This window comes from Arthrobacter sp. EpRS71 (genome assembly GCF_001512285.1).
Taxonomy (GTDB): Bacteria; Actinomycetota; Actinomycetes; order Actinomycetales; family Micrococcaceae; genus Arthrobacter.
Genome location: NZ_LNUV01000006.1, coordinates 1760555 through 1873294, shown reverse-complemented (window position 1 = coordinate 1873294; position 112740 = coordinate 1760555). Strand labels below are relative to the sequence as shown.

116 protein-coding genes and 1 riboswitch (2 of these 117 only partly in view) are annotated in these 112740 nt (G+C 63.2%); of the genes, 56 read left to right on the top strand and 60 right to left on the bottom strand.

The features are described from left to right. The 6 genes from AR689_RS19040 to AR689_RS19015 form a co-directional block, all read right to left on the bottom strand. Positions 1-562, bottom strand: the 5' portion of a protein-coding gene (locus AR689_RS19040; protein ID WP_197412925.1) for an iron chelate uptake ABC transporter family permease subunit. The gene continues 485 nt to the left of window position 1, outside the view; 562 of the gene's 1047 nt are visible here — the first part of the coding sequence; its start codon is at positions 560-562; its stop codon lies off the left edge, out of view. Continuing rightward, entirely contained in the window at positions 555-1562 is a 1008-nt protein-coding gene (locus AR689_RS19035; protein ID WP_082698070.1) for an ABC transporter permease, read from the bottom strand. Before AR689_RS19035 ends, AR689_RS19040 begins: the two co-directional genes overlap by 8 nt. A gap of 26 nt (positions 1563-1588) precedes the next feature. Beyond that, complete coding sequence (locus AR689_RS19030; protein WP_062072664.1) at positions 1589-2539, bottom strand: siderophore ABC transporter substrate-binding protein; 951 nt, start codon at positions 2537-2539, stop codon at positions 1589-1591. 171 nt (positions 2540-2710) lie between these two features. Continuing rightward, positions 2711-3859, bottom strand: a complete 1149-nt coding sequence (locus AR689_RS19025; protein WP_062072662.1) for a mannitol-1-phosphate 5-dehydrogenase — start codon at positions 3857-3859, stop codon at positions 2711-2713. Beyond that, positions 3859-5949, bottom strand: coding sequence for a PTS mannitol transporter subunit IICBA (locus AR689_RS19020; protein WP_062072660.1), 2091 nt, complete (start codon positions 5947-5949; stop codon positions 3859-3861). Before AR689_RS19020 ends, AR689_RS19025 begins: the two co-directional genes overlap by 1 nt. Before the next feature lie 66 nt (positions 5950-6015). Further along, positions 6016-6738, bottom strand: coding sequence for a TetR/AcrR family transcriptional regulator (locus AR689_RS19015; protein ID WP_014923084.1), 723 nt, complete (start codon positions 6736-6738; stop codon positions 6016-6018). Positions 6739-6867: 129 nt separating this feature from the next. Between AR689_RS19015 and ptsP the strand changes: the two genes are divergently transcribed. The 6 genes from ptsP to AR689_RS18985 all read left to right on the top strand — a co-directional run bounded on the left by ptsP (position 6868) and on the right by AR689_RS18985 (position 11308). Beyond that, positions 6868-8568, top strand: a complete 1701-nt coding sequence (gene ptsP / locus AR689_RS19010; protein WP_062073894.1) for a phosphoenolpyruvate--protein phosphotransferase — start codon at positions 6868-6870, stop codon at positions 8566-8568. 30 nt (positions 8569-8598) lie between these two features. After that, on the top strand, positions 8599-8877 hold the full coding sequence (locus AR689_RS19005; RefSeq protein WP_062072658.1) for an HPr family phosphocarrier protein: 279 nt from the start codon (positions 8599-8601) through the stop codon (positions 8875-8877). Between the two features lie 141 nt (positions 8878-9018). Beyond that, positions 9019-9441 (top strand): helix-turn-helix domain-containing protein, encoded by a 423-nt coding sequence (locus AR689_RS19000; RefSeq protein WP_062072656.1) that lies wholly within the window; start codon positions 9019-9021, stop codon positions 9439-9441. Between the two features lie 18 nt (positions 9442-9459). Continuing rightward, on the top strand, positions 9460-10125 hold the full coding sequence (locus AR689_RS18995; RefSeq protein ID WP_082698069.1) for a maleylpyruvate isomerase family mycothiol-dependent enzyme: 666 nt from the start codon (positions 9460-9462) through the stop codon (positions 10123-10125). After that, positions 10122-10931 (top strand): alpha/beta fold hydrolase, encoded by an 810-nt coding sequence (locus AR689_RS18990; RefSeq protein WP_062072652.1) that lies wholly within the window; start codon positions 10122-10124, stop codon positions 10929-10931. The genes AR689_RS18995 and AR689_RS18990 overlap by 4 nt, the downstream gene beginning before the upstream one ends. 113 nt (positions 10932-11044) lie before the next feature. Next, the gene (locus AR689_RS18985; RefSeq protein ID WP_062072650.1) at positions 11045-11308 is read left to right on the top strand and encodes a DUF6480 family protein; all 264 of its coding nucleotides are present in this window, start codon (positions 11045-11047) and stop codon (positions 11306-11308) included. Between the two features lie 61 nt (positions 11309-11369). On the opposite strand, the gene AR689_RS18980 is transcribed toward AR689_RS18985, so the two are convergent. Continuing rightward, positions 11370-12440 carry an ATP-dependent DNA ligase gene (locus tag AR689_RS18980; RefSeq protein ID WP_062072642.1) on the bottom strand — a complete coding sequence of 357 codons (1071 nt, stop codon included), beginning with the start codon at positions 12438-12440 and terminating at the stop codon, positions 11370-11372. 240 nt (positions 12441-12680) lie between these two features. Continuing rightward, positions 12681-12827: riboswitch (cyclic di-AMP (ydaO/yuaA leader) on the top strand. Positions 12828-12829: 2 nt separating this feature from the next. Here AR689_RS18980 and AR689_RS23170 point away from each other — a divergent pair. After that, positions 12830-14158, top strand: a complete 1329-nt coding sequence (locus tag AR689_RS23170) for a hypothetical protein (protein ID WP_062072640.1) — start codon at positions 12830-12832, stop codon at positions 14156-14158. Positions 14159-14389: 231 nt separating this feature from the next. Here the strand turns inward: AR689_RS23170 and AR689_RS18970 are convergent, their stop codons facing one another. Next, a complete protein-coding gene (locus tag AR689_RS18970; protein ID WP_062072638.1) occupies positions 14390-15604 on the bottom strand; it encodes a PucR family transcriptional regulator in 1215 nt (404 codons plus the stop codon). A 210-nt stretch (positions 15605-15814) separates the two neighbouring features. Between AR689_RS18970 and ald the strand changes: the two genes are divergently transcribed. Beyond that, positions 15815-16933 carry an alanine dehydrogenase gene (ald, locus tag AR689_RS18965; protein ID WP_024818543.1) on the top strand — a complete coding sequence of 373 codons (1119 nt, stop codon included), beginning with the start codon at positions 15815-15817 and terminating at the stop codon, positions 16931-16933. An 86-nt stretch (positions 16934-17019) separates the two neighbouring features. Here the strand turns inward: ald and AR689_RS23580 are convergent, their stop codons facing one another. The 4 genes from AR689_RS23580 to AR689_RS18945 form a co-directional block, all read right to left on the bottom strand. After that, on the bottom strand, positions 17020-17571 hold the full coding sequence (locus tag AR689_RS23580; RefSeq protein ID WP_231745596.1) for a PDDEXK family nuclease: 552 nt from the start codon (positions 17569-17571) through the stop codon (positions 17020-17022). 534 nt (positions 17572-18105) lie between these two features. Then, positions 18106-19002 (bottom strand): hypothetical protein, encoded by an 897-nt coding sequence (locus AR689_RS18955; protein ID WP_062072634.1) that lies wholly within the window; start codon positions 19000-19002, stop codon positions 18106-18108. Beyond that, positions 18999-19550 (bottom strand): RNA polymerase sigma factor, encoded by a 552-nt coding sequence (locus tag AR689_RS18950; RefSeq protein ID WP_062072632.1) that lies wholly within the window; start codon positions 19548-19550, stop codon positions 18999-19001. The genes AR689_RS18955 and AR689_RS18950 overlap by 4 nt, the downstream gene beginning before the upstream one ends. Positions 19551-19642: 92 nt before the next feature. After that, positions 19643-20386 carry a hypothetical protein gene (locus AR689_RS18945; protein WP_062072630.1) on the bottom strand — a complete coding sequence of 248 codons (744 nt, stop codon included), beginning with the start codon at positions 20384-20386 and terminating at the stop codon, positions 19643-19645. Positions 20387-20716: 330 nt separating this feature from the next. Here AR689_RS18945 and AR689_RS18940 point away from each other — a divergent pair, with 330 nt between their 5' ends. Beyond that, entirely contained in the window at positions 20717-21922 is a 1206-nt protein-coding gene (locus AR689_RS18940; protein WP_062072628.1) for a WXG100 family type VII secretion target, read from the top strand. Positions 21923-21955: 33 nt separating this feature from the next. Beyond that, positions 21956-22438: a hypothetical protein gene (locus AR689_RS18935; RefSeq protein WP_062072626.1), complete on the top strand. Its 483-nt coding sequence runs from the start codon at positions 21956-21958 to the stop codon at positions 22436-22438. Here AR689_RS18935 and AR689_RS18930 read toward each other — a convergent pair. The 6 genes from AR689_RS18930 to AR689_RS18905 all read right to left on the bottom strand — a co-directional run bounded on the left by AR689_RS18930 (position 22422) and on the right by AR689_RS18905 (position 30524). Further along, positions 22422-23468, bottom strand: a complete 1047-nt coding sequence (locus tag AR689_RS18930; protein ID WP_062072624.1) for a Gfo/Idh/MocA family protein — start codon at positions 23466-23468, stop codon at positions 22422-22424. The two genes, AR689_RS18935 and AR689_RS18930, sit on opposite strands and share 17 nt — an antisense overlap. Before the next feature lie 204 nt (positions 23469-23672). Continuing rightward, a complete protein-coding gene (locus AR689_RS18925) occupies positions 23673-25400 on the bottom strand; it encodes an ABC transporter family substrate-binding protein (protein ID WP_062072622.1) in 1728 nt (575 codons plus the stop codon). Positions 25401-25479: 79 nt separating this feature from the next. Further along, positions 25480-27645 carry a dipeptide ABC transporter ATP-binding protein gene (locus AR689_RS18920; protein ID WP_062072620.1) on the bottom strand — a complete coding sequence of 722 codons (2166 nt, stop codon included), beginning with the start codon at positions 27643-27645 and terminating at the stop codon, positions 25480-25482. Further along, positions 27642-28601 carry an ABC transporter permease gene (locus AR689_RS18915; RefSeq protein ID WP_024818552.1) on the bottom strand — a complete coding sequence of 320 codons (960 nt, stop codon included), beginning with the start codon at positions 28599-28601 and terminating at the stop codon, positions 27642-27644. The genes AR689_RS18920 and AR689_RS18915 overlap by 4 nt, the downstream gene beginning before the upstream one ends. Then, complete coding sequence (locus AR689_RS18910; RefSeq protein WP_062072618.1) at positions 28601-29584, bottom strand: ABC transporter permease; 984 nt, start codon at positions 29582-29584, stop codon at positions 28601-28603. Before AR689_RS18910 ends, AR689_RS18915 begins: the two co-directional genes overlap by 1 nt. Positions 29585-29918: 334 nt before the next feature. Further along, positions 29919-30524: a TetR/AcrR family transcriptional regulator gene (locus AR689_RS18905; protein WP_197412924.1), complete on the bottom strand. Its 606-nt coding sequence runs from the start codon at positions 30522-30524 to the stop codon at positions 29919-29921. A 124-nt stretch (positions 30525-30648) separates the two neighbouring features. Between AR689_RS18905 and AR689_RS18900 the strand changes: the two genes are divergently transcribed. After that, complete coding sequence (locus AR689_RS18900) at positions 30649-31218, top strand: NAD(P)H-dependent oxidoreductase (protein WP_062072614.1); 570 nt, start codon at positions 30649-30651, stop codon at positions 31216-31218. Between the two features lie 183 nt (positions 31219-31401). Next, positions 31402-32259 (top strand): GerMN domain-containing protein, encoded by an 858-nt coding sequence (locus tag AR689_RS18895; RefSeq protein WP_231745595.1) that lies wholly within the window; start codon positions 31402-31404, stop codon positions 32257-32259. A gap of 108 nt (positions 32260-32367) precedes the next feature. Here the strand turns inward: AR689_RS18895 and AR689_RS18890 are convergent, their stop codons facing one another. From AR689_RS18890 to AR689_RS18880, 3 genes are all read right to left on the bottom strand, one after another. Then, the gene (locus AR689_RS18890; RefSeq protein ID WP_062072612.1) at positions 32368-32907 is read right to left on the bottom strand and encodes a hypothetical protein; all 540 of its coding nucleotides are present in this window, start codon (positions 32905-32907) and stop codon (positions 32368-32370) included. Next, the gene (locus tag AR689_RS18885; RefSeq protein WP_062072610.1) at positions 32888-33976 is read right to left on the bottom strand and encodes a hypothetical protein; all 1089 of its coding nucleotides are present in this window, start codon (positions 33974-33976) and stop codon (positions 32888-32890) included. The genes AR689_RS18890 and AR689_RS18885 overlap by 20 nt, the downstream gene beginning before the upstream one ends. A gap of 101 nt (positions 33977-34077) precedes the next feature. Next, entirely contained in the window at positions 34078-34926 is an 849-nt protein-coding gene (locus AR689_RS18880) for an isocitrate lyase/PEP mutase family protein (protein ID WP_062072608.1), read from the bottom strand. A 49-nt stretch (positions 34927-34975) separates the two neighbouring features. On the opposite strand from AR689_RS18880, the gene AR689_RS18875 reads away from it, so the two are divergent. The 3 genes from AR689_RS18875 to AR689_RS18865 all read left to right on the top strand — a co-directional run bounded on the left by AR689_RS18875 (position 34976) and on the right by AR689_RS18865 (position 37253). Then, positions 34976-36343 carry an aminotransferase-like domain-containing protein gene (locus AR689_RS18875; RefSeq protein ID WP_231745594.1) on the top strand — a complete coding sequence of 456 codons (1368 nt, stop codon included), beginning with the start codon at positions 34976-34978 and terminating at the stop codon, positions 36341-36343. Continuing rightward, complete coding sequence (locus tag AR689_RS18870) at positions 36340-36768, top strand: universal stress protein (protein WP_062072606.1); 429 nt, start codon at positions 36340-36342, stop codon at positions 36766-36768. Before AR689_RS18875 ends, AR689_RS18870 begins: the two co-directional genes overlap by 4 nt. 173 nt (positions 36769-36941) lie before the next feature. Next, positions 36942-37253 carry a hypothetical protein gene (locus AR689_RS18865; protein WP_062073891.1) on the top strand — a complete coding sequence of 104 codons (312 nt, stop codon included), beginning with the start codon at positions 36942-36944 and terminating at the stop codon, positions 37251-37253. Positions 37254-37404: 151 nt separating this feature from the next. On the opposite strand, the gene AR689_RS18860 is transcribed toward AR689_RS18865, so the two are convergent. The 5 genes from AR689_RS18860 to AR689_RS18840 all read right to left on the bottom strand — a co-directional run bounded on the left by AR689_RS18860 (position 37405) and on the right by AR689_RS18840 (position 43221). After that, on the bottom strand, positions 37405-38001 hold the full coding sequence (locus AR689_RS18860) for a phosphatase PAP2 family protein (protein WP_062073890.1): 597 nt from the start codon (positions 37999-38001) through the stop codon (positions 37405-37407). 103 nt (positions 38002-38104) lie between these two features. Continuing rightward, a complete protein-coding gene (locus AR689_RS18855; protein WP_062072604.1) occupies positions 38105-39676 on the bottom strand; it encodes a dihydrolipoamide acetyltransferase family protein in 1572 nt (523 codons plus the stop codon). A 101-nt stretch (positions 39677-39777) separates the two neighbouring features. Further along, positions 39778-40758 carry an alpha-ketoacid dehydrogenase subunit beta gene (locus AR689_RS18850; protein WP_062072602.1) on the bottom strand — a complete coding sequence of 327 codons (981 nt, stop codon included), beginning with the start codon at positions 40756-40758 and terminating at the stop codon, positions 39778-39780. After that, positions 40758-41951, bottom strand: a complete 1194-nt coding sequence (gene pdhA, locus AR689_RS18845; RefSeq protein WP_062072600.1) for a pyruvate dehydrogenase (acetyl-transferring) E1 component subunit alpha — start codon at positions 41949-41951, stop codon at positions 40758-40760. The genes AR689_RS18850 and pdhA overlap by 1 nt, the downstream gene beginning before the upstream one ends. Positions 41952-42102: 151 nt before the next feature. After that, a complete protein-coding gene (locus AR689_RS18840) occupies positions 42103-43221 on the bottom strand; it encodes a histidinol-phosphate transaminase (protein WP_197412923.1) in 1119 nt (372 codons plus the stop codon). 72 nt (positions 43222-43293) lie between these two features. Here AR689_RS18840 and AR689_RS18835 point away from each other — a divergent pair, with 72 nt between their 5' ends. After that, on the top strand, positions 43294-43722 hold the full coding sequence (locus AR689_RS18835) for a phage holin family protein (RefSeq protein ID WP_062072596.1): 429 nt from the start codon (positions 43294-43296) through the stop codon (positions 43720-43722). Between the two features lie 3 nt (positions 43723-43725). Here AR689_RS18835 and AR689_RS18830 read toward each other — a convergent pair whose 3' ends face one another. Further along, positions 43726-44976, bottom strand: coding sequence for an alpha/beta hydrolase family protein (locus AR689_RS18830; RefSeq protein ID WP_231745593.1), 1251 nt, complete (start codon positions 44974-44976; stop codon positions 43726-43728). 576 nt (positions 44977-45552) lie between these two features. Here AR689_RS18830 and purB point away from each other — a divergent pair. The 4 genes from purB to AR689_RS18805 all read left to right on the top strand — a co-directional run bounded on the left by purB (position 45553) and on the right by AR689_RS18805 (position 49163). Further along, on the top strand, positions 45553-46959 hold the full coding sequence (gene purB / locus AR689_RS18820; RefSeq protein WP_062072592.1) for an adenylosuccinate lyase: 1407 nt from the start codon (positions 45553-45555) through the stop codon (positions 46957-46959). 295 nt (positions 46960-47254) lie between these two features. Further along, a complete protein-coding gene (locus AR689_RS18815) occupies positions 47255-47911 on the top strand; it encodes a histidine phosphatase family protein (protein WP_062072590.1) in 657 nt (218 codons plus the stop codon). 251 nt (positions 47912-48162) lie between these two features. Next, the gene (locus AR689_RS18810; RefSeq protein ID WP_024818574.1) at positions 48163-48666 is read left to right on the top strand and encodes a GNAT family N-acetyltransferase; all 504 of its coding nucleotides are present in this window, start codon (positions 48163-48165) and stop codon (positions 48664-48666) included. A gap of 62 nt (positions 48667-48728) precedes the next feature. After that, positions 48729-49163 (top strand): acyl-CoA thioesterase, encoded by a 435-nt coding sequence (locus AR689_RS18805; protein ID WP_011776502.1) that lies wholly within the window; start codon positions 48729-48731, stop codon positions 49161-49163. Positions 49164-49570: 407 nt separating this feature from the next. Here AR689_RS18805 and AR689_RS18795 read toward each other — a convergent pair whose 3' ends face one another. The 5 genes from AR689_RS18795 to AR689_RS18775 all read right to left on the bottom strand — a co-directional run bounded on the left by AR689_RS18795 (position 49571) and on the right by AR689_RS18775 (position 54367). Next, positions 49571-50320 (bottom strand): SDR family oxidoreductase, encoded by a 750-nt coding sequence (locus tag AR689_RS18795; protein WP_062072587.1) that lies wholly within the window; start codon positions 50318-50320, stop codon positions 49571-49573. Between the two features lie 82 nt (positions 50321-50402). Beyond that, the gene (locus AR689_RS18790; RefSeq protein ID WP_062072585.1) at positions 50403-51743 is read right to left on the bottom strand and encodes an MFS transporter; all 1341 of its coding nucleotides are present in this window, start codon (positions 51741-51743) and stop codon (positions 50403-50405) included. 56 nt (positions 51744-51799) lie between these two features. Continuing rightward, a complete protein-coding gene (locus tag AR689_RS18785) occupies positions 51800-52813 on the bottom strand; it encodes a 5-oxoprolinase subunit C family protein (protein ID WP_062072583.1) in 1014 nt (337 codons plus the stop codon). Continuing rightward, positions 52810-53577 carry a 5-oxoprolinase subunit B family protein gene (locus AR689_RS18780; RefSeq protein WP_062072581.1) on the bottom strand — a complete coding sequence of 256 codons (768 nt, stop codon included), beginning with the start codon at positions 53575-53577 and terminating at the stop codon, positions 52810-52812. Before AR689_RS18780 ends, AR689_RS18785 begins: the two co-directional genes overlap by 4 nt. Before the next feature lies 1 nt (position 53578). Next, entirely contained in the window at positions 53579-54367 is a 789-nt protein-coding gene (locus tag AR689_RS18775) for a LamB/YcsF family protein (protein ID WP_062072579.1), read from the bottom strand. 300 nt (positions 54368-54667) lie between these two features. On the opposite strand from AR689_RS18775, the gene AR689_RS18770 reads away from it, so the two are divergent. Together AR689_RS18770 and AR689_RS18765 are read left to right on the top strand one after the other, a co-directional pair. Then, positions 54668-55612 carry a LysR substrate-binding domain-containing protein gene (locus AR689_RS18770; protein WP_062072577.1) on the top strand — a complete coding sequence of 315 codons (945 nt, stop codon included), beginning with the start codon at positions 54668-54670 and terminating at the stop codon, positions 55610-55612. Between the two features lie 124 nt (positions 55613-55736). Continuing rightward, on the top strand, positions 55737-55958 hold the full coding sequence (locus AR689_RS18765) for a hypothetical protein (protein WP_062072575.1): 222 nt from the start codon (positions 55737-55739) through the stop codon (positions 55956-55958). 241 nt (positions 55959-56199) lie between these two features. On the opposite strand, the gene AR689_RS18760 is transcribed toward AR689_RS18765, so the two are convergent. Together AR689_RS18760 and AR689_RS18755 are read right to left on the bottom strand one after the other, a co-directional pair. Continuing rightward, complete coding sequence (locus AR689_RS18760; RefSeq protein WP_026548509.1) at positions 56200-56874, bottom strand: 4-carboxy-4-hydroxy-2-oxoadipate aldolase/oxaloacetate decarboxylase; 675 nt, start codon at positions 56872-56874, stop codon at positions 56200-56202. Positions 56875-56901: 27 nt separating this feature from the next. Further along, positions 56902-58110 (bottom strand): aspartate transaminase, encoded by a 1209-nt coding sequence (locus tag AR689_RS18755; protein WP_062072573.1) that lies wholly within the window; start codon positions 58108-58110, stop codon positions 56902-56904. Between the two features lie 307 nt (positions 58111-58417). On the opposite strand from AR689_RS18755, the gene AR689_RS23575 reads away from it, so the two are divergent. Both AR689_RS23575 and AR689_RS18745 read left to right on the top strand, forming a co-directional pair. After that, positions 58418-58960 (top strand): hypothetical protein, encoded by a 543-nt coding sequence (locus AR689_RS23575; RefSeq protein ID WP_231745592.1) that lies wholly within the window; start codon positions 58418-58420, stop codon positions 58958-58960. Between the two features lie 61 nt (positions 58961-59021). Continuing rightward, positions 59022-59393 carry a nuclear transport factor 2 family protein gene (locus AR689_RS18745; RefSeq protein WP_062072569.1) on the top strand — a complete coding sequence of 124 codons (372 nt, stop codon included), beginning with the start codon at positions 59022-59024 and terminating at the stop codon, positions 59391-59393. A gap of 57 nt (positions 59394-59450) precedes the next feature. On the opposite strand, the gene AR689_RS18740 is transcribed toward AR689_RS18745, so the two are convergent. The 6 genes from AR689_RS18740 to AR689_RS18715 form a co-directional block, all read right to left on the bottom strand. Further along, positions 59451-60254 carry an aldolase/citrate lyase family protein gene (locus tag AR689_RS18740; protein WP_082698062.1) on the bottom strand — a complete coding sequence of 268 codons (804 nt, stop codon included), beginning with the start codon at positions 60252-60254 and terminating at the stop codon, positions 59451-59453. Then, positions 60239-61024, bottom strand: coding sequence for a 2-oxo-hept-4-ene-1,7-dioate hydratase (gene hpaH, locus AR689_RS18735; protein ID WP_062072566.1), 786 nt, complete (start codon positions 61022-61024; stop codon positions 60239-60241). The genes AR689_RS18740 and hpaH overlap by 16 nt, the downstream gene beginning before the upstream one ends. Positions 61025-61027: 3 nt before the next feature. Beyond that, the gene (gene hpaD / locus AR689_RS18730; protein WP_062072563.1) at positions 61028-62122 is read right to left on the bottom strand and encodes a 3,4-dihydroxyphenylacetate 2,3-dioxygenase; all 1095 of its coding nucleotides are present in this window, start codon (positions 62120-62122) and stop codon (positions 61028-61030) included. 37 nt (positions 62123-62159) lie between these two features. Then, positions 62160-63671: a 5-carboxymethyl-2-hydroxymuconate semialdehyde dehydrogenase gene (hpaE, locus tag AR689_RS18725; RefSeq protein ID WP_062072561.1), complete on the bottom strand. Its 1512-nt coding sequence runs from the start codon at positions 63669-63671 to the stop codon at positions 62160-62162. A gap of 84 nt (positions 63672-63755) precedes the next feature. Continuing rightward, positions 63756-64454, bottom strand: a complete 699-nt coding sequence (locus tag AR689_RS18720; protein WP_062072559.1) for a GntR family transcriptional regulator — start codon at positions 64452-64454, stop codon at positions 63756-63758. Then, a complete protein-coding gene (locus tag AR689_RS18715; RefSeq protein ID WP_082698061.1) occupies positions 64447-65952 on the bottom strand; it encodes a fumarylacetoacetate hydrolase family protein in 1506 nt (501 codons plus the stop codon). The genes AR689_RS18720 and AR689_RS18715 overlap by 8 nt, the downstream gene beginning before the upstream one ends. 230 nt (positions 65953-66182) lie before the next feature. Here AR689_RS18715 and AR689_RS18710 point away from each other — a divergent pair, with 230 nt between their 5' ends. Further along, the gene (locus AR689_RS18710; protein WP_062072557.1) at positions 66183-66887 is read left to right on the top strand and encodes an alpha/beta fold hydrolase; all 705 of its coding nucleotides are present in this window, start codon (positions 66183-66185) and stop codon (positions 66885-66887) included. An 82-nt stretch (positions 66888-66969) separates the two neighbouring features. On the opposite strand, the gene AR689_RS18705 is transcribed toward AR689_RS18710, so the two are convergent. After that, on the bottom strand, positions 66970-67395 hold the full coding sequence (locus AR689_RS18705) for a YtxH domain-containing protein (protein WP_062072555.1): 426 nt from the start codon (positions 67393-67395) through the stop codon (positions 66970-66972). Positions 67396-67989: 594 nt separating this feature from the next. Between AR689_RS18705 and AR689_RS18700 the strand changes: the two genes are divergently transcribed. From AR689_RS18700 to AR689_RS18690, 3 genes are all read left to right on the top strand, one after another. After that, positions 67990-68259 (top strand): GlsB/YeaQ/YmgE family stress response membrane protein, encoded by a 270-nt coding sequence (locus AR689_RS18700; protein ID WP_011776522.1) that lies wholly within the window; start codon positions 67990-67992, stop codon positions 68257-68259. Next, complete coding sequence (locus tag AR689_RS18695; RefSeq protein ID WP_062072553.1) at positions 68252-68512, top strand: hypothetical protein; 261 nt, start codon at positions 68252-68254, stop codon at positions 68510-68512. The genes AR689_RS18700 and AR689_RS18695 overlap by 8 nt, the downstream gene beginning before the upstream one ends. A 197-nt stretch (positions 68513-68709) precedes the next feature. Next, positions 68710-69573: an AraC family transcriptional regulator gene (locus AR689_RS18690; RefSeq protein WP_082698182.1), complete on the top strand. Its 864-nt coding sequence runs from the start codon at positions 68710-68712 to the stop codon at positions 69571-69573. Between the two features lie 50 nt (positions 69574-69623). On the opposite strand, the gene AR689_RS18685 is transcribed toward AR689_RS18690, so the two are convergent. The 4 genes from AR689_RS18685 to AR689_RS18670 form a co-directional block, all read right to left on the bottom strand. Continuing rightward, a complete protein-coding gene (locus AR689_RS18685) occupies positions 69624-70559 on the bottom strand; it encodes an SDR family oxidoreductase (RefSeq protein WP_062072549.1) in 936 nt (311 codons plus the stop codon). A gap of 77 nt (positions 70560-70636) precedes the next feature. Continuing rightward, on the bottom strand, positions 70637-71440 hold the full coding sequence (locus AR689_RS18680) for a DUF1206 domain-containing protein (RefSeq protein ID WP_197412969.1): 804 nt from the start codon (positions 71438-71440) through the stop codon (positions 70637-70639). 120 nt (positions 71441-71560) lie between these two features. Further along, positions 71561-71764, bottom strand: coding sequence for a hypothetical protein (locus tag AR689_RS18675; RefSeq protein ID WP_062072545.1), 204 nt, complete (start codon positions 71762-71764; stop codon positions 71561-71563). Positions 71765-71926: 162 nt separating this feature from the next. Continuing rightward, complete coding sequence (locus AR689_RS18670; RefSeq protein ID WP_156424641.1) at positions 71927-72241, bottom strand: hypothetical protein; 315 nt, start codon at positions 72239-72241, stop codon at positions 71927-71929. 192 nt (positions 72242-72433) lie between these two features. Between AR689_RS18670 and AR689_RS18665 the strand changes: the two genes are divergently transcribed. The 9 genes from AR689_RS18665 (at position 72434) to AR689_RS18625 (ending at position 76735) form a co-directional block, all read left to right on the top strand. Next, entirely contained in the window at positions 72434-72916 is a 483-nt protein-coding gene (locus AR689_RS18665; protein WP_062073887.1) for an Asp23/Gls24 family envelope stress response protein, read from the top strand. After that, entirely contained in the window at positions 72913-73104 is a 192-nt protein-coding gene (locus AR689_RS18660) for a DUF2273 domain-containing protein (protein WP_062072541.1), read from the top strand. The genes AR689_RS18665 and AR689_RS18660 overlap by 4 nt, the downstream gene beginning before the upstream one ends. Continuing rightward, positions 73101-73475, top strand: a complete 375-nt coding sequence (locus AR689_RS18655; protein WP_062072540.1) for a hypothetical protein — start codon at positions 73101-73103, stop codon at positions 73473-73475. The genes AR689_RS18660 and AR689_RS18655 overlap by 4 nt, the downstream gene beginning before the upstream one ends. After that, entirely contained in the window at positions 73472-74053 is a 582-nt protein-coding gene (locus tag AR689_RS18650) for a hypothetical protein (protein ID WP_062072538.1), read from the top strand. Before AR689_RS18655 ends, AR689_RS18650 begins: the two co-directional genes overlap by 4 nt. Beyond that, complete coding sequence (locus tag AR689_RS18645) at positions 74050-74655, top strand: hypothetical protein (protein WP_062072536.1); 606 nt, start codon at positions 74050-74052, stop codon at positions 74653-74655. Before AR689_RS18650 ends, AR689_RS18645 begins: the two co-directional genes overlap by 4 nt. 73 nt (positions 74656-74728) lie before the next feature. Beyond that, positions 74729-74959: a CsbD family protein gene (locus AR689_RS18640; protein WP_062072534.1), complete on the top strand. Its 231-nt coding sequence runs from the start codon at positions 74729-74731 to the stop codon at positions 74957-74959. Positions 74960-75072: 113 nt separating this feature from the next. After that, on the top strand, positions 75073-75669 hold the full coding sequence (locus tag AR689_RS18635; RefSeq protein ID WP_062072532.1) for an RNA polymerase sigma factor: 597 nt from the start codon (positions 75073-75075) through the stop codon (positions 75667-75669). After that, a complete protein-coding gene (locus AR689_RS18630) occupies positions 75666-76352 on the top strand; it encodes an Asp23/Gls24 family envelope stress response protein (RefSeq protein ID WP_062072530.1) in 687 nt (228 codons plus the stop codon). Before AR689_RS18635 ends, AR689_RS18630 begins: the two co-directional genes overlap by 4 nt. Next, positions 76349-76735, top strand: a complete 387-nt coding sequence (locus AR689_RS18625) for a hypothetical protein (protein ID WP_062072528.1) — start codon at positions 76349-76351, stop codon at positions 76733-76735. The genes AR689_RS18630 and AR689_RS18625 overlap by 4 nt, the downstream gene beginning before the upstream one ends. A 50-nt stretch (positions 76736-76785) precedes the next feature. Here AR689_RS18625 and AR689_RS18620 read toward each other — a convergent pair whose 3' ends face one another. The 4 genes from AR689_RS18620 to AR689_RS18605 form a co-directional block, all read right to left on the bottom strand. After that, entirely contained in the window at positions 76786-77283 is a 498-nt protein-coding gene (locus AR689_RS18620) for a hypothetical protein (RefSeq protein ID WP_062072526.1), read from the bottom strand. Positions 77284-77360: 77 nt separating this feature from the next. After that, a complete protein-coding gene (locus AR689_RS18615; protein WP_082698059.1) occupies positions 77361-78302 on the bottom strand; it encodes a cation efflux transmembrane domain-containing protein in 942 nt (313 codons plus the stop codon). After that, positions 78292-78681 carry a DUF7793 family protein gene (locus AR689_RS18610; RefSeq protein WP_062072518.1) on the bottom strand — a complete coding sequence of 130 codons (390 nt, stop codon included), beginning with the start codon at positions 78679-78681 and terminating at the stop codon, positions 78292-78294. The genes AR689_RS18615 and AR689_RS18610 overlap by 11 nt, the downstream gene beginning before the upstream one ends. A 185-nt stretch (positions 78682-78866) precedes the next feature. Next, positions 78867-80282 (bottom strand): MFS transporter, encoded by a 1416-nt coding sequence (locus tag AR689_RS18605; RefSeq protein WP_062072516.1) that lies wholly within the window; start codon positions 80280-80282, stop codon positions 78867-78869. A gap of 78 nt (positions 80283-80360) precedes the next feature. Here AR689_RS18605 and AR689_RS18600 point away from each other — a divergent pair, with 78 nt between their 5' ends. Both AR689_RS18600 and AR689_RS18595 read left to right on the top strand, forming a co-directional pair. Beyond that, the gene (locus AR689_RS18600; RefSeq protein WP_062072514.1) at positions 80361-81590 is read left to right on the top strand and encodes a GAF domain-containing sensor histidine kinase; all 1230 of its coding nucleotides are present in this window, start codon (positions 80361-80363) and stop codon (positions 81588-81590) included. Positions 81591-81675: 85 nt separating this feature from the next. Beyond that, entirely contained in the window at positions 81676-83160 is a 1485-nt protein-coding gene (locus AR689_RS18595) for a polysaccharide deacetylase family protein (RefSeq protein ID WP_231745590.1), read from the top strand. Between the two features lie 82 nt (positions 83161-83242). On the opposite strand, the gene AR689_RS18590 is transcribed toward AR689_RS18595, so the two are convergent. Together AR689_RS18590 and AR689_RS18585 are read right to left on the bottom strand one after the other, a co-directional pair. Then, positions 83243-84688 carry a serine/threonine-protein kinase gene (locus AR689_RS18590; RefSeq protein ID WP_062072512.1) on the bottom strand — a complete coding sequence of 482 codons (1446 nt, stop codon included), beginning with the start codon at positions 84686-84688 and terminating at the stop codon, positions 83243-83245. A 229-nt stretch (positions 84689-84917) separates the two neighbouring features. After that, the gene (locus AR689_RS18585; RefSeq protein ID WP_062072511.1) at positions 84918-85559 is read right to left on the bottom strand and encodes a TetR/AcrR family transcriptional regulator; all 642 of its coding nucleotides are present in this window, start codon (positions 85557-85559) and stop codon (positions 84918-84920) included. A gap of 127 nt (positions 85560-85686) precedes the next feature. On the opposite strand from AR689_RS18585, the gene AR689_RS18580 reads away from it, so the two are divergent. The 3 genes from AR689_RS18580 (at position 85687) to AR689_RS18570 (ending at position 89536) form a co-directional block, all read left to right on the top strand. Next, positions 85687-87132 (top strand): purine-cytosine permease family protein, encoded by a 1446-nt coding sequence (locus AR689_RS18580; protein ID WP_062072509.1) that lies wholly within the window; start codon positions 85687-85689, stop codon positions 87130-87132. Between the two features lie 82 nt (positions 87133-87214). Next, positions 87215-88834 carry an amidohydrolase gene (locus tag AR689_RS18575; protein WP_062072507.1) on the top strand — a complete coding sequence of 540 codons (1620 nt, stop codon included), beginning with the start codon at positions 87215-87217 and terminating at the stop codon, positions 88832-88834. Between the two features lie 108 nt (positions 88835-88942). Further along, on the top strand, positions 88943-89536 hold the full coding sequence (locus AR689_RS18570; RefSeq protein ID WP_062072506.1) for a histidine phosphatase family protein: 594 nt from the start codon (positions 88943-88945) through the stop codon (positions 89534-89536). 45 nt (positions 89537-89581) lie between these two features. Here the strand turns inward: AR689_RS18570 and AR689_RS18565 are convergent, their stop codons facing one another. Further along, positions 89582-89866 carry a hypothetical protein gene (locus tag AR689_RS18565; RefSeq protein ID WP_062072504.1) on the bottom strand — a complete coding sequence of 95 codons (285 nt, stop codon included), beginning with the start codon at positions 89864-89866 and terminating at the stop codon, positions 89582-89584. A gap of 17 nt (positions 89867-89883) precedes the next feature. Next, complete coding sequence (locus AR689_RS18560) at positions 89884-90528, bottom strand: TetR family transcriptional regulator (RefSeq protein ID WP_062072502.1); 645 nt, start codon at positions 90526-90528, stop codon at positions 89884-89886. 132 nt (positions 90529-90660) lie between these two features. Here AR689_RS18560 and AR689_RS18555 point away from each other — a divergent pair, with 132 nt between their 5' ends. Then, positions 90661-92259, top strand: coding sequence for an APC family permease (locus AR689_RS18555; protein WP_156424640.1), 1599 nt, complete (start codon positions 90661-90663; stop codon positions 92257-92259). After that, positions 92260-93162 carry a carbon-nitrogen hydrolase family protein gene (locus AR689_RS18550; RefSeq protein ID WP_062072500.1) on the top strand — a complete coding sequence of 301 codons (903 nt, stop codon included), beginning with the start codon at positions 92260-92262 and terminating at the stop codon, positions 93160-93162. Positions 93163-93238: 76 nt separating this feature from the next. Here the strand turns inward: AR689_RS18550 and AR689_RS18545 are convergent, their stop codons facing one another. The 3 genes from AR689_RS18545 to AR689_RS18535 form a co-directional block, all read right to left on the bottom strand. Then, positions 93239-93469, bottom strand: a complete 231-nt coding sequence (locus tag AR689_RS18545) for a DUF6458 family protein (protein ID WP_062072498.1) — start codon at positions 93467-93469, stop codon at positions 93239-93241. 115 nt (positions 93470-93584) lie between these two features. Beyond that, positions 93585-94481, bottom strand: a complete 897-nt coding sequence (locus AR689_RS18540) for an SDR family oxidoreductase (RefSeq protein WP_062072496.1) — start codon at positions 94479-94481, stop codon at positions 93585-93587. Positions 94482-94540: 59 nt separating this feature from the next. Then, on the bottom strand, positions 94541-95596 hold the full coding sequence (locus AR689_RS18535; RefSeq protein WP_082698058.1) for an NAD(P)-dependent alcohol dehydrogenase: 1056 nt from the start codon (positions 95594-95596) through the stop codon (positions 94541-94543). 150 nt (positions 95597-95746) lie between these two features. Between AR689_RS18535 and AR689_RS18530 the strand changes: the two genes are divergently transcribed. Beyond that, positions 95747-96412 (top strand): TetR/AcrR family transcriptional regulator, encoded by a 666-nt coding sequence (locus tag AR689_RS18530; protein ID WP_062072495.1) that lies wholly within the window; start codon positions 95747-95749, stop codon positions 96410-96412. A gap of 99 nt (positions 96413-96511) precedes the next feature. Beyond that, positions 96512-98371 (top strand): glycoside hydrolase family 15 protein, encoded by a 1860-nt coding sequence (locus tag AR689_RS18525; protein ID WP_062073883.1) that lies wholly within the window; start codon positions 96512-96514, stop codon positions 98369-98371. Here the strand turns inward: AR689_RS18525 and AR689_RS18520 are convergent. Then, positions 98340-98552, bottom strand: a complete 213-nt coding sequence (locus tag AR689_RS18520) for a hypothetical protein (protein WP_062072493.1) — start codon at positions 98550-98552, stop codon at positions 98340-98342. The genes AR689_RS18525 and AR689_RS18520 overlap by 32 nt on opposite strands. 356 nt (positions 98553-98908) lie before the next feature. On the opposite strand from AR689_RS18520, the gene AR689_RS18515 reads away from it, so the two are divergent. Genes AR689_RS18515 through AR689_RS18490 form a run of 6 tightly spaced genes read left to right on the top strand, consistent with a single transcriptional unit; the run spans position 98909 to position 104738 of the window. Then, complete coding sequence (locus tag AR689_RS18515) at positions 98909-100261, top strand: MFS transporter (RefSeq protein ID WP_062072491.1); 1353 nt, start codon at positions 98909-98911, stop codon at positions 100259-100261. Beyond that, complete coding sequence (locus tag AR689_RS18510) at positions 100261-101277, top strand: C-terminal binding protein (protein ID WP_062072489.1); 1017 nt, start codon at positions 100261-100263, stop codon at positions 101275-101277. The genes AR689_RS18515 and AR689_RS18510 overlap by 1 nt, the downstream gene beginning before the upstream one ends. Continuing rightward, on the top strand, positions 101274-102338 hold the full coding sequence (locus tag AR689_RS18505) for a zinc-dependent alcohol dehydrogenase (protein WP_062072487.1): 1065 nt from the start codon (positions 101274-101276) through the stop codon (positions 102336-102338). The genes AR689_RS18510 and AR689_RS18505 overlap by 4 nt, the downstream gene beginning before the upstream one ends. Next, positions 102335-103111 carry an SDR family oxidoreductase gene (locus tag AR689_RS18500; protein WP_062072486.1) on the top strand — a complete coding sequence of 259 codons (777 nt, stop codon included), beginning with the start codon at positions 102335-102337 and terminating at the stop codon, positions 103109-103111. The genes AR689_RS18505 and AR689_RS18500 overlap by 4 nt, the downstream gene beginning before the upstream one ends. Then, positions 103108-103788, top strand: coding sequence for a bifunctional 4-hydroxy-2-oxoglutarate aldolase/2-dehydro-3-deoxy-phosphogluconate aldolase (locus AR689_RS18495; RefSeq protein WP_062073882.1), 681 nt, complete (start codon positions 103108-103110; stop codon positions 103786-103788). The genes AR689_RS18500 and AR689_RS18495 overlap by 4 nt, the downstream gene beginning before the upstream one ends. After that, entirely contained in the window at positions 103785-104738 is a 954-nt protein-coding gene (locus AR689_RS18490) for a sugar kinase (protein ID WP_231745589.1), read from the top strand. The genes AR689_RS18495 and AR689_RS18490 overlap by 4 nt, the downstream gene beginning before the upstream one ends. A 19-nt stretch (positions 104739-104757) precedes the next feature. Here the strand turns inward: AR689_RS18490 and AR689_RS18485 are convergent, their stop codons facing one another. Then, positions 104758-105528 carry an IclR family transcriptional regulator gene (locus AR689_RS18485; protein WP_062072484.1) on the bottom strand — a complete coding sequence of 257 codons (771 nt, stop codon included), beginning with the start codon at positions 105526-105528 and terminating at the stop codon, positions 104758-104760. 134 nt (positions 105529-105662) lie between these two features. Here AR689_RS18485 and gad point away from each other — a divergent pair, with 134 nt between their 5' ends. After that, positions 105663-107063, top strand: a complete 1401-nt coding sequence (gad, locus tag AR689_RS18480) for a glutamate decarboxylase (RefSeq protein ID WP_062072482.1) — start codon at positions 105663-105665, stop codon at positions 107061-107063. Positions 107064-107083: 20 nt separating this feature from the next. Next, the gene (locus AR689_RS18475) at positions 107084-107944 is read left to right on the top strand and encodes a class II glutamine amidotransferase (RefSeq protein WP_062072479.1); all 861 of its coding nucleotides are present in this window, start codon (positions 107084-107086) and stop codon (positions 107942-107944) included. Between the two features lie 145 nt (positions 107945-108089). Here the strand turns inward: AR689_RS18475 and AR689_RS18470 are convergent, their stop codons facing one another. Next, positions 108090-109472: an MFS transporter gene (locus tag AR689_RS18470; RefSeq protein WP_062072477.1), complete on the bottom strand. Its 1383-nt coding sequence runs from the start codon at positions 109470-109472 to the stop codon at positions 108090-108092. A 196-nt stretch (positions 109473-109668) separates the two neighbouring features. Here AR689_RS18470 and AR689_RS18465 point away from each other — a divergent pair, with 196 nt between their 5' ends. Both AR689_RS18465 and AR689_RS18460 read left to right on the top strand, forming a co-directional pair. Continuing rightward, positions 109669-110595, top strand: a complete 927-nt coding sequence (locus tag AR689_RS18465) for a helix-turn-helix domain-containing protein (RefSeq protein WP_062072476.1) — start codon at positions 109669-109671, stop codon at positions 110593-110595. A gap of 128 nt (positions 110596-110723) precedes the next feature. Further along, positions 110724-111356, top strand: coding sequence for a hypothetical protein (locus AR689_RS18460; RefSeq protein WP_062072474.1), 633 nt, complete (start codon positions 110724-110726; stop codon positions 111354-111356). Positions 111357-112054: 698 nt separating this feature from the next. On the opposite strand, the gene AR689_RS18455 is transcribed toward AR689_RS18460, so the two are convergent. Beyond that, positions 112055-112740 carry the final stretch of a DHA2 family efflux MFS transporter permease subunit gene (locus AR689_RS18455; protein ID WP_062072473.1) on the bottom strand. 832 nt of this gene lie beyond the right edge of the window, so only the last 686 of its 1518 coding nucleotides appear in the window; its start codon lies beyond the right edge, outside the window; its stop codon occupies positions 112055-112057.

Below are 112740 nucleotides of genomic sequence, written 5' to 3'. Positions count from 1 at the left end.
CCATCAGCCGCTGCAGGAGCGAGGAAAAGCCGCGGAACAGGGTTCCCAGGACGATCCCCACGAGCAACAGCAGGTGCAGCGAGCGTGTGGCTCCGGTGAACATCCAGCGGTACAGGAACGCGCTGAAGCCAACCATCAGCAGGATCTCCAGCCCGAACTTCAGCGTTGACGGCGCCGTGGCCAGCGTGGCGGCACCGGCCACGAACGCCAGGGCCGTCTGCACCAGGATGTACAGCGAGTCGAAGCCCATGATGGACGGTGTCAGGATCCGGTTGGCCGTCACGGTCTGGAACAGCAGCGTGGACACTCCCACCGCCACGGCCACCAACAGCATGGCGGACACCTTGATGGCCCGGCGCGGCAGGATGTAGGCGATGTTTCCCTTGAGGTCGATCGTCAGGAAAACAGCAACAAGCACGACGGCGGCAATCGCCAGGATACCGATCACCAGTCCCGGTGGGGTGCTGCGGATGGCATCGCGCCACCTACCTGGCGAGGACCAGCGCTTGCCGGGGGAAACGGGAGCGGCGGCGGGCGCCGTGGACACAGGAGTTTCAGGCATTGCGTTTCCTCAAAAGCAGGAAGAGGAACAGGATGGCGCCCACAACGGACATGACCATGCCGACGGGCACTTCGTAGGGGAACCGGATGGTCCGGCCAATGATGTCGCAAACCAGCACGAAGGCCGCCCCAAAAAGCGCGGTCCACGGCACAGCCCGGCGCAGGTTGTCGCCGAACAATAGGGAAACGATGTTGGGAACCACCAGGCCAAGGAACGGCACAGCACCCACGGTGGTCACAACAACGGCCGAGATCAAGGAAACGATCATGAGTCCCAGCCGCATGGTGCGTGCATAGTTGAGGCCCAGGTTGGTGGTGAAGTCCTGTCCCATGCCGGCCACGGTGAAGCGGTCGGCGGCAAAGAGGCCCACGAGGACCAGTACGGCCACGATCCACAGGAGCTCGTATCGGCCGCGCAGCACTCCGGAGAAGTCGCCGATCATCCAGTTACTGAGCGTCTGGAGGAGGTCGAAGCGGTAGGCAAAGAATGTGGTGACGGCAGCAATCACGCCGCCCAGCATGATGCCCACCAGCGGGATGAGCAGGGTGTTGCGGGCAGGAAGGCGGCGCAGGATCGCCAGGAAGAGCGCGGTTCCCAGCACGGCGAACACGGAAGCCACCAGCATCTTGGTGAGGATCGGAGACTCCGGGGCCAGCACTGTCACTACCAGGATTCCGAGGGTCGCCGATTCCACTGTTCCCACGGTGGAGGGCTCCACGAAGCGGTTGCGGGCCATGAGTTGCATGATCAGACCGGCAACGGCAACGGCCATCCCGGCCAGCACCACAGCCAAGGTGCGCGGCACCCGGGAGACCCAAAAGATTTCCCAGGCCCCGGCGTCGTTCGCCAGCAGAGCCGGCAGCGAAACATCGCTGACGCCTACGAAAATGCTGCCCACGGCGATCACCAGCACAACGGCAGCAGCCGCAACCAGGCGGGCGGTTTCGCCAGTCCGGTTGCGGCTTGCTGGTGCCGTGGGACGCACGGCTGTGGTTGTCACGTCAGGATTTCAGGTGATGCGGGCTGTCAGGCGACGGAGTCGGCCACTGCGGTGACCATGGCCTGGACGTTGTTCAGACCGTAGCCCACGATGTACCAGCCTGCGGGATCGAGGTTGACGATCTTGTTGTTCTTGGCCGCGTTGGTGGACTTCACGAGCTCGTTGTCCAGGATGGGGTTTGCCGTGGAGCCGGCAGTGCCGATTGCGGTGTCGCGGTTGATGACGTAAAGGATGTCCGGGTTGGTTTCCTTGATGTATTCAAAGGAAACGGCCTCGCCGTGGGAGCCCTCGCTCTTGACGTCGGCGGCAGTGGGGACGCCCAGGACGTCATGGATGATGCCAAAGCGTGAGCCTGCGCCGTAAGCGGTGACTTCGCCGCCCGAGGTGAGGACGATCAAGCCCTTGCCGGCCGTAGCTGCCTTGGCCTTGGTGTCGGCAACCGTCTTGTCCACCTCTGCGAGCTTGGAGGCGACTTCGTCTTCCTTCTTGAAGATCTTGCCGAGCTTCTCCGTCTGGGCCTTGAAGCTTTCCATGGGCTTTGCAGCGTCCACGGAGAGGTCGATGGTGGGAGCGATCTTGCTCAGCTCTTCGTAGGCCCCGGAGGTGCGGCCGGAGATGATGATGAGGTCCGGAGCCGCGGAGCTGACAGCTTCGAAGTCGGGTTCCTTGAGCGAGCCAACCTTGGCGTACTTGGCTTCGGAGAACTTCTTCAGGGCCTCCGGGTAGCTGGCTTCGGGAACACCGGTGGGCTCGACGCCAAGCGCGTTCATGGTGTCCAGGACGCCGAGATCGAACGTGACAACCTTGGCCGGGTTCACGGGCACATTGGAGGTGGAGCCCTGTGCGTGCTCGATGGTGATGGTGCTTGCCTCTTCCGGCTGCGAGGACGCGGTAGCGCCGCCTCCACACGCCGTAACGGTCAGCAAGGCAGCGCCCGCAGCCAGTGCCCCAATGTAGCTCGACAGCCTCTTTTTCACGCCGGTACTCCACTCACTAATAAGTCATAGATGTGTTGCCTAATTGCCTTTTGACTCTATTAGTAAGGTGAGGCTAACTTCAAAACCGAAAGGCCCTCCAGCGGGTAAAAGTGAGCTAACTCACTGGTTTTTCTCCCGCTGGAGAGCCTTTATGACGATCGGTTGTGGAACTTATGCCTCGGCCTGGCGGTCCTCCACGAGCTTCTGCAGCGCCGCGAACAGCGGATGTTCAGGGGCAAGTCCCGTGATGCGTTCGACGGCGGCAGCCGCGTCCAGCTCGGACAACATCCGTGCGAGCTCTACGGCTTCGTCGTCGGCACCGTCGTCAAAGCGAAGGGCGGCGGACACAGCTTCAAGGAGCGCCACGGGAGTGACGCCACGCTCGGCAAGCTCGGCCGCGGGACCAACGAAGCGCTCGTGCCGGCCAAGTTTCCGCAAGGGCGCCCGGCCCACACGGTTCACGGTGTCCGGCAGGTGCGGGTTGGTGAAGCGGGACAGGATCTTCTGCACGTACGCTTCCTGCTCGGCCTCCACGAATCCGTGCTTGGCCACCAACAGCTCCTTGGTCTCCTCCAGCACAGCCCGGACCTTCGCCGCCACGGAGGGATCAGCCATGGCATCGGAGATCTTCTCCAGGCCGGCCTGGTAACCGAAGTACGCCGCCGAAGCGTGGCCGGTGTTCACCGTGAACAGCTTGCGCTCGATGTACGGGCCCAGCTCATCCACGAAGGTAGCCCCGGGAATCACCGGCGCATTGCCGCCGAATGGAGTCCGGTCAATGACCCACTCGAAGAACGTCTCCACCGTGACATCCAGGCCCTGACCCGGCGCCTGGTTGGGGACAATGCGGTCCACAGCAGTGTTGGCAAAAACCGCGACGGCGTCCAAGTCACCAGCTGAGTCGTCCCAGGCCGCCCGAATCTCCGTGTGCAGGAGGTCCGTGGCGTTGATGGCATTCTCGCAAGCCATCACCTGGAGGGGCGGCAAGTCCGCGGGGCGCGCTGCCAACCCGCGTGCGATCACCGGGGCCACGAACTTCAGGATGTGCGGCCCAACAGCCGTGGTGACCACATCCGCCGTCGAAATTTCCTCAACAACCTCGGCTTCCTGCGACGCGGAGTTCAGGGCACGGAAGGCGGAGACGGTCTTGACTGCCGGGTTTTCGCCTACCTCGTGCACGTCGTAGCTGCTTGCCGAAGCGAGCTGGCTGATCAGCGCGTCCGCTACGTCCGCGAACACCACCTCATAGCCGGCCTCGTGGAGCAGCAGCCCCACGAAGCCACGCCCGATGTTGCCTGCCCCAAAATGGACTGCCTTCACTATGAGTTGACCTTTCCGAACAGCTCCAACACTTCATCAACCGTGGTTGCTTCCTCCAACTGGGCAACCTGTGCCTTGTTGGTGAAGATCTTCGCAATGGAAGACAGGATGTGGAGGTGCTCATTGTTGATACCGGCAACGCCCACCACGAACTTCACTTGCTTGCCGCCCCAGTCAATGCCTTCGGGGTAGCGGATGATGGACACGGCCGAGTGGTTGATGTGTTCCTTGGCGTCGTTGGTGCCGTGCGGGATCGCCAGGAAGCTGCCCATGTAGGTGGACACGGATTCCTCGCGCTCGTGCATGGCATGGACGTAACTGACGTCAACGGCACCGCGGTCCAGCAGGAGCTTTCCGGCTTCGTCGATCGCTGCGTCACGGTCACGGGATGTGCCGTTCAGGATCACGCTTTCGCGGAGCAGGACACCCTTGCCTTCAAGCGGTTGACCGGCGGCTGCTTGACCGTCGACGGCGGCTGCCGGCTCGGCGGCATGCGCGCCATGGGTGGGGGCTGCTGTTGCGGCTGCTGCGGCGGGCTGTGTACCGGCGGCGGGGGTCGCCGTCGTGCCGGCCTCCGAAGCCGCACCTTCAGTGTTGCTGCTCCGGACCAACTCGACGATTTCCTCGTACCGCGGGCTGTTCATGAAGTTGTCCACCGAGTAGTGAACGGCGCTGGCCGTCCTCGGCTGGGCGCGTTCGGTCAGGTCCTGGTGCGTGACCACAACGTCATAGCTGTCGCTGAGGTTGGCGATGGCCGAGTTGGTGACCTTGACGTCCGGGAAGCCGGCCGCCTTGATCTTGTTACGCAGGACCGAGGCACCCATGGCACTCGAACCCATGCCGGCGTCGCAAGCGAACACGATGTTCTGGACCGGGCGGGTCAGGACGGTGCCCGCCGCGGCGCCGTTTGTGTTGCCGCCGGTCTCGCCGGTCAAGGCAGAAGATACCGAGCTCTTCTTGCCCTTCATGGCTTCCATGCGGGAGGTAGCTGCGGAGAGGTCGTCATCGCCCTTGTTCTTGGACGTACGCAGGATGACCGCTGCGATCAGGAAGGACACGGCGGTAGCCAGGATGACTGCCAGGATCACGCCTACGTAGCTGTCGCGTGACGTCTGCGCCAGCACGGCGATGATGGAACCCGGCGCCGCCGGAGCAACCAGCCCGGAGTTGGTGATGGCCAAGGTAGCGATGCCGGTCATGCCGCCGCCGATTGCGGCAAGGATGAGGATGGGCTTCATCAGGACGTACGGGAAGTAGATCTCGTGGATGCCGCCGAGGAAGTGGATGATGGCTGCGCCCGGTGCCGAAGCCCTGGCGGCACCGCGGCCGAAGAACATGTAAGCCAGCAGGATGCCGAGGCCCGGGCCGGGGTTGGCTTCCAGCAGGAACAGGATGGACTTGCCCTGTTCCAGCGACTGCTGAATACCCAGCGGGGTGAGCACACCGTGGTTGATGGCGTTGTTGAGGAAGAGGACCTTGGCGGGTTCAATGAAAATGCTGGTCAGCGGCAGCAGGCCATTGTCCACAAGGAACTGGACCACCGAGCCCGCACCGGCCGTGAAGGCCTTGACCACGGGGGTCAGGCCGTAGAACCCCAGCAGGGTCAAAATTCCGCCCCAAATACCGGCGGAGAAGTTGTTGACCAGCATTTCGAAGCCCGGGCGAATCTTGCCGTCCCAGATGCTGTCGATCTTCTTCATGGTCCAGGCGCCCAGCGGGCCCATGATCATGGCGCCGATAAACATGGGAATGCCTGTACCCACAATGACGCCCATGGTGGCGATGGCGCCCACCACACCGCCGCGGACGTCATAGACCATCCGGCCACCGGTATAGGCAATGAGAAGCGGAAGCAGGTAGTTGACCATGGGACCCACGAGGCCCACGTTGGGATCGCCGTCGGCGTTGGTGCCGAAGCCGCCCAATTCGGCTACTGGGATCCACCCCTTCTCGATGAACAGGGCAGTGATGAGCCCCCAGGCGATGAAGGCGCCAATGTTGGGCATGATCATGCCGGACAGGAATGTTCCGAACTTTTGGACACCTACGCGTGCGCTGGTGCGGGGCTTCGCAACGGTCTCTGTTGCCATGTGAATTCCTAACGTGTGTCCCGCTGCGGCGCGGGGTCAGTCGATATAGATCGAGAGAGGACAGCCTTAGGAGCTGCTGGAAATGCGGTGAAGCCACTCAAGGAAAAGCTTCAATTCAGAGCTGGAAAGTTGGTCTGAATGTGAGGCCTGCAGTGCCGCATTCAGGGCGATTGCCGCAACAACCACGGACGACTTACCGGAGTCGTCCGCTGCGGCGCCACGGGCGGTGTCCGTGGAGACAGCAAAAATCATGGAATCCCGGGTCATCGTTGAGAGCTCGAGGTTCCTTTCTTCCACCGGTTCTGCGATCAGCATGAGCGTGACGCCCACGTTGGCCGCCAGAATGCTGCGTGCCGCTTCGCGGGGCGGCACATTGATCTGACCGGAGATAGCGGCCTTGTTCAGCATCTCTTCCAGAAGCGCTTCAGCATCGGCCACGATTGCCGGGCGGCTTTCAGGTCTGATGTTGCCGAACATCACCAGATACAGATGGGGTTGGCTGAGCCCAAACTGGACGTGGTTATCCCACATCCGCCGGACGTCTTCCAAGGGCTCCCCGGACGGTGCAAAATCCCGCTCCCCTGCCACGTACTCTTCAAATCCGGCTGATACGACGGCGTCGAACAGACCTTCTTTGTCGCCAAAGTGGTGGTAGAGCGTGGGCGCCGTGACCCCGGCAAGCTTGGTGATCTGGCGCGTTGAGACCGCTGACCCCTCCGAATTCGCCAGCAATTCGGCAGCTGCGCGAAGCAACCGAATTTTGGGCGGAAGCTGGTCATCGAAACTCATAACCGCTACCCTAGCACCTATAGCGTTGCTATATGAAGTGGCTCACAAAGGAATTTTGTAGGCTAGTTTTCGAGGCTCCCGGTGCCGTCGCCGGCGGGTCTGAACCAACAAGCAGGAACAGAGGATTCAGTGCAGAATTTCCAAGGAGTAGGGGTAAGCCCTGGCCGCATCATTGGTTCCGTCCGCCAGATGCCCAAGCCGGTGAGTGAGCCGCCGTCGGGAGAGCGTTTGGGCGCGGACGTGAGTCCGGAAGACGCCGTCGCGGGCTTGAAAGCGGCCGCGCAGGCGGTCCATGACGAACTCAAGGGACGCGCGGACACGGCGTCGGGCGACGGCAAGGCCGTCCTCGAGGCCACTGCGCTCATGGCCAAGGACACCATGCTCCTGAAATCGGCGGCCAAGCTGATCAACGCAGGCTCCTCTGCTGAGCGGGCCATCTGGGAAGCCGGCGCGTCCGTCTCCGAAATGCTGCACAACCTGGGCGGCTACATGGCCGAGCGCGCCACCGATGTCCTGGATGTCCGCGCCCGCATTGTTGCCGAGCTCCGTGGCGTCCCTGCTCCCGGAATTCCTGCCTCGGACACGCCCTTCATCCTGGTGGCCGAAGACCTCGCCCCGGCCGATACTGCCACGCTGAATCCCGCCGTAGTCCTGGCACTGGTGACGTCCGGCGGAGGCCCGCAGTCCCACACGGCCATCATTGCCCGCTCGCTCGGTTTGCCCGCTGTTGTTGCCGCGCACGGCGTCGACTCCGTGGCCGACGGCTCCGAGGTCTACGTGGACGGCGCGGCTGGTTTCGTCGCCGTTTCACCCTCTGAGGAGCAGCGCGCCGCAGCGAGGGCGTGGGCGGAAACTTCCGCCACGCTCGCCGAATTCGACGGAAACGGCACGACGGCGGACGGCCACCTGGTGCCGCTCCTCGCCAACGTCGGCGGAGCCAAGGACGCCGTGGCAGCTGCCGCTTTGGGAGCCCAGGGTGTTGGCCTGTTCCGCACCGAATTCTGCTTCCTGGAGCGGGACACCGAACCCTCCGTGGACGAGCAGGCCGCAGCCTACAAAGCGGTGTTCGATGCGTTCCCGGGCAAGAAGGTTGTCCTGCGCACCCTTGATGCCGGCGCCGATAAACCCCTGCCGTTCCTCACCGATGCCACCGAACCCAACCCTGCACTGGGTGTTCGCGGCTACCGCACCGACTTCACCACGCCCGGCGTGTTGGAGCGCCAGCTCGAAGCCATTGCGCGGGCAGCCTCGGAATCCGACGCCGACGTGTGGGTCATGGCTCCCATGATCTCCACCGCCGCCGAAGCCGGCCGCTTCGCCTCCCTCTGCGCTGCCGCCGGAATCCAGACGCCGGGCGTCATGGTGGAAGTTCCCTCGGCTGCGTTGACTGCCGCCACCGTCCTGCGCGAGGTCGGGTTCGCCTCCCTGGGCACCAACGACCTCACCCAGTACGCCATGGCCGCCGACCGCCAACTCGGACCCCTCGCCGAACTCAACACACCGTGGCAGCCCGCCGTTCTCCGGCTCGTCCAGCTCACGGTGGAAGGCGCGGCACAGGAAGGCTCCGGCCGCGAAGGCGACCCCAAGCCCGTGGGCGTCTGTGGTGAGGCAGCCGCTGACCCGGCCCTCGCCGTCGTACTCACCGGGCTGGGCGTCACCACACTGTCCATGACCGCGCGCTCCCTGGCAGCCGTCGGGACTGTCCTGAAAACGGTGACGCTGGAGCAAGCGCAGGAACTGGCCCGGCTCGCTTTGTCTGCTCCGAGCGCTCTTGAGGCCCGCGACTGGGTCCGCGCCAAACTCCCCGTGCTCGAAGAACTCGGCCTCTAACTCTTCGCTTCCAACCTTTAGGAGAAATCCATGCCCGAACGCACAGCCACCATCGCCAGCCGCTCCGGCCTGCATGCCCGCCCCGCCGCCTTGTTCGCCGAGGCAGCCGGCGAGCAGCCCGTGGAGGTCACCATTGCCATGCACGGCGAACCCGCCGATGACGCGCTCGACGCCGCCAGCATCCTTTCGCTCATGACGCTCGGCGCCGCTAAGGGCGACGTTGTTGTGCTGCGGGCCGAGGGCGACGGCGCCGACGCTGCACTGGACGCCCTGGTGAAGCTGCTGGAGACGGACCTGGACGCGGAGTAGTTTCTCGTGGCCACTACGGGGGTTTCCTGCCATCTGTGCCGTGCGCACGGCATGTTCAGCAGGGAACCCCCGAATCCGCCGCGGTAGCTCAGGAACGCGGGGCACACCGGACACGGGCGGGCATCAGGCTAGGCTTCTGCCATGGCATTGATAGCTCCCCGCGTCACCGCAGGCCTGCCCGCCGACGACGCCCGGAATCTGGCACGCTCCCTCCAGGACAGCAACGACATCACCGTGTTCGTGGACGGCACGGTCCACCGCCTGCCGAACGATGCGAGGGACGCCGTCGTCGACCTCTTGGCCAGACTGAGCCGAGGCGAAACCGTGACGGTCAGCAGCGTTGAGGAAATGCTCACCACCTCGCAGGCCGCGGAGCTCGCGGGCATCTCCCACACCTATCTGCGCAACATGACAGATCGCGGCGAAATCCCGGTGGAGTACCGCGGAACCCATCGAAGGATCCGGCAGGCTGCCATCATGGCCTGGTTGGAAACGCAGAAGAAGAAGCAGGCCGATGCCGAGGAAGCCGACAGCCCCGCGGAAGAGAACGACGCAACACCCTAAGCTCCCCCAAATCCAAGCATGCTGTTGAATAGCGGTATGCCTTCACGTTCTCCGTCGATTGTCTGGCCCGTGGTGCACCACGAACGCCGTGCCCTGTTGCAGGATCTGGAGCCACTGCCGGCCACGCAATGGCACACCCCGTCGCTGTGTGCCGGGTGGGATATTCATGACGTCCTGGCCCATGTGATTGATAGTGCCAAGACCACGCGACTGACCTTCATTCGCCGGATGATCGCTTCCCGCATGGACTTTGACCGGGATAATGCCGTAGGGGTCGGGCTCGAAAAAACCGCAGACCCTTCGCAGACGTTGAACGGGTTGCGCGCCGTACTTTCGCGGACCTCCACCCCGCCGGCGAGCCTGGCCACCCGACTGGTGGAGGCGTTCGTTCATGGCGAGGACATCAGGCGGCCGCTGGGCATCCGCCGCGACTACCCCGCAGAGCATGTGGCCACCGCGCTCAACTACCAGGTCCGGACCAGCACCAAAATGGGTGGCGGCAAGGAGATCGCGGAGGGCTGGAGCCTGGTGGCCACTGACACCCCGTTCCACCACGGCACTGGCCCGGCAGTTGAGGGGACCGCCATCGCGCTGCTGCTGGCGGTTTCCGGGCGGCCGATCGGTCGAGATGAAGTGAGCGGACCTGGCGCACCGGTGTTCCTGCAGCGTTTGGTCAACCCGTGAGCGCGCCAGGCAAGACTCCCGGTTTGCGCTCTGCCGACGTCCATGCTGCGGGACTGACCGGACGGATCCTCTGGGCAGAGGGCACGCCTTCGCCTGAACCCGGCGCGGAAACCCGGAACGAGCCCGCGTACATCTTGATCCATGGGATTGGCGTATCGCACCGCTACATGGCGCGGCTGCACGCAGTCCTGGCTGCGAGCGCGCCGACGTATTCGCTGGACCTGCCCGGATTCGGCGGGACGCCCAAGCCCGGCCATCAGCTCTCCGTGGAGGAGTACGGCGCGTTCATAGCCGAAGCCCTCACGTCCTGCGGCATCGATTCGTATGTGTTGGTGGGCCATTCCATGGGAGCGCAGTTCGCCATTGAGGCAGCTTTGCATGCTCCGGAGCAGATCAGGCAGTTGGTCCTGATGGGGCCGGTGGTGGACTCGCGGCACAAGAACGTCGGCCGGCAGTCCCTGGCGCTGCTCCTGGACGGGCTGCTCCGCGAGAGCCCGTCGTCCAACTGGATCGTCACCTCGGACTACTTTCGGTGTGGGCCGCGCTGGTATCTCGCCGAGCTTCGCGCCATGATGGCGTACCGGACGGAAGAGCGGCTGGCGGGCATCGGCGTGCCGGTGCTGGTGCTGCGCGGTAGCCGCGATCAGGTGGCGGGCCCGGAGTGGTCGCTGCGGTTGTCCAGGACGGTGGCGCAGGGGCGTTTGGTGGAGATTCCGGGCGTCGGGCACGTGGCGCAACACATGAGGCCGAAGGCTGTGGCGGATGCCATCCGGAGCTTCGTCACTGCCACGACTCCCCACCGCTAAGCACTGAAGCACGACGCCGGTGCCTGGTTTGGGTGCCGCTTGTCGGGTGGGCTGGTCCCGGCTAGGCTGACGAAGCACGCGTATTAGTAAGTTTGCTTACGAAAGGGCTGATCGTGACTGACAAAGACTCGAATGAAGAGACCCAGGGCTTCGGTGCCACGGGCGCCACAGGACCCTACGACACGACCTCTGATGCCGATAGCATCCACGACGATCCCGATATGCGCCAGGACGAAGACGAGGACCCCGCAGCCTCCTCTAACCCGGACCCGCTGGACGGCAACGTCACGGGGTTGGAGCCCGGCGGCGGAGTGCCTCCGGGCGAAACCCCGCCCGCGGAAGGCAGCATGAGCAGCGACCAGGGGCACGAGGAGTAACTACGTTGCAGACCCGCTGTTACGTTGCTGGCCAGCGACGTAACAGCGGGCTTGCCACGTTCTAGGCGTTGGGCAGCTTCAGGATTTCCCCGAGATCGTACGCGGCAGGCTCTTCCAACTGAGAGTACGTGCAGCTCTCAGGGGTCCTGTCCGTCCGCCACCTGCGGAACTGCGTGGTGTGCCGGAACCTGTCCCCTTCCATGTAGTCGTACGCCACTTCGATCACGAGTTCGGGGCGAAGGGGTACGAAGGAGAAATCCTTGCCCCCGCTCCACCGGCTTTGCGCGCCGGGCATGCGCGAACCTCCGGCAGCTTCGTCCTGCTTGGCCCACTCGCCCCACGGGTGCTCGCCGAGGTCAATCTGGTACGGCTCAAGCTCTGCCACCAAGGCCTCCCGCTTGGCCATGGGGAACGATGCCACCACTCCCACATGATGCAGGCGGCCGGTGTCATCGTGGAGGCCAAGCAGCATCGAGCCCACAACTTTCGCGGTCTTATGCCAGCGGAATCCCGCCACGACGCAATCCGCTGTGCGCTCGTGCTTCGTCTTGAACATCACGCGCTTGTTGGGCTGGTAGGCGCCATCGAGCGGCTTGGACAGCACGCCGTCCAGTCCCGCCCCTTCCAACTGCACGAACCACTCCTGCGCCCGTTCAAGATCGTTCACCGCAGGAGTCACATAGACAGGGGGCTCGGCTGTGGCGAGCGCGCGTTCCAGGATGGCACGGCGCTCGGAGAACGGTTTGGACATCAGGTTCTCCTCGCCCAGGGCAAGGATGTCGAACGCAACCATGGACGCCGGAGTCTTCTCAGCCAGCATCCTCACCCGACTGTCGGCGGGATGAATCCGCTGCTGAAGCACCTCGAATTCGAGCCGGTTGCCCTCGATCAGGACGATCTCGCCGTCGAGCACGCATTTGTCCGGAAGGTTCTTTCGCAGCGCCTCAACCACCTCGGGGAAATAGCGCGTCATTGGCTTCTCGTTGCGGCTTCCCAGAATGATCTCATCACCGTCCTTGAAGACGATGGTCCGGAATCCGTCCCACTTCGGCTCATAGTGCCCGACATCGGGGATGGTCGGAACAGATTTGGCGAGCATGGGCGAGACGGGTGGCATCACAGGCAGGTCCATAGACAATGTCTACCTGCCGGTGCGGCGCGAAGCTAGTGTTAGGCCGTGCAGGTCCAGAAGATTCTGCATGAGTTGCCTACCCTTGCGCCGGCCCCGAACCCTAAGTCATGGAACCCTGCCGCTTGGGCAGACCTACCGCCCGTTACATTAATGTGACTTTACTTTCCGGCTCATGTACCGTCGTAGGGCGACCCATATCTCCGCTGGGCCGCTTCCGGATTGACGCCGAGCTCTGCCGCAATCCGGGATCCGCCAGACCCGCGGCAGAGGCGGGGGACCCAGAGTTCCCGGGCTTGGTATCCAAGTCCTTGGGGTGAAGCCGCTCAGGCGGCCGGACGGCCTCGTCCGAACCCGACAGCTAACCTCGAAGGCGTTGAGAGGCAACCACCATGTCCCCAACCATGGATCAGCCGCGCCGCCCCCACACTGAGGACGGGCGCACCAAGCCAACCGGACGCCGTCGGGCCCAACCCAGCGGATTCCTTGACAACACACCGGCAAATTCCGCCGATTCGCCGCAGAACCCGGCACGCCCCGAAAACTTGGAAGGCACAAGCACGACGCCGGAACCCGCCACTGCGGTCACGCCCACCATCGCGGCCCCAGCCACGCGTGCGGAACGTCGCGCGGCCGAACGTGAGCGCGCTGCTCAGGCTGTGATTGCACCTGTGCCATCGGCGGCTCCGAAGTCCACCACGCCGGGACCCCCTACCGCTGCCATTCCCATCGTGCCGCCGGCCGGGATGGAACCGGATTCGTCGGAGTACAGCTCCCGGGAACCCGCAACGGCAGCTATTCCCTTGGTGCAGCCCGCACCTCAGGAACCCGTAACTGCGGCCATCCCCGTGGTCTCGGTCCTCGATGAAACCGCCAGCACGCCGGAACCCGCCGAATCCCCGCGCGGCAAGTCCCCGGCGCAAGTTGCCGCTGCCGCAACAGCCTCGGCAGCGCTGGCAAGCCGCAAGGATGCCCGGAAGCAGGCAGCTGCACCCACCAAGTCCGGATTCGGCTCCACGTCCTCCTTTAGTCGTGAACCACAAACCGTCCTGCGAAAAGCAGCGTCGGTCAAGCACATGAGCCAGCGCATGGCCGTGGTTGCGGGCGCCTTTGGCCTGGTACTGACAGCCGGTGCATTGGGGCCGGCCCTTGATCTTCCGTTCTTCGGCCAGGAAACCCCTGCGCAGGAAGCCAGCGGGGGCCATGATCGCAGCTCAGGTTCGGCGTCGCCCGGACCCAAAGCCTCCTACACCACGGCGTCGTCTCCATCAGCCTCGACGCCATCAACCTCATCAGGGGCGAGTCCGACCTCGGAAGCCGGCCAGCCCGCGACGGTCGCACAGGCACCCGGGACCGAGTCGGCGTCGTCGGCTCCTACTCCTCAGGTTTCGCTCGCCGACCCGGTATGGGTTCCGTCAGCCGCGCCGTCCGCAGTCCCGTCTGTTCCCGGTGCGGCCGCCCCGGCCCCCAGCCAGCCGGCGCCCGCGCCGAGCGAGGTGCCCTCGGACACCATCACCACGCCGCCTGCACCCACACCAACCGTCACTCCCACGCCCACGCCGACCCCCACCGGAACTCCCACTCCGACACCGACACCCACGGAAACCGCAACGCCGACGTCCAAGCCGAAGCCGGGCAAGCCGACCGCCGCATCGGCACCGCAAACCAGTGAATCGGCACTTCAGGACATCCTGGATGAGGCGCAGAAGGTCCTCGGTTGAGCACGCGCCTGCCCCGAACCTCCACCCACGTGGGGTGGCATAGCCGGTACTGCAGCAGCAGCCGGACTGCCACGTTCCGTCGGCGGATGGGACGCTGGAGTTGCCAGCGTTTGCGGCGCTCCTAAAGCAACGCCACATACTTTCAGAGCACTTTCAAGAGGAGGCGGGCACCCGGCCGGGTGCCCGCCTCCTGGTGTTCAAGTCGGTGGCAATGTGGGCGAGCTTGTGGCTTTAGATCCGCGGCCGCCCGGCCCATCGCCGCGCTTTCAGGGCCGCATGAAGTTCGAGCCGGATCGCGCCACTTAATGGATCAGCACCGATGAGCTGGCGGATCCGCCCGAGCCGATTGTAAATGCTGCTCCTGTGGAGGTGAAGTTTGGCGGCGACATCCTGAACTGAGCCATCGTTGTCATAGAGCAGTTCCAGGACAGGCAGGAGCTCGCCGTTCTTGTCGTGGTCCTCAAGTGCCCGGAAATGCACCGATCCCGTATCGTCCCACCCGCCGGGTGCCACCAGACGATCAAAAAGTTGATACACACCAACATCGCGGCTATCCACGAGTTCCCCCAGGGGCTGGTCCACCGAGGCAGCTTGCGCAGCAACCTTGGATTGCCGGTAGGCGCCCGATAACTGCCGGATGACCTGGAAGGGTTCACTGATTCCCAGGATCACCCTGTCCACCGTGCGGCCGGCGCGTTTTGCGAGCTCCAGTTGGTAGTGCACCAGCACCTGGGCGTGGTCCGCCCGGCCGCCCGACTCGCGGAACAGGACCACCGAATGCGTCTCCGTTCCCGCGCTGAACAGGGCAGCGTTGACGCCGATGGTGGACTGCAGCGCCGCAGATCGATGCGTCAGTGTTGCGGCAATGGGGTCGACGTCGGACCTCGCGCCGTCGGGGTCGAGGATGGTCACCAGTTGCCACGGACCACGGCCCTGGATTTCCTTCCAACCTGCCACAGCGGCCACGGCATTCGATTCACCGCCGCAGGCCGACAGGAACTCCTGCTCACGCCGTCTACGGAACTCCGATTCGGCAGTGTTGGAGTCCAAGAGCAAGCCCGCCAACAGGTCCAGCTCATCCCGGACGCCGGGCAGCTCGGCGAGTATCGCCGTCGCACTCTGTTCTTCAAGGTCCAGCTGCACCCACAAGTACCCCACACGGAAGCCCCGGACCAGGAGTGGCACGCAGACACGGCCCAACATTCCGAGTTCGTCGTTGGCCGGAACCACCACGGGACGCACGGCAGTGGAGATGCCGTGAGCAAGCTGCCAGGCGCTGACGTCGCTGGGAACCCGCTTGCTCAGGAGGAAGTTCACTCGGACCCGGTCGGCGTGGGATTGATTGGAACTGTAGGCGAGCAGAACGCCGTCGAGATCTTCAAGGGACAGCCCGCGGCCCAGCTTCAAGGCCACGCGTTCAACGATCTGTTCCACGTCCTGTTGCATCCTTCAAAGCGTACCAACAGCAGGCGACACTTGACGCTTCAGTGCTCGACAAATGTCGAGCTCACCCGGGCAAGATCCCTGTATTCACAGGGTTTTTGTCAGTGGGCGGTTCCGGGTCCATGTCGCCTGCCTCACAGCCGGATTTATTCTGGAATCACAGCCCGCAACACATTTTTCGGCCGAAGAGGCCGCTAACGATGGAGCCCACAGATGATCATCGGTGTCCCCAAAGAAATCAAGAACAACGAGTTCCGCGTAGCCATCACGGCCGCCGGTGTCCACGAGTTCCGCACCCACGGACACACCGTTCTGGTTGAGCGCGGCGCAGGCCTCGGCTCGGGCATCACCGACGAGGAATACTCGATCGCCGGCGCGGAAATCGTCAACGAAGCTGACGACGTGTGGGGCCGTGCGGACATGGTCATGAAGGTCAAGGAACCCATCGCGGCCGAGTACCACCGCTTCCGCAAGGGCCTGATCCTCTTCACGTACCTGCACCTCGCCGCAGAGCCCGAGCTCACCGCAGAGCTCATCAACTCCGGCGTCACGGCCATCGCGTACGAAACCGTGCAGGAAGGCCGCACCCTTCCCCTGCTCGCCCCGATGTCCGAGGTCGCGGGCCGCCTCTCCGTGGTAGTCGGCGCTTCCTCGCTGATGGCTCCGGCCGGCGGCAAGGGCGTCCTCCTGGGCGGCGTACCGGGCGTACGCCCGGCCAAAGTTGTTGTCCTCGGCGCCGGCGTTGCGGGAACCAACGCCGCTGCCATGGCGCTGGGCCTCGGTGCTGATGTCACCATCATGGACATCAACATCAACCGGCTGCGCGAACTCGACGCCCTCTACCAGGGCCGCCTGAAGACCGTTGCCTCCAACGCCTACGAGATCGAGAAGTCAGTTATCGACGCAGATCTCGTGATCGGCTCCGTCCTGATCCCGGGCGCCAAGGCTCCCAAGCTGGTCACCAACGACCTCGTATCCCGCATGAAGCCGGGCTCGGTCCTGGTGGACATCGCAGTGGACCAGGGCGGCTGCTTCGAGGACACGCACCCCACCACCCACCAGGAACCGACGTACAAGGTCCACAACTCGATCTTCTACTGCGTTGCCAACATGCCTGGCGCCGTTCCGAACACCTCCACGTACGCACTGACCAACGTCACCCTGCGCTACGCCGTGGCCCTGGCCAACCTGGGCGTCAAGGCCGCCTTCGACCGCGACCCCGCACTGGCTTCAGGCCTCAACATCGCCGCAGGCCACGTGGCACACCACTCCGTTTCCGAGGCGCACAACCTGCCCTTGGTTACGGACTGGCACACGCTGGTTTCCGCGTAGCGCGGAGCTTTCGCGGCGGCAGTAACACGTCGTTGGCCCGCTGTTCTGTTGCTCCCCAGCAACGGAACAGCGGGCTTCCCACTGTCTTAGCCTTTTCGTCGTTTGTCCAAGGCCACCTTGAGCATCTGCTGAACCTCCCAAGGCCTGCTGAGGTGTCCCCATTCAATTCGAACGACTTCCCAGCCCAAGGCCTTCAGTGCCTTCTCGCGGCGTCGTTCTAAGAAAATGACCTCATCGGTTGGCGCGTAGTCGAAGTATTTGGCACGACCATCGAACTCAAGGATCACCTTCTTTTCAGCCCAGCCGAAGTCGCCCCGGAAAATGCCAAGAGGTGTCGCCACCTCAAGCTGAAGCGTGGGCTCCTGGAACCCCAATGTGTCCAATAGGAGGCGCGTGCGCGTCTCCCCCGCTGACTCGGACCGCCTGTCCATTGCGACGAGAACCCTGTGCAGGCGTCGGCTACCGCGGATGATTCTGCCGCTATCCAGGAAATCCTGCATCAGCCCGGCATCGGCCCCTCGCCTGAGAGCCTGGTCCGCTATGACCACTGCTTTTTCAAACTCCAAGGTTCGTGCGCAGTCCACCACAGTGCGTTCCAGGCTGGTAACTCGGGCAGGCCGTCCCCACGGTGTTGTCACTTCCGTAATTTCCTGCGGCCTCAGAGGCCCACCGTGCGCAATCACATCCACCCCCGAACTTGCTTGAGCAGGAGAAAACTGCGTGGTGACGTGCACTTGTGGGCCACCTTCCCAATCCGGGCACTTATGGAGGCGGGCGGCACTGCGGTGGCTGTATGTCGCCTGGCCAGAGACGCTGCAATGATGAGCCTGGATGCGAAGCAGGTCCTGCTCCCACGGTTTTCGTCCACGCCAGTCGACGGTCCTTATATAGGATCCACGCCTCAGCCTCAGTAGCTTCCCGGTCCGGACACCTGCGGTGAGGGCCCGGTCTCCGAGGCCCCTCTCAGCAAGCTCAGCGGTGGAGGCAACCGGGGTGTCCGGCCAGTGTGCAGCGATGAGGGTATCGAGTTTTAGTGATTGCATCTACCCAGAGTCGATGCATCGGTGGCCGCCAGCCATCGCTATTGAGCCCTATGTGGACAACTCCGTGCCCAATCCGCTTTACCGTTGGTGCCCAACAACGGATTAGCGGTCGAGCAACGGATCAGGCGGTTAGGGCTTAGCGGGGACCTCGGGAATCAGCTGCGACGGAACCGGCACAGGGATGCCCGAGGGACCAAGCTGTGAAGGATCGACCTTCGCGGGATCGATCGTGGAGGGATCGATCCCCGGCGGGGTCACGGGCACCACGGGAGGCGTGGGGACGACGCCGCGTCCGGGCTCTTGGTGCGACGGCGCCTTGGGTGTGCGCGGCGCCGGTTCGACACCGGGCTGCGGCCGAGGATCGGCATCGGCGGGACTGCCGGGTGCGGCCGGTGCGGGCTCGGGGTGAACACGGGTAGGACCTTGCTGCGGCGCTTCGGGGACAGGTACCGGCTCGGGGGTGGTTCCAGCAGGGGCATCGGGTTGGGGAGCGCCGCCGGTGCCGGGGGTCAGCTGCGAGACCACCGAACCGATTGCTGCTCCCAAGTGCTGGAAAGCTCCGGGCAATCCGCCCTCCGATGCGGCGGCAGCAGTAGCTCCGCCAGCCAAGGACACGGCAACAGCAAAGCCTGCGATGGCCGTACGGCGCTTCCGACGACGCCGGGCGGCAAGTTCGTCCGCGGCAAGTTCGTCTACGCCAGGTTCGTTCACGGGAGCGGACTCGGGGGCAACAGTGGCGAGTACCGCCGTCGGTGCACCCGACGACGCGGACGGTCCCTCCGTCGTCGTGAGCTGCTGGGTGGCGGCGAGCTCTGGGGTGGCGGCGAGCTGCTGGGTGGCAGGGGCCGGGGCACCAGCCATGAGCGCGCGGACTGCGTCGGACGGCAAAGGGGCAGTGCTGGCCAGTGATCGGAGCTCGAGAAGTTCCGTGCGGAGGGCGTCGTCGCCGGAGAGGCCGGAGTCGGCCAGCAGGTGGTCGATGGCCTGCTGATCGCGGCGTCCGCGAGGCGCAAATTGTTCGCTCATGATGTGCCGTTCCTTAGTAGTGCACGCTTCTTCAATGCACCCAATGCCCTGCGCTGTAGTTGTTTGATGGCGCCCTGGGACTTGCCCATGATCGCCGCCGCGTCTTCCACCGAAACATCGGCGACGACCCGGAGTGCCAGGACCTCCCGATAATCCTCGGGGAGGTCCTCCAAAATTTCGGTGACGCCCAAACCGGCGGCACGTCCGAAGGCTTGGTCTTCGGCCGATGGTGACCGCCGTGCGTCCAGGTCCGCTTCATATGGCGTGGAATCGGGCGTTCGTTCGCGTTTGCGATAGTGGTCCACCATCCGGGCATGCGCTATGGAGAACAGCAAAGTCTTCGCCCCTTGAAGGCCGCCGTCGAGCGTTTCCAGCTTTGGATAAAGGGCCAGAAAAACGTCCTGCGTCACGGCTTCGGGGTCGTCTACGCCGCGGGCCCGGAGATAGCCGAAGACCGGTCCGGCGAACTTATTGTAGGCAGCCGTGAAGAGCAGGCCGGGATAGTCCTGATCCGCCTGCACGTCTTCATCAGCCAAAGGGTTAAGCACCCGTGGATGCCTCCGTCCCACACTGCATTACGTAGCGGGGCTCCTTGTCCTAAGCCAAGGAGCCCCGCCCTTAAACCGTAACCGCTGCTTGCTTAGCGGACAGAATCGAGGGGTGCGCCGGGAACAGCCGGGACCTCGGTGGGAACCTGGGTGGGCAGCTCAGGAGTGCCAGGAACGGCAGGCACTGCGGGAACAGCCGGCGTGGCGGGAACAGCGGGGTCGCCCGGCACTGCGGGAACAGCCGGTACTGCAGGGGTAGCAGGCAGTTCGGACGTCACTGCGGCATCGACGTCGGCCTCAGCCTTTGCCGAACCGTCAGCCTTCAGACCGGCAGCCTTGCCAGCCTCAACCACGGACTCGCAGTGCGCCTCAACCTTGGCTTCGCCACCGGCAGCGATGGTCAAGGACTCGAAGCCCGGGACCTTCGCTTCAGACGTCAGGCCGCCCTTGAGGAAAGCGGTGCAGAGGCCAAAAGCCTCCGGGGAGGTGGCATTCTCTGCCGCAGCCTTGGCATCGGATACTGCGTCGGCAGCCTTGGCCTGGCCAGCCTCGGCGGCTTCGGTTGCCGTTGCCTTCGCGGTCTCGACGGCGTCAGTCGCGTTGGTCTTGGCGCCTTCGGTGGCGTCGGTGGCATCGGCGGCTGCGGAATCGGCGGCTTCAGCGGCCTTCTCAGCTACCGGGGCAGGCGCACCGACGAGGTTGTGGGCGGTCTGCTGGAATTCGGTGGGAAGTGCGCCATTGAAGGCAGCGACGCCGGTTCCACCGGCAGCTACGGCTCCGGCAGCCAGGACGCCCGCGGCGACTTTGCTGGTGGCGAGGACAGTGAACAAGGACATGAAACCCTCCGACAAACGATGTTGGGATTGCCCCGGCCGCGGTTGGGTCGCGACCGGATGATCAGTGTGCGGACGTGGCCCGCACACCCCTTACATCGTTCGTGGCGGCGGTGAGGTTACGCGCTGTCCGGAATTCTTTTTGAAAGCTGAGTCCTGCTTCTCCTCCGTACTGCCGTTATCCACATACCGCTCCTTGTCCACACTGGCTAGATGTCCCCATGGCCGGTTGGGCAGCAGCCAACTATGCTCAGGAAACCGCCGGGAATGGTAAATGCCCGGGGATCGACATGTCACTACGTTCAGGGGATACGTGATGGGGCTGAGCATCTGATGGGGCAGGGACTGGTAGGCGCGGACGTCGGGGATCTCCGGCGTTTGTCCGCTGTCATGGACGCTGAGGCTGAGAAGATCACCAGTCTTCAACAGCAACTTACGGCGATGATCCAGGCGGGTTCGTACTGGCAGGGAAATGACGCTGACCAGTTCCGGAGCAGGTGGCAAAGCGATCTTCACGGACGCTTGGGAGCAGCAGCTGTTTGCCTGCGGACCAACGCCCGAGCCCTGAAACTCAACGCAGACCAGCAGGAACAAGCCTCTTTGGGTGGTTCGGCCGGAGGATCCAACGGAGGACTTTCCAATGGGTCTGGCAGGGCAACCCCGGGGTCGCTGGAGTTCACCTTTGATCCCACCACCTATGGGCCCTTCACGGTTGAAGGCAACGGTTCCTTCGACAGTAAAGCATCGGGCGAAACGCACGGATCCCTGGGTCCGGCAGGCATTGACGTTGGTGGCTCCGGCGAGGCCTCCACCGGAGGGGACATGACCTGGAAGGCGGGCTCAGAGTTCGGTCCCGTCAAGACGACCGTTACCAACGAAACCTTTGTGGGTGCCCGCGCCAACGGCGAGTACGGGGCCACCGTGCCCTTCGGGCTGGGACTTCCCACCGCTCACGCCAACGGCGAAGCGTTTGCCGGTGCAGAGAACGTGACCACCGTACGATCCGACTTCTTCGACGGCTGGGTCACCAACACCTCCACCACGCGGATGATGACCGGAGTGGAGGCCAGCGCTCACGCCAATGCCAGCAGCCCGTTCCTCTTTTCGGCCGGCGGCGAGGGCTTCGCAGGCCAGAAAGTCACCATGGATAACAAGACCGAGTTCGCTGGTGGCTTGTTCTCCCTCGGGCAGGGCGGGGAGTTGCGCGCCGGGGCTTGGGCAAGCGCCGGCGAAGGAGAAGTCAGCGTCAAGGGCCGCGAGACCACCGGTACAGCGTTCAGTGCAGGTGCCGGAGCGGAACTGACCGGGAGCCGGTATGTAGAAGTTTTGGGCCAGACCGTGACTCTCAACGCAACGGTCGCCGCCGGAGCTGGAGAGGGCCACTTCTTCACGGCTTCCATGGATGAAGACGGTCTCACCCTCGGCGCCGGCGCCAAGCTCACCGCGGAACTGGGGCTGGGCGCGGGTGGCCAGATCACCCTCAGTCCGTCCGGACTTGTGGATTCCGTGACCGGATTCGTCGACTTCCTCAATAAATAGCTTCCTGCACAGACACTGCTCCGAAGGACTCCCATGACATCGCAACAGGTTTTCCCGTCCGAAGCTTTTCCCGCCTACCCCTCCATCAAGCTCACGCCGCCGGAGGGTTGGACCCAGCAGGTGGTTCCCGATGCCGTAGGCGCCTTCATGGCCCCCACCTCCGAGGGCAAGTACACCGCCAACGTGGTCATCTCGGTGTCGCGTCGCTTGCCGGGATACCAACTCCAGGACATCGCCGCATCCGTAGACTCATTCCTGGATGCCTTGCCGGATGCGGTCCTGCTCGCCACAGAGCCCGTGATGATCAATGGCCGGGATTGGCACGTGCGCGAGGCACGTTACACCCACCCGCAGGCGGGCTCGCTGACACAGTTCACCGCGGTCACCGTGGTCCATCAGGACGCCGCCGCTGATGTTGTCCAGCTGACCGGGAGCTGCCAGCCGGTGGACGGCAATAACGACCTCAAGGCCATCTATTCGCTGGTTGCCAGCGCGGACGTCACGCCAGCGCCCTAGCCTGTTCAATCAGCTTCAGCACCGCAACTGAATCAGCCGGATCCACTGGCGCCGGAAGCGCGGAGGCCGTGCCGCCGTCGTCGAGCTTTTCGGCGAGGATCCTGTAGAACTCGGGGTACGCACCGCGCTCTGTGGGGATGGTGATGCGCTGCCCGTTTGCCTCAAGCGTGCCGTGGTTTTGGGGAGGTTCGACGCCGTACTCAGCGTCTGTCGGAAGGCCGCCACCCAGCACATAGGGCTCCTGCGGGTCGGTGCCGAATTTCACGAAGCCGCCCTCTGTGCCGAGGATGCGGAAGCGTGGGCCAGGGAGGTGGCTGTTGAGGTTGATGGTCACATGGCTGACCACACCCGACTCGTGCCGGAGCACAAGAAAGACGTCGTCGTCGGCGCTTTCCTGAGGACGACGAGCCTGTATTTCCGCGAAGGTGACGGTGGCCGGCCCAAAGAACCGGAGAGTGAGATCGAGGACGTGGGTGCCGAGGTCGAACAGGACACCGCCGCCGTCGTCGGCCGTGGCACTGGCTTTCCAGGCCTTGGAAATCTCCGGCGCCCAGCGTTCCATGCCCACCTCAAACCGGGTCACGGTTCCCAGCGTCCCGGCGTCGAGCAGTTTCTTCACCGTCAGCGAGTCACCATCCCACCGCCGGTTTTGGTAGACAGTGAGGATACGCCCCAGTTTTGCCGCCAACTGGATCAGTTCCTCGCCCTCGGCGCTGCGCACCGTGAACGGTTTATCCACGACGACGTCGAGCCCGGCTTCCAGCGCAGCTTTCGCAAGGGGGAAATGGGTGGCGGGCGGCGTGCCCAGAACGATCAGGTCCAGTGTGTCAGCGAGGGCCAGGATGTCCTCCGGGGTGTTGACGATGGTGGCTTCCGGGTAGCGATCTTTCGCTGTCGCCTGCCTCCCGGCGTCCGACGTTGAAATCACTGCGAGCTCGTAGGCAGGGTTGCTGGCGATGAAGGGTGCGTGGAAGACGCTGCCCGACAGGCCAAAACCTGCGACGGCGGTACGGATCGGATCGGAAGTCATGTGCCTAGGCTACCGACCCTCTCGCAGGTAATGGCCCTTTCCCGCCGACCCTCTATCACCGGGTGAGAGAGGGATTGGCTGAAGCACGAGGGATGTGAGAGAGGGTGGGGACGGCGAAGGCCGGGAGCCTCCCCGCACTGACGAATCAGCTTGAGGGGTTCCCGGCCTTCAGGAAACTACGCTTGGGAAACTACTGCATGGGGGCTACTTCTTGGCGCCCTTTTCCCAGCCGATGGTGGTCCAGTCCGGAACGTTGGAGAGGCTCTGGAACAGGGACGGGCCGTAGTTGGCAAGACCTGTCCGCACGAACTGGATCTCCGGGCCGTTCATGACGACGCCCATGGAGAAGTATTTTTCCATGTGCTTCTTCTCGACGTCCATGGCTGCCTTGTTGCGCTCGGCGTCATCGGCGATGGTGGAAAGACGCTTGATTTCGGCGTCAAGCTCAGCGTCGCCGAGGCCGTTTTCGTTGGTCTCGGAATCGTAGTACTGCTTCACGGCGTCGGTAGCGTCCGGGCCCACGGTGTAACCGGAGATGGTCACATCGAACTCACGGGAGCCAACAACCTTGCCGAAGTCAGCGTCACCGCGCTGGTCGATGGAAACGTCCATGCCGGCAGCCTGGAGCTGCTTCTGCAGGGTCTGCGACGTTGCAGCGGTGGTGGGATCGTCACCGAAGTTGGTGATCTTGAAGGAGACGGGGACGCCATCCTTCGCCATGATGCCCTTGTCGTTGGCCGTGTAGCCGGCGTCCGTCAGGACCTTCTTGGCAGCCTCGGCGCCGGTGTCCTTTACGGGGTAGTTGTCCTGGTAGTACTCAGAGAACGGCATGAGCATCATGGAGCCGGAGCTCTCTTCGGACCAGTTCAGGCCGTTGAAACGGACGTCGCGGATGGCCTTGCGGTCGACGGCGGTGAAGATCGCCTTGCGCACGGCGACATCGGTGAGGGCAGGGCGCTTGGCGTTGAGGTTCAAGCCGCCTGCGAACAGACGCTGGCCACGGCGGATCTCGGAGTTGGTGGTTCCTTCGAGCTGCTTGTAGCGGCCAAGCGTACGGCCGTTAGCGGCGTCGATCTCACCGTTCTTGAACGCGGCGATGGTTGCACTCGGCTCCATCTGGCGCCAGATGACCTTTTCGAGGACCGGCTTCTGGCCCCACCATTTCTCGTTGGGAACCATGGTGACCGTCTTGGCGGTGGTGTCGTAGTTCTCCACCTTGAACGGCCCTGCCATCCACTCAGGATGCATGTTGCCCGTGAAGCCCGTGTTGAAGGTCTCGGCAGAGTTGTTGGCCGGGTGGATCAATCCAAAGAAGAGCGAGTCCAACGGGTAGACCGGTTGGGTGGTGGTGACTATGACTTCCTTGTCATTGGCGCCTGCCTCCACGGAATCCACATAGGCATAGTTGCCGGCCGTGACAATGTCGATGGCCTTGTCTTCACCCTTCAACATGTTCCAGGTGTTTTGGAACGTCTTCACGTCGATGGGCGTGCCATCATTCCAGGTGGCTTTGTCGTTGACTTTGATAGTGATGGTCTGCTTGCCATCCTTGACTTCACTCTTGACCTCTTCGCAGAAGTCCTTGTTGGGCTCGGCCTTGCCGCTAAAGTCCAACTTCCAGCAGCCTCCGATGCCGCCGCTGCTGATGGCGGCCGTGTTGACCGGTGTCAGCAGGGCGGAGGTATCAGCACTGTTACCCACATTGGAGAACCCATTGAAATCCGGACCAATGCTACCCACACCCAGCGTGAGCGTGCCGCCCTGCTCCAGGTCCTTTGCTTCCTTGGCGTTGACGCTGATCAGCTTGCTGATATCGCCGCCGCTCTCTTCGGCCTTCTGAGAGGCCGGACCCGACGGCGTCCCCCCGCCGCAAGCGGTCAGCATGAGCGTTGCTACGAGCGCTACGCCACCGATCGTCGTGTACTTTTTCATGGTTTGCCCTTCATGTTTACGACTGGAAATTCATTTGCGAGTTGAGACCAGAGATTCATTTCAAAAGCGTCATATGTCGTCAGGCATGCACCACCAGCATGTCGGAATCTATTTCTCCGTCGGGGAAGAAGCAGGCGAAGTCCTGTGTGCCTTCCTTCTCCGAAGCCAATGGCGGCTCCAGAGTAAGGCACTTCTCCTGCTTCGCGGCAGGTAGTGCGGCAAACACGGGACAACGGGTGGCAAAGTTGCATCCCTTGGGGGCATCAAGCGGGCTGGGCAGGTCGCCCTGCAGGATGATGCGTTCGCGGGTGCGTTCCAGGGCGGGGTCCGGCACCGGGATCGCGGACAGCAGGGCCCGCGTGTAGGGGTGGCGGGGGTGGTCGAAGACGTCGTCCACGTCTCCGGTTTCCACGATCTTGCCGAGGTACATTACGGCCACACGGTCAGAGATGTGCCGCACGACGGAGAGGTCATGGGCCACCATGAGGTAGCTCAGGCCCAGTTCGGCACGGAGCTTGTCCAGCAGGTTGATGACGCCGGCCTGCACGGATACGTCCAGCGCAGAGACCGGTTCGTCCAGCACCACGAGCTTCGGGTTGACCGCGAGCGCCCGGGCGATGCCGATGCGCTGGCGCTGGCCTCCGGAGAACTGGTTGGGGAAGCGGTTGACGTGGTCAGGTTGCAGGCCTACCAGCTTCATGAGTTCCATGATGCGTTTCTTGATGGCAGCTTTGGGCATGCCCAGGTTTTCCAGCGGTTCGGCCAGGACTTCGTACACGGTGAAACGCGGGTCCAGGGCGCCCGTGGGGTCCTGGAAGACCATCTGCATTTCCTTGCGCATGGCCATCTTGGTCTTGTGATCGGTGGCCACCTTGTTGCTGACGCCGCCGATGACCACTTCGCCCACCTGGTCCGGGTGAAATTCCATGATTTCCAGGAGTGTGGTGGTCTTGCCGCAGCCTGACTCGCCCACAATGGAAACGCACTCGCCTTCGCGGATGTCGAAGCTCAGTCCATCCACGGCCTTGACGGTGCCGATCCTTCGCTTGATCAAGGCACCCTTGAGCAGCGGGAAGTGCTTCTTCACGTCCTTGAGTTCCAGGACCTTTGCGCGCTCGGCGCGGGCGACGCCGTCGAACTTTGACACCGGCTTGGGCGGTGCTTGGAAAATCTTGTGGGCGTCAGCGTCGCCGCTGAGCTGGTCTGCCTTAATGCAGGCCGCCTTGTGACCCAACGTCTGACCCTCAACACCGGGCACCGGGAACAGCTCTGGTTCACCGTGCAAGCAGGCATCGCTCACCATCGGGCAACGTGCGGCGAAGGAACATCCAGTGACGGGCAACGCCAGGTTGGGCGGGGTCCCTTCGATGGGCACCAGCGACTGCTTGCCCGAGGTATCCACACGCGGTACGGCCCCGAGGAGGCCCAAGGTGTATGGCATCCGCGGGTTGTAGTAGATGTCCTCCACCGTGCCGGTTTCCACGGGCTTGCCCGCGTACATGACCATGATGTCGTCAGCCATGCCTGCCACGACGCCGAGGTCGTGCGTGATCATGACGACGGCGGCGCCGGTCTCCTCTTGCGCGGTGTGCAGGACTTCCAGCACCTGCGCCTGGATGGTGACGTCCAACGCCGTCGTGGGTTCATCAGCGATGAGTACGCGCGGATCGTTGGCGATGGCAATGGCAATCATGACGCGCTGGCGCATGCCGCCGGAAAATTCGTGCGGGAAGGCTTTCAGCCGGTCCTTGGGGCTCGGGATGCCCACCATCCGCAAGAGGTCGACGGCGCGGGCTTCTTTGGCCTGTTTGCTCATGGTGGGGTTGTGAACCGTGAGCGCCTCGATGATCTGGTGGCCCACCGTGTAGACGGGGGTCAGCGAGGAGAGCGGATCTTGGAACACCATGGCGATGTCGCTGCCGCGGTGCTTGCACATGGCTTTGTCGCTGAGGCCCAGGAGTTCCTTGCCCTTGAAGCGCACGGAACCGGTGATGTCCGCGGTTTCGGGCAGGAGCCCCATGACGGCCATGGACGTGACGGACTTACCGGAACCGGATTCGCCCACGATGCCCAGGGTTTTGCCGGGCATGAGGTCGAAATCCACTCCGCGTACGGCATGGACCACGCCGTTCTCGGAATTGAAGCGGACGTTGAGGTCGCGGACGCTCAGGACGGCGTCGCCGGGGGCGTAGAGCCCGGCGTCGCGGAGACGCTCTGCGGGTGTCTGGGAAGTGTTGGTGCTCATTTGGCAGCCTTTGCGGTCTTGGTCTTGGCCCGTCCGATGGAGCTGGAGCTGGGGTCGAAGGCGTCACGGAGGCCGTCATTCATCATGGCCAGTGACCCCGTCAGCAGGAACATGACAGTCAGCGGCACCCAGAACATCCAAGGGAAGGACGACACCTGGCCGGTGGCCTGGCCGATCAGCACACCAAGGCTGACGTCAGGAAGCTTGATGCCGATCCCAATGAAGGAGAACGCGACCTCGGCGAGGATTGCGCCGGTGATGCCACGCGTGAAGTCGAGCACCAGCAGCGAGCCGATATTCGGCACCAAGTGGCGCCACACGATGCGACGGGAAGGAACGCCCATGTACTTGGCGGCTTTGACGTAATCGCGCTGCATGAGGGACATGGACAGCGAGCGCACCAGACGGGCAGTTCCCATCCAGCTGAAGAACAGCAGGACCACTACAAGCAGGAGCCAGCTGGGGAGGTCCTTCAGACCACCGCTGCCGCTGGTTGCCACGGCCACCACCAGAATGGCGGGCATCATGATGAGCGCTTCAAGGATGAACAGCATGGTGGCGTCCACCTTGCCCCCGAAGAATGCCATGGTGCAGCCATACACCGCGGAGATCAGCACCGAAACGCCGCCCACAATGAGGCCGATGAGAATGGAGGTCCGGGTGCCGTCCACAATGAGCGCCATGAGGTCGATGCCGGCCTGCGTGGTCCCCAGCAGGTGGTCCGGCGAGGGTGGCATGCCGATGTTCAACGGATCAAGGGTGTCTTTGTCCCACGACGTCAGGAACCCGCCAAAGATCGAAAAGAGGAACAAGGCGAGGAAAATAAACAGGCCGGCGACGGCGGTCCGGTTACGCATGAAGCGACGGAAGATGATGCGGGATTTGCCGATGACGACGTCCTGGTCGCCCACCCGGGCTTCGTCGATTTCCGCAATGGGATCAATGATGTTGGTCATTACTGGACCCTCACTCGTGGATCGACCAGCGTGGTGGCGAAGTCGGCAAGGATGGCGCCGATCGCGAAGATCACTGAACCATAAGCCAGCGTGGCAGTGGCGACGTTGACGTCCTGCAGGCTGATGGCCTGGATGCTCCAGAGACCAATGCCCGGCCAGGCGAAGATCGCCTCGGCGAAGAACCCGCCCGTGAAGATCGCCGGGATGGTGAACGCAATGCTCTGGGCCACCGGGATGAAGGACACCCGCAGGGCGTGCTTCCTGATGGCCTGGTTCCGGGTAAGCCCCTTGGCCCGGGCGGTGCGGACGAAGTCAGCATTCACGTTGTCCAGGAGGTACTGCCGCTGGGCGATCTGGTAACCGGCCCAACCGAAGATGGTCATCGCGAAGGTGGGCACGGCGTAGTGGGCCACAAGGTCGACGAAAGCCGGCCAGCCTGGCTCAATTCCCGGCGTCGAAATTCCCGTCACGAAGAAGATTCGCTGCCCGACGGCCTCGTTGATGCCGATGGCCCCGAGCTGCACCAGGAAGTAGGCGATGGGGGCGGGCAGGATGTGGACCAGGTAGCTGTAGGACGTGATGACGCGGTCCTGGACTTTGTACTGGCGGGCTGCGGAGTAGACGCCGAGGGCCACGCCGATGACCAGGGTGAGGATGATCGAGGCGATGAACAGCCGGGTGGAAACCATCACACGGTCAGCGAATTCGGCGTTGACGAAGGCGCCGTTCGGGCTGCGGCCCCAGTCCCAGCGGGTGACGATGCCGCCGAGCCATTGAACGTAACGTTCCCAGGGGTTCAACTCCGGGTCAAGGCCCAGTCCTCGGAAAGACGCGGCTACCTGTTCGGGGGTGGGCCGTGGGATTTTTTCCTGCTCGAGAACTGCGGGTTTCAGCGACGAGACTGCCAGGAAGTAGCCTGCGCTGGTGGTCAGGAAGATCATGATCAGGTAAATGCCTGACCGCTTCATCAGATATTTCAGCATGTCGGGCGGCTGCCCCGGATCGTGGCAAAACTCAAAGCTCGTCCTTCCGCGGTTCCCGGCTGTGGCCGGCGTCAGCTACGAATTGGCGCAGCGGGTTGTTGGCTCCCCCGGCACCCCTTCAGTGATCACCAGCCCTGTATGGCATGCGTCACATTCAAGAGGAAACTACCACAATAACTGCTTCACGTTTTGCTTCACGGCGTCCAGTTTCGCTCCTGCAGCCAGATTGTTATGTGCAGGTTGCGTCATGTTTACGACGACGGCGGTACTAACGCGCTCACAGCGCAGCGCGCGGGTGGGCAACCACAGGCCGGGTCGGCGGGCGGGACGCGGGCTAAGCCGGATCCACAAGCCGCGTGATCAGCTCGCGCCAGGAATCCGCGAGCCGGGTAGGAGAAATACCGCGGACACGCACGTCGTCAACTATTCGCTCAGGGTCCAGTGCGTACGTCAGGGACATCGCCATCACCCAAGGATCCGCGATTCCCGCCTCCCGCAGCAGGACCTCCATATGTCGATGCGACAGTTTGGTTGCGGGAACATCGAACCTGTTGCGCGTAGCGGCCCCGGCAGCTTTCAACAGTTCGCCATTTTCCAGGACGAAGTAGATGCGCCCCTCACCGAAGGCCACCAAGCGATCCCTTGGTGCGGCGCCCGGACCAAGGGGCGGGCGCCCGAACATGAAACCGGCCTGGAATTCGGACTCCGAGTCGCTCAGCAGCGTCATCATCAGCCCGGCTCGGCTCCCGAACCGCCGGAACACCGTCCCCTTGCCAACCTTGGCCTTGCAGGCGAGCGCATCCATGGTCAGTGCTTCCGCACCGAACTCGGCCACCAGATCCCGGGCAGCGTTGAGGAGGCGCTCACGATTTCTCGCTGCGTCGCTGCGCTCATGGGGCGCACCCAGGGGCACGTCCGGTCGAAGGGGGATCGAGCTCACAGAAATATTCTAGACCCCGGGAATAGAAAGCGGACCATAGTCCGTTTAGTATCGATGAAGGCCACAAAGCCCACACAACGCAGGCCGGATCCGCAAGGCACCCGGCCAGACACAAGGAGACAGCATGTCCAAGAGCACAGTTCTTACCCTCGTCGGCAGCCTGCGCGCCGATTCCCACAACAGGAAGCTCGCCGAAGCCATCCAGCTGAACGCACCGGAGAACGTTGACGTGCAGATCCACGGCTCGCTGGGCACCATCCCCTTCTACAACGAAGACATCGACGTCGAAGGCCAGGTCCCCGCCGAAGCCGCCGCCCTCCGCGCTGCAGCAGCCGACGCCGACACCATCCTGCTCGTCACCCCCGAGCACAACGGCACCATGCCCGCATCCTTGAAGAACGCCATTGACTGGCTGTCCCGCCCGTTCGGCGCCGGCGCCCTCTCCGGCAAGCCGACCGCCGTCGTCGGAACCGCTTTTGGCCAGTTCGGTGGCGTGTGGGCCCAGGATGAGGCCCGTAAGGCCGCCGGTATTGCCGGCGCCAAGGTCCTCGAAGACGTCAAGCTGGCCGTCCCGGGTTCCATGATCCGCTTCGCTGAACTGCACCCGAAAGACGACGCCGAGGTTGTTGAGCAGATCAAGGGCATCTTCGAGCCGCTGACTGCCGTTCAGGATGACGAAGAAGCCGCAGCCTAAGCTTTCCCGCTTTTGATGCCCCCGTTCCGCGTTCCGCGGGGCGGGGGCATTCGCGTGCCCGATGTCTTTCTTGGCAGGCGCGGCTCTATTGGTGGCGTGGCCGGGCGTGATCAACTCTTGTCCGAACCGTCACCGTAACGGCATGTTGTGTTCGGCCGTCCCGTCCTACCGTTGGAAGTACAGGTGGACGGACAGGAGCGCGGGGCTGTCATGCATGCCGGACCGGGACCAAAAAGTACGACGACGATCGCCGCTGCCTGCCTCGTCTTCGGTCTGTGGGTGGCAGGCTGCACAACCGCCCCTTCCGGAACAGCAGGTCCGGACAGCGCGACTCCCCTGCCGACGGTTTCCGTGGACACCGGGGCACCATCACCCAGCGCCGCGCCCACGACTACCGCGACCCCTGCTCCTTCGACTCCTCCCGCTTCAAACATTGGCCTTCCCTCCGTTGCCGTGCCCGCCGCGCCGCCCTCGCCCTCGCCCTCGCCCTCGCCCTCAGCACCAAGTAACGCGCCTTCGAACGCTCCGTCTCAGGCGTCACCGACCCAGCCGGCCACCGCCGTCGAGCCTTCACCCCGCCCGGGCACCAGCGCCCCTGAACCAACAGCCACCCCCACCCTCATCCCCGTGGATGTGGCGAACACCGGACCAGCGGTCTACTACGTGGCAATCGACGACGGCGGCGCGCGCGGCGTGCGCTTCGGCTGCAACGACAGCCTGGTACCGGTCAGGGGAGTTGCCGTCCCCGGCGATCCGTTGTCCGTGGCGCTCGGCCGGCTGCTGGGCGCCGGGATGCCGGTGGACAGCGATGCAGCCCTCTATGACGCACTGGCCGATTCGTCGCTGCGCTATCTCTCCGGCTACATGAGCGGGGCAACAGTGGTGGTGAACCTCAGCGGATCACTGCGGCCCGGGGGCGTGTGCGACATCCCGCGGATCCAGGCGCAACTGACGCAGACCATCGTGCAGGCCAGTGGCGCGTCGCGTGCCGAGATCTACGTAAACGGCCAGACATTGACCGAGGCTCTGAGCTTGCGTTGATGGCGGGCGGTGGCCCCGCAAACCCGTCGTAAAGCCGCTGTTCCGTGGTCGCCCGGCAACGGAACAGCGAGCTGGCAACGGAATAGCAGACTGGCGGGGCTTGGAGCCTCACGCCGTGGCGATCGCCAACACCCTTCGGAGAGCCCACGCCACCCGCAACAAGGCCAAAACGGAAGCGAAGGCCAGCACGAAGACCAACACTTGAGGGATCCACAGGCCCGAGCCGGAGTCTCCTTCCAGAACCACCGTCACCAAGGCAGCGACCACCAACAAGCCCAGCCCCGGGATGGCAAACAGGAACACCTCGCCGATCTGGCGCCTGTGTGCCGCGGACAGCTTCTCCAAAGGAAGTTCCCGCTGACCGGGTGCGGCTTTCTTACCCAGCACATTGATCAGCATGGACACACTGGTGAGGGTCAGCCCTGCGGTGGCCCCGGCAAGGGTGGCCAGCGTCTGGAACAAGGTTCGCCGAGCCCCCGGATCCACGGCCTCCAGCATCAGCGGTTGACGTGCCAGCAGCGCGACTCCCAGCCAGATCAGCACGGCAAGCGCAGCCCACCCGAAGTCGGCGCTGGGATGCAACAGAAACCATCGCCACAGGGTCCTGCGGCGGCCGGTCCGCTGGATGTCAACCTCGTACAAGCTCATGACCTGCACCGCCTTGGTTCTCCCCGGCTGATTGATTGGCTTTATCGGCTGCTTTGCCTGCCTTTCTCACCTGATCGGCCGCTTCAGGTCCCTCCGGGGCCGCGAGAGCCGCCCGAACAGCGGCCATTCCCCCGGCAACCATGTCCGGAACCAGGGCCGAATCCGCCGAGCCCTTGACGTCCGGCAGGGTCCTGGCGAAAAAGGCCTCGTTGTCCCGGGCCTGCTTGTTGAGGATGGACACTGCTTCAGCAGTGGATTTTTGGGGGTCGTTGAAGACGTCCGGGTCCACGTCAATGTGCGAGATGAACCGCTCCTTGAGAAGGTCCACCACTTCACGGTCGCCCGTCAGGGAGTCCTTACCTTCAGCCACCACGTAGTCGAAATGTTCCACGGATCCGGCTCTGCGGAAAAGATCGATCAACTGTTGAATACGGTCCCGAATCCGCTGTTTGTCCTCGGCTTTGCCGGATCTGCCCACGCTCAAGGAGATCCGGAACGTACCCTCACTCATGAGGCGTGAGGCGCTGTCCAGGACGTCAGCCCATTCGCCCTCCATGAGCTTCCCGGACAGTCGTTCGGCAGGAAGGGCGAACTCGAACCGGCTCACCTCCAGGCGTGTCAGGATTTCCTCGACATCCTCGCGGACAACCGGCACCAAGACTGGCTCGAGCCCCAACATTCCCTCAAGGTACTCGCCCATCCTGGACGCCCGGGGTCCGTTGCCACTGGTCAGCACCGCGATGACATTGCGCTTCAGAAAGGCAAAGTAGCTTGTCTCCAACAGGTGGTCACCGGGCGCCAACGGAAGGGGCTTGCGCCGGCCAAGGGCGTCTCCGACGCTTGGCAGGTTGGTATCCCGCACCCGGTCCAAAAGCAGCACGGGATGCGGCGATGACGCCACGGCCTGAGCGAGCAATACCGTACCGTCAGCACTGGTGAAGTGCCTGTCCGTCCCGGCGTCCTGGGCCTTCTTCAGCACCTCGGCCACACGGCGCGCTGGAAATGGGCGGTTGAGCCCGTCACCATTCAACTGCTCGATCCGCCAGAACTGCACACTGCGCCGTGCCATGGATTCTCCCCTCGTCTTCCGTGACCCACGCTATGGGCGAGGTCCGACATTAAAGCCGGGCGCCGCCGTCGTGCGTCAACCCGCTCGCGGACAGCGCCAGGTCACAGGCTGTATTTAGGTCCCGGCGCGAACAACGAATCCATCTCATCGTGGCTGCGAGTGCCTGCGAGCCCGGCCCAATTGCCGTCACCGAGGATTTCCTTCGCCACGCGGGCCACCTTTGCATAGGCTGCTTTGGCCGTATTGCCGCCGATGCTGACGCGTCGCACACCGGCGTCGTGCAGTTCCAGGGGCGAGGGCGCGCCGACCCCCGCCAAGGCGTTGAGCGGGGCGGGAATCCTCTTGGACAGCTCGTGCAGGACATGCAGGTCCACAACGCCGGGCACAAAGACTCCGTCCGCGCCTGCCGTGAGGTAAGCCTCGGCGCGCCGCAAGGTCTCATCAAACGAGGTCTCCGGAAACTGACCGGACAAGTAGGTGTCAGTGCGGGCGTTGATGAACAGCGGTATGCCGCGCTCATCGGCAGCGGCGCGGATCAAGGCGATTCGTCGCGACTGTTCCCTCAGCTCCGTGAGCGGCTCCGTTCCGGAGTCCTCAATGTTGATTCCCACAGCTCCCTCGTCCAGGACCGCATGGACCGTCGCACGCAGTTCCTCGTCAGTGCGCCCGTAACCGGTCTCGATGTCAGCCGTCACCGGCAGCCGGGTGGCCCCTGCGATGCGACCCAGTGCAGCCATCGCCAAGCCCCATGGCACGTGGTCGCCATCCCTGAATCCCAAGCTCCAGGAAACGGCCGAGCTTGAGGTGGCGATGGCCGTGGCACCTGCCTCCTCCACAACCCGGGCGGAGGCTGCGTCCCACACGTTCACCAGAACCAAGGGGGTGGGCCCGGCGTCGTGGAGTTGATGGAAGTGTTCGGCCTTGGTCACGGATCCCCGGTGCGCTGTCATAGCTACATTCCAGCCCTTCCCGATCCCGGCGTAAAGGATAGACCCGGAAATGAACCGATTCGAAAACAACTGTTGCCTCTTTAGCAACATCGAGGAGTATCCTGTCACTGTGACCCACGAAACATTGGATGCCGGCGCAACGCTGCCCGCTGAAGCCATCGACGCCATTGAGCGGGCCGCCACGGCCGCTCACCCGCACGAGGAACTGCTCTCCGCGCGGGCCGCCAACATCAAACAGTCCGCTGTCCGGGATGTCTTCGACATCTCCATGCAGCCAGGCCTTGTCTCCCTCGCCGGCGGCAACCCCTACCTGCAGTCACTGCCACTGGAAAAACTCGGACAGACCGCCGCCCGCATCATCGCAGAGGAGGGCATGACCGCCCTGCAATACGGCGGCGGGCAGGGCACGGAGGAACTCCGGACCCAGATCTGCGCGATCATGGCCGCCGAAGGAATCCATGATGCCCTCCCCGAAAATGTTGTTATTACCGCGGGATCACAGTCGGCTCAGGATGTTGCCACCAAGGTCTTCTGCAACCCAGGTGACGTTGTCCTGGTGGAGAACCCCACCTACGTGGGCGCCCTGAACACGTTCGAGGCCTACCAGGTCCAAGTGGAACCGATTGACATGGACGACGACGGCCTGGTACCGGAGCTGCTCGAGTCCAGGATTGCGGCACTCCAGTCCGAGGGCAAGAACATCAAGTTCCTCTACACCATCCCCAACTTCAACAACCCGTCCGGCATCACCCTTGCCGAAGAACGCAGGCAGCGCATCGTCGATATATGCCGCACTGCGAATATCATTGTCCTCGAGGACAACCCCTACGGACTACTCCGCTTCGACGGCCACCCGATCACGCCCATGCGGGCCGCCAACCCGGATGATGTCATTTACTTGGGATCGTTTTCCAAGATCTTCGCTCCCGGACTCCGGATCGGCTGGGCCCTGGTTCCCGCACATTTGCAGCGTCGCTTCTACCTGGCCTCTGAGGCTGTGACCCTCTGCCCGCCGCCGCTGAATCAAATGCTCGTCTCTGCATATCTCCGTGACTATGACTGGCAAGGTCAGATCGACACCTACCGGGCCCTGTATGCGGAACGCTGCCAAGCACTGCTTTCCGCGCTGGACAAATTCATGCCTGCCGGACTCACTTGGACACGCCCGGATGGCGGCTTCTTCGTATGGGTCACCCTTCCCGAGGGCGTGGACACGTATCCACTGCTCGGGAAGGCGATCGACGCAGGGGTGGTCTTCATCCCCGGCGCAGCCTTCTCGCCGGCCGACGGACCTTCCAACAAGCTCCGCCTCGCATTCAGCGCCGTGCCGCCGGATACGATAGCCGAAGGCGTCCGCCGATTGGCCCCTGTTCTGGCGGAAGCCATCGAAGCCACCAATGAAGGAGCACCACAATGACCGGAGTTGTGATCGTCGGAGTAGACGGCAGCGAGACGGCGATGAGGGCAGCGAAGGCCGCCCAGCAGTTGGCGATCGGACTTGGCGCCAACCTCCGCGTGGTGAGCGCCTTCGACAGCAACCGGACAGAGGTTGTAGAGATCGGCACCGACAAGTGGATCGTCTCCGATGCCGCTGAAGCTGAAGCGGTGGCCCGCGCCGTGGCAGAGAAGCTCACGGACGACCGCCTTGAGGTGACCTACTCGGCCGCCCGCGGCAAGCCGGGTGAAGCTCTGGTCAAGGAAGCTGAAGTCCAGGACGCCCGCCTCATTGTGGTGGGCAACCGGCGCATGCAGGGCTTGGGCCGCGTGCTGGGCAGTGTGGCCAACACAGTTGCCCATACTGCGCCTTGCGACGTCTACATTGCCAAGACCGACCAGCCGTAAAGCGAGCTGAATCACGCCGCCGGGTGGGGAGTCTCACCCGGCATGTGGCGTCTTTTGGGCAGGATCCCCGAAGTCATCGTTATAAAATCGAGATGCCCCCAATGGCGCGTGCCACCTCCACTAACTGACTTCAGGGGATCATTTTCTTGCTTACTTTGCAGCCGCGCCAGCGCGTGGGTCACGACATTTTGCTTGCCCGCCACGGCAATCACATCAGCACCATGCGCTATGACCGGAGCAACGATCGCATCATCGCCATGCTCGACGACGGCTCCTGGGACAGCGCCCCGAACATGATCTCCCCCAGCCTTGAGATGCCCGAAACAATCGGCAGCGTCTTCCGTAAGGACTGGCGCTTCCTGTCCGTTGCGTGCGTGGCAATGCTTACCGTGGCCGCCGTCGCCATGGGCATCAGCGTTGAGATGGCAAACCACATGTCGACGACGGAGCTTCAGGCGCTGCTGGTCAATTACCCGGCGTTCTAGCGCCTGGCAGGTACGTGGACCAGGCCAACGAAGTCCACCGGGCTATGCAGGCATAACCCAGCCCCGGCACGAGCAAACCGCGTAGGGTCCCCGTTCAGCCCCGCTGCCGAGGCGGCTGAGCCGTGGCCCTCCAGGCCTGATCGGAGGGCAGTTAGAGCATCCACTCCCGCAACAGCCACCACAGTCCGGCAATCACAACGCCTCCGAACAACGAGCCTGCAATGACCTGGGCAAGGGTGTGGGCCCGCAGAACCAGCCTGGACCAGCCAACAGCCGGCACAAGAAGCAGCAGCGGGAGCCATGCCGGCCCGAACATGAGAATGGCAATCACCACTGCAGCCGAAAGCGCCGAGGCATGCCCACTCATTTTCCAGAAGGCGCTGACAACCGCCAGTACCCCGATCCCGCCTATGAGGGCGATGATCATCACCGTGACACCCACAGGACCACTGAGCGAGTGCAGCACCAGCAAACCAACCAGCACTGACGCCAGCGTCATTAAAAGCAGCGCAGGGCGCTGACGGCGGTCACTGACATGGTGGTCAGTGATCCTGCCCAGCTTCACCATCACCAGGACATACGCCAGCGGGAGTACGCAGACGAACATCGCCGCGAGCAGCCCGAACCACAGGGTTCCCGGGAACCCGGGTTCCGTCGCAGGGCTGATCAGCAGAAGGACCAGCACAACAACGGGTGGCTGGAACACTTCCGTCAGCACGCGGGCAAGTTTGCGCCACGGCCCTGTCAGCAGCTGAGGGGGCAGGTGGCCTGTCTCCCCTGCAGCCGTCCCGCCGATCGTTGACGTCCCGCTGCCGGTTGGCCCGCTGTCTGAGCCGGACAGGGCTTTCTCGTCAGTCAAGCAGGAGCGCCGGTTCTTCGAGAATGGAGGCCACGTCCGCCATGAAGCGCGCGGACAGATCACCGTCCACGACGCGGTGGTCGAAGGAACCGCCAAGGGTGGTGATCCAGCGCGGGATGACCTCGCCGTCCAAGACCCAAGGCTTCTGCTTGATGGTTCCGAACGCAATGATGGCTACTTCGCCCGGGTTGATAATGGGCGTTCCCGTATCAATACCGAGAGCGCCGATGTTGGTGACAGTCAGGCTTCCACCCTGCATCTCAGCCGGCTGCGTCTTCCCTGCCCTGGCCTTGGTTGCCAGCTCATTGAGGGCCAAAGCCAATTCCTTGAGGGACAAATCCTGGGCATCTTTGATGTTGGGCACCATCAAACCGCGCGGAGTTGCGGCGGCAATGCCCAAGTTCATGTAGTGCTTCACCTGGATCTCCGCGCCACCCTTGCCGTCCGCGTTTTCCACCCAGCTCGCGTTGACGCTGGGGTTGCGTGCCGCAGCCCAAATCACTGCTTTGGCAAGGATGAGCAGCGGCGAAACCTTAATGCCTTCGAAGTCGCGTGAGACCTTCAGCCGCTTGACGAACTCCATGGTCCTGCTGGCATCCACATCCACGAAAATGCTGACGTGGGGAGCCGAGAAAGCTGAATCCACCATGGCCTTGGCGGTGGCCTTGCGCACTCCCTTGACCGGCAGCCGCTCCACGCGCTGATCCTGCGGCTTCTTGGACGCACCCCAGAAGCTGTCCGCCTGGTCATGCTCGGCATCCCGCTGAGCCTGGTAGCTCACCAGGTCCTCGCGGGTCACTTCACCGCGTTGGCCGGTAGCCACCACGTCAGCGAGGTCGATTCCCAGATCGCGGGCGAATTTGCGCACAGGAGGCTTTGCCAGGACCTTGTTGACCAAGCCACTGATGGTTCCGCTGATAGCGGCCCCGCGGGAGGCAGCGGCCTGTGGTGCATCGGCCGTGATGGGTTGCGGTTGAGCGGCAGGAGCTCGGGTGAGGGGCGCCTGGGTGACGGTCGCGACGCCGGCCGGGGCCGCCGTCGTGCGGTGTGCGGCACGAGTTTCGGCTGCCTTGGCTTCCAGTACTGCTTGGTGGTCCTGGACCGTACCTTCAGCATTCTCGGCGATCGTAACTGCCTCAACCACCGACCCGGCCGGACGTTTCCGTGCACGGCGCTTGACGGCGTCGGCTTTGGGTCCGGAACCGACCAACGGTCCGCCGGCCGGACGGTTGTCGTCGCCATCGTCGTCGGCCGGCAGCTTTCCGTAGAGAGGCATCTCGACGGCGGGTGCCTCCGGGGCAACCGGCGCCGCAACCCCATCCTGTCCTTCCGAAACAGCGATGATCGCCGTGCCGACCTCCACCGTAATGCCTTCCTCGACCAGCAGCTCAGTGACAGTGCCTGCGAAAGGCGAAGGGAGCTCAACGAGGGACTTGGCGGTCTCGATCTCGCACAGGACATCGTTGATGGCAACGACATCTCCCGGCTTGACTTTCCAAGCCACTACCTCGGCCTCGGTCAGGCCTTCGCCAACGTCCGGCAAGTTGAATTTCTTTACAGTCACAGTGGTCCTCGATTTCCGGTTACCCGGCAGCGAAGCCGGGCTGGATCAGGGGCGGTTAGTAGGACGGCGGCGAACAAGCGGTCCTGGTGGAACCGGCAGTTCTAGTAGGACAAGGAACGGTCGAGCGCCTCAAGGATCTTGTCGATGTCCGGCAAGTAGTCCTCTTCCACCTTGGCCACGGGGTAGGGCATGTGGAAGCCGCCAACTCGAATGACAGGAGCCTCCAAATGCAGGAAGGCCCGTTCGCTGATGCGGGCAGCGATCTCGCCGCCGATGCCACCGAAAGTAGGGGCCTCGTGGGCCACGATCAAGCGGCCTGTCTTCTTGACCGATGCTTCCACGGTGTCGAAGTCCAATGGTGAGATGGAACGGAGATCGATGACTTCAATGCTCCGTCCGTCCTCCGTGGCAGCGTTTGCGGCCGCCAGTGCCACCGGCACCAGCGGGCCATAGGCCACGATGGTTGCATCCGTGCCTTCGCGGACTACGTGCGCTTTGAAGGGATCCTCGGAAAGACCGGCGTTCTCTACGTCCACCTCCCCCTTGAGCCAGTAACGGCGCTTGGGTTCGAAGAAGATGACAGGGTCCTGGCACTCGATGGCTTTCTGGATCATCCAGTAGGCGTCATGGGCGTTGGACGGCGAAATGATGCGCAGACCCGCAGTGTGGGCGAACAGCGCTTCCGGTGACTCGGAGTGATGCTCGATCGAGCCGATGCCGCCGCCGTACGGAATGCGGATGACCACTGGAACGGTCAACTTGCCCAGGCTGCGGGAGTGGATCTTGGCCAGTTGGGTGGTGATCTGGTTGAAGGCCGGGTAAACGAAGCCGTCGAATTGGATCTCGCACACTGGCGAGTAGCCGCGCAGCGCCAAGCCAATGGCGGTGCCGACGATGCCCGATTCAGCCAACGGGGTGTCCACCACGCGTTCGTCGCCGAACTCTTTGATCAAGCCATCGGTGACACGGTAGACACCGCCCAGGTGACCGATGTCCTCGCCCATCAGCAAGGACTTGGGGTTGTTCGTCAGCGATGCCCGGAGACCTTCATTGATGGCCTTCGCAATGGTCATTGTTGCCATCAGTTAGCTGCCTCCTGGTCGCTCTCAAAGCCGGCCGAGTATTCCTCGAACCACGCAAGTTCTTCCGCAATCAGCGGGTGTTGTTCGGCGTACACGCTGGCGAATGCATCGCGGATGTCCGGGACCTCGAGGCCATGTGTTGTGCTGCGCACGTACTTGGCGAGTTCATCGCCGTCGGCCTTTACCTGGTCGAAGAACGCTTCGTCCGCCAGGCCTTCGGTGCGCAGGTACTTCTCCAAGCGGTCCAGCGGATCCTTCTCGCGCCAGGCAGCTTCTTCCGCCGATTCCCGGTACTTCGTGGGGTCATCGGCAGTGGTGTGTGCACCTACCCGGTAGGTGTAGGCCTCAATGAGCACAGGGCCCCGGCCCTCGCGGGCGTGTTCGAGTGCCCACTCTGTCACGGCATGGACAGCGATTGCATCGTTGCCGTCCACCCGGATACCCGGGAAGCCGTAGCCCTTGGCGCGGTTGGCCAGCGGAACCTTGGTCTGGACCTCGGTGGGCACCGAAATGGCCCAGTGATTGTTCTGGCAGAAGAACACCACAGGAGCGTTGTACGACGCAGCGAAGACCATGGACTCATGGACGTCACCTTCGGAGCTTGCGCCATCACCGAAGTACGCAATAACCGCGGCCTTGGGGTCTGTGGAGTCCGCGGCGGCGGCGAGTTTCTGGTCCCTCTGGATACCCATGGCATAGCCAACAGCGTGGAGAGTCTGGGCTGCGAGCACCAAGGTGTAAAGGTGGAAGTTGTTCTCCCGTGGGTCCCAGCCACCGTTGGAGACACCTCGGAACTGCTTGAGCAGTTCGGCAAGGTCAACGTTGCGGACCAGTGCGACGCCATGTTCGCGGTAGGTAGGAAAAATGTAGTCCTGCGGCTGGCTGGCGTGCGCCGAACCGATCTGCGCGGCCTCTTGCCCGGTCAGCGGCACCCACAAAGCGAGCTCACCTTGACGTTGGAGTGCCGTGGCTTCCTGGTCAAAGCGCCGGATCCTCGCCATGTCTGTGTAAAAGACACGGAGCTTCTCGGGATCAATCCGCTTGGCGTAGTCCGAGAAGACAGGATCGGAACCCAACGTCCCGTCAGGTCCGAGCAACTGCACCATTTCCACTGGTTCGCCTGGCGCGGCTGCTGCCGCGGTTGTTGCCGCGAGAGTTTCTTCCGTCCCGGGGGGCAGTTGTGTCGAGCCCATTCCGTCTCCTTGCTTGCCGTGGCGGGGGGCCGGGCAATGTCTGTCGCTGGGATATATGCCCATTCCGGAATGCATTCCGGAATGGGCATATATTTTGGCTTTCGTCCCTTACTTTATCGGCAGTAAGTAGCGTTGGCGCATTTGTTAACCGCTAGGAACCTTGCGGAGCCTTTGTATAACCTGCACAGAGATCCAGGAAACGGGTGTTGGCTTCCACCTCACCAATGCTGACGCGTACACCCTCGTTGCCGAAGGCACGGACAGACAGGGCCTGCTCGGCCGCCAAGGCAGCAAACTCCGCGCTATGCTCCCCAAGATTCAACCAAACGAAGTTGCCCTGAGCCTCAGGAACGAACCAACCGAGTTCCCGCAGGCCGGCCGTCACGCGATCCCGTTCATCCACCAGGCTTTGTACCCTTTCCACAACCTGATCGAAATTCTCGATGGATGTAATGGCAGCTCGCTCCGCAATTTGGGAAACGGCGAAGGGAGTGGCCGTCACCCGGAGGTGCTGGGTAAGTAAAGGGCCGGAGACACTGTAGCCAACACGCAGGCCAGCCAGGCCGTGCGCTTTGGAGAAGGTCCTCAGGACCACCACATTGGGGTAATTGCGGTAGAGCTTGATGCCGTCCACAGCATCCGTATCCCGCACGAATTCCTGGTACGCCTCATCGATGACCACCACCACGTTGGGCGGCACCGCTTGGATGAAGCGTTCCGTTTCCTCGGCCGAGAGGATCGGTCCGGTGGGGTTGTTCGGTGTGCACAAGAGGATCACTTTGGTACGAACGGTCACCGCAGCAGCCATGGTTTCGAGGTCGTGGCGCCCGTCCGGCAACAGGGGGATTTGCACACTGGCTGCCCCTGCGAGGCCTACGCAGATGGGGTACGCCTCGAAGGAGCGCCAGGCGTAAATCACCTCGTCCTGCTTACCGTCGTCATTCTGCCCGGCGAAGGTGGCCAGGATCTGGTTCAGCGCCCCCAGGCTGCCAGCACCGGTGACAACATCGTCAGCCGGAACATCCAGGAAGCCAGCCAAAGCGTTACGCAGCTTGGTGGCCAGTGGATCCGGGTAGCGGTTGATGTCGGACTGGTCCGCAATTGCCTGCAACACTGCAGGAATAGGAGGCAGGGGGTTTTCGTTGGACGACAATTTGTAGCTGGTGAGGCCCTCAATCGCAGCGGGGGGTTTACCGGCCGCATATTTGGGGAGCCTGTCCACGACCGGACGAGGGAGTACGCCCTCCGGTACGTTGTCAGTAGTAGTCATGACTTCAAGCCTACTTGCCCATCCATGGCTGACACCGAGCCCATTAACAGGCGTGTATGAAAGCATGGGCCCATGGGTTCCTTCATCATTCGCGTCCTGATCAACGGGCTTGCCCTGTGGGTTGCAACCTGGCTCCTGCAAGGCATGGATATCTCAACCAGCGCCACCGAGTCTGCCGCCGCCAACGCCGGACTCACCCAGGGCGCAGACACCGCCGGCATTATTCTGGCGTATCTGTTCATCGGCCTGATCTTCGGAGTGGTCAATGCCTTCGTCCGTCCTCTGGTGAGGCTGTTGTCCCTTCCGGTGACCATCCTGACGCTTGGCCTCTTCACCATAGTGATCAACGCAGCCATGCTGTACCTGACGGCGTGGCTGAGCACCTTCACACCGGTGCACCTCACTATTGACTCCTTCTTCTGGACAGCGATCCTGGCGTCCATCATCATCAGCATCATTTCCATGGTGGCGGGCCTCCTTCCGGGCGCCAAGAAGCGGTAGCAGTCACCTTGCTCCGGCCGACGACCTGGACTCCGGAAGGTTTGGAAGCCGGAGCGATCCCCTTTGGTCCGGCATGGGATCACGCTTCAGTTTGAACCTGGTTACTTTGGCCGCGCCACCAGCACCTACTATTCCCGCAAATACCGTTGTGGATGCAGCCAGGGAGGGATCGTGGCTCCCAACCACCAGCTCGGCTCCTCTGGCATAGTTCTCCTGACCGTGTCCTGGCCCGATACCGGGGTCTTCCCCTTCTGGAGACTTGACGTCATCGGTCAGCGTGACTGTCACCCTGTCTTTTGTATCCGGGTTCATCCGGCCGTCCGTTCCCGGGACCCAGTCCTGTACGTGTTCCAGATGGAGCGAGCTGATGCCAGGCTCAGGAGCGATGTCCCCAACAGGGGCTCCCGCTGTGAGCACATACTTGAGGTTGAATTCACTGAGAAACGCTTTGTTCCGGCTCAGATTCATGGCGTGAATGCCACCTTGGCTGTGTCCGACAGCCACCACTTGGTCACCCGCTTCGGCGCCCGCCTCACGAAGTGCTTGGCCAACGGCCGGCACAACTTCTTCGGAGTCGTAGCCCACAGCCTCGCCAATTCCTTGGATGTTGAATGGATTGGTACTGGTTGAGTCGGGCTGAGTTCCGGGAATGAGCACCATCCATGAAGCGGAGCCGTTGCTTTCAAAGCCAATGACCTCAATCTCACCGTCGTTGAGGGCGTGAAGTCTCTCAAGACGACGGAGACTTTCCGCCATGGTCGGCTGTAAATCCTCGGCGCTTTCACCCAGCTTTTCGATGCTCACCGGCCGCGGCTGGTAGGCGGCCAGTAGTGGCGAATCAAGAAGGTGGTGCACCACGTCTCCCACTTCAAAGCCGTCAGGGAACCTGCGGTTGTAGTTCTCCTCCGTAAGGTCCCGCCCCAGCGCGAAAATGCCGCCTGCGCCGGAGAGCTTATATTGATCGAGGTCCAACTCGTGCGGCTTGGCATTCCTGGCCTCCGCTTCCACATAGTCCCGGTGGCTGGCTCGCACGGCCCCGGCGATCTCTACCAAATCCTGCCTGACTTTTCCCACTTCTTTGGCGCTCTCGGCCACAGCGTTGAGGGCGTCGCAGCCAGTTTTGTAGGAGTCGTAGAGAAAGGGTTCCAGGCGGTCTTGAACCTGACGGGCTTCGTTTTCAATGGCCACGAGTTGCTGAACCAATTCATCCAGTGTTCCCGCTCCCCTGAGGAGTTCCTCAAGCTGAAACGACATTCCTCCCACTCCTCCCCTGATACTGAGGATTCCGTCACTGGCGGGTTGGGATGGCTGTGGTGCTGCGCCGGCCCCAACGGGAGCTGAATCTGCCATCAGGGACCCCGTTCGCTGGAGACTGAGACGCTTTGGGAGTGACGAAGGACCAGGGCCACGGCGGCCTCCACCGACTCGCGTGCCCGCATCAGCGCTGATGCTTGCAGGGCAACGGTGGTCCTGTAAGCCCTCCCCGCGGGAGAAAGCCAATCTTCCACTTGCACTCTCCGAAGGGACGAAAGAACCGTGTCCACGTGGTCCACGCACGATTGCATTCGCCATGCCAGCCTCTGGACTTCGTGGCTTCGGGAAGCACACTCCAGAGGATCAAAAGTGGGCGGGTTGGGTGCAGGCATCAAGCCGACGCTCATTGTCTGTGTACTCCATTGATTGTTCTGCTGATGAATAGGCTCGACACTACGGAGCCAGCCGAACCCGACGGAAGTGGCGCCGTCGGCTATGTGGATAACCCGATCGTCCGTCCACATAGCCTTGTCATCGACTCCATGACCCCGCACGGAACATGAAAGAATAGGCCTCATGGCTGAATCCCTCCGCGTGTCCCTCGCTTCCGAACCCCTCGCCCTTGGCGCCCTTGACGGCCGCTACCGTGCCGCCGTCGCGCCCCTCGTGGACTACCTGTCCGAGGCGGCGCTTAACCGCGATCGCGTTCACGTGGAAGTTGAGTGGCTCATCCACCTGACCAGCCAGTCAGTTTTGCCGGGTGCGGGCCCGCTGTCCGACGAACAGGTGGCCAGGCTGCGCGCCATCGTTACCGAGTTCGATGCTGCGTCCGTTAATGAACTCGCCGAAATCGAAGCCGTCACCGTCCACGACGTTAAAGCTGTTGAGTACTACATCGGACGCCGACTGCCTGCCATCGGCATTGAGAACCTCACGGCTCTGGTCCACTTCGGTTGCACGTCCGAGGACATCAACAACCTCTCCTACGCTGTGGGTATCAAGGGCGCTGTGGAAGATGTGTGGCTGCCCAACGCCACCGCCCTCGTGAAGCAGATCGAAGCCATGGCCGAAGCAAACCGCTCCGTGCCCATGCTGTCCCGTACGCACGGCCAGCCCGCCACGCCCACCACGCTGGGTAAGGAATTGGCTGTCATTGCCCACCGCTTGAACCGTCAGTTGGCGCGCATCGCCAAAACTGAATACCTCGGCAAGATCAACGGCGCCACCGGAACGTACGCAGCCCACGTGGCTTCAGTCCCGAGTGCTGACTGGGAAGCCGTTGCCAAGACCTTCGTGGAAGGCCTGGGTCTCACGTGGAACCCGCTCACCACGCAGATCGAGAGCCACGACTGGCAGGCTGAGCTGTACGCGGATATTGCACGCTTCAACCGCATCCTGCACAACGTCTGCACGGACATCTGGAGCTACATCTCCATCGGCTACTTCCGCCAGATTCCGGTTGCGGGGGCCACGGGTTCCTCCACCATGCCGCACAAGGTCAACCCGATCCGCTTCGAGAACGCCGAAGCCAACCTGGAGATCTCCAACGGCCTCCTGGACACCCTGGGCGCCACGCTGGTCACCTCCCGTTGGCAGCGCGACCTCACGGACTCCTCCTCCCAGCGAAACATCGGCGTTGCCTTCGGCCACTCGCTGCTCGCCATCTCCAACGTAGCCAAGGGTTTGAAGGCCCTCGACGTCGCAGAGGAAGTCCTCGCGGGCGACCTCAACACCAACTGGGAAGTCCTTGGTGAAGCCATCCAGATGGTCATGCGTGCCGAGGCAATTGCCGGCGTCGAGGGCATGGAAAACCCCTACGAGCGCCTCAAGGACCTCACCCGCGGCCAGCGCGTTGACGGCGCCCGTATGCAGGAATTCGTCCAGGGTCTGGGCCTCTCCGCAGACGCCGAAGCCCGCCTGCTCGCCCTGACCCCGGGCAAGTACACGGGCATCGCGGACAAACTGGTGGACCACCTGCAGTAAGGAATACGTCTTGTAGTACAGATCGCTCGACGACGGCGGACCAGGGCTGGGTGCCCCGGTCCGCCGTCGGCGTTTAATGCGGCGTGAACGTTGAGTCGGTTGGGGCAAGAGCGCTCCTTCCCAGTTGCATTGCTTGGCATCCCGTCCGAGGACCCGAAACACGGCGTGTCGGGCTGTCCCTGGACTGCGACGACTGATTGGCTGGAACAAACCGGGCAGGAGCGCTGGAAATCTGGGGTACGAGCGTGGCCTGCCCAGCCCCCGGATCATTCACGACGTAAGGAGAGGAGCATCCATGAAGCTCCTTTTGATCAGGCATGGACAAACACCAGGCAACGTCGCTGGTCAGTTGGACACCGCGTTTCCGGGCCCGGGGCTAACTGGGCTCGGGGAGCGCCAAGCGTCCGCCCTGCCCAGGGCTTTGGCCACTGAAGGGATTCAAAGCCTCTACACCTCAACCTTGCTGCGTACCCAACGGACTGTTGCACCTTTGGCACGGGCCACAGGATTGGAACCGACAATCCTGGACGGCGTCCATGAGATCGAGGCCGGGGCCTTGGAGAAGAAAACTGACCACGAATCGCATCGTCGATACATGGGCACGGTCTTCGCCTGGACGGATGGCGACTTGGATCTTCGCATGCCGGGAGCATTCAGTGGGCACGAATTCTTCGAGAGGTTCGATGCCTCCGTCCAGCAAGTGGCGGCGGCGGGGCATGAAACAGCTGCAATCGTCAGCCACGGTGCTGCCATCCGTTGCTGGGCGGGGCGGAGGGCAACGGACATCGACGCCGTGTTCGCAGAAACGCATGCACTCCCCAATACAGGCATTGTTGCGTTGGAAGGGGACCCCGAGTCCGGTTGGCGGGTTCTGCATTGGGATCAAATCCCGAGTGGGGGCATGGCGCTGGACGACCAAACAGCGGAAGACCCCACGGGCGAGTCCCTTTAGGCCCTCGCATCGCCAGTTCCGTCCCTTCATCTGCCTCCGTGTTTGGCGCACCACCTGCCCGCGTGTAGGAGGCTTTGCAGGGCCCGCTTTGCGCCCCAAACCCGCCCACAACAACGCAAAGCAGGCCCCACAACGTGGAAAAGCCCTGCAATTCTCCCGACGCTTACGCGCAGGAAACACCGCGGTAACCGCAGCTCCCTAGGCTTAGTAGGCATAGACACCTCCCCGAAACCCGGCGAAAAGAGGCAATGATGCAGACCAACCCACGGCTCAACATCCGGCAGGTAACTTGGGCGAACCCCGTGGGCGCAGACCTCCGCGCCGCACAACAGGCAGAGCTTGATGCGAGGTTCGGAACCACGGACCACGAACCTGGACCCCCGCCAACGGAAGCGGACACGGCAGTTTTTGTGGTGGCCTACGAGAAGTGCTCCGGCCAACCCTTGGGATGCGGCGGATTGCGGATGCTGGATGAAAACACCGCGGAGATCAAGAGGCTCTACGTGGTCCCTTATGCCAGGGGCTCCGGAGTGGCAAGCTCCATTCTCGCCGCGCTCGAGGCGCAGGCTCACTCCCACGGGTTCACGGTGATCGCAGCTGAGGCAGGATCAGCCCAATCGGACGGCAGAAGTTTCTACGAGAGCGCAGGCTTTGCCGCCGTGCCGAACTTCGGCCCTTACGTCGGTGCCAGCGGATCGTATTGCTATTCGAAGCGGATCGACTCCCACAGCGCCTCCCACACGGCGATGGCCTAGCGGAGCTTAGGGTTCAGACGCAACATCAAGCGAAGGTTGCGCCAGTTCGATAATCTCGGATTATGGAAAAAGCAGACATCACCTTCCGCACCCGCAAATGGGTGCGGCCCGAGGACCTCAACGCCAACGGCACACTCTTTGGTGGCAGCCTGCTGAAGTGGATCGATGAAGAGGCCGCGATCTACGCCATCCTCCAATTGGGCAATGGCCGTGCCGTTACCAAGTACATCTCCGAGATCAACTTTGTCAGTTCCGCGGTCCAGGGTGACCTGGTGGAGATGGGCCTGACCGCGAAGCGCTTCGGCCGCACGTCTTTGACCATGCGCGCTGAGGTCCGCAATATGATCACCCGCGAAGCAATCCTGACCATCGAGGAAATCGTCTTCGTGAATCTTGGGCCCGATGGCCGCCCGCAACCGCACGGCTACACGGAGATCACGTATGACCGCGACCGCATCCCCACGCACCACCTGACGGAAACGCTCGACGAAGACTGAACCACGCGCCGTCGGGCGCTTTATTACTGCAGGTACCGGAACACAGTCCATGTGCGGGAGTTCAGGCAGCAGTCGGCGGCATGCCGTGCACTGAAGGTCGCCTTCCGGCCAACCCCTGCTGAGCGGAACATTGCCTTGCCCCCGCATGCCAGGCAGACCAACTGCTGCCTACGTGGCTCCTGCCAGTGTTCGTCGAGGTTATCGAAGTCCTCGGCATCCCAGTCTTTCCGGTCAGCGAGGCACAGTGCCCTTCTCATCGGCTGTGGCTTTCGAGTAGTAAACAGCGCTTATACGGGTGCTGGCGGCCGCGATTAACGCGGCCGCCAGCCTATATATCCGGTGACGGGAGTGTGTGTCACCGGAACTTGTGGGGCGTCTGAACCGAAAGGGTCAGCGCCGGTGGAACGTCAGCGCCGGTCGAACGTCAGGCCACCGGGCACCTGGAACGTCGGCATGAGTTCGAGCATGCCCACGTTCACGTGTCGCGGCGTTTCGATGGCGTAATCCAAGGCATTGACGATGTCGTCCGTGGTCAGCGACTCGTAACCCTCGTAGTAGGTCTGCCAGGCCTCTTCCATGGCCTCCGGCGTGCCGCCCATGTTGCGTCCGAAGATCTCGGTCTCCACGCGGCCCGGGCAGATTTCGGTGACACGGATGCGCTTGCCGACGGTGTCGTTCCGGAGCTGGCGGGAGATCTGGTGCACTGCGGCCTTGGTGGCGTGATAGACCGTGTGACCGTAGAAGTTGTAGACGCCGGCGATCGAGCTGATGTTGATGACGTGGCCGAGGTCGCGCTCCACCATGCCCGGCAGGACCAGTCGGGTGAGCTGCAGGAGGCCGCGGAGATTCACGTCCACCAGTTCGTCAATGTCCTCTTCGGACGAGTCCAGGATGTTGCCCGGCCGGGAAACCCCGGCGCAGTTCACCAGGACGTCCACCTTGAGGTCGCTCACGACGGCGGCCAGCGCGGCTGTGTCGGTCAGGTCCACGACGTGCGGGATGGCTCCGGTGCGGTCGGCCAACTCGGCAAGGCGCTCCTCGTTGCGGGCCACGGCGTGAACGGTCAGTCCGCGCTTGGCGAGGCGCTCGGCAATGGCTGCACCCATACCGGTTGACGCTCCGGTGACGAGGGCGGTGGTGTAGTCAGAAAATGACATGGTGTTCTCCAAAAGGTGGGGAATCGGTGGGCAGAGTGCGCCGGGTTGTGAAACCGGCGCACTTGCCGGAGGTTGATGGAGGCTAGGCGTCGCGCAGTGGCTCGTGGGCGCGGTCCTTGACCGTGCTGACCGCGATGAGCGTGCCGAGCGCCGTGATGACTGCATAGAAGGCCGGCATGTAGATGTTGCCGGTGCTGCCGATCAGCCAGGTCATGAGCAGCGGGGCGGTGCCGCCGAACAGGGCCGAGGAAATGTTGTAGCCGAGGCCGTATGCGGAGTAGCGAACGCGGGTGGGGAACAGTTCAACGATCAGGATGTGGATCACTGCGGTGTGGCCGGCGAAGACGATGGCCATGATGCAGGCGCCCAGGATGGCCAAGCCCATGTGACCGGTGGCAATGAGGGCGTAGGACGGGATGCCGAGGACTGCCATGGCGATCGCGGAACCGGCAATGACCTTCTTGCGGCCAACGCGGTCGGACAGGGCTCCCATGAACGGGATGGCGATGCAGATGACCACCAGGCTGCACGCGGTGACCAGGAGGGCTTCGCCGATGGTGAAGTTCAGCTGCTTGCCCTTGAGGAACGTGGGCATGTAGGAGAACAGGACGTAGTAGCCGGAGCCGTTCATCAGCGGGATGAAGAGGGCCAGGAGCATGGCACGGCGGTGTTCCTTGGACTGGAAAGCTTCCTTGAGCGGGTTCTTGGAGAGGCCGCCCTCTTCCTTCAGCTTCTCGAAGTTGGGGGTATCGCTGATGGCCTTGCGGATGTACCAGCCGATAATGCCCATAGGGATGGCCACCAGGAACGGGATGCGCCATGCGAACGAGCCGAAGCCGCCGCCGTCGATCGCTGCCTGGGTGAGCCACGGCGACATGGAGTAGGCCACCAAAGTACCGGTGAGCAGTGCTGCGAAAGAGGCGATCTGGGCGTAGGAGGTGATGATGCCGCGCTTGCCTTCAGGGGCGTGCTCGGCGAGGAACGTCATGGCGCCGGCAGCTTCGCCGCCCACGGAGAAGCCCTGGAGGAGCCGCATGAGGACCAGGAGGATCGGGGCCGCGATGCCGATAGCGGCATAAGGGGGAAGCAGGCCGATACCGGCGGTGGCAACACTGATCAGGAGGATGACGAAGACCAGTAGCTTTTGCCTGCCGATCCGGTCTCCGAGGTAGCCACACACCACGGCGCCGAGCGGACGAACGAAGAACGAGACCGCGTAGCCGGCGAACACGAAGAGCAGGGCGTTGTCCGGATTGCCCGGGGCCAGGAAGACGAGCGCCAGCGTTCCTGCCATGAAGGCGAAAATGCCGTTGTCGTACAGTTCCACGAAGATGCCAACACAACCTGCGGTGACAACCTTGCGGGTTTGGCGGCTGGTGAGCCGCTCATGCTGCACTGGCGCAGCGTTGGTGCTTGCGGTCATGACTTTTCCTTACTGAGATGAGCGTAGCAACGCCTACTGGTCTGACGACAGGGTTATTAGCTGCATGCCGCAACTGGTAGGTCCTGCCACTGGGGACGGCATCCGATGCCGAGGAGTCCGAAGACGGTGTTGACGGATTCGCGGAGGGTTTCAAGGTGGGCCCGCGAGCGCCTGTGGGCGGCAGTTGCTTCTGCCACTGTGGTTTTCCGAAAACGGACTTTGTCCCCTGGCCTTGCTTGGGCCAGGACATCCAGTCCGGTGCTGGTGACTACTGCGAGTACGGGATACCCGGCGGTGACGCCGCGTCCCCGGTGTAGTACCAGCAGCTCTTCCCTTGAAGGAACCTCGACGGCGCCCACTGGCACTCCGCGGGAAAGGACTTCGCCGCTTGAGGTTCTTTCCGGAAGTTCCCCGCCGAGCCGCAACCCGATGTGGTTGCTGCGGCCGCTGACGGCGTATTCCGAGGTAAAGAGCAGTTCACCGGATGCGCCGAACTCGGCGACGTCCGGCCCGTCGGTCACATCGACCAACAGGTCTGAGTCCATGCGGGGCCGGTCAAGGCCCAGCCGGAAGAGCGGAAGATCAAAGTACGGTTGACGAACGGGGCCAACGCTCTTGCGGGTCAGGAGGCGGGTGCCTTCCTTGAGTTGCAGTCCGAAGCCCACCACGGTGTCCGGAGCTACACTGCCCAGCAGTGTTTCTGCCTCGATGGAGCCGTGGATCGCCAGGTACGCGCGGAGGCCGCGGTGGATTCCGCGGATGGACACTGTTTCACCTGCACGGACCGAGACGGGTTCCCACTGGCTGGACGGGCGGCCACCAACAGTGAGCGTGAGCGGAGCGCCGGTGACGGCGATCAGGATGTCCGTGGTGGATTTCATCCGGAAGTCCAGTGCCGTGATCTCCACCAGGGGGTGGTTGTCCAGGTTGCCTGCCAGGATGTTGGCGGCACGGGCCGAGTACTGGTCCAGTGCGCCGTTGACGGGAAGGCCGAAGCGGGGGCCGCGGGTCCTGCCGAGGTCTGTGACCACGGAGTTGCCGGGCTGTTGGATCAGGATTTCGCCGCTCATGGCTGAGCCCCTGATTTCTCAAGGTCCACGTCCGCCGAAGCCATTGCCTGCGGCTCCAATTCCACACCGTGGTACTGGCCGAAGTCTTCGGCTCGGATCTGCCGGAACCGCAGGATGTCACCAGGTTTGTAAGGCACCAACGGTTCGCGGCGGATGTTCAGGACCGACAATGGAGTCTGTCCAATAACGCACCAGCCTCCGGGAGCCGACGCGGGAGCGATGACTGCCTGTCGCCCTGCAACTGCCACGGCTCCGGCGGGGACGCTGAGCCGGGGGTCCTTGAGCCGCGGCACGGGCTTGGGGAATGCCGGGCCGTCCATCATGGGCGAGCCTGCGGGCGCACCCAGGCAGCGAACGGTGTAGGTCTTTTCGGTGTGGAGGCGGATGACCTCGTCCACGGAGATTCCCTGGTGCTGGGCAACTCGTTCCAGGTCCGGGCCGAATTCCCCACCGTAAACCACGGGAACGTCGAACTCCTGCGGGGCCGTCGCGGACCCGGCGGAACGTCCGAGTTCCAGGAGGCCCAGCTTGACGAAGGCCCGCACCTGGCGGGCGGAAACGAGGATGGGATCAAACTCAACAAGCACGGAGTCATAGGTGGGAACTGCGCCATGCAGCCCTTCGGCGCCGCAGTTTTCCAGCCAATCGGCCAGCCCGTGGACGGTCAGCCAGTTGTGTTCGCCGGCTTCGGAGATCGCGACAACACGGAGTGCGGAGTCACCGGATTCGTAGATCTCTGTAGGGGCCGCTGCAAGAACGGACATGTCAGGCCGCCTTCTTCTTGGCATCCATGACCTCGGCCAGCGGTGCGATGCTGACATCGGCGGCGACGAGTTCGGAGCGGATCCGGCGCGCCAGCTCAACAGCGCCGTGGTTGTCTCCGTGAAGGAGGACGGTGTCGACGTCGATGTCCATGTCCACGCCGTTGGCACAGCGGATCTTGCCGTCAATCACCATACGAAGCGTGCGGTCCACGATCTCTGCGGGATCATGCAGCACAGCACCGGGCTGGCTGCGGGGAACCAACGTGCCGTCCTCCTGGTAGGCCCGGTCCACGATGCCAACGATCGCAACGTCCAGACCGGCATTGCGTGCAGCAACGGCCAGTTCGCCTTCCTGGGCCACCACGATCAGCTCGTTGTCCACACGGGCCGCGGCGTCAGCCACAACCTGGGCGTAGTCGGCGCGGACAGCGACGAGGTTGCCGAGCCGGCCGTGCGGAGCGAGGTGCGTGACCTTGGTGCCGTGGAAAGACGCGAAGCCGTTCAGGGCACCCAGTTGGTACAAGACATCGTGTTGAACTTCGGTGGCAGTGAGGCCCATGTCGCGCCGACCGAAGCCACGCAGGTCCGGGAAGCTCGGATGAGCTCCGATGCCTACTCCGCGGCGAACGCATTCGGCAACAGTGGCAGCCATGATGTCCGGGTCACCGGCATGGAACCCGCATGCGATATTGGCGCTTGTTACGATGTCCAGGAGGTCGGAATCGTCGCCAATGGTGTAGGCGCCAAATCCCTCTCCAAGATCCGCTACAAGATCAATTGTCGGGTTCACGTGGTTCTCTTTCCATGGCTTGTCTTGGGATTCCGGGAATTCACAAATAATCCTCAGGCGGATGAGTTGAATTTCCGGTAAATGCCAAACGCTGATGGAATCCCAAAGCGTCGGCTGAAGTTCTTTCCAAAAGTCTCGCATCGGTCAACCACGTTGCACAAAGACCTAATAGCTATCCCGTGATAGCTCTCCGTTATGACCTGCACCACCCTGTACTGTGGCTTGGGTCCCACAGGCACCCGGATAGAATTTCCCTAACGCATGCCACCCGGGGACGTGGCCCTCCAGGAAGGCAGAACGATGGATACGCGCAAGCTCTCATACTTCGTGCAGATCGTTGACTCAGGCAGCATCACCAAAGCGGCGGCCGCGCTCCACGTGGCCCAGCCGGCCTTGAGCCAGCAGGTATCGGCACTGGAGAACGACCTCAAGCAACGTCTGCTGATCCGTAGCAAACAAGGCGTGGAACCCACCGCGGCCGGGCACACGCTCTACCGCCACGCGCAGTCGATCCTGCGGCTTGTGGAGCAGGCCAGGCAAGACGTCGCCTCCTCCGGGGCAGCACCCTCAGGCCGCGTCTCCATTGCGATCGCCCCGTACAGCATGGCCTCCAGCCTGACGCCCCAGATCATCAGCGAAGTGGGGCGGCGCTACCCGGACATCGTGGTCCATCTGACGGAGATCTTTGGCGGCGTATTGAGCGAGGCCATCAAGAACGGCCGCTTGGACATGGCACTCATCTACGAGCCAGGGAAGATCCGGGGGGTTCAATTCACCACCATGATTGTGGAAGACCTTCACCTGGTGGTCCACCCTGATGTGGACATCAACCACGGCAAGGACACCGTCACCCTCGCCGAAGCCAGCACCGTGGGACTGTTCCTCCCGGAAAAGAACCACACCCTGCGCCAACTCATCGAGAAGGGCCTGGCAGAGCAGGATCTGCCCTTGAAACTGGTGGGCGAAGTGGAATCCGTCCCCTCCCTCACCCGGCTCATCCGCGCCAACCTCGGCGGCACGGTGTTGCCCAAATCTGCTGCGGATGCGCTCTTCCCGGACCAGGACTTCAAGGTGCTGCGGATCGTGGAACCCGGCCTGCAGAGCAAGATCGCCCTCTGCACCCCGGACCACGAGCCCCTGTCCGAAGCCGCCTCTGCCGTGTTGCTGGTGGTTAAAGAGATGCTGCATCAACAACTGATCAACAAGTACGGGACAGACCCCGTGCAACTGCCGGCCCATCCATAACAAAGCCTTATCCGGACAGACGGCTTTGGTCTTATTCAAGACCGTTTCAATTTCCTAATATCGAATTAGCGCATAATTCGAAACCAGCTCACGGATTCCGCGGGCACGCTCAAAGGAAACAACGGTGAAAAAGATCAGCACAGCCGGATGGGTATCAAATCCAACCCGCGGAACAGTCAGCGCACGGACCGGATTCCATTGCCCTCGGAACGGTTTTTGGCGTCCGGTCGGAGGGATCGGCGAGCCGCTGTTCGTCTTTGAAGGAAGCCTGATGCCCACGCACGCAGGAAACAGCATCGAATGGCACTTGGTGGACACCCGGCCCGGACACTCCGGACTGGACTGAGCCGCAACCGCCGCCGGCCACCGCCGCCGTCAACCAGCTCCCGCCAGCCATTCACCCGGCGGGCGTAGCCACACAACCCGGCCACCCGTCGTCGTACATCACGCAAGCTGCAACACCTAAGGCGCCATGCCCCGTAGACCTAAGAGTCCGGGCACGGCGCCTTTTATTGTGCTCGGAAGGGCACGCCAATGGCCGGCCACCTCGCTTTTCAACGGTGAGTGACCGGCCCTGGCAGATGTGCCTAGTCCTCCACCAGGAGGCCCTTTTCCTTGAGCTTCTCCGTGAGGCCACAGAGCTCGATGGTGTTGCCGCCGTCGTGGTACAGCTTGATGAGTTCGCGCTCGTGGTCGTCGCGCGCCTGGGACAGGGCGATGACTTCCTCGGCTTCTTCGCGGCGGACCACCACCACGCCGTCAGCGTCGCCGCGGAGGATGTCGCCGGGGTAAATGATCTCGTCACCGAAGACGATGGGGTGGTTGATGGGCCCGAGTGTTTCCTTGACCGTGCCCTTGATGCTGACGCTGCCTGAGAAGACGGGCAGGCCGAGTTCGATCAGGTCCTGGGTGTCGCGGACGCCGGAATCGGTGACCATCGCGGCGATGCCTTTGGCTTTCATGGCGTTGCCCAGGACGTCACCGAACGTGCCGGCCTCTGCCATTTCCTGCGCACCAACCAGGACCACGTCGCCCGCCTGCGCGTAGTGGATGGCCACTTGGAGCATGAGGTTGTCCTGCGGAGCGCAAGCTACAGTCACGGCCGGGCCGCAGAAGGACATGGAGCGGTCGATCGGCTTGATCTTGGAGCTCAACGCGCCGCGGCGGCCCTGGGCTTCGTGGATTGTGGCGGAGGAAAAGGCGGCGAGGCGGCTGACGACGTCTGCGTCGGGGCGCTCGAACTTTGTCTTGACGTGGATCATTGTCGGGTTCCTTCAGTTTTGGGGAGGCTAGTTGAGGGCGTTGACTGCGTCGCGGATGGAGTCCACGCCCGCATTGATGGTCTCCAGCGAAGTGGCGAAGGAGATCCGGAAGTAGGGGCCGAGTCCGTAGGCCGAGCCCTGGATGACGGCCACGCGGGCGGTGTCCAACAGGTACAGGGTGAAGTCCTGGTCGTTCTCGATGACGGACCCCGACTGGGTAGTCCTGCCGATCACACCGCTGCAGTTCACGTAGGCGTAAAACGCCCCTTCCGCCGGCGCGACGGACAGTCCGTTGATGGCGTTGAGGCCCTCGACGGCGGCGTCCCGGCGCTTGCGGTATACCTCCACGCTGTCGCGGACGAAGGACTGGTCGCCGTTCAGCGCCGCCACCGCGGCAGCTTGGCTGATGGACGACGGGCACGACGACGTCTGGGACTGCAGCTTGTTCATGGCCGCGATCAGGGGCGCCGGGCCCACACCGTAGCCGAGTCGCCAGCCGGTCATTGCGTACGCCTTGGAAACTCCGTTGACCAGAAGGACGCGGTCCTTCAGCGCAGGGGCGGCCGTGACCAGGCTGGTGACGCGGCCGTCGCCAAAGTGGATTTCGTCGTAAATCTCATCAGTGAGGATGAAGACGTGCGGGTTTTCCTCGAGGACCGCGCCGAGTGCCTGCAGTTCCTCGCGGGTGTACACGGCGCCCGTTGGGTTGGACGGGGCGTTGAGGATGAGCCACTTGGTCTTGGGGGTGATGGCCTTTGCCAAGGCGGCCGGAGTGAGCTTGAAGCCGGTGTCCTCACCGCAGGCGACGATCACCGGGGTGCCGTCGTTGGCGAGCACCATGTCCGGGTAGGAAACCCAGTACGGCGCGGGAACAATCACTTCGTCGCCTTCATTGAGCGACGCCATGAGTGCTACATACAGGACCTGCTTGGCCCCGCCGCCAATGGTCAGCTGATTCCGCTCATAGTGGTGACCGGTGTGGCCCTCGATCTTTCGCAGGATGGCGGTCTGCAGCTCGGGAGTACCTGTCACGGAGGTGTACTTGGTCTCTCCGCTGTTGATCGCCTCGATGGCGGCTGCCTTGATGTGGTCCGGGGTATCGAAGTCCGGCTCGCCGACCGTCAGGTCGATGATCGGGATGCCTTCGGCTTTGAGTTCGCGGACACGGGCGGCCGCGGCGACGCTCGCTGAGGACTTGATGCGGGTGACCCTCGACGCCGGCAGGTAGTGCGACATGTCTCCTCCAGGAATGTGGGACTCAGGACGCGCGGATTCGCGCATCCCCTTTTTCGAGACTAGGGATTCGCGAGGCCTGTGGATAAGACCTAATGTGCGTGGATCTATAAGGGGCTCTTATGACGCGGGTCTCGTTATGGGGTTTCAGCACTCATTCGCCGCGCAGAATGCGCATGAGGAGATCCCGAGGCACCTCTTCCATGCACTTTGCTTATGGGTTCACGCGGTATTGGTATTTCCTTGGACCGGTGAACACTGCCTAGATTCGAAGGGTCAGAAGTGCTGTTCCGAAACTGAAAGGGACCCAATGACAACCCACCAAGGGTCAGGGCCCGCGGTTTCGCACCAAGCCAGGTCAACCACCGGACGGTACACCTACCGGGCCAAGGCCCCGCGTCCGCAGACCGCTGATCACACGGATCACGCCACGCTGGCGCATGCCCTCGGAGCGCATCGGCAGCTGCTGTCCCACGCAACAAGCGCCATCCGTACTTTGACCGCTGCTAGAAACGAGCTGATTGCGCAGGCCATTGAGGATGGGCTCACCATCGCCACCGTTTCGGCGGCTACAGGGGAGAACATGAAGGCGGTCCGAACCATCGCCCTGGCTTATGACGATCTCCACCCGAGCGGACTCCCCCGCACCGTCCATTTGCCCGCCTTGAAGCAGAAGAGTGACGAGCTCAGGGCTGCCGAACGTCATCGGGCCCGGATCACCGAACGACGCGAAGCCCTCATTGTGATGGCCCTCCGCAACCAGGTCTGCGACGACCTGGAGCTCGCCTCACTGACCGGCCTCACCGCGGACCACATCCGCCGGTCAACGCGGGGAATCGCCCGCCCGGCCTAGGAGCGCCCGGTGTAACCAACACACCGTTGATCCCACCGGCCCCGGAGGGTAGAACGGGTAGATGACCAACGACGTGAACTCCTGGATGGACAAGTACGAACGCGCGTGGACCTCGAATGAGCCCGAGGACGTCCGGGCACTCTTCACCGAGGACGCCGTCTACTACGACAAACCCAACACGGATAAACCATGGAAGGGCCACGAAGAGATCGTCAAAGCGTGGGCCGACGCCGGCGACAAGCCCGAGGACTGGACATTCGAGTGGAACCTTCTGGGCCAGGACGGCGACACGGCTTTCGTCCAAGGCCTGACCACGTACCTGAACGGGGATCCCACCTATGACAATCTCTGGGTGATCCGCTTCGCCGACGACGGACGCGCCCGGGAATTCACCGAGTGGTACATGGCGCGGAAGAACACCCCAACTGAGTAGCAGTTCAGGTCGTTCTGAGCGCTGAGAACGACCTGATCTGCTACTTAGTTGGGTCCGCTAGTAGCTGTCGCGCTCCGCGGTCTCGGACACAGGGATGAACGTTGAGGCGAACCCCTCAGACGCGCGGGCCAGCACCGCAACATCGGCGCCGACCAGCACAAAGGAGGCACCGGCGTCGAGATAGGCCCGGGCGGTTGATTCGTTGAAGGCGTTCACGCCGGCGGGCTTACCTGCCGCTTTCGCGGCTTCAAGGCAATGCTCGACGACGGCCCTCACCAAGGGATTTTCCTGCTGTCCCAGCAGGCCCATGGAGGCTGCGAGGTCCGAGGGGCCCAGGAAAATGCCGTCCACGCCGTCGACGGTCAGGATCTCCTCCGCCGCCGACGCCGCAGCCTCGGATTCGATCTGGACCGTGAGGCTGATGGTCTCCGAGGCGGTACCAAGGTAGTCCGGGACGCGGTTCCAGCGAGCGGACCGGGCCAGCGCGGATCCGACGCCGCGGACCCCGTGCGGCGGGTACCTCACGGCAGCGACGGCGGACGCGGCGTCGGCTGCAGAGTTCACCATGGGGATCATGAGGTTCTGTACCCCGAGGTCCAGGTACTGCTTGATGACCACGGTGTCGTTGACCGGTGGTCGGACCATGGCCTGCACGGGGTAACCGCTGACGGCATGGAGTTGGGCGAGGATGGATTCGAGGCCGTTGGGACTGTGTTCGGCGTCGATCAGCACCCAGTCCAGACCGGAACCGGCGCAGATCTCGGCCACCAGTGGGCTGCCGGAGCAGACCCACATTCCAGCCAGCGGACGGCCGGCAGAGGAGAGTGCCGAATAGAAGGTGGGGCTTAGTCGAATTGGCATGTCACCACTCCCAACGGTCCGTAATCCGCGTGCACGGTATCCCCTTTGTACACCCACATCGGACGGGTAAACGAGCCCGCCAGGATGATGTCGCCAGCCTTCATCGAATCCCCGTGCGCGGCAATCTTGTTGGCCAGCCAGTGGACACCGTTGGCCGGGTGGTCCAGCACTCCGGCGGCTACGCCGGTCTCTTCCACGGTCTGGTTTTTATACAGGATGGCGGAGACCCAACGGAGGTCGACGGCGTCCGGCCGCACCGGGCGGCCGCCCACCACCATGGCGCCCATCGCGGCGTTGTCCGAGATGGTGTCCACGATGGTCCGGCCCTCCATCTCAATTCTCGAGTCCAGGATTTCGAGGGCCGGAACCACGTAGTCGGTGGCGTTGAGGACGTCGAAAATGGTGCAGCCCGGGCCCTTGAGCCCTGACTTGAGCACGAACGCCAGTTCCACCTCCACCCGTGGGTGCGTGTACTTGTCCCACTGAACGGAGCACCCGGTATCCAGGACCATGTCATCAAAAATGGCACCGTAGTCCGGTTCCGTGATGCCCGTGGCAGCCTGCATGGCCTTGGACGTGAGGCCGATCTTCCGCCCCACCAACGTGCGCCCGGCTTCCTCGTTCCGTCGCCGCCACAACTGCTGCACGGCATAGGAATCCTCCACCGTCATGTCGGGGTAGCGGGCAGTTAACCGAGGAACCGGCGTACGGGAACGGCCGGCTTCGAGGAGCTCGTCGGCAATGGCTTCGATCGTCTTCGCGTCCAACATGACCTAGACCTGCGCCCCCAGCTTGAAGCCCTCGGCCGCCTCGCCGGACGCACCTTCCGGGCGGGTGTAGGAGAAGCCGTCGGCGCCCACGGTGACTGCCATTTCGGACTTGTCTTCGCGTTCGATGATGGGTTGCGGGTTGCCGTCAAGGTCCAGTACCAGGGAGGCCTCGGTGTACCAGGACGGGACCACGGGGTTGCCCCACCAGTCGCGGCGCTGGTTGTCGTGGACGTCCCAGGTGACGGTGGGGTTGTCCGGATCGCCGGTGTAGTAGTCCTGGGTGTAGATCTCCACGCGGTGGCCGTCCGGGTCCAGGATGTAGAGGTAGAAAGCGTTGGATACACCGTGGCGGCCGGGGCCGCGTTCGATCCTGTCCGAGATGCGCAGGGCGCCCATCTTGTCGCAGATCTGGATGATGTTGTGCTTCTCATGGGTGGAGAACGCGATGTGGTGCAGGCGGGGTCCGTTGCCACCGGTCAGGGCGGTGTCGTGAACAGTCTGCTTGCGGTGCATCCACGCGGCGTACGTGACGCCGTCGGAATCCTTGATGTCCTCGGAGACGCGGAAGCCGAGGTCTTCCAGGTACTTGCGTCCGCGGGGGACGTCCGGGGTGACCTGGTTGAAGTGGTCCAGGCGGACCAGCTCCCCGGCGGAGTAGAGGTCGTAGCGCTGGGTGAGGCGTTCCACGTGCTCCACGTCGTAGAAGAACTCGTACGGGAAGCCCAGCGGGTCCTCCACGCGCACGGAGTCGCCCACGCCCTTGGTGAAGCCTTCCTTGCGGCGCTCCACACGGCAACCGAGCTCGCGGTAGTAGGCCTCGGCGGCGTCCACCTCGGCCGGGGACTTCACCCGGTAAGCGAAGGCAGCAGCTGCTGCGACCGGACCCTTGCGCAGGACCAGGTTGTGGTGGATGAACTCCTCAAAGGAGCGCAGGTAGATGGTGTTCTCGTCTTCCTCGGTGACGTGCAGGCCCAGGAGGTCCACGTAGAACGCGCGGGACTTGGCCAGGTCGGTGACCACCAGCTCGAGGTAGGCGCAGCGAACAATGTCCGGTGCCGGAACCGTGGGCGTGGGGATGGGGCCGGTGAAGTTGCTCATGGGATTCTCTCTTCGTTGAAAGGGTAGGCGGGGAGCTTTAGGCGCCGAACTTGGGCGTGTGAACTGAGCCGAGCGTGATGTGCACGGCCTGCTGGTCCGTGTAGAAGTCTATGGAACGGTAGCCGCCCTCGTGGCCCAGGCCGGAAGCCTTGACGCCGCCGAACGGGGTACGGAGGTCGCGGACGTTGTGGCTGTTGAGCCACACCATGCCGGCCTCCACGTTCTGGGAGAAGTTGTGGGCCCGGGTCAGGTTCTGGGTCCAGATGTAGGCCGCCAGGCCGTACTTGGTGTTGTTGGCCAAGGCGAGGGCTTCGTCGTCGTTCTCAAACGGGGTGATCGCCACCACGGGACCGAAGATTTCCTCCTGGAAGATGCGCGCGTCAGGCGCGACGTCGGCAAACACCGTGGGTGCGATGTAGTTGCCCTCGGGCAGGTGGTCGGGCCTGCCGCCGCCGGCCAGGAGCCTGCCCTCGGACTTGCCGATCTCCACGTAGGACGCCACCTTGTTGTAGTGCTCCGGGTGAACGAGCGCACCCACCTGGGTCTTGGGATCGTGGGGGTCGCCCACCACGATGTTCTTGGCCCGGGCGGCGTACTTTTCGCAGAATTCGTCGTAGATGGCGCGTTCCACGAGGATGCGGGAGCCGGCGGTGCAGCGTTCGCCGTTGAGGGAGAACACCCCGAACAGGGCCGAGTCGATCGCGGCGTCCAGGTCCGCATCGGCGAACACGACGCACGGGGACTTGCCGCCGAGCTCCATGGACAGGCCTTTGAGGTTGGCGGCAGCGTTGCGGAAGATGGTCTGGCCCGTGGTGGTCTCGCCGGTGAAGGAGATCAGCGGCACGTCGGGGTGCTTCACCAGGGCGTCGCCGGCTTCTTCACCGAGCCCGTTGACGAGGTTGAACACACCGTCAGGGAGGCCTGCGTCCTTGAAGATTTGTGCCCACAGGGAGGCGGAGAGCGGTGTGAACTCGGCAGGTTTGAGGACCACGGTGTTGCCGGTGGCCAGTGCCGGGGCAAGCTTCCAGGACTCCAGCATGAACGGGGTGTTCCACGGCGTGATGAGGCCGGCGACGCCGATCGGCTTGCGGTTCACGTAGTTGATCTGCGAACCGGGGACCTTCATGGCGTCGTCGAACTGGGCCACGATCAGGTCCGCGAAGAAGCGGAAGTTCTCGGCAGCGCGCAGTGCCTGGCCCTTGGCCTGGGTGATCGGCAGGCCGGTATCGAACGTTTCGAGCTCGGCGAGGCGGGCTTCCTGCGCCTCCACGGCGTCGGCGATCTTGTTCAGCACCCGGGCACGTTCGCGGGGCTTCATCTTCGGCCACGGGCCGTTGACGAAGGCTTCACGGGCGGCGGCAACGGCGAGGTCGATGTCTTCCTTCTGGCCCGCGGCAGCGGTGGCGTAGTTGCCGTTGGAGACCGGGTCCAGGACGTCGAACGTCTTACCGGAAACGGAGTCAACGAACTCGCCGTTGATGAAGTGCTGGATGTGGCTCGGGAGGTTCTCGGGAATGTAGTGCTTGGTGGTCTCTACGGAGGTCGTCATCGTTGTCTTCCTTTTCTTCCAACGCGGGGTCACTTATGGCCCCTTCGAGGGCGTTTTGGGGGCCATAAGTGACCCCGCGTTGCTTTAGTTGGTAGTGGAGAGGTATGCGTCCAGGGTGGCGGCGCGGTGTTGGCGGGCTGCTTTTTCGATGGTGTCGGCGTCCGCTCCGCCCTCTATGAGCTGGAGCAGGGCCTCGTGTTCGCGTACTGATTCCTGGGCGCGGCCGGGGACAAAACGGAACGTGGAGGACCTCAGCGAGGCCAGCCTGTTCCAGCCCCGGTGGACCAGGTCCAGGATGTGCGGATTGGGGCAGTGTTCAAACAGGACGCTGTGGAAGTCCTGGTTCAGCGCCGTAAATCTGACAGGGTCAAAGTGCTCCAGGCACTCACGCATCTCCTGGTTCACCGCCCGCGCCCGGGCGATGGCTATCGAGTCGATCAAGGGAGCGGACAGCGCAGTGGCCGCACCTTCCACGATGCTCAGCGTCTGCATCGTATAGAGGTACTCGGTGGGGTCGATCCCGGACACCGTGGCGCCCACGTTCCGCTCGAACTTCACCAGCCCTTCAGCTTCCAGTCGGCGGATTGCTTCCCGCACGGGAACCACGCTAAAGCCCAGGTCCTCGGCGATCTTGGCGAGCACCAGCCGATAACCCGGCGTGTAGGTCCCTTCCACGATCCGTGCTTTCACGGCCGCATAGGCCTGCTGGGACTTGCTCTCAGGATGAGCCTTCAGAGCGGCGGCGCTCTCGACGGCGGAACTTCCGACGGCGGTTTCAGTCACCGTGGGCTCCTTCCGGGCTTTGCTGGGCGGACCACTCCGCGTACCGCGCTTGCCATTCCTTGTTCATGGGGTACAGCCCATCCACGCTGTTGCCTTCCTGGACCATCTGGAAAATGAACGTCTCTTCCTTTTCCTGGGCGATGCAGTCGTCCACCAGTTCTTCGGCGATAGCCGGCGGGACCACCAGGATGCCGTCCGAATCGGCCACGATGATGTCCCCCGGCTGGACGGTGGCTCCACCGCAGGCGATGGTGATGTCCGTGTCCCACGGAATATGGCGCCGGCCCAGCACTGCGGGGTGCGGGTTGGCGAAGTACGTGGGCATCTCCAGGTCAGCCACGGCCGAGTAGTCGCGGACGCCGCCGTCGGTAATGATGGCAGCTGCGCCACGGACCTGGGCACGCAAAGCGAGGATGTCCCCCACAGTGCCGGTGCCCTTCTCGCCGCGGGCTTCCATCACCAGGATTTCGCCCTCATTTACGGAGTCGATGGCGCGCTTCTGGGCATTGAAACCGCCGCCATGGGTTGTGAAGAGATCCTCGCGGTTGGGCACATAGCGCAGGGTCCGTGCCAGGCCCACCACTTTGCGGTCCGGCCGGGTGGCCTGAAGTCCGTCGATGCTCACGTTGTTCAGCCCGCGCTTACGCAGCTGGGAAGACAGGGTGGCTGTAGCTACGGATTCGAGCTTCGCCTTCAGCGCCGGAGTCAGCACGGAAACGGCAGGAGCCAAACCGGCGGCTTCGCGCGATCCGTACGCCTCTTCCCGCTGGGTGTCATCTGTCTTGGGCCGGGCACCAAAGTCCGCGAACGGCGTCGTGCCTTCCGTTACTTTGGTGGCCAAACGGCCGCTGCTGAAGTCGCCGCCGGTGACCTCAATTTCGACGACGTCACCCGGCTTGGCCACGGAGGCGCCGGCCGGGGTGCCGGTGAGGATGATGTCGCCCTCTTCGAGCGTCAGGAGCTGGGAAAGGTCCGCCACGAGCTGCGCGAACGGGAAGAGCAGGTCCTCGGTGGTGTCGTCCTGCACGAGGTCGCCGTTGTGCCAGGTGCGGATCCGTAGTTGGGTGGGGTCCACGGCGTCGGCCGGAATGAGTGCGGGTCCAACGGGGGTGAAACCGTCGCCGCCCTTGGACCGGACGTTGGAGCCCTTGTCTGCGTAGCGGAGGTCGTAAACGCCGAGGTCGTTGGACGCGGTGATCCCTTCGACGTGGCTCCACGCATCCTCAAGGCCAACCCGGCGAGCTGTCTTGCCGATCACCAGGGCGATCTCGCCTTCATAACCGAGCAGCTCGCAACCGGCCGGGCGCTCAACTGTTCCGGGAGCGTCCGCGGAGCCGAGCGCCAGAGACGAGGACGGCTTCAGGAAGTACGACGGCTGCTCGGGAGTACGCCCGCGCTGGGCAGCACGGCTGGGGTAGTTGATGTGGACCGCAATGACCTTGCGCGTCCGGGCCAGCATGTCCTGGCTGACTTCCTGGGTCCGAAACTCCAGTGTCACGGCGCCTCCTCTTCATCGAGCTGCATCAAGTACGAAATCGTATACGATAACTATGAACCGGACTCGTGATCCGCGTCAACCCCTCTTCAAACCCAAGTAGGTAGCAGATCAGGTCGTTCTGAGCGCTGAGAACGACCTGAAGTGCTACTTAGTTGGGGGATGGGAGGACGGTGGCGAAGGGAAGCCAGCCACTCTTACAAACTGTCGGTGGGCTCCCGTAGGGTACCGGCATGGACATCATCCTTGTACCCGGTTTCTGGTTGGACGCGTCGTCGTGGGAGGAGGTGACGCCCCCTCTGGTGGCCGCCGGACACACAGTCCACCCACTGACACTGCCCGGACTGGAGTCGGTGGATGCTTCACGCGCCGGCATCGGTCTCCGCACCCATATCGACGCAGTGGCCGCGAAAGTGGACTCCCTGGACGGCAAAGTGGTCTTGGTGGGCCATTCAGGTGGCGGCGCCATCATTCACGGCGTGGCCGACTCCCGCCCGGACCGCGTGGCCCGCGCCATCTACGTGGACAGCGGACCACTCGGCGAGGGAGGAGTTATCAATGACGAACTGCCCGACGACGGCGACGACATCCCGCTGCCGCCGTGGGAACTGTTCGAGGAAGAAGACCTCGTTGACCTGACAGACCACCTCAAAGAAGCCTTCCGCGCCCGGGCCGTCCCGCAACCCAAGGGCGTGGCCGTTGACCAGCAACGCCTGAACGACGTCCGCCGTTACGGCGTACCGGCCACCATCATCGCCTGCCAATTCCCGTCGTCGCTCCTCAAGGAATGGATGGATGCCGGTCACCCCTTCACGGCCGAACTCGCCAGGATCCGGGACGTCCAGTACATCGACCTTCCCACCGGTCACTGGCCCCAGTTCACCAAGCCCAAGGAACTGGGCGAGGCGATCCTTGCCGCAGTGGGACGCGCCGGGTAACACTCAGACGGACAAGTAAACCCCCGACGGCGGGGCTCGCCGGACACGGCGGCCTCACCGCGCGGGGGCTGCTTGAAGCGCGTTAGTGCTTGGGCGGCGTATTGGTTGCCGGCCCTTCCGGTGCCGCGCCACCCTCGCCGGTCCAGTCGCTTCCCGTGGTGTCGTCCAGGGCAGGATCGGACACAACATCTGACGTGATGATGGGCGTAGTGGGCTTGCTGCTGGACGAAGAGTCGGAGTACTGCCCCGTTTTCGGCGTAGAGATACCTGGGAACATCGTTTCCGCCTTCTCCATCAACTTCTTGCCGGCCTCATACAGGTTGTCCAGGATGTCCGGTACGGACTCTTGAACGGCCTCCGTAGCCTGATGTACGTTCTCTTGAACCTCAGGGTTCTTCCACAGCTTCTCAGTGCCTCCGCGGATCCGCCGATACACCTCCGACCAGGACTTCGAACCCCAAACGTAGCCGACAGCCACGCCCACGGCGAACAATGCCTTTCCTTTCACAGCAATCACTCCTTTCGAGGTGTTATTCCTCGACATTAGCCCCGCAAGCCATGCCATGTCACCTGAACTTTGATGGCGGGGTGGGTTAACACTCATTTGCCGAATAAACCGGCTGGCTAAAGCGTTATGCCTGGTACCGGATATCCGCAGGTGGCTACCGCATCCGGCGAAAGCACCAGGGCCTGGCGGCAAGGGGCGTTGGCGTGGAATCGAGAGCGGGACTTGAGCAGTCGGCCGGGAAAATGCAGGATGGCTTCAAGGGAGTCGCGAACCACCTCTCATCGCGTCAGGCCGCGGATCCGCGGCATTCCGGGCCCGCAAGCAAGGGCGAACTAATAGTCAGGTTACTTGCTACCAGCCGCAGGAGCCGCTAGCGTTACTGATGTAGTACCGAGTCTGACCCAATCGGCAGGAGTGCTTAATTGGCTGCATCTCACAAATTCATCGGGGTTTCACACTAGTTCCAATTCCCCACATTCCATAGGGCCTTCAGGGGCCCCATTACGGTGCCTACATCTTGGAACAGGCACCCGGTGAAATTACTCGCTTCATCACGTTCATGGAATTTCCATCAACAAGAAAGTAGGAGCAAAAATGGGTTTCTTTGGTTTTCTTCTGCTCGGTCTTTTGGCCGGCGCTATCGCAAAGCTTATTCTTCCGGGCCGCCAGGGTGGCGGCTGGCTGATCACTCTCCTGTTGGGCGTCGTCGGCGCACTCCTGGGTGGCTGGATCGGCGGTCTGATCTTCGGAACGGGCCTGCAGGAATTCTTCTCCCTCACCACGTGGCTCCTGGCCATCGGCGGCTCCATCATCGTGCTGCTGATCTACGGCCTGGTCACCGGCCGCAAGGCACACCATGGCTAATAACCAGAACCACGATGCCAACGGTGAAGAACTCGAAGGCCAGTACTCCGAAGGCGATTACGGCGACGCTGGAGTGTCTCCGGAAACCCTGAAGGATGACGCCGGAGGCGACTACACCGAGGGTGACTATGCCGAGAAGACGGTACCTTCGGCGGACGCCGAGTTGGACGAAAAGAACACGGAAGACGTCCCTGGGGACCGACCCTTCTCCTCCGAACCGGACGAAGAGGCATCAGGCTCCAGTCGCCCGTAACATCTGAATACAGCCAAGAACCCGGAGAACTGCAGCTGCAGCCTCCGGGTTCTTGCGTTGCCGGGGCCTGATAATTTCGGGCATGGATTGTTGGGGCATCCACCGTGACGCCCGCGTAGCGTCGATGGAGAGGATGAAGGCAAATGCACCAGGGAGACCCAAGGCAAGCGGGAGACCCAGTGCGGGACGGGGACATGATGCAGGGCTGGAACCGGGCAATAGAGCTGATCGAGCAGGACCTCACCACGGACGTCGAGGTTCAGGTCCTGGCCAAAGCTGCTCTGACGTCCGAGTACCACTTCCGGCGGATGTTCTCCTCCTTGGCTGGAATTCCCATCTCTGAGTACATCCGCAGGCGGCGCCTGACGGCAGCCACGGCGGAGATCTTGGAAGGCCGGACCGTGCTGGACGTGGCCGTGCGTTACGGGTACGGGTCAGCAGAAGCATTTACCCGCGCCTTCAAAGCCATGCACGGGCTGAGTCCCTCCGAGGCGCGGCTTCCTGGCGCTGTCCTCCATTCCCAACCTCAGCTGAGGTTCCATCTACGAGTCGAAGGAAACAGCGACATGAAGCACCGCATAGAAGACAAGCCGGCCTTCCGCCTTATTGGCCTGAAAGCCCGCGTCCCGTTGGTTCACGAAGGGCCCAACAACGCCATCATCGAGTTCCAGCGCGGAGTGGATCCCGCTGTCACCACGCGGCTGCTGGAGCTTGCTGACATGGAGCCGGCCGGCCCCGTGTCCATCACAGACAACATCGAAGAGCAGCGCACCGAGGGTAGCGAGCTGGACTACTGGCACGGTGTGGCCTCAACCAAACCAGTGCCGGAAGGTTTTGAATCCCTCGAGGTTCCACCAGGTTTGTGGGTGGTCTTTGAAGCAGAGGGCAAATTTCCGGAAGTCCTGCAGGGCATGTGGGCCGACGCCGCCACCGAGTGGTTTCCCGCCAACCCTTACCGGTGGGCGCCGGGACCGGAGATGCTCAGCGTCAAGGTGGAACCGGGCGGCACGCACGGCCGCGGCCAGTTGTGGATTCCCGTCGAAAGGGAAGAGCTGCGCTGACAAAGCGGTTCCAAGAAGTGACTGGCGCCAATGAGCCGAGCCACCGCGGATCAGAGCCCCTTGCCACCCGTGACGGGAAGGACTGCCCCTGAAATGTAGGATCCTTCGTCGGACGCCAGCAGGACGTAAGCGGGCGCCAGCTCAGCAGGCTGGCCAGCCCGGCCCAGCGGCGTGTCCTGCCCGAAGGCGGGAAGCTTATCCGGCCATTCGGTGGCGGGGATCAGCGGAGTCCAGATGGGACCTGGCGCCACAGCGTTGACGCGGATTCCCTGGGGGCCGAGTTCCTCCGCCATGGCCTTGGTAAAGGCCACCTGGGCTGCTTTGGTCATGGCGTAGTCGATCAATTGGGCAGAGGGATTGAAAGCCTGAATGGAGGCCGTGACAATGATGGACGCGCCCGGGCGGAGATGCGGAATGGCTGCCTGTGCCGTCCAGATAAGGGAGTACAGATTGGTCTTGAAGACTCGGTCAAACTCCTCAGTGGGGATGGTCTCCAGTCCTTCGCGGTTCTTCTGGTACGCCGCGTTCAGCACCACCACGTTGAGCCCGCCAAGCTCCTGCACTGTACGTTCCACGATCTGGGCCGCGAAGCTTTCATCCCGTCCGTCACCGGGCAGCAACAGGACTTTCGATCCGCACTCACGGATCCATTCCGCCGTCGACCTCGCGTCCTCTTCTTCCTCCGGAAGATAGCTGATGGCTACGTTGGCGCCTTCACGCGCGTAGGCGATGGCTACTGCAGCGCCGATGCCGGAGTCGCCGCCGGTGATGAGGGCGGTCTTACCCTGGAGGCGTCCGTGCCCCACATAGCTTTTCTCACCGTGGTCCGGTTGTGGATCCAGCGGCTTGGTGAGGCCGGGCTGCTCCTGCTCCTGCCGCGGAAATTCGCCGGAGTGGTACCCGCTGCGGGGATCCGATGGTGCGGAGCTGAGGCGGTTCCCGTCGGTTTGCGGCCTGTCGCCCGGGTTCGGATCACCTTGAGTCATGGTTCTGCCCCTTTCGGATAGCAATGAACGGTACTTTTGCCCTGTACCCAGCCTCCCCGGCTCCTAAACCCAGCAGCTCAGGTTCGGAGCGTCCTCGCTTTGACCATCAGGAACAGCCCGTACGCGATGAGACCGAGCGCCACTGCAGCCAACAGATAGGGTCCGTACGGCTGCTCCTTCAGGGCCTTGAGACCTCCGTCAAGCCCTGTTGATTGTTCGGGCTGGGCCCTGACCGCGGCGATAACCACCAGCAGGCCCACCAGGAACAGTGCGATCCCCTTGGCGATGTAGCCCACCACACCCACCCAGAGCTGGAACTTATGCACGGACTGATGGGAGGACAACGAGAGGTCCTTGGTGAATTTCTTCCGGAAGCCGCGAACAGCAAACACGATGCCCGTAATGGCGATGCCCGCGCCGATGGCAATGAGCAGGAATACTCCGAACGGCGCCTTCATGAGAGTCACGGTGAAGTCGCTGCTGGACTCCCGGCTGTTCTTCCCCTGCCCCAGGACAAAGGACATGATGGTGGCAGCCAGGGCAGCGAACACCAGGGCCTGCCCCAGAGCAGAGAGCCTCTTGGTCAGTTTGTTGTCCGAGACGTTCCGGTATCCAAGGATGGCATTTCCCAGTTGCCACAGGGCCAGCGCCGCGCAGGCCGCAAAACAGGCCCAGAGCAGGAGCGGTCCGGCTGGCTTGCCGGCCAACTCGGTCACCGCGCCGCTGACGTCAGCTTCACCGCTACGACCCACCGCGAGTTGGATTGCGATGACGCCAATGAGTATGTGCAGCAGGCCGCTCACGGCATAGCCCGCCCGGGCAACAGCTGCGAAAGTTTGCGAATTGGCGGCATCCTCGGCCACATCAGCGGCCCTTCGCATCTCGTCCTTGATGACAAGCCTCCTTATTTGTTGCATGAGACTCCATCGTCCCTTAAACGACGTCGGGCAGGTACCTTCCCGACGAGAAAGGTCCCTGCCCGAGTCAGAAGCTATAGCGTCCTAGAATCCGACGACCGACTGCGGCCAGATGCTCCGGAGACCCGCACCAAGGGGGTTGAACTGCGCACGGATAGCCGCCACCGCGCGGGCCTGTCCAGCAGCGTCTCCGGCATGGCCCGCGGCATCCGCAGAGCCGGCGAGAGCATCGGACTTTGGGTGGGCGGCGCCGGCAGTCACGGACTTGGCGGAGATCTGGTCAGTCATTTCGGTGGTCCTTCCTGGAAGTTCCCGTCAGCTGATTGGCTGATGTTTCAACCATCGGACGGTCTCCTCAAGAAGGACGCCGGGTCATCTCAAGATTTCCTCAAGATTTCCACCAAGCGCTGTGGGCCGGACCCCCGGCCAGGCGCAGCCGATCCGGGCGCGCTATTCCAGAAGTCGCTCAATCCGGGCAAAACTCAATCCCGATGCGATCGCAAGGTCCGGAAGGCCCGCCCCGCCCGCAGTAGCTTTTCGCATGGCCGCAGCTAAGCAGCCCTCGGCTTCGTCCATCTCCCACTGAAGGCCCTCGACACGCGCGGAGGCCGTCCACACCTCGTCCAACAAACCGGTCCTCTGCGAAGCACCGGACGCGCTGGCAGCCAACTCTGGTGCCACGCGTGCTTCCGGCGCCGCGTTTGCCCCTGGCCCCACACCGGGGACAGCCTCGTTTCGCGCTGCCCTGACAACTACTGCAGTCATGTGGTGCCCTCCCGTGTAAGAATATGTCTCGGAAAACTAGTTATATGACAATCTAACTAAATCCGCTACCCATGTCCGCAGAAGGTGTGATGCACGTCACAGAATATTGAGCGTGAGGAATGCCGACGCCAGTACGTCTTATCTATGACGGCGCACAACAAACGCCGCAACCAACTGAGAGGAGTGATCGTCATGACGATCCAAACGCACACCCCCGCAGACGTTCCGGCCAAGAACGCGCAGAACACTTCCGCACCCCTGCTGGACACCCCGAACAAGGGTAAGGACGGCCGCGGCGCCACCACAGTGGCCGACGGCGTAGTAGCAAAGATTGCAGGCATCGCCATCCAGGAAATTCCCGGCGTCCATGCCCTCGGCGGCGGGGCAGCCAGGGCAATCGGCAACCTCCGCGAAAAGGTGGGTCAGAAGGACCTCACTCAAGGCGTCAACGTGGAAGTCGGACAGACACAGGTGGCTGTGGACGTAACTCTGGTTGTCGAATACCCGCACCCGCTTCAGGAGGTCGCAGACAACGCACGTGACGCCGTCTACACCGCGATCGAGGACTTGGTGGGCATGGAAGTCACAGAGGTCAACGTCACCATCACTGACATCCACGTACCCTCCGAAGACGCCGACGTCGAAGAGTCCGAGCGTGAGCCGAGGGTAGCGTGAGCCCCACCATCGCGGGCCTGGCCATAGGCGCAGTGCTGGCCCTCGCGGGTCTTGCCTTCGGTTTCTGGGGCCTCCTGCTCACAGCACTGTTCATGGGAATCGGAGCGGTGCTGGGCCGCTCGGCCGAGGGAAAGCTTGACCTTCGCGGGGTGCTGGATGCCTTGCGGGGCAAGCGCTCATCCTCATGAGCGGGACAACCGCCACCATGGACCGCGTCGCAGACAGGGAGACCCTGGGGCACAACCGGATAACCCATCACGCGATTCGGCACACCGTTGAAGCCGTCACCGCCCGCGCCTTCCGCGTCAGCAGAGACAACGTGACGGCCGCCCTGGAGGACGACGACGGCAAGCTCGGGGTCAGCGTCTCCGTCAAGTTGACGCTTCCCCCACTTTTGGGGCCGCGAAACGGTACAGGCACCGTCTTCGAACTGGCGCAGCACGCCCGCACCGAGATCGCTTCCCGCGGAGCGGAACTGACCGGGCTGGAAATCGGCCGGGTGGATATCCGCCTCACGGGCGGCAAGCAGGATCAGCCCAAGGAAAGGAGAGTGACATGAGCCAGGATCCACAGATCCGACGCTTGATCCGGCGGGAAACGCACTCTTCACGCGCTGTCGCCTCCCTACTGACCGCATCAGTCCTGCTGGCTGTCTTCCTGTGGCTGACGCTCGAGTCCGTGTTGTGGTTGCTCAAGGATCAGCCCGTGCTGGCCAGCCCGGCCATGATGCTGCGGTGGCTGCAGGATCTTCCAGCAAACACCATCCCGGCGGGCATGACCGCGGCCGGAATCGGCGTGGCCGCGCTGGGCTTGCTGTTTCTCGGACTTGCGGTGGGGAGGGGACGGCGGCACCGCCGTGCTCTCGACAGTGAGCGCGCAGCAATAGTGGTGGACGACGACGTCATTGCAGCAGCCGTTTCCGGCAGGGTTCGGCTTGCTGCCGGCCTTGCACCGGGTCAGGCGACCACCACCGTGGGTGGACGCTCGGTACGCGTACAAGTGCGGCCGACGTCGGGCCAACCGCTTGCGGTGGAAAACGTCCGGGAAGTGGTGGACGGCGAACTGGCCACCTACGGGCTCCACCGCCGGGTGACGTCCGGCGTCCAGGTTCTGAAAGAAGGAGCGGTAGGGCAATGAGAAACACCAATCGGGCGCTCAACCGCGTTCTGCTGACCCTGGTGGGAATCCTCCTGCTGGGTACCGGTGCCGCACTCATCGCGGCCGGAACCCTCCCATGGTTCGCGGACCTTTGGACCACCACGGCATCCTCCGTGCGGGAGCAAGCCCGCAGCCTTGCCGGAACGGCGCCCCTGCCCGATCCCGTTCGGAGTTGGTGGCTGGTGCTGGGAGTTGCCGTGCCCCTGGTGGGCGCTGCCCTCAGCGTTGCCTGGCTGGCAAGCCAGGGCGGCGGTAAAAACCCCCGCCTGGCCGAGCAATCAGAAGGCACGGCCGGACGAACGGTCATAGACGCCGGACTGATTTCCACCGCCATCCGTGAAGCCCTCAGCGGGAACACCGACGTGCTCTCAACATCCGTCTCGGCCTGGGAATCCCGCCGCGGCACCGCGCTTCAGGTTCGTGTGGAGGCCCGGAGAGGGGCATCCCCCAAGGACCTCGCGGACACAGTGGACCAGCTTCTCCGGACAACAGATGCATGGCTGGGACATCCACTGCCCGCCCTGGTCCGAATTACCAGCGGCACCCGCACACAGCTTGCCGGATCCCGGCGTGCGCGGTGACCGGCTTTCAGATTTTCCACTGAAAACACGCGCGGTTCCATAGGACCCGCGCACAACAAGAAAAGGGAACACCATGGGAATCAACGACAAGATCAACAATGCCGCCACCGAACACCTCGGTGCCGCAAAGGAAGGCGCCGGAAAGCTCACTGGCGACCAATCCCTGGAGCGCGAGGGCCAGAACGATCAAGCACAGGCCAAGATCCAGCAGGCCGGCGAAAAGGTCAAAGACGCCGCCGCAGATATCACCGAGAACATCAAGGATGCGGCTCAGAAGCTCAAAGAAGGCTTCACCAAGAAGTAGCGTCCTTTCGGGACGGTTCCGCGGGCAGGCGGGACCGTCCCGGCACGTTCGCATCTGTGCATGACGATGACCACTAAGACCCTCGACCACGGCGGATTGGGAAGGCAGAAAACGTGACTGGTTCACCATCAGCGCAGCACCAACTGGACCTCGTGCCCGATGCTCTGCTGGCTGGCCGGGCGGCAGACGGTGACACCGCAGCCTTCGAAGCACTCGCCCGGCGCCACGGCCCCTTGATGCGCGCCACGGCCCGCCGATTGACCGGTTCGCTGGCCGACGCGGACGACGTCGTGCAGGAAACCCTTGTCCAGGCTTGGAAGCAACTGGAAAACCTTCGGGACCCTGCAGCTGTCAAGGGATGGTTGCTCAGGATAGTGGGCAGCCGCAGCATCGACCACCTCCGGAAACGCCGGCATCACCTGGGCTTGGATGATCTGGAAAACCGTGCGGAGAACCACGTGGAAGAGCACAGCAAACCGCAGTCGACGGACCCCGAGCACAACGCAGTTAACACCTCACGCGTGGAGGCCCTGAAAGCGGCGCTCGCCCTGCTCCCTGAGGAACAACGCCGATGTTGGGTGCTTAAGGAGTTCAATGACCAGAGCTACGAGGAGATCGCACTGACGTTGAATATCAGCCCGGCAAGTGTTCGCGGCCGCTTGGCCCGGGCACGGATCACTCTTGCGCGCACGATGGAGGAATGGCGATGAACACTCCCGGCGATGCCTTGGAATGCGGGCACAGCCTTGCTGAGCTGAGCACCTATCTGGACACCGGAGAGATCGCGGATCCCGCCCATCTCCGGTCCTGCCCTGAATGCCAGGCCGGCCTTGCCTCGTTGCGCCGCCTCTCCGAACTTGGCAGTGAGCTGCTCAGCTCGGATCTGGCGGACGCAGGCTCGGGCCACGACGACTGGATGCAGTCCATACTGGATAACCTTCGGCTGGAATTGCGACCCGGCAGGAACATACCCCTGCGGACCGAGAACCCGCATGACACCCTCTGGGAAACCGAAGGAGCCATCACGGCACTCATCCGTTCCGTTGCCGATGCTCTTCCGGGCACCGCTGCAGGCAAGTGCCGGTTGCACGGCGATCTCGCCGGAGGTGAGAGCAACACAGCAGATGAGAACAGCACATCAGGAGCCGGGATCATTGTGGATGTGGAGATAGCCGTGGTCTACGGTCACCCCATGGAGGAACGTGCTGCCGAGTTGCGCCGCGAACTGGCCAAGACGCTGGCCTTCCAGACGGAGCTGACCATTGAGGCGATCAACATCACCGTGACAGACGTCCTGGAACTGCCCGCCACGCCCACACCAACCACCCCCACGGCTGCGGCTACGCTCCCGCCTCCTGAGCCCATTCCCTCTGAGAGGGAGGACCTGCCATGACCGAGCATCTGGAACCCGCGAGCTTCTCCCCCTCGGAAACCTCGCCCGTAGCTGAACCCCATGCCACTGCTCCGTCCGCAGTGGCAGAGGAACTGCTCCGGGTCATCCAAGCCGTGGAGGGAGTCACAGCCGTGTATCCGGCCCAACCCTTGTGGCAGTCGATAGCAGGAGCGGCGATAGCTGCCGTGACGGGCGAAAGCCTTCCGCTGGTGGCCGTCTCCGGCGATGCAGATCCACTGGCTGTGAAAGTCAGGATCGGCGTGGGCACCGTCCTCCCCGCACCCAAAGTGGCGCGGAAAGTAGCCGAAGCTGTCCGGAATCACCTGCTCCCCCGGCCTGCCGCCGTCGAGGTTTATGTAGTGAAGGTACAGCCCGTGAGTTGACAGTTAAATGCAGTGGTTGGCATCTCATTGGCAACTCCACGCAGGTGGGTTTAGCGGGAATCCTTCTTGGCTTGGCGTTGGGCGCCTTGTGAGCGGCTGGAGGCGTCGCGCTTTACCGCACCGGTGGTCTTTTGGTGGGATCGCGCCCTGCCCGAATTGCCGGTGGAGGAGGTGCCGGAGCCACTGGTCTCCGGTCCGGTGGACTTGCCGGCGGCGGCGCGTTCCAGCCGCTCGTCCTTGAGCTCTTCCGCGGCCTCATGGGCCACCCTGGCGAGTTCGGTACTCACCATGGACAATGCTTCCTCGAACACCAGGGCGCGGGCACGGGCTTTGTCAGATTTGTTGGCTGCCGCTCCGCGACCACCAGCCTCCAGTACCTCGTCTGCTGCTTTGCGCCGGTAGTTGGTGGTGTATTTGTTCCGGGCTTTCCGCACCCGTTTGTGGAGCTGGAGCAGCCCTTCCTCATCGAGGAGCTCAAGCCTGGCGGGCTCCAATTCGCGAATCAAATCACGTTGACCTTGCTTCAACACCCACAGATATTGGTCCATTTGCCGATACTTCCACACCTCCTGTCCGAGGTATAGAGCGTCACGCAGTTCTCACTCGAAGAGGGTGGCAGGTGCTTCTACTCGAAGAGTTCGGGGTCCGCTGTGAGCGACACATAAGCCCAGACATCCAAGCCCAAGGGCTCCAGCGCCGCCACCACCGCCCGGCGGACGGAATCCTCCTCGCCAACGTTCCAATCGGTTCCTGCCACCACAAAATCGACCTCCACGTAGAGCTTGCGCCCCACCTTGCCGGACCGGACCAGTGGCTCCTGCAGGCCGTAGTGTTCCCTGACGGATCGCACCGCGTCGGTGATGGCGGCGTCGATCTCTTTGGAGGGTGCACCCTCGAGTAACTCGTTCAAACCCGTCCGGATCAAGCCGATGGGGATATACGCGAGGATCAGGCAGGCAATGAGCACCAGCACGGGGTCGACGTAGAGTGCAACGTCCTCCAACCCCCTGGCCTGCAGGACCAAGGCCACCCCGGCGCCGAGGACCATCATGACGCTCAGGATGGCTCCTGCCCGCCACTGCGCAACCTCCGCTCCCGCCAAGTCCGAGTCCGGTGCGGCGCGCCGCATCCACCAGGCCACCAGGAATCCGATAGCGGCGGTGATTGCCCCGTACATTGCGATGATGAAGGGACTGACCGGGGCACCGCCGTCGCGAAGGACAAGCACCGCGTCTCCCGCAGCCACCAGCAGAGTGGCTGCCACAGCGATCCCCTGGATCAACACCACCAAAGGCGTTAGTGCGTCCCGTCCGAAAGGAAAGCGTCGGGTTGGCCCGGAAGCTGACGCGGAGGACGCCGTCAAGGAAACGGCCGATAGGATCAGGCCAATGCCCATGTAGGCACCGTCGAAGACGATGATCCTGGTCCCGCTGACCAGGCCCACGATCAGTGCCCCGGCGGCAGAAAAGGCAGAGACCCACAAGGACACCCGCAGGGCACGTCCCTCAGATCTGAGCGGCCCGGAGGGTGCTCCGGACGGCGCTGCGGATTTCTGTTCAGAAGTCATCGCCGGCTGTCAGATCGGCTTCTAAAAGCCAAGCTGTCGCCTCCGCTTTGGACGTAAAGAACCGCGTGGGGCAGGGCGCCGGTTGAGCGGCCAACTGGTAGTCGACGAGGATTCTGTCAACTGCATTTTCACCCAGCAACGCGATCCTGGAGGCTGCGCAGGGTTCGACGAAAACGTCCCTCGCGGCGCGGCTCAAGTGGCTCGCATTGGCCATTCTGACCAATAAGGGATAGCGATTGCCGCCGGCGAATCTGTTGACCGCGTCCACGGCTGCCCGGGCGTTGTGGGCCTCAATACGGACACCGGGGTGCCATGCGAGTAAAAGGACATTGTCCGGCTCAAGCTGGAGGGTGTAATCGATGTGGTCGGCCTGAGCCATGGAACCGTCTCCATCTCTGCAGAAACGCAGGATTGCCCGTGCGCCACGGGCTGACTCCACCCTGCACCACGGGTCAATCATCCCGTCTCATCCGAAAAGAGTGATTTTTGGCATGGGGCCCTGGGCCGACGGGCACCGCCGAGAGTGGCCTCCCACGATCACCCTGCACGCAGCATCCTGACACCTTAGTGTGAGGACGGCGAGTCCGCGCTCTCACTCTCTTGTTCTTCCGCCGCTGTCTGCGCATAAGAGGCAGACACGCGGCGGTAGACCGGTGTCAGGAACGCGATCAACGCCACCACGATCATGATGGTGCCGGCGGCCAGGAACACCAGGGCGATGCCGCGGGAGATCCCCTCGCCCAGCAACGGTTCAAGGCTGGCCGCTCCCTCTGTGGAACGGGCGTAGGGGATGATCCAAAATTGGGCGATGGGGGCAATAAGGAAGGCGGTGATGGGCGCTGCTGCGGATTCGAAGGCCATGGCGAAGCCGAACACACGGCCTTGCCTGGGCAGCGGAACCACCTTCTGGATGACGGTTTGCTCAGCCGCCTCCACCACGGGGACCAGCGCCATGTAGAGCCAGATTCCGGCGATGTATAGCCAGGCCCACTCGCGGAGAGTGAACACTGCACCGATGAGTCCCATGACCGCAACTGCAATGAGCATGGTCCGCAGGGGGTTGGAGCCGAGGCCGAACTTTCCTATCAGCGCACCGCCCACGATGAAGCCTGTGGCACCGACGGCAAAGACGACTCCCCACATTTCCACGGAGAACATCTCCAGACCGTAAGGGTCCATCAGCGCCATGTAGACGCCACCGATGAAGTTGTTGAACGTGGAGAACAGAATCAGCGCGAACAACCCGGATATGGCCATGACGGCAGCCCACGAGCCCCGCAGGTCGAAGCCGCCCTGAGCATCGGAGGCTGCTGCCTTTACTTCCTCCGGCAGGCGCAGGGTGAGCAAGTGCGCAAAGGCCAAAGCGGTCAACACCAGGGCTACCACTACGGTCCATCCCATACCCAACAACCCCACCGACAGGCCGGAGAGGACCGAGGTGACAATGAACATGAGCCCTTGAACCATGCCCACCAGCCCGTTGGCGTTGGCCCGCCGATCGGGTTCGATCAGGATGGTGACAGTGGTGGACAGGGCAATATTCCGCATGTTCTCCACCACTGCACCAATCAGGATGATCATGGTGAAAATCCAGAACCACGGTTGATTCAGGTCAAGCAGTGCCGGCTCCGGGGTCAGCAGAAACATGACGCCTGAGAGGACGAACATCACCATGGTGAAGGCTGCCGCGAAACGCATCACAGCCAATTTCCGGTAGCGGTCCACAAAGGTTCCGAAACTGATACTGGAGAGGGCGATCAGCAGCATGTACGCACCGCCGATCACTCCTGTGGCAATGACGTTGCGTGTCTCCAAGTACACCCAGAACGTCAGGGCGAACCACAGGTAGCTGGTAGTAATGTTCGCCAAGGCGGTGTTGACCAGGATCCCGTAGAAGGTCCGGGACCTTTGCGCGGGCGTCCGTACGGAAAGATCGATACTGTCAGTAGACACGGCCGAGGCCGGTTCCTGCTCGGTCATGCGTCCCAGTAAACCACCGCCGCCAGCGTCCCGGTAGTATCGGCAGGGAATCCTAATGACGCATGGGGGAGTTACAACATGACGGAAGTTCACGGGCAGCTGTCCTTCACTGATGACATCAGCCGGGACTTGGAATTGCAGGAATATGGTCTGGACCCTGCCGTGGATTCCACCCTTCTTCCCAATGCCGCCGTGATGAGTGCCCTGCAGAACCTGGTGCGGCTCGCCACCGAGCTGTGCGATGCTCCCTTTGGCGTGGTCAACATCATCAGCGCGGAGTACCAGCACCAGATCGGCGCGTGGGGCGTGGACCCCGGCATCTGCTCACGTGAGGATTCCATGTGCGCCAAGGTGTTCCTCTCCCGTGAAAGGACCGTGGTGGCGGACGCGTCGCAGGATCCGCGGTTCGCCGACAATCCCTTCGTGACCGGTGAAATCGGGAGGGTCCGCTTTTACGCCTCGGTCCCGTTGCAGACAGAATCCGGCTTCGTCCCTGGAACTTTGTGCGTCTTCTCGGACAAAACCAAGAATCTTCGCCCCGAACAGGTGAGCATGCTGGAGGTCTTGGCGAAGCAGGTGGTGGAGTTGTTGGAGCTGCAGCACCGCACCGTACAGCTGGATCGTACCTACGCCGAGCTGAGGGACAGCAACGCCAAGCTCGCAGGGTTTGCCGGACGCGTCAGCCACGATCTCCGCATTCCCCTCACCACCATCCTGGGCTATGTGGAACTGGTGGAAGACGATCCCGACGTCGAACCGAACAGCACCGCCGCGCGCTACCTGGACCGGATCGGCTCCAGCGGACGGCGGATGCTGGGCATGCTGGAGGACGTCCTGAGCTACTCACGGGTGGGCGGCACTGTACAACCCAGCCACGTTTCCCTTCGTCAGGTCACGGAGGAGGTTGCTCGTGACCTGGGCATTGAGAACCATCGGATCGTGGAAGTTGAAGATCTGAGTCTCCATGCGGACCGTGGTCAACTCCGCACACTGTTGCAGAACCTGCTCTCCAACGCCATGAACTACCGCAGTCCTGATCGCGATCTCCGCGTCCGGATCAGCGGGGTTTCCAACTATCACGGCGCCACGATCTTCGTGGCGGACAACGGCAAGGGCATTAAGCCCGAGGATCGCGCCAAAGCCTTGGAGCCGTTGGTGCGTCTGCGGAGGGAAGGCGACGGCCCGGGTTCCGGACTCGGCCTGGCCACGTGCAACAGCATTGCCCAGGCACATGGGGGCGACCTCACTTTGGCCGAAACTCCCGGCGGTGGAACCACGGTGGCAGTTAGTTTTCCGGCAGGCTTGTAGCTACTCCGGGGTGTCGCCCGGTCCCTAGCCTCTCAAACTGTCATCATTCGAGGCATGGCCACCTCGTACGCCCGGTAGGAAATCCTTGCAGCGGCCCGCCCCAGTCCGCTCACCGTTCACGATCCCCCTCGTCGTCATCGTGCTCTTCATGGCCGCCTGCGTTCCCCTGCCAGCTCAGCCAAAAGCCGCCGCACCCCTCGCGGTGATCGGCGAGGCACCGGCCAGGATTTCCCTGCAAGGAACAACCATTGACATGACCACGCGTACGGCAGGAGCAGCGCCTACCGTGGCGACGTGGCAGTACATCAACGGGGCCTGGAGCTTAAACAACAAGCTCGATGCCCGGCTGCTCCGTATTTTCGATGCCCGGGCCGGCGGACGCCACGAACCCGCGGCGCTGCCGGCCACCCCCGGCGCGCTCCTTGCCGACGGCGTCTCGGTGACCCACGAAATCGTCCTGGCCACCGGAAGCATTGTTGGGTCCAGATTTGTGCAAACAACAATGAACGACGGCGTCCCCACCGGTCTCGTCGACGAGATCACCTATGAGGATCTCGGCACGGGCGTTGTCACTGGCAGTGCCGCCTTGATTAAACCGGGGATGACCGGCACTGTGCGGACAATACTCGCCGAAGCCATCAGCCCGCGCCGCACCACAGCCCCGAGTACAGCGACCCCCGCGCCCGCCCCGGCACCACTTTCCGCTGATGACGCCGGGTTGCTCACCGCCGTCGCCTTCACCACCCAGGGGCTCCTCAGCGTCACCCTCCACCGGGACCCCGGAACAGGCGCAATGCTCCCCCACCCCGTCACCGTGACTCTGAACGCCGACGCAACAGCCGACGTCATTTCGCCGGCAGGCGAGGCTTTTCGCACCGCAGTGATCACCGGCGCACCCTTCAATGCTCCCCAGCCCGACCGCGGCGGCGCCGCTCACATCAACTGCGATCTCGTGGCCTGCGCGGCACTCACCTACGACGACGGACCCAACGCCCAAACCACCCGTCTTCTGGCAATTCTCGAAAAACACCATGTCTTTGCCACGTTCTTCCAGCAGGGCGGATACGTCAGGGCCAATCCGACGGTGGCGAAGGCCGTGGCGGCTGCGGGTCACACCATCGCAAACCACACCATGAGCCACCCGTACCTCACCAAACTGCCGCCCGCGGGCATCGCGAATGAAGTCCAGGGGGCCCGGTACGCCATTGAGAAAGCGACGGGAGTGGTGCCGGCCTATGTGCGGCCACCCTACGGAGCCACCAATACGTCAGTTGCTGCCTCGGTCGGATTGCCCCAGATCCTCTGGGATGTGGACTCCATGGATTGGCAATCGAAGAGCAAGGCAGCTTTCCTCCCCCGGATCATGGGCCTGGTCAAACCCGGCTCCATCATCCTCCTCCACGACGTCCACGCTTCCACCGTGGACGGCCAGAGCGAACTCATCACCCAGCTCAAAGGCAAGGGCTTCTATCTGGTCACACTCCCGCAGCTTTTCGGGGGGATCGACCTGAAGCCGGGGGCATCGTACAAATGCCGCGGCACCGCCCCGGGGTGCGTCGCCGGACGCTGACCTTCGCGGCAGGCCGAACATCGCGGGCCACAGGGTACGACGGCGGCAGGTCGCCGTCGTGCGTTAATTCGCTCGGTTGGGGCTACTTGCCCTCGCCGGGTCCCTTAGCCTTCTCGGGCTTTTTCTCGCTCCTGCCGCCGCTCTTGTCCTTGGCTGTGTTTGCTACGTCTTCGCCCGGCACCACAGCGGAGGCTGGTGCCGGTGCTTGCACTGGCGTGGTCGCCGGGTCCTGCACCGCGTCCTGCACAGTGACTACCTCGGCAGGCTGGACGCCGGAAGTGCCAGCATCCGGTTTACCGGCGTCGGCGGGCTCAGCGTCGGCGGGCGCCGGGGCAACCGGGACATCGGGGACAACCGGCGCAGTCGGCTGCGGATCCGCTTGCGAGACACCAGTGTCCGCGGGTTGGGAGGGATCCATCGTGTTGCCCGTGGGTGCGAGTCCCTGAGAGAGGATCAGCAGGGCGATCGGAATGGTCACCGCCGCCGCGGCCACGCCACGAACGGTCTTGGGTCGGCGTTTGCTGAAGTCCCTGAGGTTGGTAACGGTGGCCTGCCGCCTGGTTGGGCTTGAGCGTGTTTGGGCCGTGTGCAGTGGCGGCCGCGACGGGGCGGCAGGCAGCAGCGCGGTCCTTCGCCCGGACTGGATCCCTTCCTCGGCAAGCGCCTGCTCCACGTCGTGTGCCGTGGGGCGCTTGTGGGGGTCCATATCTGTCATGGCTTCGAGCAGCCCGCGCAGCGGACCGGGCAATTCCACGGGGATCTGCGGGGCGCGGTGAAGTCGGGCTGATGCGGTCTCTATGGGAGTTCCCGGGTATTCAGCTTTTCCGGTGAGGCATTCGAGGAGTACCAGGCCCAGCGAGTAAATGTCGCTGGCGGGGGTCAGCGCCAGTCCCTGGGCCTGCTCGGGGCTGAGGTACTGGGCGGTCCCCACGGTGAAGCCTGTTGCGGTGAGGCGGTGGTCGTTCATGACCAGTGCGACGCCGAAGTCCGCCAGTTTCACTGACTGCTGTCCCAGGCCGTCGTCGTCGGATACCAGGATGTTGGCTGGTTTGATGTCGCGGTGGATCACGCCCTGTTCATGAACCTGGGACAGTGCCCCGGAGAGCCGGATTCCGATCCGCGCGGTTTCCGGAACGGTGAGCGGTCCATCGGTGAGCACGGCGCGCAAATCCCGGCCTTCGGCCAGTTCCATGACCAGATAAGCGCGTTCTTCGTGGTTGCGTGTATCCACCCCGGCATCGAAGGCGGCCACCAGTCCTGGGTGGTCAAAAGCGGCCAGGAGCCGCATCTCGTTCTCCTGGCGGGCTTGGAACGATTCGTCGCCTGAACCGGGCAGGAAAATTTTGATGGCTACCTCGCGGCCAAGCAGCAGGTCCGTCGCCTGGTACACGGCGGACATGGCGCCCCTGCCCAGCAGGGATCCCAGCTGGTAGCGGCCGCCGAGTGTTTCAGTGGCGCCTGTTTCTGTTTCCGCAGTTGTGCCGGAGGTGGGGAGATGGGGGTCTACGGCCTCGTAGTTGTTGCCCACGAATGTCACGTCCTTCAGACATACCCGGAGCCACGGACCCAACTACTGTCCTTGCGCCACCCAGGCAATGCCGTCAATCAAACTTTCACGATGGCCGCGCGGCCGACTGCTTCAGCCACGTGCGGCCCAGGCAAACAGCCCAAACAGCATCATCCGGTTTACCAGATAAGTAATCAGGATACTGATTAAGCGGCCGTAAGGGTAATGCGACAGCTCAACAACACGGGTGTCAGGCGGCCTGAAGCCTGTCCACGGCCGCCCGTAGCCCGCCTGCCGGAACGCCCAGCGACCATTCGGCCACGTCGGTGACGAACCGCGTAAATGCCTCGTCATCGAAGACCTCGGCATTGTTGACGTAGGAGCCTACGCCGTCAATGGCCACCCAGATGCGGATGCACGCCGCAAAGGGGTCCTCCACCACAAAGTCGCCGGAGGCGACGCCATCCTCAATGAGGGCGGTCAGCCGGTTGCGATCCAGGTATTCCTGACCCAGCAGCGCCTCGGTCAACGCCGGAATAAACCGGCAAAGGTGCCGGGCATTGAGCCATAGCCGGCTGAGCTCCAAGGCTTCGGGACCTTCGCTGCGCGAGACCAGGTGGGCCATGCGCTCGAGTGGGGTTCCGGCGTCGGGAAACAACTCTTCCCGCTCTTCCGACACAGCGCGCACAAAGGCGGCGATCACCAAGTCCTCAGCGGCCGGATAGTAGTGGCTGATCAGGCCGGGCCGCACACCCAGACGGTCGGCGACGGCGCGGAGGGTAATCCGTTCCAACCCCTCACCCAAGGCGATGGAAGCGGCTTCGGAAAGGATCTCGGCGCGGCGCTCGTCAGGTAATTTTCGGACGCGCTGCGATGTGGGGCTTGACACCATGCCGTTCAGTCTATTGGATTAGTGACCAATAGCTCGTTGGTCACGCGATCAATAGCGTCCATGGATCGGCATCCCAGCGTTGCGAACCGGTCCTTGCCCGAGAGGAACAGCGTTGTCCCACCCCCACATGACCGATGCGGTCAGCTATCCCGAACCCCTTGCCCACCCCGAAAAACGCGGCATTGAAATCATCGATTCGTCCGAACGCCATGGCCGCGCCCGGGACCTCTTCCCGGTGTGGGCCGCCCCAAACGTCAGCGTCCTCAACTTCACGGTGGGCGCCACGCTCATCCTGCTGGGCATGGAACTCTGGCAGGCTTTCCTGGTCATCATCGCGGGCAACCTCCTGTGGATCCTCACCGGCATCGTGGCCACCAGCGGCCCGGCGGCAGGCACCTCCGGCTCCGTCGTCACAAGGGCCATCTACGGAATCCGCGGGAACAGGGTGGTTGTCGCCTTCTTTGGCTGGTTCATTTCCGCCGTTTTCCTGGCACTCAACTGGCTCGCGTCCTCGTTCATGGGCGCCGAGCTCCTGGCGCAGATTGGCTTCACCGATCCCGTCCTCGTGCCGGTGCTCGTCACCATTATTGTTGCCGCCATCACCGTGCTGGTGGCTGTGTTCGGGCACAGCCTGATCCTGCGCAGCTACCCCGTGGTTGCCTCCGTGCTGCTGGTCATCTTCCTGCTGGTGACGGCCTTCGTCCTGCCCCATGTGCAGTGGGGCTACACGGCTCCTGCACCGCTGGAGGGTGTACCGCTATGGTCTGCGATGACCATCGGATGCGCCATCCTCGCTTCCTCTCCCCTGTCCTACTCAAATAGCCCGGACCTGGCGCGCTACCTCCCCAAATCCACCAAGCCTTCGCACATCATCGCCGCCACAGCGCTCGGCGGCGCCCTGCCAGCCATCTTCTTCACCTCAGTGGGCGCATTGCTCGCAACAGGGATTGACGCCGCAACGATGGATCGTGGCATCGAATCGGCGCTTCTGGCCCTGCTCCCGGCCTGGCTCGGGCCCATCTTCGTGGTGGGCGTCATCATCAACACCATCGCACTCAACGGCATGACCACCTACACGGCGAGCATGGCGTTCCAGTCCATCGGCGTCCCCATCCGCCGCATCCCTTCGGCGGTGGTAGTTGGAGCGATCGGCACAGCGCTGACCATCTATCTCGTCATGTCCACCAGCCTGCTGGACGCCGTGAACCTCATGCTGCAGCTCCTGGTCCTCATCTCCGGGCCCACCATGACCGTCTTCGCCACGGACGTCATCCTCCGACGCAACCACTACAGCGGCGATGACCTCTTTGACGAGCAGCCCGGCAGCCGATTCTGGTACTCCGGCGGCTGGCACGTCCCCGGTTTGCTCGCCATCGGCCTTGGCGCAGCCGTGGCCTCCCTGTTCCTCACCAGCTCCGTGTGGACCGGTCCTATCGCCGCGGCGATGGGCCTCCTGGACCTCTCGGTGCCGGTGTCCATGGTGGTGACAGCCGGGATCTACACCGCCCTGACGCGCCTTACCGCGAAACGCCGCCCCACCGCAATCCCCTCCATCGAAGGAGCCCCCGCATGACCACCACCGGAACCCATACCCCTCTCGCATCACAAGAGATACCGACAGAAGAACCAGCCCAGGAAAGCAAGGAAACCGCAGCGTGAGAACCCAGCTCTACACCAACGCCCGCATCTTCACCTCCGATACCCGCCGCTGGGCTGAGGCCATGCTCGTCCAAGGTGAGCGCATCCTCTACGTGGGAGACGCCCACACAGCCGAACGCCTGCGCCCGGACGCAGAGCGGATTGACCTTGAGGGCTGTTTGCTGGTTCCCGGATTCGTCGACGGCCACGCGCACGTCGTCGGCACTGGAGAAGCCCTCAGCCACGTGAGCCTCTGGGGAGCCAAGTCCGTGGAAGAGATCCAACAGCGCATCAAAGCCAGGGCCACAGAACGCCCGGATGCCCACCGGGTCCTGGCTACGGGCTGGCTGCACGGCGCAATTCCGGGCGGTGTACCGGACGCGGGGATGCTCGATGCCGCAGTCCAGGACAAGCCTGTGTATGCCTTCGCCTACGACTTCCACTCAGCATGGGTGAACACTGCGGCGCTGGCTGAACTCGGGATCGATGACCAGACGCAGAATCCGCACGGCGGCACCATCAAGCGCGATTCCCACGGGCACGCTACGGGTTACATCGACGAAAACGCGTTCTACGACATCGTGCTCCCCTTCCTGGATGCCCACGTGAGCGAGGATGAGCACGAGGCCAGCATCGCCGCCGTCCAACAGGCTTACCGCGAGACCGGCGTGACCACTGCCTGCGATATGGGATTCAACGAGACCGACCTCGAAGCCTTCAACCGTGCAGACAAAGACGGCACACTGACCAGCCGGCTCATCGCCTATTGGCGCGTCAACAACGCTGGATCGGCGGCGGAAAACATCGCCCAGGTCCAGCGGGCGGCCGCGCTCGCCGTCGACCATGTTTCGCCGTTCCTGCGCGTGGTGGGCATCAAAGTCATCATTGACGGCACCATCGACGGGTGCACGGCCACCCTCGGAATGCCGTACGCCGATGGTTCGAATGCGGAACCGATCTGGAGCCTTGAGGAACTCGCGCCCGTGGTTGCCGCCGCGGATGCCGCCGGTTTGAAGGTTGCCATGCACGCCATTGGCGACGAATCGGTGCGGATCGCGATCGGCGCCGTGGAACACGCCGTTGCGGAGAACGGCCCCCGCGAACGCCGTCACCGCATTGAGCATCTTGAGCTGGTGGACAGGGCCGACGTCGATCGCCTCGCCGCGTTGGGCATCACCGCCAGCATGCAGCCGGTCCACGCCGATCCCGCCATCAGCGAGAACTGGGCCGCCAAATTGGGTGACCACCGCGTGGAGCACGGATTCGCGTGGCCTTGGATCACGGATGCCGGCGCCCGCCTCGCTTTCGGCACGGACTCCCCCACCTCCCCGCACGCACCACTGCCCAACATGTATGTAGCCACCACGCGCGCTTCGGCCTTGGACGCGTCCGCCGGAACCAACGTGCCGGAGTTCGCGCTGCCGCTGGCCGATTCCATCGAGCATGCGACGCGCGATTCCGCCTGGACGTGCGGGGCCGAGCATGAGATAGGACGGCTTGCCGCGGGCTTGTACGCGGACTTCGTGGTCCTGGACACCGACGTTTTCGCCGCAGGGGACCCGGGAGCCCTCCTGAAAGCAAAGGTCCTGCGGACCGTGGTGGGCGGGCGCACCGTCTACACAACGGATCTGCACTAACCGCAGCCGAACGCCCGACGGCGACCTCCCGCCGTCGGGCGCTTCCCCCGTTCGGTGGCGGTGTTACGTGACGTAGGAAACTGCGGCGCTGGGCGCCTGCAAGGCACAATGGATGGCATGACCCTCACAACTTTTGCCCTCGTCCGCCACGGCCAAACCGATTGGAACGCGGAGCGCAGGTTGCAAGGGGCTACTGACATTCCGCTTAACGACGTCGGCCGCGGCCAGGCGCGCGACGCCGCCACCTTCCTGTCGGACCAGCAGTGGGACGCCGTGGTGTCCTCGCCCCTGAGCCGCGCCGCCGAAACTGCGGAGATCATCGCTGAAGGGCTTGGCCTCAAGGTTGCCCGGCTGGTACCTGAACTCACGGAGCGCAGCTTCGGCCCTGCCGAAGGACTCCAGGCGGGACCCGAATTGGAGGCACTGCGCATCCCGGGTGGATTCCGTGGCGCCGAAACAGACAAGGCCGCTGCTGACCGCGGCATTGCGGCCCTGGAATCGCTGGCTGAAGAGTTTGCCGGCAAGCGCGTCCTGGTGGTTGCCCACGGCACGTTGATCCGGCTGACACTGAGCCAGGCGATCGGACGCACCTTGGACAGCGTGCAGAACGCAGTGCTCAACCTGGCCCATCACCACGTGGCTGACGGCTGGCAGCTGGAGTACTTCAACGGCGAGCGCGTCACGGCTGACGTCGAGGCCTGAGCTTCCGTTCCAGCCCCTCTCCAGGGGCCGTCAGCAGAGACGGGACTACCGTGCTCCGAGGCGGGCCTTGAGTTGCTCCGCGTAGTCCGTGTAAGCGGCAGCGATCTCTTCCAGGTCAACGGTCTGGGGGAAGTCGATCACGGGCTGGTGTTCGGCCAGGTACGTGGTGGTTTCTTCAACTACCTGCTGCTCATCGAAGCCATCCAGGCCCACCTCCGTCAGGAAATCCGGGTTGGTGTGGACCAAGGACTCTCCGGTTTGGCCTTCCGAGGCCCATCGCACCAGGTACTCGTTCTGATTGACCAGTTCAATGTCGAATGACTTCTCCATGGCAGCAGCCTACGCCGTTACCGGGCAGGTGCTGACACGCCCCGGGCCACTATGAGCTCGAGCAGGTTCTCAGCTTGGAGGCCTAGAAGGGCGGCCGCGAGGTTCCCCATCAGGTCAAGCACGTACTCGCTGCTGGCACTTCCTGCCAGCACGTCCATCACCAGTCCATCTTCCTGGGCAACCAGGGTCCGGGCAATCTTGGCCGGGTCCAGTAGGGGAGAGAATTCGCCGGCGCGGGTTCCGGCGTCGATGATGTCCCGGTAGACGCGTTCCTGGGCGTGGGTGAGCTCTTCCTGGATCCGGCGCTGCTCGGCATCGCGGAGCATGTGGGGCCAGTATTCGTAGAGAATCCGGGAGACGTCATCGTCCAGTCCGGCAGTGGTGCCCGCGCTGATCACCGCGGCGAGCCGCGCCGTCGGACTCATGCCGGGGTCTACGGATTCGGCGAGCTTTTCAAGGAACCTGCCGGAGGAAGCTTGAACGGCGGCGGCGATGATTTCTGCGTGGCTGCCGAAGTAGTACAGCACGGCGTTGGCGGCCATGCCCGCCTCTGCTGCAATGGCGCGCAGGGTGGCGCCCTCCGCACCGTCACGGGCAGCCACAGCCTGGGCTGCAGCCACGATTTCCTGGCGCCGGATTTCCTTCTTGTCTACCTTTGCCATGGCCGCTCCCCCGTGGACTCTTGAAAGTTTCTGTTGACATTGACTCTAGACCGGTATTGAATGGCATTCAAATTTGAATGCCATTCAAATATTGACGTGAGGTACCAATAACAGATTCAACGAGGAGTCTCCGTGTCACATCCCCCTTCCCCCACCCCGCTCGTGAACGGCACAGCACCACGCAAACCAACCCCAAAGGACCCAACGCCACAACATCCCGCAGGACCGCGGGAGCCAACGTCCAAAGGCCTGAAAGCCGGATCCATCGGCATCGGCCCCACCGTCGCGCTCGGCCTGGCAGCCGTTGCACCGGCCTACAGCCTGGCCGTGACGCTCGGCTTCGTGGTCCTCGCTGTTGGAGCGAGCACCCCTGCAGCATTCCTCCTGGGCTTCGCTCCCATCCTGTTCACCGCCCTGGCATTCAGGGACCTCAATAAAGAGATGCCCGATTGCGGCGGCGTCTTCGTCTGGATCACCCGCGTCTTCGGGCCGGTTGCCGGGTGGTTCCTTGGCGGCTGGGTGCCACAGATGGCCACCTTCATTGCGGGCGCCGCCGTGGCTCAAGTCGCCACCACGTATCTGCTGACCTTCTTTGGCTTGGCATCGATCGCCGCCCAACCCCTTGCCGTAGCTGCCATCGCGTGTGGGCTGATCGTCCTCAGCGCCTGGATCGCGGCGAGGGGAATCGAACTCTCCGCCTGGGTACAGTACGCCCTGATTGGCCTCCAGCTGGTGGCACTGGGCGGATTCTGCATTGCGGCCTTCACCGCCATGGCCACGGGTAACGCCACAGAAGGCGCAGAAAAGCCGGGCCTGGACTGGTTCAACCCCTTTGCCTCCGGCGACGTGTCCGGGCTCGTGTCCGGCGTCATCCTCTGCCTGTTCATCTACTGGGGATGGGATGCCCTGATCGCGGTGAATGAGGAAACCACGGACCGTCAAGGCACACCCGGCAAGGCTGTTGTGATCACCACCGTCATCCTGCTGTTCTTCTACGTGGTGACGGCTACGGCCGCCGTCGGATTTGCCGGAACTGCCAGCATCACCGATCCCGAGACCGTTTCGGACGTCCTCTCGGTCCTCGGTCCGCAAGCCACAGGTGGCGTGTTTGGCCAGATCATCGTCCTTGCCGTGGGCTTGTCCGCGTTGGCGGCGTTGTTGACAGTAGCTGTCAGCACGCCCAGGACCTGGCTCAGCATGGGCACTTACGGGGCCCTCCCCACAGCGACCACCAGGATGCACCCCAAACGCGGAACTCCCACCACGTCCATTGCCTGGTGGGCGATGATCACCATGGCCATAACCCTGGGGCTGACAGCAATCAGCGCGGACTTCATCGGCCTGGCCATCCTCTCGGTGGGCCTGATGATCGCTGCATACTATGCGGCCACAGCCCTGGCCTCCGTGGTGTACTTCGCCCCGCAAATGCGCACTTCTGTATCGGCGCTCATCCTGAAGGGCATCCTCCCTGGCCTCGGCGCACTCCTGATGATCGGAGCATTCGCGTACAGCGCCGTGGACATGCTGTCCCCTGAATACGCGGGACTTTCCTGGCTGGGAATCGGTTCGGTGTTCTGGATCGGGATCGGTGCGCTGTGCTTGGGCTTGCTGGTCACCGCCATCCTGAGGACCAAACTGCGCCGCTTCTTCTCCGGTGAAACCATCCCCCGCGGAAACGTCACCACCCGCCACCACCTTCCAACAATTCTCAGCAACGAAACCGAGGCATAAATGCGCATCCTGTCCATCGCAGCAATCCAGACCAACCCCGTCCCCCATGACCTCGAAGCCACGTGGGCCCGATTCGAAGCACAGGCCGAGTCGGCCAAGAAGCTCGGGCCTGACGTTGACGTCATCGTGGTTCCGGAACTGCTGCTTTCCGCGCCAGGCGAGTTCCTGCTTCCGGACCCGGAAGGCGAAACCCGTTCCGCCGCACCCATCCCCAGCCCACTGACGGACCGCATCTCGGCGCTCGCCCGCAGGCTGAACGTGTGGCTTGTGCCCGGCTCACTGCTGGAAACAGACAACGGAAACACCTACAACACGGCCATCGCCGTCTCACCGCAAGGCGAGATTGTGGCCCGCTACCGGAAGCTCTTCCCGTGGCGTCCGTTCGAAACCACCACACCCGGGGACTCCTTTGTCACGTTCGACATCCCTGGCTGCGGACGCATCGGCCTGGCCATCTGCTTCGACGGCAGCTTCCCCGAGGTCGCCAGGCAACTGGCATGGCTCGGAGCCGAAGTCATCATCCAACCCACGCTCACCACCACCCGCGACAGGGCCATGGAGATCGTCATGTCCCAGGCCAACGCCTTCGCCAACCAGGTCTTTGTGGTGAACGTCAATGGTGCCGACCCTGCCGGCGTAGGCGAAAGCGTCATAGTCGACCCCGAGGGCACCATCATGCAACAGGCCCGGGGCGGTGAAGAGATCCTGTTCGCCGTTCTCGATCTTGACCGCGTCACCCAGCTCCGCCGCTACGGGACCCACGGCATCAACCGCCCCTGGGCTCAGCTCCGGGACCAAGAGGGCCTGCTGTCCTTCCCCATGTTCGGCGGTGCGCACTTCCAGTCACCGGAGTGGAGCGCTTCGAGCACAGCGGGCCACCACAGCGGAGTCGCGTCCGCTTAAGCGGTCCAACCCTTAACGGAAGAAGCGCACGACGGCGATGGTCGCCGTCGTGCGCTTCTTGCGTTTATAGCGGCTGCTAGACCTCCCGGCGCCGCTCAACAACCGTTTCAGGCGCGGTACGCCGTTCAACCACCGTGCGGCGGGTCCGGTTGGACATGGCGATGGAGATGATGAGTCCGATCACGCCGACCACCATCAGGATGTAGCCCACCAGGACCTGGTCGAGGAAGGGGATAAGTCCGGGGGCGAGCGCGAAGGCCAGAATAGCTCCAACGGCAATCAGGGCAATGGAAGAACCGATTCTCATAACGTGCTCCTCGTGTCTTTTCGGCGCAGTCAGGGCTGACGACCGAATCTGTGTCATCAGGATACTTATGATCTTGGTCTTCGGCCAGTCGTTAAGCGTGTCATTCAGGGCTGGTTTAGTGTCCGTAGCGTTCAGCCACCCGGACAATAGCGTCCTCGGGAGTGGGCGCGGGACCGAACACCTGCTCCTGGCGGGTGACGTCAGCGACGTATTTTCCGGTCTCGAACCACGCCACCATGCTGGCCATATCACCCACCAACGGCAGGACCTTCGCGGTCACCTTGCCGAGCCCCGCGATGGCGCCGGCGGGTATGGACATCACCTTGATCTGCCTGCCGGCCCGGCGGCCAGCCACTTCCGCCGCTTCATGGATGCTCACGGGCCTGCTCCACCCAATATCGATGCGCTCACCATCAACAACGTCGGCGTCCACCGCTTCCGCAAGGTACGCAGCGACGTCGCTGGCCAGGACGAACGTAAGCCGGGCATCCTTGGAGCCGAGCCACACAAAGCGGCCCTTCGCAAAAGGATCCCCTCCCATCCCCACCGCCTGGTCAAAGAAGGCGCCGGGCCTGAGCGCCACAAACGGAACGCCGAGCTCCTCAAAGGTGTCCTCGGCCAGCTTTTTGTTCCAGAAATGGGGAATCTGGGGTGTCTGGTCGCAGGTGACGATGCTGATCAGCACAAAGCGCGGCACTCCAGCGTGCTTGGCCGCGACAGCCAGGTTCCTGTTGCCAAACGTGTCTATTGCCTTGGCGTTCTTGTCATTGCGCGTGTAGCCGGCCGCCGTGGAGATGGCCGCGGAAACGCCGGTCATCGCGGCGATCAAGGAGGCGGCATCCAGCATGTCGCCGCGGGCGATCTCAACGCCCTTGGCCTCAAGTCTGGCGGCGTTGGACTTGGGCCTCACCAAGGCACGGACTTTCTTGCCGCGCTTGAGAAGCTCGTCCACCACTTGGCCGCCCAGAAAACCCGTGGCACCAATAACAAGGACAGGAAGGTCTTCGGCCACGGTTTCTCCTCAGGGGTTTGCTCCTAGGGTCAGTGGTAGCACGCGATGGGAGCTCCGGGCTAGGGCATGATGATGACCACCTTCCCGCGGGCGTTACCGGCGTCGAAGTAGCGCATGGCCTCGGGGACCTGCGCCAGCGGATACGTGCGGTCGATGGCGGGGCTGATGGTTCCCTCTTCCAAGAGCCCTGCAAGGTATTCCAGGTCTCCAGCCGTCTGGACGCCCACGATCATGGTGAGCCGCTGCTTGATGAAGGGGGAGAGTGCCACCGCCCGCAGCTGGCGGTCCAGGCTTCCCGTCCACGAGCCGCCTTCCTCGCCGCCGGTGATCACAGCAGTGCCGGCGGGGGTGAGGGACCGCCGAAGACGGGCAACGGACGGATTGCCGGCGATGTCGATGATGACGTCGTAGCGCTCAGTGCCATCAGCAAAATCCTGTGTGGTGTAGTCAATGACATGGTCTGCGTCCAGCGCTCGAACCAAGTCCACCTTGGCGGTACTGGCAACACCCGTAACCTGGGCACCTGCCGCCTTGGCGAGCTGCACCGCATAGCTGCCCACACCTCCGGAGGCGCCGGTGATCAGGACCCTGAGGTCTTTCGACACTAGGCCCTTCATCGGATCCATACCGCCGGCACGCAGCGCGATCAGAGCGGTGCAGGCGGAAACCGGCACCGCCGCGGCCTGCTCGAAGCTGATGCTCGCGGGCTTGAGGGCAAGGTGGTTTTCGTGGGCAGCGGCGTACTCTGCGAACGATCCCTTCCCCGACCCAAAGACGTGGTCGCCCGCAACGAACCGCGTCACTTTGGAACCGACAGCTTCAACGGTCCCGGCGAGGTCCAGCCCGGGAACGGGTTGCCTTGGAGCGCGAAAACCGTAGACCAGGCGCAACGCATATGGTAAGCCGCTGGTGATGTGCCATGTCCCGCGGTCCAACCCGGCGGCCCTAACCTTCACCAGCACGTCATTTTCCCCGATGGCCGGGCGCGGTAGCTGTGCCTCGTGCAGGACGTCCGCGGAACCATAGGCCTCCTGGACGATGGCCCTCATGAACGGACCCGGTATGGACCGCCGCTTGTGATGACGTGATTCTTTGGCTTGCTGACCAGTGGTCATGGCCGGACCTTTCAGGGTGTGTTTTCGGGGCGTGCTTTCGGGGTTGCAGGGTAGTTTCAGCGATTTTCGTACGGTGTACTAATGACGTTACCGTACACTGTACTAAAGGTCTAGAGGTACTAGAATCCGTTCCGAGCCGAGGGAGATCCCGTGACCGCAGCAACACCCCAGCGCCTCCCCCTGAGCCGGGAACGCGTCCTGGAGTGCGCCGTTGCCCTCGCGGACGAATCCGGAATCGCCGCTTTGACCATCCGTACGCTTGCCCACAGCATGGGGACCAAACCCATGTCGCTCTACTACTACGTAGCCAACAAGGACGACATCCTGGACGGAATCGTGGACATCGTCTTCAGCGAAATCGACCCTCCGATGCCCGACGGCGATTGGCGCGAAGAGATGCAGAGGCGGGCAACGGGAGTCCGGGCGGCACTCAAAAGGCACCCTTGGGCCGTGGGGCTGGTGGAAAGCCGCTCCGCCCCGGGGCCTGCCACACTCCGCCACCACGAAGCGACCCTCGCCACCTTGCGGGCTGCGGGCTTCTCCGTGCAACTGACCGCCCACGCCTACGCCCTGCTGGACAGCTACATCTACGGATTCGCCGTCCAGGAAGCTGCCCTGCCGTTCGAGGGCCGGGACACCGCGGCGGAAATCACCAAACCCATCCTGGAGCGCTTCTCCACAGGTGAGTATCCGCGCATGGTGGAGATCGCCGTCGAGCATGTCCTCAAACCCGGCTACGACTTTGGCGACGAGTTCATATTCGGCCTGGACCTCATCCTGGACGGCCTCCAGCGCTTGAAAACCGGCACCGAATAAATGCCTTCCAGCAGGGCGCGCGAGTCTCATTGGAGGCACTCAGGCCCGCGGGGTACGGTTCGGGCATAGCTGACGACGCCGACTGAGGGAGTTTTGTTCATGGCGAGGATCGAGGACTATGCCATCATCGGGGACCTGAACACGGCCGCCCTGGTGGGGCGCAGCGGTTCCATTGACTGGATGTGCCTGCCGCGCTTCGATTCCCCGGCCTGCTTCGCCTCACTGCTGCACAACCCCGACGCCGGCCGCTGGCTGCTCGCGCCCGCCGGGACACCAGACGGCGGCAACTGCACGCGCCGCCACTACCGCGAGGACACGCTGATCCTGGAAACAGAATGGGAAGTTGACGGAGGCTCAGTCCGGGTCATCGATTTCATGCCCGTCCGTGACGACGCCGTGGATCTGGTGCGGATCGTCGAGGGGCTGTCCGGCGAGGTCACCATGCAGATGGAATTGGTTCTGCGCTTCGACTACGGCCGCGTGGTGCCGTGGGTGCGGCATAACGAGCACGGCATCAGCGCGGTGGCCGGCCCCGACTCGGCCTACCTCACCACCCCTGTCACATTGGAGGGCAGGGACAAGCGCACCTACAGCGAATTCACGGTGAGAGCCGGCGAGCGCGTGCCTTTCGTGCTGCGATGGGCGCCAAGCCACGAACGGGAGCCGCGACGGATCGACCCTTCCCGGGCATTGTCCGGAACGGAGAAGTTCTGGCTGGAATGGATTGGCCGCAGCGAGATGACCGGCAAGTACAAGGAGCCTGTGGAGCGGTCCTTGATCACTCTCAAAGCCCTGACGTATGCGCCTACCGGTGGCATCGTGGCCGCCGCAACCACGTCCCTGCCCGAGCAACTGGGCGGACCACGCAACTGGGATTACCGGTATTGCTGGCTGCGCGACGCCACCCTGACCTTGCAGTCACTGCTCGCCGCGGGCTACACCGAGGAAGCGGCCGCGTGGCGGGATTGGCTGCTGCGCGCTGTCGCCGGCGACCCGTCGGAACTTCAGATTGTGTACGGGCTCGACGGCGCCAGGAGACTCCCGGAGGCAGACATTCCCTGGCTCTCCGGTTACGAAGGTTCACAACCAGTGCGTACCGGAAATGCCGCTGCCCCGCAGCTCCAGTTGGACGTGTGGGGCGAGGTACTGGATGGCCTCTCACTCACCCGGGCGGCTTCCCCCGACAGCACGGTGGACGCATCCTGGGACATTCAGGTGGCCTTGATGGAGTACCTGGAGGGGGCGTGGGACCAGCCCGATAACGGTCTGTGGGAAATGCGCGGACCGAGGCGACACTTCACCCATTCCAAGGTCATGGCGTGGGTGGCTGCGGACCGCATGGTCAAAGCCGTCCGAACATCCGGGTTGCCGGGCCCTGCCGACAGGTGGGCGGCGCTTCGCAGCGAGATCCACGCAGATGTGATGACCAAGGGCTTCGACGAGAAACTCAACACCTTTGTGCAGTCTTACGGCAGTACGGAATTGGACGCGAGCCTGCTCCTGATTCCACGGGTTGGTTTCCTGCCGCATCGGCATCCGCGGGTTGCCGGGACGGTGGACGCCATCCAGAAAGGACTCAGTGACGATGGCTTGGTCCTCCGGTACCGCACCCAGTCCGGCCATGACGGACTTCCGGGCGATGAAGGGGTTTTCCTGGCCTGTTCGTTCTGGCTGGTGGATGCGCTGCTGGGAATCGGCCGCGCCGGCGAAGCGACCCAGCTCTTCGAACGACTGCTCAGCCTGCGCAATGACGTGGGGCTGCTCAGCGAGGAGTGGGATCCACGGACGCAACGCCACCTAGGCAACACTCCGCAAGCTTTCAGCCATTTCCCGCTGATTCACAGCGCCCTGCAGCTTCACCAGGGTGAAGCCCACAGCAGTGACACGCCGCTCCATAGGCCCAAACATCCAGGCCGGGCCAGCGGTTCTACGCTTCGGAATGATCCTCGTCTTCGGTAGCGGCCGCTTCGCCCTTGTGGCTCGCTTCCTCCATGTGAAGGTCCAGTTTGCGTTCGGCTTCGCGTCGTCGCTGGCCAACGGTCCGCATCTGCTGCGTGGTGGGGTCTCCCCGATCTTCTGATATTGCGCTGCCTGATGATGCTGCGCCCTCGACGGGCTGCACATTCTCTTGTTCGCCCATACGTCAATGGTCCCATCACCAGTTCATCAGCGATAGCCTCGCCAGCTACAGCCTCGTGACCCATACTTTCGTCAGCGACGCCTAAAACTGCCGCTGCGCGGCCCGCTCTGCACACTCATACGAGTTTTTGGGGCGCAAATCGGGCCTCACAACAATGCAGGTGGCCTTCTGCGCCCGGATCCAGATGCGCGGCTTGTCTCTTCTACTTTTCAGAAATCGCTTTCTAACCCAGTGAAGATGGGCTACATTTATCTCCAGCGGTTTTCGGGATGCCATCCCGATAATCGGAATCTATGAAAACCATATCCCCCACCAAACGGCTACTACCTCTAGCCATCACTCGCTTGGAGACAAGATTGACTGAGAACAGCGTTGTTCAGAATGCCGGCCGGCCAGGTACCGGCACCCCGTCCGAGGTGAAGAACGTCCGCCGTGCAGCATGGGCAGGACTCATCGGAACCGCCCTGGAGCAGTACGACTTTGTGATCTACGGAACGGCCTCCGCGATCATCTTCAACACGATCTTCTTCCCCAACGTCGATCCTGCGATCGGCATCCTCGCAGCCTTCGGCGCCTATGCCGTTGGCTTCGGCGCCCGGCCCCTGGGAGGACTCTTCTTCTCCAAGTACGGCGATCGCTTGGGCCGCAAGTGGGTGCTGGTGGCCACCCTCTTCCTCATGGGCATCGCGACGTTCGCCATCGGACTGCTGCCCACTTACGAGCAAGCCGGGCTCTGGGCCCCGGCACTCCTGGTGGCTTGCAGGTTCCTCCAGGGCTTCGGCGCCGGCGCTGAGCAGGCCGGCGGTGTGGTCCTCATCGCGGAAACCGCCCCCAAGGGCCAGCGCGGCAAGTACGCCTCGCTGGTCTTCGTCGGGGCAGCGGCCGGAACCGCTCTCGGCGCAGTTGTATGGATCCTCGTCCAGATGATGCCCAAGGAAGCGCTGGAGTCCTACGGATGGCGACTGGTCTTTTTCTCGTCGATCTTCGTGACGATCGCCGCCTACGTCATTCGCCGCAAGCTCAAGGAATCCCCTGTTTTCCAAGAACTTCAGCAGGAAGGAGCGATCGGCAAGAAAGACACTCCCGTAGCGGATGTAGTTAAGAACGGCCGCAAGAACCTCGCCCGTGTGTTTTTCATGAACGTGGGCGCCAACGCCCACTCCTACCTGTTCCAGGTCTTCCTTGGCTCCTACCTCATCAGCCAACTCAAGATCGACGCCACATTCATCCCCAAGGTACTGCTGGTTGGTGCGCTGTTCGCCTGCGTGTCCGCCTACGTGTTTGGCAACCTCTCGGACAGGTTCGGTCGCCGCTCCATGTACCTCGTGGTGACCACTTTCCTGTTCATCTTCCCCATCCCGGCCTTCCTGCTGATCAATACCGGCAATCTGTTCCTGATTTCGCTGGTCATCGTCTTGGGCTTCATCTTTGCCGCGCAGGGATCCGTAGGCGTCCAGGCCGCGTACTTCCCTGAGCTCTTCGGTGCACGCTACCGCTATGCCGGCGTTGCCCTTGGCCGCGAGTTCTCCTCCGTGTTTGGCGGCGGCGTCGCCCCGCTGATCTGTTCCGCTTTAGTCACGGCCTTCAGCGGATCCTGGATCCCCGTTGCCATCTACATGATGGCAATGATGGGCATCAGCTTGTTCACCACCATCAAATCCCCGGAGACGGTCGGCCGTGACCTTCTCCTTGAAGAGGACGCCAAGTAATGCAACAACCCACCACCCCCGTTACGCCCATCCATCCGAGCAAAATAGTCATCACCGATTGCGATCATCATTCGATCGACATCGAGCGGGCAGTCGCCAGGGAGGCAGGCGTCGAACTGGTTCTGGCGCAATGTCGTACCGAGGACGAGGTGATCGCTGCCGCCGCCGACGCAGACGCGATCGTGGTCCAGTACGCGCCCATCACCGCCAAGGTTCTGGACGCTTTGCAAGGCCTGAAAGCGATCGGTCGCTACGGCGTCGGGGTTGACACGCTCGACGTCGGAGCCGCCACCGCGCGCGGCGTGGCCGTCTGCAACGTCCCCGACTACGGCACGGAAGACGTCAGCGACCATGCGATTGCCCTGGCCGTCAGCCTGGCGCGCGGGATCGCGCAGTTGGACCGCGGTGTACGCCGCGGCGATTACTCCCTCCAGCCGGTTCAACCGTTGCACCGGATCAGCGAGCGCGTGTTCGGGGTGGTGGGGTTGGGCTTGATTGGCGCAGCCACGGGCCGGAAGGCGAAGGGACTGGGGTACCAGGTTATTGGGTCCGATCCGTTGCTGGCACCCGGGGTTGTCACGGAGGACGGGATCACCGTGGTCAGTTTCGAGGAGCTCATTGCCCGTGCCGACGTGATCTCCCTCCATGTGCCGCTCAACCACTACACGCACCATCTGATCAACGGTGATGTCCTGGACAGGGTGAAACCGGGCGCTGTGCTGGTAAATACGTGCCGCGGCGGAGTGGTGGATACGGATGCCGTGGCGGCGGCCCTCAAGGACGGACGGCTGCATGCTGCAGGCCTGGACGTCTTCGAAGTTGAGCCCCTGCCCAGGACCAGTCCGTTGCTCGAACTGGACAATGTGGTCCTCACACCGCACGCTGCCTGGTACAGCGAGGAGTCCTATGCGGAACTCAAGCGACGCACGGTGGAAAACGTAGTGGAGGTATGTGCTGGCCGCACGCCGCGAAACATCCTCAACCATGAAGTGCTGATGGGAAGCGTGGCTTCATGAGCATCGAAACTGAGGTCAAGACCATGAGCGCGGCCGTCTGGACCGGCCCGGACACCATCAAATACCGGACCGTGCCGCTCCCCGAGGTGCCGGAGGGCTGGGCCTTGGTCCGGTCGGAGCTAACCGGTATTTGCGGCACGGACTTCTCCATCCTCCACGGCAGCCACCCCCGTGCCGAAGCACCCGTGGTAATGGGCCACGAGATCACGGGCATCGTGGACATCGCCGCCCCGGAAGGTCCGGCAGCGGGCACCAGGGTCATCGTTGAGCCCTTGATCCACTGCGGGAACTGCCACCCCTGCAGGCAGGGGGACACCCATGTGTGCCGCAGCCTGAAGCTCTACGGGATCGACATCGCGGGATCCCTGGCGGAATACGTTGCCCTGCCAGCCGAAACGTTGATCCCCATCAGCTCAGCAGTTCCACTCCTGGAGGCCGCTCTGGCGGAGCCACTGGCCGTCGCCGTGCATGCCGTTTCCCGCTCGGGCCTGCGGGGCGGCGAGCGCGTGGTGGTGTTCGGCGCCGGTCCCATTGGCATCCTCACGGCACTTGTTGCGCGTCACGAAGGGGCCGGCAGCGTGCTGATCTCCGAACCGTCCGAAGATCGCCGCAAGGTGGCAGAAGAGCTTGGCTTCGAAACCGTCGCTTCCGGAGCAGACCCCATCGAGGCCATCCTGGAGGCAACTGGCGGGGACGGTGCTGACATCGTTTTTGATTCCGCTGCTCACCCTTCCGTGGCCGCGGTCCTGCCGAAGGCTGTCCGCGTTTTGGGCACCATCGTCCTGGTGGGTGTCTATAAGAAGCCCGTCGAGGTGGACCTGCAGGCACTCACCTTCTCCGAAAACACTGTGGTGGGCGTCCGCGTCTACACACGGGCCGACGTCGAACGTGCCGTCCGCCTGATCGAGGGCGGCGACCTTGGGCTGGGCCGTATCCCGGTGGAGGTCTTCCCGCTCGAAGAGACCCTGGCCGCGTTCACCAAGGCCATGACCGCCGGCGCGGTCCTCAAAGTATTCGTGGGCCCCGCTACCGCAGCGGAGCTCGGCAAGGAAGAAGCATGACTGACATCGCACTGGCGCTGCGTGCGCCTTTTGACCTGACAGGCTCGACGGCGGCCGTCACCGGAGCGTCCAGGGGTATCGGCTTGGGCATTGCCTTGGGCCTGATCCGGGCTGGCGCCAATGTGGTTGCGCTACAGCGTGGACCGCTCGCACCGGAATTGACCCGTGCCGCGGCAGAGGCAGGCCTCACCGCCGAGGCTGTCGCAATCGACCTGTCGAACCAGGAATCGGTGGCCGCAGCCGTCGAAACAACGCTGGCAAAGCACCGGATCGACATCCTGGTGAACAATGCCGGAACCCAGATCCGCCACGACTCCGTCGAGTTCCCACTGGAGGACTTCGACGCCGTCATGAACATCAATACCCGGGCAGTGTTCCAGCTCTGCCAAGGCTTCGGAAAGGCCATGGTTGGGCGCGGACAGGGCAAAATCATCAACCTGGCGTCCCTCCTGACCTTCCAGGGCGGGTTACGGGTTCCCGCCTACGCAGCTTCCAAGGGTGCGGTGGCCCAGCTGACCAAGGCCCTCTGCAACGAATGGGCCCCGCAAGGCGTGAACGTCAATGCCGTGGCCCCTGGCTACATCGCCACGGACATGAATGAAGCCCTGTTGGCCGACTCCGTTCGGAATGAGCAGATATCCAGTCGGATCCCCGCCGCCCGCTGGGGAACAGGTAACGACCTGGCCGGGGCAGTGGTATTCCTTGCCTCGGCCGCCGCGGATTATGTCCATGGTGTTGTTCTTCCGGTGGACGGCGGGTGGCTGGCCCGATGAGCGACAGTCAACCAAGCAACATCCAACGCCCGGCCCCTTCGGCGATCCTGCAGGCCAACCCCGTGGTGGCGGTCATGCGAGCTCACCACGCCCGCGAGTACGCCCCGGTGATTGATGCACTGGTGCGCGGTGGCGTCCGGTCCATTGAGCTGACCCTCAGCACACAGGGAGTCTTCGAGGAACTGCCACGGCTCAAGGCTGAATTCGGAACGGAGGCCGAGATCGGCGTCGGTACCATCACCACCGTGGGCCAAGCACGGCAAGCCCTCGACGACGGTGCGGACTATCTCGTCACGCCGGCGATGGTCACCACAGTGGTGAGCGCCGCCGTCGAGCGTGGCATCCCGGTGTTCCCGGGCGGACTGACGCCCACTGAACTGCTGGCGGGCTGGGGCGCCGGTGCCACAGCGGTGAAACTTTTTCCGGCCTCGGCCGTGGGCGCCGGGTACATCGGCCAGCTCCGGGGACCATTTCCGGACATGCGCATCGTCCCGTCCGGAGGCATCGGGATCGACGACGCTCCGGCGTGGATCGCGGCTGGCGCCTTGGCCGTCAGCCTCGGCGGGCCGCTGCTGCGCGATGCGTTCTCAGGCGGAAGCTTGACGGAGCTGACGGCGCGGGCAGAGAAACTCAGCCGACTGGTGGCGGACGCCATGGAAACGAGGGCAGCCAAGTGACTACCTCCACGGACGTGGTGACCATGGGCGAAACCATGGCGCTGATGAAGGCCGAAACGCCTGGCCCCTTGGCCCATGCACGTTCGCTGGGACTGGGCATGGGCGGAGCCGAGACCAACTTCGCCATCGCCTTGAAACGGCTGGGTACCAGCGTGACCTGGCTCGGACGGGTAGGCCAAGACAGCCTCGGTGACCTCGTGCTCCGCGAAGTAGCCGCGGAGGGCATCACCACGCTGGGAATCCGCGACGCAGAAGCGCCCACGGGACTCATGATCAAGGAACGCCGCACCTTGGAGCACCTCAAGGTCTGGTACTACCGATCCGCCAGTGCAGGCTCACGCTTGGCTCCGGAAGATGTCCCCGTGGATGCCATCCGGAACGCGAAGCTCCTGCACCTGACAGGAATCACTCCCGGCCTGTCTGAGTCAGCCTACGAAGCGGCGATGTTCGCTATGTCCGTGGCGCGCGAAGCCGGGGTGACGGTCTCGTTCGACCTCAACTACCGCGCTGCACTGTGGACGGAGGACAAGGCCGGGCCGGTCTTTCGCAAGTTTATTGAACGGGCGGACATCATTTTTGCCGGCGACGACGAAGCCGCAATCGCTGTGGGCCACGGGGCGGATTCCCTCGATCTCGCACACAAGATCGCCGCCTTGGGGCCGGAGCAAGTAATCATCAAGAACGGTCCGCTGGGTTGTGTCGGCGTCATCGACGGCTCCGCGTATCGCCAGGAGGCAGTCCGGATCAACGCTGTAGACACCGTAGGCGCAGGTGACGCGTTCGTGGCCGGATATATCTCTGACCTCCTCGCCGGAGCTTCCGTGGAAGACAGGCTGCTCACCGCAGTGCGAACCGGCGCCTTCGCCTGTTTGGTACCCGGCGATTGGGAAGGCATGCCGCGGCGGAACGAGTTGGGTCTGCTCGATGCTTCGGAGCCCGTGGCCCGGTAGCCTGGGCTGGATCCTCTGCCTAGATCCAAGCCCTTTCAAATCCCGGCGGCAGGCAGCTGGTGAGCTCTGGCTGGAACTTCTGCAGCAAAGCAACAAGGGACTGGATGCGCTCGGGAGTCATGTGGACGCTGGGTGCCGAGACTGAGACGGCGGCAGCCATGGCGCCGCTCAAGTCCGGTATCCCGATGGCCAGGCACGTGATTCCGAGTTCATTCTCCTGGTCGTCCATCGCGTAACCGTTTTGTTTGGCCTGATGAAGTGCGGCCAGGAAATCTTCGGCAGTCCTGATGGAGAGAGGCGTTGGAGTGATGGTGTGGTTAAAAGCCTTGATGGCCTCTGCGTCATCCTTCTCCGCAAGCAGCACCTTGCCCAGCGCGGTGGTTTGGGCCATCCGCCGGACACCCGGATAGGAAGTCATCTCGAACCCCCGGTGGCCACGGGCCTTGGCCAGATAGACCACTTCATCCCCGGAGAGTATTCCCAAGTGGGTCGCGTCCAAGGTGATGCGGGCAATGTCGGACAGGATCTGCTGCACGGCACCGGGAAGATCGATGCTGGTTTGGGCTTGTGTGCCCAATTCCAAGAGCTTCACGCCCAGGTGGTAGCTGCGGTCCTCCGCTTGGCTCAGGTACCTGGCTCCCACCAAGGAGGTCAGCATTCTGTGGGTGGCGGATCTGCTGAGTCCTGCGGCTTTGGTGATGTCCTCGAGCCGATGGTTGCCGGCCGCTACGTGGTCAATCAGGCTGAGTCCGCGTTCAAGCGTCCGGGCTCCGGCGGTAGTGGCTTCCATGTCTCCGATTCTCCCACGGAACCGGAATGACTCCCTATATATGGGAAGCCTTGGGTGGGCGGCCAGTGCCCGGTAGCGTGAGCCGGAGACAGGTTGCGCCCCCGCGCAAGCGGACAATCCCAAGGAGTTGCCCCATGAGCAGGTCCCACCGAGCGTCACAGCATGAACCGGACACCGCCGTCGAACTCAATCCTTTGTTCAGCAGGCCCGGAGAATCCACCATATTTCCCCGTTTCACCCTGCCTGACGGCGAGTCCCTGCCCGCCACGGCCTACCAGGTTGTCCACGATGAAGCGATGCTGGACGGCAATTCCCGGCTGAACCTGGCCACGTTTGTGGGGACGTGGATGGAACCGGAAGCCTCAAAGCTGTACGCCGAGACGTTCGACAAGAACATGATCGACAAGGACGAGTACCCCCAAACAGCGCTCATTGAAACCCGGTGCTGGCGGATGCTCGCGGACTTGTGGAATGCGCCGGATCCCGCAAAGAGCGTCGGCACCTCCACTATCGGTTCGTCCGAGGCCTGCATGCTGGGTGGTTTGGCGTTGAAGCGGCGCTGGCAGCATGCACGGCGCGCCGCCGGGAAGTCCACGGAGAAACCCAACCTCATCCTCAGCTCTGCGGTCCAAGTGTGCTGGGAGAAGTTCTGCAACTACTGGGATGTGGAGCCCCGTTTTGTCCCAGTCTCGGCCGAACACCCCACCTTGGACGGCCACGACCTTGACCAGTACGTGGACGAAAACACCATTGGCGTCGTGGCCATCCTGGGCGTCACCTACACCGGCAAGTACGAACCCGTGGAACTCATCTCCGAAGCCTTGGACGAGATCCAGGCACGCCGCGGACTGGACGTCCCCATCCATGTGGACGGCGCTTCCGGGGCCATGGTGGCGCCGTTCCTGCAACCGGAAACGGTATGGGATTTCCGGCTCCCCCGCGTCGCGTCGATCAACACCTCCGGCCATAAATACGGGCTGGTGTATCCCGGCCTCGGATGGGTGGTGTGGCGGGATGCGGCGGCACTCCCCGAGGACCTGATCTTCCATGTCAGCTACTTGGGCGGGGACATGCCCACGTTTGCCCTGAACTTCTCCCGCCCCGGCGCCCAGGTATTGCTGCAGTATTACCTGTTCCTCCGCCTTGGTTTTGCCGGCTACAGGTCGGTCCAGGCGACGTCCCGGGATGTGGCGCTGTACCTCTCCAGCGAGATCGGGGCCATGGACGCGTTCACGTTGTGGAGTGACGGGTCCGACATCCCAGTGTTCGCTTGGCAGCTCAGCGAGGGTCACACCGAACACTGGAACCTGCACCACCTCTCGGAGCGGCTCAGGATGAACGGCTGGCTGGTTCCGGCTTACCCCCTGCCCGATGGTTTGAGCGAGGTCACCGTCCAGAGGATCGTGGTCCGCAACGGTTTCACCCGCGACCTCGCCTCCAGTTTCCTGGCTGACCTCAAGAAGGAAGTGGACTACCTGGACAGCCTCACTGCACCGATGCCCACCGTCAAGCAATCAGAAGGCTTCCACCACTAGCCGTTGGAAGGGAGTTCGCCATGTGCCGTCTCTTTGGGCTCCACGCCGGTCCACGGCCGGTGCGTGCCACGTTCTGGTTGTTGGACGCACCGGACAGCCTCTCCGTTCAGAGCCGGCGGGAGCCCGACGGCGCCGGCATTGGCACTTTTGACCCGGCCGGTAAAGCTCACGTGGCCAAACAGCCTTTGGCAGCATGGGAAGATCACGCGTTCGCCCGTGAAGCGAGGGACCTGGTAAGCACCACGTTTCTGGCCCATGTGAGGTACGCCAGCACCGGCGCGCTCACCATGGTCAACACCCACCCGTTTGAACAGGACGGGCGGCTGTTTGCGCACAACGGCGTTCTTCACGGCCTGGAACACCTCGATCAGCGCCTCAACGAGCTCGGCGTGATGGACCTGGTGCTGGGACAGTCCGACAGTGAGCGCCTCTTCGCACTGATCACAGCGGAAACGCGAAGAGCCGGAGGAGATGTGGGGACCGGCATAGTGGAGGCCATCAACTGGGTGGCCAGGGAACTACCCGTGTTCAGCCTCAACTTCATCCTGTCCACCGCAACAGACATGTGGGCGCTGAGGTACCCGGCTACCCACGAGTTGTACGTGCTCGAAAGGCAACCGGCCACTGGGTCCGCCCCGCTGGACGTTCGAAGCCGACGAATCCGCTCAAGGAGCACCGGGCTTTCCCATGCGCCGCACGTTCTCTTCGCCACTGAACCCATGGACCCTAACCCGGGCTGGCGCCCCATGGAATCCGGCGAGCTGATCCATGTTGGGCCCGGCCTGGGCGTTACCTCCACGGTGCACTTCCCGAACGCTCCCACCCGTCTACTTACCCTGGCCGACCTCGAACCGGCCGCGGCAGCGTCACAACGGCCCTGACCGGCCGCTGGTCCTGCCGCTGGTCAGTCCGCACCCAAGATGTGTCAGGCCGCACCCAGCAGAACAAACGCACGACGGCGACCTCCCGCCGTCGTGCGTTTCTCGCCTTTCAGGGGCGTCAGGCCGCACCCGGCTTTCAGGGGCGTCAGGCCGCGCCCGGCTTCTTGAGGAAGACCGCAACCGCTGCAGCAGCCGCGAGGCAAAGCGCCGCGTTTACGGCAATAGCAACCGTGAGGCCGCTCAGCACCGCGGGTGCGTCGATCGCGCCGACGGCAAGCAACTGAGCAGTGAAGACCGCGCTCATCACGGGGATGCCCATGGTGATGCCGATCTGTTGGCTCATGGTGGCCAGCCCGGTTGCCATGCCCTGATCCGCGTCGGGGAGATCCGATGTGGCGGTCACCATGAAACCCACGATGACTACCAAGTTGGCCACACCACCCATGAATGTCGCTACGAGGAGGAGCCCAATGGATGCCGGATCTGAGTCGAGCCACACCAACGCTCCAGTAGCCAGCGCCTGAACCACAAACCCGTAGACCATGGCGTTCTTGCTCCCCACCCTCGCGATCACCTTCGGTCCCACCATGCCCCCAAGGACCGTGCCCAAGCCCAGGACGGCGAAGGAGAGGCCCGCGCCGAGCGGCGTGTAGCCCAGAACCTGCTGCAGGTACAAGGTCAGCAGGAACACCAAGGATGTCTCGGTAACAAACGCCAGAACTCCGGCGACGTTGCCCCACGCCACATTTGAACGCTTGAGGATGGCCAGGGGCACAAGCGGGTGCGGTGCGCGGCTTTCCACCACGGCAAAGACGGCAAAGAGGACGACGGCGGCCGCAAGCGCACCGAGCGTCAGGGGGTTGGTCCACGAATGCGCTGCAGCATGAGTGAAGCCGAAGACCAAGGCGAACAGACCCAAGGTGACGGTGATGGCCCCGGGAACGTCGAGCCTGACCTTGGACGTGGGCCTGCTCTCGGCGAGGACAACGGGCGCGATGAGGAGGACGGCCGCCGCAACGGGAACATTGATGAAGAAAGCCCACCGCCAGCTCAGGAGGTCAGTCAATAACCCACCCAGAATTGCCCCGGTGGTAAATCCGGCAGCCATCAGGGAGCCATTAAGGCCAAGTGCTTTGTCCCGAAGAGGGCCTTCCGGAAACGAAACCAACAACAAGGACAGGGCGGCCGGCACCACCATGGCCGTGGCAATGCCCTGGCCCACCCTGGCCAGCAGCAGCACCGCAGGTTCGGTGGCCAGCCCACCCGCCAATGACGCTGCCGCCAGCAGCGCCATGCCGATCAAGAACATCTTCCGCCGCCCCGCCAGATCCGCCACGCGACCGAACAGCAAAGTCAACCCGGCGGCGCAGAGGGCGAACGCTGTTGCGACCCATTGCAGGTTATCCAGTGAGAAGCCAACGTCCGAGCCGATGGCAGGCAGAGCGACGTTGAGGATGGAGAAATCTACAGCCAGCGTGAAGCTCGCTGTCAGGAGAACAATGAGCGCCAGCCGCTGCTTGGGAGCCATGCTGTCTGTTGCTTGGCTGTGTGTCGCTTGGCTTTGTGGGGTGTTGCTTGGCGTTGGCCCGGCGTGGGAATGGCTGGTTCTTTTGGTTGTTGGCATGCCTACAGCGTGGTCACTTCCGTGATGGGCAACCACACCCCGCTGTGGGTACCACTGACAGTGACAGGACAATCCAGGCCGATGGCTGAACAATGGGGTCATGGGTACACACAGTGAACTTGGGGAGTTCCTCCGCGTCCGCAGGGCAGCCTTGCAGCCTGAGGACGTTGGCGTTCTGAATTACGGCATCCGCCGCGTCCCCGGTCTGCGGCGGGAGGAGCTCGCCATGCTGGCCGGGGTCAGCACCACCTATTACACCCGGCTGGAACAGGGACTGAGCACAAATGCCTCAGATGCTGTCATCGACGCAATTGCCCGCGCTTTGAACCTCAGCATGGACGAGCGCGCGCACCTCTTCAATCTGGCGCGCCCGGGAAAGACGAAGCGGCGCTCGCCTGCCAAGCCGGACAAAGTTCGGCCCGGGACTTTGAAGTTGATCCAGTCCATGTCCGGTACGCCCGCGGTGGTCCTGGGCCGTCGAAGCGAAGTTCTGGCGTGGAATGCCTTGGGACACCGGCTCGTTGCCGGACACGTAGACTTCGCAGCTCCGGAGAGCCCCTCCAGCCGTCCCAACATGACCCGATTGCTGTTCCTCGACGATCACACACGGGAGCTTTACACCCGGTGGCCCGAGGAGGCGAGCCGGGCGGTGGCATCATTGCGCCTCGTGGCGGGAAAATCCGCCGACGACCACGAACTGGCATCCCTCGTTGGTGAGCTCACGTTGAAGAGCCAGGAATTCGCGAGGCTCTGGGCCAAGCATCCGGTGGAGAACTGCATGTCCGGTGTGAAATACCTGCACCACCCTGAGGTTGGATACCTGGAGTTGAACTTCGAGGTCCTGACGCCCCCGGACGAATCCGGGCACCGGGTGCTCCTGTACGCCGCAGAACCGGGCTCGCTGGCGGCGACGGCGCTGCAGCTTCTCCAAAGTTCGGGCGGCGTCGAGGCAATCCCGCGCGGTCTGGCGGAAATCGACGCCGGTAATCCAGCCGGTCTCGACCATCAATCCGGGCTCCTCAGTTAGGCCCCGACTGAACATCAGCCCGCGTCGTGGGGGTCACTTGCAACGACAACTCGAGCTTTCGGAGGGAGTTTTCCACATAGCGTCGATGGGGGCTGATAGCTGCCGAGCCCTCGTGACAGGGTTGACTCATGGAAGGCATAGGGAAGATCTTGGCGCGGCGGGCAGGTTCGCCCGGCGCCAGTGAGGTGTCCCGGAATGCCTCGGCAGTCCCCCTCAACGTTCCTTCCCGGGTCTCACCACGCAAGTGCCCGACGCCGTTGGGCACCAACGCCGAGACCTCCTGGACCGCTGGGCTGCTGCTCGGACTCGAGTCATTGCCAAAACCCGGGCAGTCTGGGCAGCTTGGGCCGGAAGGCGTACCCGCGGCTTTGCTCGAGTCCGAGGAATCCGAGTCGAGAGTGGTGCCCGCGGCGTTGCTCCAGCCGCTGGCAGAACCAGAGAAAGCTGCAGCGCACGGCGTACCCGCGTCCTTCCCCGCACTTCCAGAGTCCGCGCTCGAGTGGTTGCCCACCGAGTCGGCGCTGTCTGGTGTTCCTGCATTGGACGCGGCGCTTCTTGAGGTTGCTGCCGCAACTGATGCGTTGAGGTCAATAGCGGCCGATGAGGTGCGGTTGTTGGGGTTTGTTGAGGCTGCTGATTTCGCGGGCAGGGTCGAGGAGATGTCCCGTTCGGTGGAGTATTTGCAGGTGGTCGCGGCCCAGGCTGTGGAACGGACCCGCACAGAAAAACAATCGGCATCAACAAACTTGGCACACTATTGAGTTCTCAAACAACAGGTCATCCGGCACCAACCAGAACCCTCACAGGTCCCGGAATCGCTCCGGAGCAACTTTTCAAACTTACCCGACCCAGCCGCACAAAGCAAACCAAAACCCGGGCCTCCCACACCAACCAGAAGCACACAAAAGCACTACCGGAACCGGCGAATTGAAAGGGAGTCGGTCGCTATCTTTCCGCATCAGCGGCGGCGACTCGAATAACTTTACACGCGCCCAACCCCCACGCCAAATCCACACCAACACCACCCAAAACCCCCGCCAACACAAGGAAAACAACCCCACCACACCCCAAAACCACCCCAAAACAACAACGACAAATTTCCGTGAAGCCCATCACACAACCCAACACACCGCCGTCGAACCCCCAAAACACCAACACACCCCACCAAAAATGAGAGAACGTCGGCCCCAAACCCGAGGGATGTGAGAGAGCATCCACAAGGGGGGTGCGACTATCAGACAGCGCGGCTGCACAGGAGGCACCACCGAGCGCGCAAGCGATCATTGCCGTCACCCACCTGCCACCACCACGCAAAAGCCAACCGCCGCCGTCGAACCCCACAACCAGACGGCCAGACCCCCGCCGTTAAACAACAACGCTCCCCCACCAAAGTGAGAGAGCGATGTGTTCAAACCCGAGGGATGTGAGAGAGCGTCGGGAAGGGGGTGGGACAAGAGGCTCAGTGACCCCCGTGCCCTCCGGCCCCTTCGGTCTTGCGCATCATGGCACCGAGCACCACTGCAGCAACGGCAATTACGGTGGCGGCCAGGAATGCTGTCTGCATGCCGGCTACCTCGCCCGAAGACGCCGAGACCACGGCATAGATGGACACGAGCAATGCCGTACCAGCTGCACCGGAAACCTGTTGCGCCGTGCTGATGATTGCGGAGCCGTGGGAGTAGAGGTGCGGCGGCAGTGGGTTCAGGCCAGTGGTGAAGGCCGGAGTAAAGAGCAGTGCCAGGCCAAGGCTCAGGGTGACGTGCAGGGCAATGACCCAGCCAAGCGAACTTCCCTCATCCAGACGCGAGAACTGCCAGAGGGTCAGGACCATCAGCACCGAACCTGTGACGGTCAACGGCAACGGACCTACCTTGTCGAAGATCCGTCCGATGACCGGACCCAGCAAGCCCATGGCCAAACCACCCGGCAGCAGAGCCAGTCCGGTCTCCAAGGGCTGAAGGTGCAGGGTGTTCTGGAGGTACAGCGGCAACAGAATCACTCCGCCGAACAAGGCCATCATTGCCACGACCATCAGCAGGGTGGACACCGTGAACATGCGGAACTTGAAGGCGCGAAGGTCCAACAGCGGAGAGTCGGACTTCTGAAGCTTGAGCTGCCGGAAGACGAACAGTGCCAGGCAAAGGA

Coding starts and splice junctions, on each gene's coding strand:
- AR689_RS18755 (WP_062072573.1), bottom strand. CDS start 58,110: ATGTCGCACTACCTGCCGGCGTCGAGGGTCACCCGCATCAAGTCCTCA.
- AR689_RS18930 (WP_062072624.1), bottom strand. CDS start 23,468: ATGACTTCCGATCCGATCCGTACCGCCGTCGCAGGTTTTGGCCTGTCG.
- AR689_RS23575 (WP_231745592.1), top strand. CDS start 58,418: ATGACAACCCACCAAGGGTCAGGGCCCGCGGTTTCGCACCAAGCCAGG.
- AR689_RS18830 (WP_231745593.1), bottom strand. CDS start 44,976: ATGTCGTTTCAGCTTGAGGAACTCCTCAGGGGAGCGGGAACACTGGAT.
- pdhA (WP_062072600.1), bottom strand. CDS start 41,951: ATGGGCTCGACACAACTGCCCCCCGGGACGGAAGAAACTCTCGCGGCA.
- AR689_RS18475 (WP_062072479.1), top strand. CDS start 107,084: ATGTGCCGTCTCTTTGGGCTCCACGCCGGTCCACGGCCGGTGCGTGCC.
- AR689_RS18915 (WP_024818552.1), bottom strand. CDS start 28,601: ATGACCAACATCATTGATCCCATTGCGGAAATCGACGAAGCCCGGGTG.
- AR689_RS18630 (WP_062072530.1), top strand. CDS start 75,666: ATGAACACTCCCGGCGATGCCTTGGAATGCGGGCACAGCCTTGCTGAG.
- AR689_RS18835 (WP_062072596.1), top strand. CDS start 43,294: ATGGGTTCCTTCATCATTCGCGTCCTGATCAACGGGCTTGCCCTGTGG.
- hpaE (WP_062072561.1), bottom strand. CDS start 63,671: ATGACGACCTCCGTAGAGACCACCAAGCACTACATTCCCGAGAACCTC.
- AR689_RS18525 (WP_062073883.1), top strand. CDS start 96,512: ATGGCGAGGATCGAGGACTATGCCATCATCGGGGACCTGAACACGGCC.
- AR689_RS18850 (WP_062072602.1), bottom strand. CDS start 40,758: ATGGCAACAATGACCATTGCGAAGGCCATCAATGAAGGTCTCCGGGCA.
- AR689_RS18875 (WP_231745594.1), top strand. CDS start 34,976: ATGAACCGATTCGAAAACAACTGTTGCCTCTTTAGCAACATCGAGGAG.
- AR689_RS18560 (WP_062072502.1), bottom strand. CDS start 90,528: ATGGCAAAGGTAGACAAGAAGGAAATCCGGCGCCAGGAAATCGTGGCT.
- AR689_RS18695 (WP_062072553.1), top strand. CDS start 68,252: ATGGCTAATAACCAGAACCACGATGCCAACGGTGAAGAACTCGAAGGC.
- AR689_RS18710 (WP_062072557.1), top strand. CDS start 66,183: ATGGACATCATCCTTGTACCCGGTTTCTGGTTGGACGCGTCGTCGTGG.
- AR689_RS18935 (WP_062072626.1), top strand. CDS start 21,956: ATGACATCGCAACAGGTTTTCCCGTCCGAAGCTTTTCCCGCCTACCCC.
- AR689_RS18585 (WP_062072511.1), bottom strand. CDS start 85,559: ATGGTGTCAAGCCCCACATCGCAGCGCGTCCGAAAATTACCTGACGAG.
- AR689_RS18610 (WP_062072518.1), bottom strand. CDS start 78,681: ATGGCTCAGGCCGACCACATCGATTACACCCTCCAGCTTGAGCCGGAC.
- AR689_RS18785 (WP_062072583.1), bottom strand. CDS start 52,813: ATGAGCGGCGAAATCCTGATCCAACAGCCCGGCAACTCCGTGGTCACA.
- AR689_RS18995 (WP_082698069.1), top strand. CDS start 9,460: ATGCTGTTGAATAGCGGTATGCCTTCACGTTCTCCGTCGATTGTCTGG.
- AR689_RS18980 (WP_062072642.1), bottom strand. CDS start 12,440: ATGGACCTGCCTGTGATGCCACCCGTCTCGCCCATGCTCGCCAAATCT.
- AR689_RS18900 (WP_062072614.1), top strand. CDS start 30,649: ATGTCCAAGAGCACAGTTCTTACCCTCGTCGGCAGCCTGCGCGCCGAT.
- AR689_RS18625 (WP_062072528.1), top strand. CDS start 76,349: ATGACCGAGCATCTGGAACCCGCGAGCTTCTCCCCCTCGGAAACCTCG.
- AR689_RS18760 (WP_026548509.1), bottom strand. CDS start 56,874: ATGATCCACGTCAAGACAAAGTTCGAGCGCCCCGACGCAGACGTCGTC.
- AR689_RS18925 (WP_062072622.1), bottom strand. CDS start 25,400: ATGAAAAAGTACACGACGATCGGTGGCGTAGCGCTCGTAGCAACGCTC.
- AR689_RS18880 (WP_062072608.1), bottom strand. CDS start 34,926: ATGACAGCGCACCGGGGATCCGTGACCAAGGCCGAACACTTCCATCAA.
- AR689_RS18770 (WP_062072577.1), top strand. CDS start 54,668: ATGGATACGCGCAAGCTCTCATACTTCGTGCAGATCGTTGACTCAGGC.
- AR689_RS18550 (WP_062072500.1), top strand. CDS start 92,260: ATGCGCATCCTGTCCATCGCAGCAATCCAGACCAACCCCGTCCCCCAT.
- AR689_RS18535 (WP_082698058.1), bottom strand. CDS start 95,596: ATGACCACTGGTCAGCAAGCCAAAGAATCACGTCATCACAAGCGGCGG.
- AR689_RS18605 (WP_062072516.1), bottom strand. CDS start 80,282: ATGACCGAGCAGGAACCGGCCTCGGCCGTGTCTACTGACAGTATCGAT.
- AR689_RS18640 (WP_062072534.1), top strand. CDS start 74,729: ATGGGAATCAACGACAAGATCAACAATGCCGCCACCGAACACCTCGGT.
- AR689_RS18470 (WP_062072477.1), bottom strand. CDS start 109,472: ATGGCTCCCAAGCAGCGGCTGGCGCTCATTGTTCTCCTGACAGCGAGC.
- AR689_RS18870 (WP_062072606.1), top strand. CDS start 36,340: ATGACCGGAGTTGTGATCGTCGGAGTAGACGGCAGCGAGACGGCGATG.
- AR689_RS18840 (WP_197412923.1), bottom strand. CDS start 43,221: ATGACTACTACTGACAACGTACCGGAGGGCGTACTCCCTCGTCCGGTC.
- AR689_RS18495 (WP_062073882.1), top strand. CDS start 103,108: ATGAGCGACAGTCAACCAAGCAACATCCAACGCCCGGCCCCTTCGGCG.
- AR689_RS18910 (WP_062072618.1), bottom strand. CDS start 29,584: ATGCTGAAATATCTGATGAAGCGGTCAGGCATTTACCTGATCATGATC.
- AR689_RS18795 (WP_062072587.1), bottom strand. CDS start 50,320: ATGTCATTTTCTGACTACACCACCGCCCTCGTCACCGGAGCGTCAACC.
- AR689_RS18745 (WP_062072569.1), top strand. CDS start 59,022: ATGACCAACGACGTGAACTCCTGGATGGACAAGTACGAACGCGCGTGG.
- AR689_RS18740 (WP_082698062.1), bottom strand. CDS start 60,254: ATGCCAATTCGACTAAGCCCCACCTTCTATTCGGCACTCTCCTCTGCC.
- AR689_RS18955 (WP_062072634.1), bottom strand. CDS start 19,002: ATGAGCGAACAATTTGCGCCTCGCGGACGCCGCGATCAGCAGGCCATC.
- AR689_RS18945 (WP_062072630.1), bottom strand. CDS start 20,386: ATGTCCTTGTTCACTGTCCTCGCCACCAGCAAAGTCGCCGCGGGCGTC.
- hpaH (WP_062072566.1), bottom strand. CDS start 61,024: ATGTTGGACGCGAAGACGATCGAAGCCATTGCCGACGAGCTCCTCGAA.
- AR689_RS18545 (WP_062072498.1), bottom strand. CDS start 93,469: ATGAGAATCGGTTCTTCCATTGCCCTGATTGCCGTTGGAGCTATTCTG.
- hpaD (WP_062072563.1), bottom strand. CDS start 62,122: ATGAGCAACTTCACCGGCCCCATCCCCACGCCCACGGTTCCGGCACCG.
- AR689_RS18465 (WP_062072476.1), top strand. CDS start 109,669: ATGGGTACACACAGTGAACTTGGGGAGTTCCTCCGCGTCCGCAGGGCA.
- purB (WP_062072592.1), top strand. CDS start 45,553: ATGGCTGAATCCCTCCGCGTGTCCCTCGCTTCCGAACCCCTCGCCCTT.
- AR689_RS18885 (WP_062072610.1), bottom strand. CDS start 33,976: ATGGCACGGCGCAGTGTGCAGTTCTGGCGGATCGAGCAGTTGAATGGT.
- AR689_RS19020 (WP_062072660.1), bottom strand. CDS start 5,949: ATGGCAACAGAGACCGTTGCGAAGCCCCGCACCAGCGCACGCGTAGGT.
- AR689_RS18890 (WP_062072612.1), bottom strand. CDS start 32,907: ATGAGCTTGTACGAGGTTGACATCCAGCGGACCGGCCGCCGCAGGACC.
- AR689_RS18780 (WP_062072581.1), bottom strand. CDS start 53,577: ATGTCCGTTCTTGCAGCGGCCCCTACAGAGATCTACGAATCCGGTGAC.
- AR689_RS23170 (WP_062072640.1), top strand. CDS start 12,830: ATGTCCCCAACCATGGATCAGCCGCGCCGCCCCCACACTGAGGACGGG.
- AR689_RS18565 (WP_062072504.1), bottom strand. CDS start 89,866: ATGGAGAAGTCATTCGACATTGAACTGGTCAATCAGAACGAGTACCTG.
- AR689_RS19015 (WP_014923084.1), bottom strand. CDS start 6,738: ATGAGTTTCGATGACCAGCTTCCGCCCAAAATTCGGTTGCTTCGCGCA.
- AR689_RS18460 (WP_062072474.1), top strand. CDS start 110,724: ATGGAAGGCATAGGGAAGATCTTGGCGCGGCGGGCAGGTTCGCCCGGC.
- AR689_RS18485 (WP_062072484.1), bottom strand. CDS start 105,528: ATGGAAGCCACTACCGCCGGAGCCCGGACGCTTGAACGCGGACTCAGC.
- AR689_RS18685 (WP_062072549.1), bottom strand. CDS start 70,559: ATGACTCAAGGTGATCCGAACCCGGGCGACAGGCCGCAAACCGACGGG.
- AR689_RS18920 (WP_062072620.1), bottom strand. CDS start 27,645: ATGAGCACCAACACTTCCCAGACACCCGCAGAGCGTCTCCGCGACGCC.
- AR689_RS18680 (WP_197412969.1), bottom strand. CDS start 71,440: ATGCGAAGGGCCGCTGATGTGGCCGAGGATGCCGCCAATTCGCAAACT.
- AR689_RS18600 (WP_062072514.1), top strand. CDS start 80,361: ATGACGGAAGTTCACGGGCAGCTGTCCTTCACTGATGACATCAGCCGG.
- AR689_RS18650 (WP_062072538.1), top strand. CDS start 73,472: ATGAGCCAGGATCCACAGATCCGACGCTTGATCCGGCGGGAAACGCAC.
- AR689_RS18580 (WP_062072509.1), top strand. CDS start 85,687: ATGACCGATGCGGTCAGCTATCCCGAACCCCTTGCCCACCCCGAAAAA.
- AR689_RS18970 (WP_062072638.1), bottom strand. CDS start 15,604: ATGCAACAGGACGTGGAACAGATCGTTGAACGCGTGGCCTTGAAGCTG.
- AR689_RS18655 (WP_062072540.1), top strand. CDS start 73,101: ATGAGCGGGACAACCGCCACCATGGACCGCGTCGCAGACAGGGAGACC.
- AR689_RS18940 (WP_062072628.1), top strand. CDS start 20,717: ATGGGGCAGGGACTGGTAGGCGCGGACGTCGGGGATCTCCGGCGTTTG.
- AR689_RS18500 (WP_062072486.1), top strand. CDS start 102,335: ATGACTGACATCGCACTGGCGCTGCGTGCGCCTTTTGACCTGACAGGC.
- AR689_RS18620 (WP_062072526.1), bottom strand. CDS start 77,283: ATGGACCAATATCTGTGGGTGTTGAAGCAAGGTCAACGTGATTTGATT.
- AR689_RS19000 (WP_062072656.1), top strand. CDS start 9,019: ATGGCATTGATAGCTCCCCGCGTCACCGCAGGCCTGCCCGCCGACGAC.
- AR689_RS19005 (WP_062072658.1), top strand. CDS start 8,599: ATGCCCGAACGCACAGCCACCATCGCCAGCCGCTCCGGCCTGCATGCC.
- AR689_RS18810 (WP_024818574.1), top strand. CDS start 48,163: ATGCAGACCAACCCACGGCTCAACATCCGGCAGGTAACTTGGGCGAAC.
- AR689_RS18690 (WP_082698182.1), top strand. CDS start 68,710: ATGCAGGGCTGGAACCGGGCAATAGAGCTGATCGAGCAGGACCTCACC.
- AR689_RS18645 (WP_062072536.1), top strand. CDS start 74,050: ATGAGAAACACCAATCGGGCGCTCAACCGCGTTCTGCTGACCCTGGTG.
- gad (WP_062072482.1), top strand. CDS start 105,663: ATGAGCAGGTCCCACCGAGCGTCACAGCATGAACCGGACACCGCCGTC.
- AR689_RS18665 (WP_062073887.1), top strand. CDS start 72,434: ATGACGATCCAAACGCACACCCCCGCAGACGTTCCGGCCAAGAACGCG.
- AR689_RS18505 (WP_062072487.1), top strand. CDS start 101,274: ATGAGCATCGAAACTGAGGTCAAGACCATGAGCGCGGCCGTCTGGACC.
- ald (WP_024818543.1), top strand. CDS start 15,815: ATGATCATCGGTGTCCCCAAAGAAATCAAGAACAACGAGTTCCGCGTA.
- AR689_RS18805 (WP_011776502.1), top strand. CDS start 48,729: ATGGAAAAAGCAGACATCACCTTCCGCACCCGCAAATGGGTGCGGCCC.
- AR689_RS18615 (WP_082698059.1), bottom strand. CDS start 78,302: ATGACTTCTGAACAGAAATCCGCAGCGCCGTCCGGAGCACCCTCCGGG.
- AR689_RS18790 (WP_062072585.1), bottom strand. CDS start 51,743: ATGACCGCAAGCACCAACGCTGCGCCAGTGCAGCATGAGCGGCTCACC.
- AR689_RS18675 (WP_062072545.1), bottom strand. CDS start 71,764: ATGACTGACCAGATCTCCGCCAAGTCCGTGACTGCCGGCGCCGCCCAC.
- AR689_RS18570 (WP_062072506.1), top strand. CDS start 88,943: ATGGATGGCATGACCCTCACAACTTTTGCCCTCGTCCGCCACGGCCAA.
- AR689_RS18670 (WP_156424641.1), bottom strand. CDS start 72,241: ATGACTGCAGTAGTTGTCAGGGCAGCGCGAAACGAGGCTGTCCCCGGT.
- AR689_RS18700 (WP_011776522.1), top strand. CDS start 67,990: ATGGGTTTCTTTGGTTTTCTTCTGCTCGGTCTTTTGGCCGGCGCTATC.
- AR689_RS18520 (WP_062072493.1), bottom strand. CDS start 98,552: ATGGGCGAACAAGAGAATGTGCAGCCCGTCGAGGGCGCAGCATCATCA.
- AR689_RS18815 (WP_062072590.1), top strand. CDS start 47,255: ATGAAGCTCCTTTTGATCAGGCATGGACAAACACCAGGCAACGTCGCT.
- AR689_RS18510 (WP_062072489.1), top strand. CDS start 100,261: ATGCAACAACCCACCACCCCCGTTACGCCCATCCATCCGAGCAAAATA.